This window comes from Faucicola sp. SE7633 (assembly GCF_059264685.1).
The window spans coordinates 57672-173014 of sequence record NZ_JCADBW010000001.1; the positions used below are offsets into that span (position 1 = coordinate 57672).

Consider the following 115343-nt stretch of genomic DNA (forward strand, 5'->3'; position numbering starts at 1 on the left):
GTCCTATACCCACTACCATCAAAAAACTGACGGGCAAACTGAGCAACACCCCAAACATGATTAAACCGCCTAACAAGCCGCTACGATAACGCTGCCTAAAAATCGCCAACCCCAATGCCACCACAAAGCCCACCATACCCATCGCCGCTGCACCATACACAAACGCCGCGCCAACGTTCAACAAACCATCGCTGATGTTTTTCTTTTGCCAAGCATCTGACAGTATTAAGGGTAGATGGCTCAAAAGCATGAATAACCCACCCATCAGACTTGCCCAACAGGTAAACCGAACCATAATTGCGAGACGTGGGTAAATTGATATTGGCATGGCTGGCTCCAAAATCGGCAAACGGTTTGATTAGCATAGAATAAACACGAACCGTATGGCAAACAAGCGACTAAAAAACCGCACGGCAAACGGTTGTCACCTGCGCTGCGTCATGGCACAATGGCGGTTTATCAATCGCAAGTATTGATCTTGCGCCTATCCATCGTCACGACAAAGGATTGCCATGACTACTTTTGACATCACACAGACTGCCAACCCAGCCCAAAGCAAAAAAGTTCTATTTGACGTGCAACATGCCGTCGCCATCATTACACTCAATGATCCCAAATCGCTCAACGCTTTGCACAGTGATATGATTGCCGAATTATCTGCCGCGCTAGACAAAGCCCTGTATGACGCGCAGGTCAAGGTGATTGTGCTGACAGGGGCAGGACGCGCGTTTTGTAGCGGTGGTGATATCCGCGAAATGGTGGCGGCATTGGGCACCCCACAAGACAGCGCACACATGGCATACAGCCTTGCCGACGGTTTGGGTGAGGTGGTGCGAAAAATCCGTAAAATTAACAAACCCATCATCGCGCGAATCAACGGTACGGCAGCAGGTGCAGGCATGAATATCGCGCTGGCGTGTGATTTTCGTGTGGCAAGCGATGATGCCAAGTTTTTACAAGCGTTTGTCAATATCGGTTTGGTGCCCGATGCAGGTGGGATTTATTTATTAACCCAACTGATTGGCGCGGCAAAGACCACCCAATTGGTGATGCTAGGCGAATTGCTCGATGCCAAAACCGCACAGGATTTGGGGTTGCTGCACCGCTTGGTGCCTGCTGATGCACTGGATGCAACCGTCACACAACTAACTGAGCGTTTGTGCGCGCTGCCGACGCTTGCGCTGGCTGCCATCAAACAGTCGATCAACCAAGTAGCCTACACAGGACTTGCCGCCGCGCTTGAGCAAGAAACAATTTATCAAGCCCAAATGGCACAAACGCAAGATTTTCAAGAAGGCGTGCGCGCATTTTTACAAAAACGTCCTACGCAGTTTGTCGGGCGTTAAAGCAGTTTATAGAAAAATTGCGTTTATTTTTAAACCAAGTGTTGTTAAAACAAGCTATTTATGAATACTCAGCCAAACGTCACCGATCAGCACCCACACCACCGCACCGTCCCCAAAGCCTTGCTACCCGATGCGGTTGCGGCTGCCAATCGCGCTGAAGCCGCACAGCCGCAAGCATTTTTTGATGACTTTGCCCAAGCGGTAACGGTGTATCGTGATGACGCGGTTTGGGTGGTGGATAAACCTGCAGGCTTGTTATCGGTTGATGGCAAGGATTTAAAGGTCAGTATGCAGGCGCGTTTGCTCAAAGCTGATCCTAGCGTTAAGCTTGTGCATCGGCTTGATATGGATACCTCAGGCTTGCTGATTTTTGCCCGCAGTAGCGCGGCGCAAACTCACCTTGCTAAGCAGTTTATCGCCCGAGTACCACAAAAGTGCTACCAAGCGCTGGTTTTTGGTACGCTGATGGGGCAGGGCAGTGTAGACGCGCCAGTGCGCTATGAGCCAACGCTTAAGCCCAAGCACATTGTAGACAATGACTGGCACAAACCTGCGCTCACGCATTACACCGCCTTGCACCATGAATTGCGCCAAGGCCAGCCTATCACGCGTGTTGCGCTTGAGCCTATCACGGGGCGCAGTCATCAATTGCGTGTGCATATGTTGCACCTTGAGCATGTCATGCTGGGTGATCCAATTTATGCCGAAGGGGCGGCGCTTAGCCTTGCACCGCGTCTGTGCCTACATGCGCATACGCTGGCGCTTAATCATCCCGATACAGGCGCGTGGATGGCGTGGGCTAGTCCTGTACCGTTTTAGCCCTGTTATTTTAAACGCGTTGTTTGAAAATAGTGCTTTAACAACACAAAAAACGCCGTTATCAAATGATACAAACGGCGTTGGTTATGGGTTTAAAAATCGTTTTATGGCTGATTGACTACCACGTTTTGGTTGGTATTAATCAAAATCTCAGACGGACCATCAACCACCACACGCACGTTGTGTTGGTCATCTTGTTGTGATTTATAGTAGCTGTCCTCGGCAACTGTGCAGCCATGACAACGATTGAGCGCGTAGAACGGCTCGTCAATCAAGGTTTGACGCGCGCGCACGGCATCGCCATTGAACAAAGTAAACGGCAAGCTTGCTACCCAAGCCGCCGCGCCGCCAACCACTGCCATCAAACCAAGTGGTTTGCCAACCACGGTATCGACCACCATGCGGTCATAGGTTGGGCCAAAGTGTTCGTCATCGACTTCAATCGCGGCAATACTTGGCGACACCATCGCCGCGCTAAGCGTTGCTACCAGTAGGCTACGGGTGAGGGTTTTCATACAAAGTCCTTGGCAGAAAATTCGATTTGTGGGATAGTTGTTAGATATTGCTTGGCATCCATCATGCCACAGAAAAATTTCATCGCAATAGCGTTACATTAGCGCAAACAGGCTGTCTTGGCAAGCGATAACCGCGGTAACGGCGCGTTTGGCAGATAGGGTGCAGCATAAGCGCGTTTTATCATTCGTTGCCGTAAACCTGCGACTTCAGGCGGTGGATATAAGCAATTGTTAAATGCGATAAGTTTTGCTATACTCATCTCACTATATTCAATGTCTTACATTCCACAGTTAAGTTAAGACTAAATTGCGAGTACGCAGTAACTTAACTGGTAAGACGTTTCCAAACACACACTTAAGCTAATTCGTGTCTAAGACAATCCTAACGGTAGGATTAGCTTAAAATAAGAATCTAAGATGTACGGTGTGTCGTACGGGCGGTTGCCATTGCCTTAGGTTTGCGGCAGGTCTAACCGTCTTGCAGAAGGAATCCCCGAACGATAGGGAGGGGAGGAAGTCAAGCCTCAAGCGGTTGGCAATGCGGACAAAATGCGCTGGTACGCTGCTCGATTTTGACCTGCTCAATCGTTGTTTGGCACACAGGGCAGGGTGCACCTACCTTGCCGTACACATGGAGCGTCTGCTGAAAATACCCCGTCTTGCCATCGGCAACGGTAAAATCACGCAGCGTCGAGCCGCCTTTGGCAATCGCAGCGCGTAAAATCGCTTGAATTTGTGCCGCCAATGCCTCAAGCTGCGTGAGCGTCAGCCGATTGGCAGGGGTCAGCGGATGTATGCGCGTGACAAACAACGCCTCAGTGGCATAAATATTGCCCACGCCAACGACGACGCGCTGGTTCATCATCACCGATTTGATTGGGCGCGCGCTGGGGCGTTTGCCGCCATGAATCACGTGCCACAGATACGCACCATCGAACGCCGCGTCCAACGGCTCAATGCCAAGCGGTGTCAAAAGCTTGTCGCGGTAATCATTGAGCCACAGCACCATGCCAAAGCGGCGTGGGTCATGGTAATGTAGCTGACTGCACGCACCATTGGTCTGGATAAAATGCCAAATCACATGGTCATGCTTGCGCTTAGCAAAGCCTGCTGGGTGCTGCTGCAAGCTGCCCGACATGCCCAAATGCACCAACAATTGTTTGGCTGGTGTGGGTGGGCTGGTTTGACTTGGTGTAAAGGTTAAAATCAAATACTTAGCACGGCGTTGAACATCGCTTAGGGTGTGCTCGTGTAAGCGGGTCAAATCTTTGGCAATCGCCCAACGCAATTTGGGCGTAAAGACTTCCACACGCTGCAGGCGTTGCCCCAACAGTGGCGCAAGGCTGGTTGCCGTGGTCTGTACTTCGGGTAATTCTGGCATGGTTGAATCGCTTAATTGAAAAAATCACTCACACCTTAGCGCCATTGACCACACGCCGCGTCAAAATCATCCCCGGTTGCTGCTCAAGTCGCGCCAACACCTTGGACAACTGCCCCAAGCCTGTCACCTCAATGGCAAAATTAAGCCGTGCAATGTCATCATCACCGCTTAGCGTCTCAACTTGGCGAATATTGACGTTGGCTTGGTCAATGACTTGGGTTAAGTCCTTGAGCAGGCCGCGGCGGTCATAGGCTTCTAAATAAATCTGCACGCGCTGGCTGCGTCCTTTGTTGCCGTACCATGCCGCGCTGATGGCGCGTTCAGGCTCACGGTTAGTCAAGCGTTCATATTCGGGGCAATCGGCATGGTGGATGCTGACCCCGTTGGACAGCGTGATGTAGCCTGCTATCGGCTCGCCTTGCAGCGGATGGCAACAGCCTGCCAGATGCGTCTCGATATTGTCCAAGCCATCAACTTGGATTTTGTACGCATCAAGCTTGCCTGTGGCGCGTGGGTGGACGCTAGGCACCAGCTCGCTTTCATCGACATCGGGCTCAAGGTCAAGGTGGTGGCTAATTTGCGCGGTCAAATCATGCAATTCAACGTTGCCATTGACCAAGCCGACCAAAATATCATCGCCGTTTTTAACATTAAAAAAACCGACATAATCGTTTAAGTCAATGCTGTTGGGATGCACTGCCAGCCGCGCCAACTCTTTATTGAGGATATGCCGCCCCGTTTCAATATTTTTGTCGCGGTCTTGTTTGTTAAACCATTGGCGCAGCTTGTTGCGCGCGCGTGGGGTTTGGATGTAGCCCAGTGAGGCGACCAACCAATCGCGATTGGGCTCGCGCGATTGTTTGGTGATAATCTCGACCTGCTCGCCTGTTTTAAGCTGGTAGGTCAAAGGCACATAACGCTGATTGACGCGTGCGGCTTGGGCGCGGTTGCCAACCTCGGTGTGCAGATGGTAGGCAAAGTCCAGCACCGTCGCGCCTTTGGGCAGCTCGATAATATCGCCATCACGGCTAAAGATATAAATCCGCTCAAACTCACCAAAATCGGCAATGATTTCTTCTTCATGAATATCAAGTGTGTCGGCGGTTGGTGCTTTGTCGCTTTGTGGTGCGGCTTTGTCCGTCTCATCCGCGCTGTGCGGCTCGGGCTGTAGCAGCAACTGGCGCAAGGAGCTGATTTTGCGCGTTAAATAATCATCCTTTTTGTTTTTCGTGCCTTCTTTATAATTGACATGCGCACACATGCCAAGCTCGGCCTCGTAGTGCATATCAAAGGTGCGGATTTGCACCTCAAGCGATTTGTTCTCGGCAATCACCGCTGTGTGCAGCGACCGATAGCCATTGGGCTTAGGGTTGGTGATGTAGTCGTCAAACTGCTCGGGGATATGCCGCCACAGTCCATGCACCAACCCAAGCACGTGGTAGCAGTCGGCAGGCTCGCGCACCAACACGCGCAGCGCGCGGATATCATACAACTGGTCAAATGACAACGATTTGAGCTTCATTTTGCGATAAATTGAATAAATGTGCTTGACGCGTCCGCTAATCTCGCCTTCAATGCCTTGCTCGGCAAGTGCTTGGCGCAGCTCGTTCATCATGCGCTCAATGTATGCCTCGCGCTCGCTGCGTTTTTCTGCCAACAACTTGGCAATCTCTTTGTAACGCTCGGGCGCAAGATAACGAAACGATAGATCTTCTAGTTCCCATTTTAGCTGTGCGATGCCCAAGCGGTGCGCCAATGGGGCGTAGATTGTCATGACCTCACGCGCGACGCGCTGCTGACGCTCGGGCGTGGCAAACGACAATTCACGCATGGCAAAGGTACGGTCAGCCAATTTGATGAGTACCACGCGCACGTCGTTGGTCATCGAAATGAGCATGTTATAAATGCCAGTCAGCTGCTCGCGCTGATTGTTATTAAAATGATCCTCAAGGCGTTTGTTATTTTCGATTAAATCTGACAGTCGCCCCATGGCAAGCGTTTCTTGCACCAAATCGGCAACTTCTGCGCCAAACTGCTGGCGAATGGTTTTGTCATCAATGATTTTTTTGCGTGCCGCGCGGTACAGCATGGCGGCCACCAAGGTCGGCTCATCGGGATACAGATAACCCAAAATATCTGCCATGCCAATGCCTGTTAGGTAGGCGTTGGCGCGTGGTGAATTGTTGTTGATGGCTTGATTTTTTAGAAAATCGCACGCTTTGATCAGCTCGGGCAGTGACGTAAGATTGCCACGCTTTGCCATAGACTGTAGCCATGCGTCAGTGTCGATGGTGTGTGCGTCGATGATTTGGCGGGCAGGTTCGGACACAATCGGCGTATCCGTTGCCGACACAGATTGGTCTTGCTGTGCGGTCAAGCTTGCAATTGCGGTGGTGCTGTCGTCGTCGGTGTTTGTTCCGTCCAATAATGGTAAACTGTCACGAACCTTTACCATGCGTCACTCCATTTTACGCCAAGCATGGGCAAAATGGCTGTCGATCAACCGTTTAGATTCACCAAGCGTCCTTGCTAGTGTTGCCCATAAGGTTAGTATAAGACATCGGCGAAAAAATACCATTGGTTTTTGTTACTTACAATTTTTTCTTATAAAACAATGAAAAAAATAAAAAAATCACGCTAAGCAGCGGTTAAGCAAGGCGAGGCAAGGTTTAACTTAAAAAAACCTTGCTTTTAATATACATCAATCAATGGTGAACAATCACACCTTTTCAAACCGCGCGATGCTCTCCACATGCCCTGTGTGGCAAAACATATCCATCACGCCAGCGTGAGTGAGTCGGTAACCTTGTGCTGCCAACACCGCCGCGTCACGTGCCAAAGTGGCAGGGTTGCACGATACATACACCAAACGCGTCGCGCCAAATTTTGCCACATACTGCATGACTTCTAACGCGCCCGAACGCGGTGGATCGATCAACAGCGCGTCAAAACCTTGCTGCGCCCATGGCTCGGCAGAAAAATCTTGCGTCAAATCTTGTGCATAAAATTCGGTGTGGTGCAGCCCATTGGCGGCGGCATTCATGCGTGCGCGTGCCGTCATCTGCTCACTGCCTTCCACGCCAATCACGTGCCCTGTTTTGCCCACTGCACGTGCCAATGGCAAGCTAAAATTGCCCAGGCCGCAAAATAAATCCAACACGCGCTCACCTGCTTGCAAGCCCAAAAGCTCAACGGCAAGTGCCGTCATCTGACGATTGACCGACAAATTGACTTGGGTAAAATCAAGTGGCGAAAACTCAAACGTCACATCAAACGCAGGCAACCGATAAAACAGCCCACCTGTTGGCGGTACGTCTAGCGTACTTGCGCGCATCGGCTCATCGTCACGCACGGCAACACGCTGCACGCTGTCACTGCCCTTTGGCTGCAAATACAGCTGCCAATCGCGTTCGGCAAAAAACGTCTGCAAACGTGCCATATCCGCCGCGTCCAACGGTGCAAGGTTGCGCACAATCACCGCCACCGCCTGCTTGCTATCGGGCACATCGGACAAGGTTTCGCCCATTGCCACCTCAAGCTGAGCAATCGCCTCGCGCGCATCTAGACTGGCAATCAATGTTTGTAGTGCAATCAGTTGCTTACCGATACGCGCATCAAGCACATGACAGACTTGCAAATCCGCCAAAAAATTGCTGCTGCGCTCACGAAAACCGACCAACGCACGTTGTTTTTTCTCCACATAACGCACGCCAAGCCGCGCCTTGGTGCGATAGCCCAAACGCTCACCGACCAACGGCGGCAACCACACTTCGGGCGCAAGCCCCCCTTGATGGGCAAGCAGTTCTGCCAACACCGACTGCTTAAACGCAATCTGTCCATCGGGCTGCCAATGCTGCAGGCTACAGCCGCCACACACACCAAAATGCGGACACGGCGGCGTTTGACGCTCGGGGCTTGGATTTGCCAACACCGCCAGCGCATCGCCTTCTTCAAAGCTGCTACGGCTGTTGGTGATTTGCACACTGACCGTCTCTTGCGGCAAGGCAAAACTGACGAACACCTTTTTGCCGTGTTTATCAATCGGGTGTGCCTCGGCTAAATCTGACGCGCCTTGCACGTGACCATAGACCGCCACGCCGCGCCCATCATGCGCCAAATTGCCCACCGTCAAGGCAACAGGGGCTGCCGCTTGCAAGCGTTTGCGCACGCGCGCGCTGGGCTTGGATTTTTTGTTGGGTGTTTTGGTTAAAGGCGTGGCGGCTGGTGCGGTGGGTTGATTGGCCAATCCTTGATTGGGATTGGCAGGTACATCGGTGTTTGACATGGCGTTGGACTTTAATCGTAGGGCTTTAGCAAATTAAAATGACGATAAAAAACAGGCTAGTATAGCCTAATTGCGCGTGTTGTGCCACGACTAAAACACAGCTACAGCCACAGTTACAGTTACAGACACAGCCACGTCAAACGACGCTAACATTTTACCCAATGACACCGCGCCAAAATGCGCTATCATCATTTGGTTGGCAGTTATCAGCCAGTTTTGCGCCTAATAAGGATTTTAACGCTTGGCGTCATCTTTTTTTCATAGAGGTGTGCTAGAATATTTAAGCCAATGCTTTTGTTGATTAAACAGTGTTTAACCAACAAAAGTTCTTTAACCAGCAGACGTCAAGCGATTGACAAGGATTGATCACGCCGCCGACAGGATTAGCGCAATGTATGAAATCGAGTTAAAATTTTGCGTACCCGAATTCACCCAAGTCAATTTGGATAAGCAGGTACGCACCAAAACCGCCACCCAACAACGGCTTGCCGCGTACTATTTTGATACTGCCGATCGTGCGTTAGCCAAAGCAGGCATGGCACTGCGAGTACGTTTTGAAAACGGCAACTGGGTACAAACCCTCAAAACTGCAGGCGATGGTGTGGCAAAACGTGGCGAATTTAACCAAATACGCGACCTTGCGCCCGATGCCGATGCAACTACCATTCGCCCTGATTTGACAGTATTTGACGATCCGAACGCCAAAGCAGCATTGGAGCGCGTCATGGCATTGGCAGATTTAGATGGCGCGTTGAAATTGCAATATCTGACCGATGTCACGCGTACCCAGCGGTGCATCAAGAAAAATGCTAGCCAAATCGAACTGGCGTACGATGTCGGTACTGTTGCCAAAGACACCTCAAATGCCGATGACACCGAGGCTCAACGCGCGTTGCACGAGTTAGAGTTTGAGCTGCTAAGTGGCGATGCCAGTGATTTGATTGAGGTGGCCAAAGTATGGTGCAAACGCCACAAGCTATATCTTTCAACCGTGACCAAAGCTGAGCGCGGCGGTCTGTTGTTAGCAGGCAAGCGTTATCCTGCCGCGACCAAAGCCGATTTAAGCCAACTCAACTTTGCCAGCGATATCAGTCAGTTTACGTTTTTGCAGCACGTGGTCAATAATTGCTTGGCGCAAATTCTCCCCAATGCTTCTGCCATCGCCGACGGTAGCCCCGATGGCAACCACGTTCATCAGCTGCGCGTTGGTATCCGCCGTTTACGCACCGCGCTCAAAACCTTCAAAAATTTCACCGATGCGATTGATCCTAACTGGATATTGGTACTCAAGCACACCTTTAGCCTGTTGGGTGAATACCGCGACCGCGAGATTTTGCAAATCAAAACCCAGCCCATGCTAGCGGCACAGGGCGCGCCGCATGTTGAGTGGACGTTTGACGGCATCGATGTGCTACCGATTGATGCGGTACGCGCGAATGATTTTCAAATCGTGCTGCTTGAGCTGATTAAGTTCACCCATTTGCCTGCACCTGCCGATAGCCCTGCTGCGCTGTCTGCGGTGCGTAAAAAACTCAAAAAGCTGTTTAAAAAAATTGCCATCGCCAGCGAACACTATGCCACGCTTGACACCGACCAACAACACGACGTGCGTAAAGACCTAAAAACCCTGCGCTATGTCAGTGAGTTTGCCGCGCCATTGTTTGTGGAAAACGACAAGGCAGAAAAAACCAAGACAGACAAGTCCAAAGGCAAGGCAAACGCGTCTGCCAAAGGCAAAAAACCTGCCAAATTGGCGGCGTTTTTGCAATATCTTGAACCTGCACAAGATATGCTGGGTGAATACAACGACAATGTTGTTGGGCAAGCGCACTATGCGGCACGCGCTGCCACTGATCCAAACGCGCTATTTGCCGTTGGCTGGTTCAGCGGTCGCCAAGCTGAGAGCGCGGCACGCTGTGCGCTTAGCCTACAAGGAATCAAAAACGCCCCCGTATTTTGGTGACTTGCGCCTTGGCCGTTCATCGTCCAAAACCAAAAAACCGCTAAATTATTTAGCGGTTTTTTGGTTGATTGGCTGTTAATTACGTGTTGAGATGTAGCTTTACTTATCAAATATCTGTAAACGCGGCGCAATCGGGTCAAAGTCCTTATCGCCTGCAGGCTGCTCAATGCCACCAAATACCAACTGGGCGACCAACTGCCAGTTTGGGCTGATATCCCACGTTTGTCTGACTTGCTCTGCCACCACAGGCGCGTAGTGCTGCAAGTTAGCGCCCACACCTGCCGCCGCCAATGCTGTCCAAACCACATATTGGTGCATGGCGTCGCTGTGCTCTGCCCACACAGAAAAGCTGTCAGCATACGTGGGGAATCGTTCCTGTAAATCACGCACTACCGCTTGGTCTTCATAAAATAAAATCGTACCTGCAGCAGCTTTAAAGCCTGCCATTTTTTGCGCTGTGGATTGAAATTGCTCATCGTCATTGACGATGTTACGCAAAGCGTCTTCGGTCAATTGCCAAAATTTTTGGTGCGCCTCTGCCCATAACACGACCAGTCGTGTACTTTGTGAGTTAAACGATGACGGCGTGTGCAGCAATGCCTCACGCACGATACTCTCAACATCAGCCTTTGAAATCGGCAATTGATCGTTCAGCGCGTACACGCTACGGCGCAGTTTAGCGGCTTGTTGAAAGTGTTGTAGGGTAGGGGTGGTCATGCTTGCTCCTAAATTGGTTGGTCAAATTTGTTGTAGTAGGTGATAAGATTTTGACTTCCTCCCCTCCCTAAAGCGAGGGGATTCCTTCTACAAGACGGTCAAGCCCGACCGCAAGAATGTTCTTACTGGCATTGATATCTCTATCATGCCATGTGCCACACGAAGCACATATCCATTCTCTTATTCCAAGCGATTTTCTACCTTTCGGACTATTGGCGGTGATTTCACCGCAACACGAACACGTCACGGCGGGCATAGCCCTTGTCTTGCGGACGGGCGAAGCAGTGCTTCGCTAGTGCCGTCCTCAGGTCGTGTATCTCTCATTCACGATTTCAAAACGGCAACCTGCGTTCTCGCATTTATAGGTCAGTTGTCGTTTCAGTTCAAACCAGCCTGCATCGTAAACCGATTTGGCGAGTTTGCCTTTTTTACTATTAAATTGATTACTCTGAATATCACCGACCACGATTAGCGCATTATCTTTAACTAATTGGGTGGTGAATTTATGGATGAGGTCTTGGCGTGTATGCTTGATTTTGGCATGGATTGCCTTAACACGCTGTTTGTTTTTTGCTCGTTGGGCGATAGCTAATTTTTTAGCCCATGCTTGGGTCTGTTTGATTTGCAGTTTATCACCTTTTGAGGTGGTGGCACTGTCTTTAAGCCCTAAGTCAATACCGACACTGCCTGCTCCGCATTGTGTTTTAGGGTATTCTTTGACGGTGATACACGCATACCATCGGTTACGGCTGTCTTGGACGAGCTCAAGGGTGTTGATTTGATATAGGCTAAGGTTATAGCTGTCCCATACGTCTATCAGTAGCTTTTGCCCTTTGGCTAGGCTTAGTTGTAGTGTTGATTTTAAGCCCTTTTTGCCTGTTTGGTGGGTGGCAATGTGTTTGATGGCGGATTGTTTAAATGGTAGCCAACCGAGTGATTGACGTTTTGAGTTTGGGTTGTTGGTTCGCCATGATAGTTTAGCTTTTTTGCATTGGCGACGCGATTTGGCATGGGTTTCGTTGATGGCTTGGATGGTTTGCGAGTGCAAGCCTAGCAGTTCACCGCTACCTTTGGTATATTCGTTTAGGTCATAGGCTGAAAAGAATTTGCCTGTTTTTTGTAGGTACTTGTAACTCAAGTCATTGATGTAGTTCCATACGAAATTAACCGAACCGCTTAGGCGGTTAAGTTGGTCTGTGTGTTTATCTCGTATGCGTAGCTTGAGTGTTTTCATGGGTTTATTTTAACATATTTAGTATCTTATCGTGTGTAAGCATAGCTACTTAAGTTGCCTTATATCCACCGCCTGAAGTCGCAGGTTTACGGCAACGGAGGATAAAACTGTTCTATAGGTTTTTATGTTGTTCAATAGGGTGCTAAATACCATGGAAAGCGCATAAAAAAAGGGTTCGCGTGGTTAAGCGAACCCTTTTAAATTCTTGTTTGGTCGGGGAGACAGGATTTGAACCTGCGACCCCTTGCACCCCATGCAAGTGCGCTACCAGGCTGCGCTACACCCCGAACAAGGCTTGCTATTATAGTCAAGCCATCGTCGATCTGCAAGTGTTTTTTGACAGCTAGATGTTGCCAAACCCCACCATTGCGCAAATAGATCGCTAAACCGCGGCCATTTAACCAGCTAACAATTAGCCATCTAACAACTGCTTGAGTAAGGCATTGACCTGTGCAGGGTTGGCCTTGCCTTTAGACGCTTTCATGACTTGTCCAACCAAGCCGTTAAACGCTTTTTGTTTGCCCGATTTGTATTCATCCACCATGGCTTGGTTGTTTTTTAAGACTTCCTCGACCATGGCTTGAATCGCGCCTGTGTCGGTTTCTTGCTTCAGGCCTTTGTCGGCGATGATGGTATCGACCGCATCATCACCGTCGCCACCTTCACCAGCCAACAGAGCAGCAAACGCTTGCTTGGCAAGTTTGCCCGATAGCGTGTTGTCGTTGATACGTTCAATCAATTTTGCCAACTGCACCGCACGAATTGGGCTGTGCTCGATGGTCTGCTCTTGCTTGTTGAGCGCGCCCAGCAAGTCGCCCATGACCCAGTTTGCCGCGGTTTTGGCGTGTGCGTTGCCCACGTGGGCAACGACTTGTTCAAAGTAGTCCGCCAACGCACGGCTTGCGGTTAAAATACGGCTGTCATAGTCTGGCAAGCCCAGTTGGTTTTGCAAACGTTCACGACGTGCGGTGGGCAGCTCGGGTAAGCTTGCGCGTATGTTGGCGAGCGTCGCCTCGTCGATATGCACGGGCAGTAAATCGGGGTCGGGGAAGTAGCGATAATCGTTGGCTTCTTCTTTGGTGCGCATGGCACGGGTGGTGTTGGTGGCAGGGTCATACAGGCGCGTGGCTTGCTCAACCTTGCCGCCGTCCTCAATGACATCAATCTGCCGCTCAATTTCAGCGTTAATGGCTTGTTCAATAAAACGAAACGAGTTTAGGTTTTTGAGCTCGTTGCGTGTGCCAAGCGGTGCATTGGGTTTGCGTACCGACACGTTGCAATCCGCACGAAATGAGCCTTCTGCCATAATCGCATCGGAAATCCCAAGCCACGTCACCAGCTGGTGCACCGCACGCACATACGCGACGGCTTCGGCCGCTGAGCGCATATCGGGTTCAGAGACAATCTCAATCAGCGGCGTGCCTGCGCGGTTTAGGTCAATGCCCGTCATCTGTGGCACAGCATCGTGCACCGATTTGCCTGCGTCTTCTTCAAGGTGCGCGCGTGTGATGCCGATACGTTTGGCGTATTCGTTGGTTTCGCCTTCATTGACCACGATGTCAATATGCCCACGCCCAACGATGGGCTGCTGCATTTGGCTGATTTGATAGCCTTTGGGCAAATCAGGATAAAAGTAGTTTTTGCGGTCAAAGGCATTGATTGTGCCAAGCTGTGCGTCAATGCCCATGCCAAATTTGAGCGCTTTTTCAACAGCGGCATGATTGAGTACAGGCAGCGTACCGGGCATGGCTAAATCCACCAAATTCGCCTGTGTGTTGGGTGCTTGCCCAAATGCAGTCGGCGCGTCAGAAAAAATCTTACTGTCGGTGTTGAGTTGGCAATGAATTTCAATGCCAATCACCACTTCATAGCCATCGACCAACGGGGCTTGCCGCGCTGTGTCGTTGGTAGCAGGTGTTGTGGTTTGACTTGTCATTCCAAGTTCCTTGCGGTAATTCTATGTTAAAATATTCTTATCAAAGTATCGGCTTAAGGTTTGGCTATGGGCGACAACTGACGGTGAAAATCCGTCGCCTGTTGGAAGCTATCGGCAATTTGGAGCAACTGGCTTTCTTGCCAATGTGCGCCAATCAGTTGTAAGCCCACAGGCAAGCCTTGTCCATCAAAGCCGACAGGTAAGCTCAGCGCAGGCAAACCTGCCAAGTTCACCCCAATGGTATAAACATCGCCGACGTAAATTTGTTCAGGGCTCAACGCCTCACCGATACGATACGCGGTTGTCGGTGTGGTTGGCGTGGCAATCACATCACATTGGCGTAATGCTTGCAAAAAGTCATCGCGAATCAAGCGGCGTACTTTTTGCGCCTTGACATAATACGCGTCAAAATAACCTGCCGACAGCGCGTAAGTGCCCATTAAAATCCGTCGCTGCACCTCATTGCCAAAGCCTTCTGAGCGTGAGCGTGTGTACAGGTCTTGCAAATTGGCAGGGTTATCGCAGCGGTAGCCATAACGCACGCCATCATAACGCGATAGATTGGATGACGCTTCGGCACTTGCCAACAAGTAATACGTCGCAAGCGTGATATCGGTGTCCGTCAAATTGATATCCACCAACGTCGCGCCCAAATCCTCGTATTGCTTGAGCGCGGTGCGAACGACTTGCTCAACATCAGCATTTAAGCCGTTGGTAAAATAGCTACTTGGCACACCGATTTTGACCCCAGCCAAAGGCGTATCCCCTGCCGATTGCCGCGCCGCTTGTAGCTTAGCGACGTAATCGGGTACGGCAACGTGTACACTGGTTGAGTCTTTGTCATCAAAGCCTGCCAACGCTTGCAGCAAATACGCGCAATCCTGTGCTGACCGACCAAAGCTGCCTGCTTGGTCAAAACTTGACGCATAAGCAACCATGCCATAACGCGACACGCGCCCGTAGGTGGGCTTTAGCCCCGTCAAGCCACAAAACGACGCAGGCTGACGGATTGAACCGCCCGTATCTGAGCCCGTTGCAAGCGGCGCGAAGCCTGCCGCCACTGCCGCTGCTGACCCACCCGATGACCCACCGGGCACGCGCGCGGTATCCCATGGGTTGTGCACCGCGCCAAAATATGAAGACTCGTTGTCCGAGCCCATGGCAAACTCATCCATACTGGTTTTGCCAAGCATGACCAAGCCCTGCTCACGGCACTGGGTGACAATGGTGGCATCATACGGCGCGACAAAGTTCTCTAGCATCTTTGAGCCGCATGTCGTGGGCACACCTTGGGTACAAAAGATATCTTTATGCGCCAACGGAATACCCGTCAAAAGCGGCGCATCGCCTGCTGCAAGGCGTGCATCAGCGGCTTGGGCTTGTGCGCGTGCCACCTCAGGCGTGACCGTAATAAAGCTATTAACCGTGCCATCATATTGCCCAATGCGCTGCAAAAAATGCTCAGTAAGTTCAACCGCGCTAAATTGCTTGTTTTGTAAGCCTTGCACCAGCTCACTGACGGACAGCGCGTGCAACTGGGTGGGTAAATCAGACGTTAAGCTATTCATCATATATCATTTAACCAAATATAAATTTTTAAAAATTTTAATAACAATCACTCAATCACCTGTGGCACGACGTATAGGCCATCCACCACCGCAGGCGCGATTGACTGATTGCGCGCGCGGTCAATATCCGCGTTGGCAACATCGGCACGCAGTCGCTGGGTCATGTCATGCACATTGGTCAAAGGTGCGACGTCTTCGGTATCCACGCTGGCTAAAATATCCATCATGCCCAAAATTTTGCTAATACCTTGGGCAAACTTGGCGGCGCGCGCGTCATCAACGGCAAGGCGTGACAATTTTGCCATGTCTTGGATTTGTTGGGCAGAAATGCAAGCAGTCATAGAATACCTTTTAAAAACTAAAATTAAAAATTAAAAATTTTGCACCCAAAATGGCTGCGTGGCGGCAGGCAACCACAGCAACAAAAAAATGTGACAGAATTGTTACGCTTAATAATTTGTCACAAAATAGGCGCAAGTCGCGCGTACGACGCACAGCATTATATCGGTAAATGACTATATTTTGCGCTATTTTAACGCTATAATCTAGCACTATTCTATGTTAGCACCCGTTTCGTGTTGCGTATCGTGGGGTGTCAGCAATGGTTGTCCGTGTATGCGCCAAGTTTTGGTTGGCTGAGCGTTAAATCCTGCTAAACATGACTGGGTTGTCTGCCGTTGTTTGCGGCGCTGGTTTGTTGCGGTGGCATTGTTGTCAATGCTGGATAAAGCTTGTGCCAACCTCGTCTTATACCCACACGAAATCTGCTACAAATTGCCCGATTTTCGCCTTATTTTTCATCCGCTGTAACTTACAGTGAAGCCTCACTGGGAAACGATACATGAGCCTGTTTGGATTTTTATCAACCAATATTGCCATTGACCTCGGCACCGCCAATACCTTGATTTATGCGCCCAATAAAGGCGTGGTGCTCAATGAGCCGACGGTCGTCGCGCTGCGCAGCAACCGCACCCAAAACCCAACGGTCGCCGCGGTTGGTATTGATGCCAAACAAATGTTGGGTCGTACGCCCGATAACATCACAGCCATCCGCCCACTCAAAGATGGCGTGATTGCTGACTTTGAAGTCACCCAAAAAATGCTCAAGCATTTTATCCAAAAGGTCAAGGCAAAACGGTTTTTATCCAATCCCAATGTGATTGTTTGCGTGCCCTGTAAATCAACCTTGGTTGAGCGTAAGGCGATTCGCGAAGCGGTCGAGTCAGCAGGCGCGAACAAAGCACTGCTGCTTGAAGAGCCAATGGCAGCGGCACTGGGGGCAGGTTTGCCTGTGCATGATGCCAGTGGTTCGATGGTGGTTGATATTGGTGGTGGTACGACAGAGATTGCCGTGATTGCGTTATCAGGCTGTGTGTATGCCGACTCGATTCGCATTGGCGGTGATGTGTTTGATGAGGCCATCATCACCCACGTGCGCCGTACGCATGGTTGCGTGATTGGTGAAACCACAGCCGAGCGCATCAAAACCGAGGTTGGCACGGCATTGGATGATGGCGGTGCGCCCCTTGAGGTTGAGGTACGTGGACGCAGTATGGCAGAGGGCGTGCCAAAAACCTTTACCGTCACCTCAACCGAAATTCAAAAAGCACTGAGCGACCCATTGGCAGGCATCGTTGCAGGGGTCAAGGCAGCTTTGGAACAAACCCCGCCTGAGCTGTCATCGGATATTGCCGAACGCGGTATTGTCTTGACAGGTGGCGGTGCGTTGTTGCGTAACCTTGATGTGTTGTTGTCACGTGAAACAGGCTTGCCCGTGACCGTTGCCGAAGACCCCTTGACCTGTGTCAGCCGTGGCGGCGGGCGCGCGTTGGATTTTATCAATAATAAAGCGCTGAATATGATTTTTGTCTAAGCTAAGCCTGTTACGTTTAAGTGAGGCAAGCTAGCTGGGCAAACGGTTGATGACGATGGCAGCACCATACAGGCAGGCAGGGTAGGCGATGGCAATTACATTGTTTAGTCGCCAGCCGCTCGCGCTGCGCGGTACGTTGATGACAATATTTGTTGCCATTGTGCTGATGCTGCTTGATAGCAAAAACCCCGAATGGTTTGCGCCGCTGCGCAGCTTCACCCATGCGGCCATGCAGCCGATTTATCAGCTATCAAGCTATCCAAGTTTTGTGAGCAACCGTATGCTCGATGACACGCCAACCCATGCTGACGTTTTGCGCCGTGAAAACCTGCAACTGCGCACAGAGCTGATTCACGCCAAGGCACAGCTGCAGCAGCTGGACTATTTGACCGCCGAAAACGCGCGTTTACAAGGTATTTTGTCTGCCACGCCCGTAGAAAATTATCGGCTGGTATTGGCGCAAGTCATCGGCACAGATAGCAACCCATTGCGCCAAATGCTGGTCATCAACAAAGGCAGTGAAGAGGGGGCTCAAATTGGACAAACGGTGATTGATGAAGACGGCATCTTGGGGCAAGTCACCAATGTGTACGCGCACACCAGCCGCGTGCTACTGATTAGCGATGAGCAGCAATCAGTTGCTGTGATCGTCAAGCGCACAGGACAACGCGCGATTGTATCAGGTCGCGGCAATCCACAGTATTTGGCACTTGATTATGTGTTCAAGGCGGCCGATGTGCGCGTTGGTGATGAGCTGATCTCTTCGGGGCTTGGTGAGCGTATGCCTGCTGGGTTTGCGGTTGGGCGCATAGCACGGGTGCAAAGCCAACAAGCAGGTGGCTATGCCGATGTGCAGGTCAAACCTGCGGCAAATTTTGTCAATACCTCGTATGTACTTTTGCTACAGCCCAAAGCCAGCTGGTCAGTCAAGACCCCACCGCCGCTAACCCCCGTCACCCCACCCACAACGGGCGCAAGTCAGTGAGCGCGCAACGCTATGCCCAAATCTGGTAAAGCCAAACCGTGGCAACAATACGCCGCCATCGTCGGCAGTTTGGCGGTCGCCTCGGTGCTCAATATTTATCCGCTATCGGCGGCGTTGGCGTGGTATCGCCCGATGTGGCTGGTGCTGGTGCTGGTGTTTTGGCTGCTAAGTCAGCCTGCGCGGGTAGGGATTGGTGCGGCATTCGCCGTGGGATTGGCAGCGGATTTGCTGCTTGATAGCGACTTGGGGCAGCAAGCCTTGTGCGCGGTGCTGATGGCGTTTTTTGTTAAATTTGTCAATTTGTATTTGCGCCAGCCATCAGCAGGGCTATTGTGGGTGGTGGCCGCAGTCGGGCTGTTGCTCTACCAACTGGTGTTTGTGGTGCTGCAAGTGCTGACCCAAGGGGTGTTTTATCCGCAGTTATTGCTCGCGCCATTGGTCAGCGCGTTGGTTTATCCGTTGGTTGTTTGGGCATTGACGCGTTTGTCGTATTAAATGAATTTTGTTGGGCAACATTTGTTGGATAAAAATTTTATGATACAGCCGATACATAACCACATCGTTCTTGCCTCACGTTCACCACGTCGGCGCGCGCTGCTGGAGCAAGTTGGCGTGGTTCACGGCAGTGTGGCGGCAGACATCGACGAAACGCGGGCCCGCGATGAGTCGGCAGTCGCCTACATCGAGCGCATGGTCGACCAAAAGGCGCAAGCGGCATTGGCCGTGTTACAAAGTGTGCCCACAGGCGCGGCAGCCGATGGCGCAGACAAGCTGGTCATCACCGCTGACACCATTGGCGTGCTGGCAAACGGGCAAGTGCTACAAAAACCTGCCGACTTTGCCGAGGCGTGTACCATGTGGCATGCCATGTCTGGCACGACTCACCAAGTCTGGACAGCCGTACAGGTCACCCGTGTCGGCGTAGCTGACCCAAACACCACCGCGCAAGTGCGATATCAACAGCGCACCCTTGTCAAAACTGAGGTTGAATTTATCACGCTCAGCGATGAGGCCATGGCAGCCTATTGGGCAACAGGTGAGCCACAGGATAAGGCAGGCGGCTATGCCATTCAAGGCATCGGCGCGGCATGGGTCAAGGCGATTTGTGGCAGCTACACCAATGTGGTCGGCTTGCCATTGGTTGAAACGCTGGCCCTATTACGCGCCGCCGATGACTTTGTGCCCCATTAGCCCAAGCGTGCTTTGACCAGCTTAGACAACGCCGCAGGGTCAGCGCGTCCCGTGGTTTGCGCTTTTAGCGCGTTCATCACGCTGCCCATGTGCTGCATACTTGTTGCGCCTTGCTGAGCAATTTCGGCATCAACCAGTGCGGTCAATTCGTCTTCACTCAACGCTTGTGGCAAAAACTCACCAATCACGTCGATTTCAAATTTTTCTTTTTGCGCCAAGTCCTCGCGTCCGTTGTCTTGAAAAATCGCCAATGATTCTTGTCGCTGTTTGGTTTGTTTTTGTAGCACCTCAAGCACGCCATGATCATCAAGCGTGATTTGGCGGTCAATTTCAATCTGCTTAATCACCGCTTGCACATTGCGTAATACTTTAACTTTCTCAAGTTCACGCGCTTTCATCGCGGTTTTGATGGCATCGCTGATTTGGTCTTTTAGCATGATTATCTCGTTTGGTTGCAATGATTTAAAAATTTAGCCACAAAAAAAGCCACTTTGATAAGCGGCTTTTTACAAGTTTGTACAGGTTTAGGAATTTAGACAGCCTAAATTGCCAAACTTCATCACCATCAGCTTAGTAAAGACGCGTGGTGCGTACCGCTTCACGAGAGAGTTTTTTCTTGTAACGCTTAACCGCAGCCGCTTTTTTGCGCTTGCGCTCTTGCGTTGGTTTTTCGTAAAATTCGTGTTTACGCACGTCGGCTAGGATACCTGCTTTTTCGCACGCACGCTTAAAACGGCGGATGGCGATATCCACAGGTTCGTTTTCTTTGACCTTTACTGCTGGCATGAAGACTCCTTTAAGTCTGGTTAAATGAGCAAGGGACATTGGGCTGGCTGTATCGGAGGTTATTAGCAAAATGCGCTCAAATTTTGCATCAGCTCAGACCAGAATCGGGTTAAAAAACCGCCTAAAAAATAGGCATGAATTTTATAAAATCCAACGGTTTAAGTCAAGCCAAATTTGCACTTAATTGGGCAAAAATTTGGCCACGCGATGAGCGATGCCGACAGATTTTCTCCCATCGACTGCGCAAGCATGCTAAAATACCTTATAGCCAGTAATGTTTTGCCACCCGTTTTAACGCCAGCGTGATAAAACGGTAAATGTGCAAACCAGCCGACAAAACGTGTGATGATGGAAGTTTGAGGAAGCCAAATGACGAACAACAAATTTTTGCCCTTGGTGGCGTTGGGCTTGGCAGGTGCGCTCAGCCTAAGCGCGTGCAGCAAGCACGAAGCGGCTGAATACCGCCCCACCGAAGAAATCGCCGCCGAGCAAGGCGAACTGGCACGCGCCAACAATCCACCGCCTGCTGCCTCTGAGCCTGCCACCCCAGCCTCACAATTTGGCGCGTCGGCAACGGCAAATACCGCCAGTGCCTCTGCCAGCAGCACGGCGAGTAGCACCAGCAACACGGTGAGCGCAAGTGCAGGCAGCGCGACCGCGACAGGCAATGTCACCGCCAGTGCCGATACCCAAGCAGGCGAAAAATTGTTCAACAGCGTGTGCAAAACCTGCCATGAGGCAGGCTTGATGGGCGCACCCAAGGTGAGCGACAAAGCCGAATGGCAAGCCCGCCTACAACAAGGCAAAGACACCTTGTATGACCACGCACTTCATGGCTATCAGGGTAAAAACGGTGCGATGCCACCACGCGGCGGTAGCAATGCGTCGGATGATGATGTCAAATCGGCCGTGGATTATATGCTCACCAAATCAGGCGCGGCGAATTCTTAAGCGCGTCCATTCTGTTTTATTGACAATACGCGCGGCTATCGGTGAGCGGTAAAATCTTGACCGCCAACCGATAGCCTGCCTCCCCACCGTGGGTTGCCATCAAGTTGCGCGCCACGCGTAGCGTATAGCGACCTGTGACGGGCAGACAGCCTTGATAAATGCGTGTACCTTTGCCGCCATCATGGCGGCCATCGGGCGCGATGACTTCACCAACATTGGCAAATTCGGGTGTGTCTGAACGCGCAGCCAGCGTCATCGTCATGTATTGGCCGCGGCGGGCGTCTAAGTGATAACGCTGCTCGGTTTGCCGTGGGGCTAATTTGCCCGTATAAGTCGCCGCGATTTGTCCTTGGTCAAATTCAATCGGCTTGCTGGCGGCATGGGCGATAGGTGTGGTGCTTAGCCCGTATGCCAGCCAACTCAATGCGGTTATTTGCTGTAATCGTTTCAATGCTCACTCCTGTTTGTGGTTATTTTACCGTATTCACTACCCTAATAAAATGCGCAGGCGGATCATGTGCCAAGCGCGGCACGGTTTGACAAGGTTTTAAGCACCTTTGTGCCATGGGGATTGGCCATACCCAGCAAGTAAGCGATAGGCAATACCTTGGGCGCGGATTAAGATGACTTTACAGTCATGCGCAGATGCCATCAACTTGCCTAATCTTGGGCAAAACATAGTAAACTAAACGTGTATAAACTGGCTCAACGGTTTATTTTTGTGCGTGTTTTTGCGGCGTACGCCAAGCAGGCATAGACGCTTGCGCACCGCTGATAACCAAAACGTTATACCATCTGGATTGCATAACCCTGATTGATAACTTGAACAACCAAGGAGTTTACGATGATTTATCAAGGGAATAGTATCACCGTGGCGTTGCTTGATGACGGCATTGCCAAATTAGAATTCAATAACCAAAACGAAAGTGTCAATAAATTTGACCAAGCCACACTCAAGGAGTTTGCCGACGCAGTCAGCGCGCTTGAGGGCAATCAAGATATCAAAGGCCTTATTGTCACATCTGGCAAAAAGGTGTTTATCGCAGGGGCCGATATCACCGAGTTTGTCGCCAACTTCAAACAACCCGAACAAGACATTGCCAAGTGGGTGCTTGAAATCAACAAAGTCTTTAACCGTTTTGAGGATTTGCCATATCCCAAAGTTGCTGCCATCAATGGCGCGGCGATGGGCGGCGGCACAGAGATGACATTGGTATGTGATTACCGCGTGATGGCAGACACTGCCAGCATCGGTTTGCCAGAGGTCAAATTGGGTATTTTCCCAGGCTTTGGCGGTTCGGTGCGCTTGCCGCGTTTGATTGGTATTGACAATGCGCTAGAAATCATTGCCACAGGTGACGCGCAAAAACCTGAAGCTGCGCTCAAAGTTGGCATGGTCGATGCGGTAGTACCTGCGGACAAACTTGAAGCGTCTGCGCTTGATTTGGTCAAAAAATGTATCGCAGGCGATCTAAACTGGCAAGCGCGTCATCAAGAAAAACTTGAGCCCGTCAAATTGCCACCGCTTGAGCAAATGATGGCGTTTAACTCCGCCAAAGGTGTGTTGTTTAGCAAAGCCAATCCCAAGCAGTACCCTGCGCCAAAAATCGCGTTAGAAGCCATCGAAAAACACGTCAATTTGCCACGCGACAAGGCATTGGAAATTGAAGCCACCAACTTTGCCAAAGCCGCCAAGACCCCACAAGCCGAAAGTTTGGTGGGCTTGTTCTTAAATGACCAAGCCGTCAAAAAAATGGCGAAAAAATACAGCAAAGATGCGCATGACATCAACAAAGCGGCCGTGTTGGGCGCAGGCATCATGGGTGGCGGTATCGCATATCAAGCGGCTTCCAAGGGCTTGCCAATTTTGATGAAAGACATCAAGTCTGAGCAGCTTGATCTTGGCATGGGCGAGGCAGGCAAACTGCTCAACAAAAGCCTTGAGCGCGGCAAAATCGATGGCACCAAACTGGCGCAAACCTTGTCACGCATTCATCCAACACTCAACTACAGCGACTTTGGCGATGTCGATATCGTGATTGAAGCGGTGGTTGAAAATCCAAAAATCAAACACGCGGTGCTCAAAGAAGTTGAGGGCTTGGTCAAACAAGATGCTATTTTAGCGTCAAATACCTCAACCATTTCAATCACTTATCTAGCCAGCGTGCTTGAGCGTCCCGAAAACTTCGTCGGTATGCACTTTTTTAACCCCGTCCACCGTATGCCATTGGTTGAGGTGATTCGCGGCGAAAAATCATCCGAGCAAGCCATTGCCACCACCGTGGCGTTGGCAGAAAAAATGGGCAAAGTGCCTGTTGTTGTTAATGATTGCCCTGGCTTTTTGGTCAATCGCGTGTTGTTCCCGTACTTTGGCGCGTTTGACTTGCTAATCAAAGAAGGTGCGTCATTTACCCACATTGATAAGGTCATGGAGCAGTTTGGCTGGCCGATGGGTCCTGCCTACTTGATTGACGTGGTTGGCTTAGATACAGGCGTACACGGCGCAGAAGTGATGGCACAAGGTTTCCCAGACCGTATGAAGCCAGACTACCAAGGCAGCATCCAAACCTTGTTTGAGGCCAACCGCTTGGGGCAAAAAAATGGCGTGGGCTTCTACAAATATGAAGCCGACAAAAAAGGCAAACCCACCAAAGTGGCTGACCCTGCTACCTTAGACGTGCTACAACCTGTCGTTGCCGAAAGCCGTGAATTTAGCGACCAAGAAATCATCGACCGCATGATGTTGGCATTGTGCAACGAAACGGTGCGCTGCCTAGAGGACAACATCGTTGCCACCCCTGCCGAGGCAGACATGGCGATGATTATGGGTATTGGTTTCCCACCATTCCGCGGTGGCCCTTGCCGCTACATTGACCAAGTGGGCTTGGACAATTACCTTGCCCTATGTGACAAATACGCGCACCTTGGCAAAGCCTATGAAGCCCCGCAGCTCATTCGCGACATGGCCGCACAAGGCAAGACCTTCTACCCACACGCTTAATGGATAACAACAAGACACAAAGGAGATTACAATGAGCAATTTGAGTGCAAAAGATGTCGTGATTGTCGATGGTGTGCGCACCGCAATGGGCAAATCAAAAAACGGGATGTTCCGTAACGTCCGTGCTGATACCATGTCGGCCGAATTGGTGCGCGCGCTCATCAAGCGCAATGAATTTGACACCAAACTGGTTGAAGACGTGATTTGGGGCTGTGTGAATCAGACCCTAGAGCAAGGCTTGAACATCGGGCGCAATATCGGCTTGTTGGCAGGCTTGCCACGCACCACGGGTGGACAAACCGTGAACCGCTTGTGTGGTTCATCCATGCAAGCCATTCATACCGCCGCCGCCCAAATCATGACCAACCAAGGCGATGTGTTTGTCATCGGTGGGGTTGAGCATATGGGACACGTTGGTATGATGCACGGCGTGGATTTAAACCCGAAGGCCTCAAAACACTATGCCAAAGCGTCTAACATGATGGGCTTGACCGCCGAGATGCTAGGACGCATGAACGGCATTAGCCGCGAAGAGCAAGACGCATTTGGCGTAGAGTCGCACAAACGCGCATGGGCGGCAACGCAAGCAGGGCGTTTTGCCAATGAAATCATCGGTATTGAAGGGCATGACCAAGACGGTAACTTGCAGCTGTGCACCGTTGATGAAGTCATCCGCCCCGATGCCAACTTGGCAGCGTTTGAGGCCTTGCGTCCCGTGTTTGACCCCAAAAACGGTACTGTGACCGCGGCGACCTCATCGGCATTGTCAGACGGTGCGTCTGCCATGTTGCTGATGTCTGCGCAACGTGCCAAAGACTTGGGACTAAAACCACGCGCACGCATTCGCGGTATGGCGATTGCAGGCTGTGATGCGGCAATTATGGGCTATGGGCCTGTGCCTGCCACGCAAAAAGCCTTGAAACGCGCTGGTATGACGCTTGATGATATCCAAACTATCGAGCTCAACGAAGCCTTTGCCGCACAAGGCTTGTCGGTCATCAAGGCGTTGGGTCTGGGTGAGCGTATGGATGACATCAACGTCAATGGCGGTGCTATCGCGCTTGGGCATCCGCTGGGCTGTTCAGGTGCGCGTATCACCGTGACCTTGCTCAACGCGATGGAGCAACAAGACACCCAACTTGGTCTGGCTACCATGTGCATTGGCTTGGGTCAAGGGATTGCCACCATCATTGAGCGCATTTAAACCACTGTAAACGCCGATTAAAAAGCGTTTCAACCCTAAAAAATCCCCACCGTGTTGGGGATTTTTTAGGCGTGCTTAATCCTGCCTGTGGCGATAACCATTTTAAACTTGAGTTTTTGGGGCATAAAACGCTATAGTAAACCATCTTTATCAACCACACGGTGGGCTGTGTCGTTATTTCAACAAATCGTCGTCATGCTGGTGCTGATTGTTTCGGCAGGCTTTTTGGCGATGTCCGAGATTGCGCTGGCAGGGGCGCGCAAGATTAAACTCAAACTGATTGCCGAAGGTGGCGATAAGCGCGCGCTTGATGTCTTGGCGCTGCAAGAGAATTCGGCCGACTTTTTGGCAACCTCACAAATCGGGCTCAATGCCATTGCGATTTTGGGCGGTATTTTGGGCGAGGGCACGTTCCGTCCGTATTTTGCCGCGCTGCTTGCGCCGTGGCTGGATGCGCAGCTGCTTGATACAGTGGCGTTTATCTTGTCGTTTTCTTTGGTCACGTTGGCGTTTATTTTGTTTGCCGATTTGATCCCTAAGCGGTTGGCGATGGTCGCGCCCGAGCGTATTGCGTTGGCGGTCATCGAGCCTGTGCGCTGGGTGGTACTCGTGTGTAAGCCGTTGGCGTGGCTGCTCAATCGTCTATCGGAGCTGATTTTTCGGATTTTTAAAATTGACACCACGCGTGATGATAATATCACATTTGATGACATCTCTGCCGTGGTTGATGCAGGGGCGCAGGCAGGCGTACTGCTCAAACAAGAGCATCATTTTATTGAAAATGTATTTGAGCTTGAAGAGCGCAACGTGCCATCAAGTATGACCACGCGCGAAAATGTGGTGTACTTCACCTTGCACGAAACCGCCGAAAGCATTCGGCAAAAAATCGCAGAATTTCCGTACTCCAAGTTTTTGGTGTGCAATCAGGAGATTGACCAAGTCATCGGCTATGTGGATACCAAGGATATTTTGGTTAAACTGCTCAATCACAACTCACACATTTTGCTCAATGAAACCACAATCCGCACGGTACTGATTGTGCCTGATACCTTGACGCTATCGGAGCTGTTAGACCGTTTTCGCGCGACCAAAGAGAAATTTGCCGTTGTGATGAACGAGTACGCACTGGTGGTTGGCGTGATTACGCTGTCGGATATCATGATGACGGTGATGGGCGACTGGGTTGCCCCGATAGAAAGTGAGCAGCAAATCATTCAACGCGATGAGCATTCATGGCTAATTGACGGCATCACACCGATTGAAAATGTCATGCACACGTTGGGGATTGATGAATTCCCCGATTGGGACAATTATGAAACGTTGGCAGGCTTTATGATGTATAAACTGCGCAAAATTCCGCGCCCTGCCGATGCGGTAGAATATGAGGGCTTTAAGTTTGAAGTGGTTGATATCGACCATCACAAAATCGACCAACTGTTGGTCACGCGCCTTGTGCCGCTTGAAGAGCTAGACTAGGCGTATGGGGGTTGGGATGTTAGAGCTACGCCATTTGTACTTGATGTCAGCGTTACGCGCGTATCAGTCATTGGCAAATGCCGCAGAAGAGCTGCACGTGACCGCATCGGCGGTATCACACCAGCTTAAGGAATTGGAGAGCTATTACGGCATTACGTTGGTCAATCGGCGTTCGCGTCCGTTGTCGTTTACCCCTGCAGGCAAAGAGATGCTGCGCCTAGCCGATATGGTGCTGCCACTGGTTGAGCGCGCCAACGCCAATCTCAAGCGTTTGGCGCACGGGCAAATCGGGCGGCTGCGTCTTGCCTCCGAGTGCCACAGCTGTTTTGATTGGCTGATGCCAATTTTAAACCGCTATCGGCGCGATTGGTCGGATGTGGAGCTGGATTTTGCCAGCGGTTTTGAGCCCCAGCCGCACCAAATGCTGCTGGATGATGACATTGATGTGTTGATTACCGCCAGCCCATTACCACTAGATGGTATTGACTATCTGCCGCTGTTTGAGTACGAAAGCCGCTTGATACTTGCACCCAACCATCCGCTTGCCGCCAAAACCACACCCATCACCCCACAGGATGTCGCACCGTATACCTTAATTGCGTATCCCGTTGATAGCACGCGGCTGGATATCATGACGCGGTTTTTGTTGCCGGCCAATGTTGAACCGAGCAAAATTCGCACCACCGACCTAACCGCCATGCTTGTGCAGTTGGTTGCCAGTGAACGCGGTGTGGCAGCTTTGCCAGATTGGGTGGCGGCAGAATATGAGAAAAAAGGCTGGGTGGTGTCACGCGCATTGGGTGAGGGGGTGTTTTGTGAACTGTATGCCGCCACACGCAGCGATAGCCAGCAGTTGGTATATATGCAAGGCTTTTTGCAGCTACTCAAAGACATGGTCAAGCCTGCACGCCAAGCGTTGTTAAACGGCTAAAACGCTTAAGGCTAAAACGCTCAAATAGTTGTCCAAACCCACCAAAAAAGGGCTATAACAGCCCTTTTTGGATAAACTTTTTGTAGGCGTCAAATCAATTAATTAGCGTTCTTGTTGGCTTGAATAAAAGCTGTGGCTGCGCTCGGTGGTGCGTGCTGCGTCTTCGCTAACGATGGTTGAAGACAAGACGGTGGGATTATCGTGTGTAAGCTCTTCAACGACCAATTCTTCATGGCGCAAGGTCACATCGACTTGTTCGGTGTGGCTTTGCTCGGTGGTGCGTAGGCTGACCTCTTCAACCACCTGCGTCTCAACCTGCACATGGGCGACCTGTTGGCTAAGGACGATTTCGACGGGTTCATCACCCAGTTCAACCGCTTGCCCGTTGATGGTGATTTGCGGCGCGGCGTGTTGGATGCTGGCGATATTCACCAAGCCCTCGTCGCTCAAGGGCGCAACTTGCCCCTGATGTTCAATAACCAAGATTTCTTGCGTTAGGGTGACAGGCACTTGCACGGTTTGGGTTTTGACGTGTTTGCTCAAGCGTACCTGCCCAACATTGACGCGTTCGATTTCAACCTGTGGTTTTTCTGCCAACAGCTCAAGCGTGTTGGTGTTTAAAGCGGTTTGGTGCTGGTTGGTGTTGGTGGCTTGTGGGTCAAACAGGGGCGTTTGGTTGGTTAAAACATCATCTTGCGCCGCTGCCTTATCGCGTTGGTCTTGTACAAAGTTAGCGTCAAGTTGGTTGTCGCGTTTGTCCATGGCTAGCTCCAAAAAAATAGCAGTTGTTGGTTTAAATCTGTGTCTGTTTAGCATAAGCCGTTTGATAGGGCTATAGACCAAACAAACGTTGGTTTTTAGTAAAAGATAAGGAAAAAGGCAGATGAATTTCATCTGCCTTTTGCTTACTTAATCATCCGTTACTTGACCAAAAACCAGTCAAATCAGATGCTTAATGCAGCGATTAACGACGGTTTAGGTCGTCAGTGTGGGTAGTCGTGCCTTGATTTACACGCTCAACACCGTCTTGTTGTACGTCTAGCTCTTCACGGCGTACGGTTTCGTTGAAAGTTTGGGTGCGAGTTTGTGCCACTTTGTCTACGTTTACTTCTTCAGTCACGTAAGTTTGTTTTTGTACGTTGGCACGCTCAGCTTCTAGCTCAACTTCAACGGTTTGGTTGTCGTCACCGATTTGACGGTCAGTTGGGCGGTTTACAGGTGTGCGGTCAATGTGCGCTTGTTCTTCTGTCAAATCAACGTTTACTTGACGGTCTTCAGACACCACATGCTTACCAACGCGTAGTAGACCAGCAACGATTTTGTCTTTATTGACTGTCAAACGCTCTTCTAGTAGTTCAAGTGTGTTAGGCGCTTTGTATTGTTCTTCAGTCAATTGTACAGGCTCAGGCGCTTTTTCAAATACTTGACGGTCACGTACGACTTGTTGCTCAATGCTGTAGTTGTAATCTGGGTCATATTGATCCATACCTTCAACCACGTCTTTGGTCAAGTTGTCAAAATAAACTTCATCACCTGCAATACGCGCTAGACCTGCTGGCACAAGCACTTCTTTTGAGCTAAACCAGCCGCCCACATCAACGATGAAGTAACGGATACGACCTGTGGTATCATCAACCAATGCGCCGTCAATTTTACCGATTTTGTCGTTGTTTACGCCATAAGCAGTGCGGCCAGTTGGGTCAAAGTAGTCGTTACCCAAAACGTCTGGATGTGAATCTTGAATGTCGCGTAGACGCATTAAATTTGCCATGATAATTCTCCATTTATAGTAAAATCTTGGTATTAATTTGACTAGAGTTATAAATTACAAAAAAATTTTTCTAGTAAAACTAATCTAAGATTGTGATTGTTGGTTTGCGTGGGTTTAACATTAAACGGTTAAACCATAATACGCTAAGTGCTCCGCTTAGTGGTTATGATGCGTGCGCTTAACTAAGACAAAGTGTAGGGGAATTAGACAATAGAATGTAGTAGGGTTTCATGAAGTTTTGTTGATACGGTGTAATTGGCGGTTACGACAGGTAAATTGGCGAATGATTGCGTTAAAAGCTCGGCGGTATGCAAGCCAAGTGTAAAAATGCTTGGCATAAAAAAGACCTCTAAGCGTTGGCCTAAAGGTCTGTTGAACGCTAAACCTTGTGGTTTATTCAACCAGCTCAATCGCCAGTGCGACCGCCTCACCGCCGCCGATACATAAACAGGCCACGCCTTTTTTGCCGCCTGTGCGCTTAAGTGAGTGCATCAAGGTGACGACAATCCGCGCACCCGATGCGCCAACAGGATGACCCAATGCACACGCGCCGCCTTCAATATTGACCTTTTGGCTGTCTAGGCCATGCGCGTCAATGGCAGACATGGTGACCATGGCAAAGGCTTCGTTGATTTCCCACAAGTCCACATCGGCAGCTTGCCAACCTGCTTTTTTGAGCAGTTTTTCGATACAGGCAACAGGCGCTTGGGTGAATTCGCTGGGGTGCTGGGCGTGGGTGGCTTGGGCGACAATCCGTGCGATGGGCTGTACGCCTTGTGCTTGTGCGGTTGCCGCGCTCATGACCACCACGGCCGCCGCACCATCAGAAATTGAGCTTGAGTTGGCGGCTGTCACTGTGCCGTCTTTGGCAAAGGCAGGTCGTAGCGTTGGGATTTTGTCCAAGTTGGCTTTGGCAGGCTGCTCATCCGTGTCGATGATAGTCTCACCGTGGCGCGTTTTGACGGTGATGGGTACGATCTCAGCTTTAAAATGCCCGTCACGAATGGCGGTGTTGGCACGGTTGAGCGATTGAATGGCAAATTCGTCCATTTGCTCACGGGTGATGGCTTTTTTATCCGCCATTTCTTGGGCAAATGCGCCCATCAGTTTGCCTGTTTCGGCATCTTCTAGCCCATCGTGCAGCATGGTGTCTTTGATTTCGCCATGCCCCATGCGCATGCCGCCACGTGCTTTGGGCAGCACATAGGGTGCGTTGGTCATCGATTCCATACCGCCTGCCACGATGATGTCAAACTCGCCTGCTTTGATGGCGTTGGTCGCATCCATGATGGCGCGTAAGCCTGAGCCGCATAGCTTGTTGAGGTTAATCGCGCCTGTGCTATCAGGCACACCTGCTAGGCGCATGGCTTGACGGGCAGGGCTTTGTCCCACACCTGCGGTCAAAATGCTGCCCATGATGACCTCATCCACCTGTTCGGCGGCAATGCCTGCGCGTTCAATCGCTGCCTTGATGACCGCTGCGCCCAGTTCTGGGCTAGTCACCGCTGCCAAATCACCTTGAAAACCACCCATCGGCGTACGCGCGCCGCTGACAATCACAACAGCATTTTGTTCCAAGTTTGTCATAGTATATCCTTTGATCAATGAAAAGCCCACAACGCTTGCGGCTAAAATGTTTAAATTTTAACCAGCGCTGCGTCGTGTGGTTATCATGCTTGAGGCATTAACATTTGTCAAATCAAGGCTTTGACTGGGCAATTCAGATTTAATCGGTGTTTATTGGTTGGCGGCCAAAGCTTCGATACGAATCCGCATAACCCTATCGGTGACGCTGTCTAGCGCCTCGATTTGGGCAATGGCGGTGTTCATATGACGCTCTAATACAGGTTCGACCAAAATAATTACGGGCACCTCGCCTGCGGTGTGGGCAGGGCGTTGTAAGATTGCGGCAATGCTGATGTGGTTGTTGCTTAAAATTTGGGTGATGCTGGCCAATACGCCCAAATCGTCTTTGACTTTAAGCCGCAAATAGTAGCCGCTGACAAATTCATCACTGCTAAGCACATAGGTTGGCTGCAATGCCTCAGGCAAAAAGCCCAAGTGGGCCACGCCATGCGCATTGGCCGCTGTCTGCTGGCTTGAGCACGCCAACGCGCGCGCGACATCGACGACATCGGCAACCACCGCCGACGCGGTCGCGCCTGCGCCTGCGCCTGCGCCATAGTACAGAGTCTGCCCGACAGGCTCAGCGTCCACCAACACGGCATTTTTGACACCATTGACATGCGCAAGTAAGCTGTCTTTGGGAATTAGCGTCGGGTGAACGCGCATTTCGATGCCCTCCTGCCCATCTGGCAACGTGCGGCGCACCGCAAAGCCTAGATGCTTGATGCGGTAACCAAGCTCTTTGGCGTACTGCACATCTTGCGCGGTGATACGCGTGATACCCTCACAATACACTTGGCTAAACTGCAAACGAATGCCGAATGCAATCGACGCAAGCAGCGTCAATTTGTGCGCCGCGTCGATGCCCTCGATGTCAAACGTTGGGTCGGCTTCGGCATAGCCCAAGGCTTGCGCCTCTGCCAACACGTCATCAAAGCTACGCCCTTTGTCACGCATTTCAGACATGATAAAGTTGCCTGTGCCGTTGATGATACCTGCCAGCCAGTTGATGCGGTTGCCTGCCAGTGCCTCGCGCAAGGTTTTGATAATCGGGATACCGCCCGCCACTGACGCTTCAAACGCCACTTGCACGCCGTGTTGCTCTGCCAGCGCAAAAATCTCGTTGCCATGCTCGGCAAGCAATGCTTTGTTGGCGGTGACAACGTGCTTGCCGTGTTTAATGGCGGCCACCATCACGTCTTTGGCAACGGTCGTGCCGCCCATCAGCTCAAGCACGATATCGACATCCTGTTGTGCCACGATATCCAACAAATCTGCCGATTGTGCGATGGTCGCAGGCAAATCAGGGCGTGGGCGACGCGTGCCCACATGGGTGATGACAATATCGCGCCCGATGCGCCGCTTGATTTCATCGCGATTGTTTGCCAACAGATTGACCACGCCTGTGCCAACCGTACCCACACCCAAAATTGCCAGGCGTACCGCTGATGGTGCTGCTTGCTGCATAACTTCCTCAAAAACTGATTACAAAACGGATTGAATTTAAAATAACACGCGATTAAGAGATGCCCAACGCACGCGCCAGCTGCTCTGGCGGCAAATAACCACCCAACTGATGGCCATTGACATCAAAAATCGCAGGCGTACCCGATACGCCCAAATCTAGCCCAAGCTGCTGCATACGGCGCACGGGGTTTTCGCAGGGTGGCGCACTAACGGGCAAGCCTTGTTTGGCGGCGGTCATTGCGTGATTGCGGTCAGCGCTGCACCAGATTGCCTCCATAATCGGCATGGTTTGCTCACTGCGCGGCCACGGCAAATAGCGCACTTCAATACCCAGCGCGTTGATACGGTCGATTTCGCTGTGTAGTTTGCGACAGTAGCCGCAATCGGCATCGGTGAACACATAAATCACCGCGCGCGTCTGTCCTTTTGGTCGAAAGATAACCATGTCTTTGGGGTCGAGTGCGGCAAGGGCGACTTTGGTATCAGCGGCGGCAAGATTGGCAGAAATTGGCTCGGGTGCGTCGCCGCCAACCTTGACAATATCACCTTGCACGATATATTGCCCCGTGCTGTCGGTGAAAAAAGCAGGCAGTCCCTCGGCTTTGACCCAGTATAAATCGGGCATTGCGGTTGGCGTGACCGAATTGACCTTGGCATCAATCCCCGATTTTGCCAAATTCGCGGCAAGTTTTTGCTGAATATCGGCGTTATTTTCGTGGCTGACGGTCGCCGCGCTGGCAGGGGCAGCGGTGCTGCTCGCCAATACGGCACTGGCAGCAGGCTCGGGACTGACCACCGCTTGGGTGGTCGATTTTGGCTGGCAGGCACATAGCCACAGCGCGGTTAGGCTCACACTCAAGCCAGTCACGGCGGCGCGCAGGGTGGGGCGATGGGCAAACGGGGTCATCGAAGATTCTCGCAGTGGGTGGCAGAAGGTTTGTCAATCAAACAAAGCCAACGGATAAAAATCTTAATTCACCAAATTTTAGCACAAAAGCGGGGCAATACCTACCTATCGGCTCGCTTGTTGGGCTAAATGCCGTGGCGCGGTTTACAACCGTTACGCGGTGCTACTTTTGCTTACAAGACTTTTGGCAATAAACTGGGTAAACTGACGCGCAAAGCGCTATCGTGCGCTAACAACAGGATAAAACAACATGGCAGTTGGTATTTTGGCACTGCTTGACGATATCAGTACGATTTTGGACGATGTGGCGGCAATGACCAAAGTTGCGGCCAAGCAAACCGCAGGCGTGCTTGGCGATGACTTGGCACTCAATGCCAATCAAGTCTCGGGCGTGCGCGCCAGTCGTGAGTTGCCCGTGGTGTGGCAGGTCGCCAAAGGCTCATTGGTCAATAAGGCGATTTTAGTGCCGTTGGCATTGGTGATTAGCGCGATATCGCCAAAACTGGTCACAGGGTTATTGATGTTGGGCGGTCTGTATCTGTGTTTTGAGGGGGCAGAAAAAGTTGTCGAAAAATTCTTTGGTGACCCTACCGCCAAAGCTGAGACGCAAGCCGATGTGCGATTGGCCAATGCCAATGCTGAGATGGATTTGGCGACATTAGAAAAACAAAAAATCAAAGGCGCGGTACGCACCGATTTTATTTTATCCGCTGAAATTATCGTCATCTCATTGGGCACAATTGACCCAAATGTGCCGCTGCTGGATAAAGCCTTGACGTTGGTTTTGATTGCATTGATTATGACGGCAGGTGTGTATGGCGCGGTCGGCATGATTGTTAAGTTTGACGATGTTGGCGCGTATTTGCAACGCCAATCAGCAAGTGCGGCACAGACGCTTGGGCGAGCAATCATTGCGCTTGCCCCCATGCTCATGAAGCTGCTATCAGTGGTTGGCACGCTGGCGATGTTTTTGGTTGGCGGAGGTATTTTGGCGCATGGTATCGGGGCGCTGCATCATGGCATTGAGCATTTGGGCAATCTGACAGGTGCGTTTAGTGGCGTAACAACCAATCTGCTTAACGGTCTCACAGGCTTGGTGGCAGGCTTGATCGTGCTGGCTGTGGTGCATGTTGTGGAAAAAATGCGTCACCGCGCCTAAGTGTCATATTAGCTTTAAATTAAAACAGGGCAAACGTTGGTTTGCCCTGTTTTGATATTGCTTAATACTTATTGGGTGTCATTTTGCTGGTCAGTACCTTGATCAGCACTTGGTGATGCAGGGCTGGGCAAATCTGCTGCCTTGTTGTCTGTACTGTCGTGATCGTCATGAGCAACAGTGGGCTTGCGTGTCACCACGACAGCGTTTTCTGCCTTCTTGCTGGTGCGTGTTTTGGTTTTGGCAGGTGCTTTATCGCTTGCTTTTGCCTTGCGTGTACGCACTTTGGGTGCTTTTGGTGTGGCAAGGGTCAAAATCCCGACAGTTTGCGGTTTCATTTGCTCAGCCACGCTTTCAATCATGTTTTTGTAGCTGGCAACCGTGGTTTTGGGTCGGTCGGCATCGTCATCATTTTCTGCCGCACGGTTTGCTTCGTTGGCAGGGTCTGAAGGTTCCGCTTGGGCAGGCTGCGCGGCTTGTACCATCTCGGCAGCGTCCTCTGCTTTTTGTGCCAGCGCGTTTTGCGTTTCTGTGTGTTCAGTAGGCTCAACGTTTTCAGTAGGCTTGGTGTTATCAGCCTGTATGGACTGGCTGGCTGCTGGTTCGGTTATTTGCGCTGCCGCACGTTCCTCGATGATTGCACCGCGTGGGTCATTGCTAGCGCGTTGGGTCACAGGGGCAGGGGCGGCGTGGGTTTTGCCTGCATCGGTTTGATATTGCCTCTCGGGTGCGATCATGGCGTGATACTGTGCTAAGCTTTCGTCGCTAAGCTCGCTGTAACCATAATGCTGGCTAAAGAAAGTGCCAAATGCCGCATCTTCAGTCGCGCGAGGTGTGTCGGCGGTTTGCGGTTCGCTAGCGTCAGTCGCTGCGGCATGGTACGCATTCATAGCTTGAATAAAACCACCCACAATGCCTACTTGGGCAATGACTTGCTCAGCATTGGCAAGTTGCGCGGCGATGAACTGCCCGACTGTACCGCTGATGGGTTGTCGCGCGCGGCTTGGCTGTGTAGCAGGTGGCCGCGCTGTCGGTGCGGCGATGGCAAGCTGGGCTTGATACGCACGGTAGGCTTCGCGTGGATCGTTCTTGGCACGGGCATTGGGCGCAAGGCTGATGTTTGTGTCTGCGGTTGGTTTGGCGTCTGCCTCGGTGCTCGTTGGTGTGACGGCAGTAGTTACACTGGTAGTTTGTGCGTTTGTGTTTGCTGGCTTTGCTGTGGCTGTTGGCGCGTCACTGGTTGTTGCGTCGCTTGGTTTAGCCGCAGGTGTGGCAGTTGGCTGCGCGGAGTGATCACTAGCTTGTTGCTGATGTTTTAAGTCATCCAACTGTAAGTGCACGGTGTGGTCTGTGCTATTGCGCTCACGCTCTTTGTGATACACATGCAAGGTTACGTCGTCTGGCGTGTGCGCTTTGTTGTTGCTGCGCTCATGGGTTGCAGCTTTGCTGACAGGCTGTTTGTCCGCTTCGGTGATTGCCACAGAGGCAGTAGTTTGGCTGTCTGCGTTGGCAGCAGGTGGTGTCAGTGGTTCGCCACGCTGTTTTTCACCGCGCGGTTCACGGTGGCTGTTGGGCTCACGCTTGGGCAAATCGGCGGCTTTGGCAGATTTGTCTTTTTCTTTGTTGTCTTTGCCTTTGTCGGCTTTGTCTGCCTTGTCAGTTTTGGCATTTGTCTGTAGGTCGTTGGTTTTTTCTACGCTGCTTTGGCTGTCGTTATCGTTGTTTTGGTCGTTGCGTTTGTTTTTGCGGTTGCGATGTTTGCGATTGCGTCCGCGTTCGGGTTTATCGTCTTGGTTTTTGTCAGTGTGGCTGGTGTCATCGTCGGTTTGGGTTGGCTCAGACGCTTGTGTGCTGATCGGTTCAGCGGTTGGCATTGCCACAGGGTTGAGCTGTCCTTGCACACCTAGGCTGCGTGCACCGCTATTGATGATGCTTTCGATTGCGGCGGCGGCATCTTGGCTGGTGATACTGGGTGTCAGGCTGGCTTGCACGGGTGGCGCAAATAGGTTAGATAGCCATGCCACGGCTTGATTGGCAGCAGGCTGCGCTGCGATAGGCTGGCTAGCAGGTGCAGCAGGCGCGGCGGTTTTGCCAGTCGATTGTTGTGCCGCTTGTGGTTTGGCTTTTTTGCTATCGGTTTTATCGGCTTTATGCTCAGGTTTTTGTTTAGCCGCCTCGTCTTTGTGCGTCTCTGGTGCAGGTTTGGCAGGTGTATCGCTGTCATCAGCAGTGGTTTGGCTGCCAGCAGGGTGACGGCGCGGTGTGTCCTGTTCTTCGGTGTGCCAGTCGCTGGTGTCATAGCCGCGGTTTTGGTAGGCTTGTTGCTCGGTTTCATTGACGCGTTCATAGCTTGATGGGGCTAGTCCGTCGCGGTTGTAGCTTAGGCGAAACTCGGGCGAATCCATGTGCGCGTGTGGCAAAATCGTGATGCGTGTGCCGCTTTCTTGCTCAAGATACACTAAGCTTTCGCGTTTTTCATTGAGCAAAAACGCTGCAATCTCGGTGGGTACGTCGACTTGAATTTCGCCTTGACGCTCTTGTAAGGCTTTTTGCTCAACTTGGCGCATGATGGACAACGCCAATGAACGCAAATCACGAATCATGCCTGTGCCGTGACAGCGTGGGCACCGATAACCTGTGGCTTCTTCTAATGACGGGCGCAGGCGTTGGCGGCTCATCTCAAGCAAGCCAAAGCGTGAAATCTCGGCAAATTGCAGGCGTGCGCGGTCATTTTTGGTTGCGTCTTTGAGGCGGTTTTCGACTTGTTTTTGGTGCTCGTCGCTGCTCATGTCGATGAAGTCAATGACAATCAAGCCGCCCATATCGCGCAAGCGCAGCTGACGGGCGATTTCGTCCGCCGCCTCAAGGTTGGTATTAAACGCGGTTTCGCTGACATCTGCGCCTTTGGTGGCTTTTGATGAGTTGATGTCGATGGACACCAACGCTTCGGTTTGGTCGATGACGATAGAGCCGCCCGACGGTAAACGCACCTCGCGTTGGTAGGCGGTCTCGATTTGTTTTTCGATGCCAAAGCGCGCAAACATCGGCTCATAGTCAGTGTATTTGCGCAGTTTGGATAGCTGCTGTGGCATAACGGCTTCGATAAAATTCGCCGCTTCGTTATAAGCGTATTCGTTATCGATCCAGATTTCGCTGATATCATCACGCAGATAATCACGCACCGCACGCGTCACTACGCCTGCCTCTTGGTGCAACAGCCGCGGTGATGGGTAATTTTGGTATTGCTGCTGAATGCTTTGCCAAATGGTCAAAAGGTGGTCAAGATCGTGTTGCAGCTCCTCAACGCTGCGTCCCACGCCTGCCGTGCGGATAATCACGCTCATGCCTTTGGGCATTTTAAGCTCGTTTAAAATTTGCTTGAGCTCTTCGCGGTACTTGCCCGAAATCTGACGAGAAATACCGCCCCCGCGTGTGTTATTAGGCATTAATACCAAATAACGCCCTGCCAGTGAAATAAACGTCGATAACGCCGCGCCTTTGTTGCCGCGCTCCTCTTTTTCAACTTGCACAATCAGCTCATCACCTTCTTTGATTAGCTGCTTGATGTTTTGTCCGCTGCGGGGGTCGCCCGACAAGTACTCGCCAGCGATTTCACGAATCGGCAAAAAGCCCTGACGCTCTGCGCCATACTCGACAAAAACCGCCTCAAGCGATGGCTCAACACGAGTGACGTGTCCTTTATAGATATTGGCTTTTTTTTGCTCGCGAGTGCGGTTTTCTAGGTCAAAATCGTACAGATGGTTGCCGTTACATAAGGCGACGCGAATTTCTTCGGCGTGGGTGGCGTTGATTAAAATGCGTTTCATGCGTGCTCCTTGGGATCGGGCAGCATAGACCACTTGGCGGTTTGCCAAACAATCAAAGATAAAACCGTGATACAAAGCTACAACGGGGTTGTTACGCGCAACAAATTGCCTACCAAACGCTTGGTTTCACCCACTATTTTAGCCGCCTACTGCTATCAAGCAATACCTATTGCCCATCAATACCTATTGCCCATCATTGGCATCGATGTGATATACACCGATATCAGCAGCCAATTTTGGCAAACAATTAAAACAACGCATCGACTAGCAACGCGTTTAAAAACTTACATAAACCCTTAGCACACCCGCTAAATTTGTTCAATAACGCTAAGGCTTGCTAAGCTGATTGGCTTGGCACGATCGGGCAATTTTAAGTCGTCTGACGTGGCACATTGGCGTGCTGGTCAAACTGATGCATAAAATATCGCGCATTTTAGTGGCACTTGATATAACTGGATAATTGCTATCAAGCCATGCGGCTGTGTCATGCTAAAGGCTGTATATTCGGTAAATGTTGCTGAGCGGCTTCCTTGGTTGAATCAAACTTAAATTTAGTCATCGGCTACAACGGACGTTGTAGGCAATCAGCGTAAAACGGTGTATTATCTTCTCGTGGTCTGTGTGCTGACCCTAGTAAATTTTGTCAAACATAGGGTTTAAAAAATCGGTTGATTTAGTGGGCGCGGCACGGTTGGACAAAAATCACCGTTACAACGGTTGAGCCAACCAAGCGGTTTGTTAGGCCGCTTAAATGATTTAGCTACTTGAGCAAATTCACGCAGCATTGGACGCAGTGCAGCGTACAACAAGCGCATAGCCGCCATCTCACTAAACTGCTAAACTATAGCAAATTTTTCAACCAACGGCTATCAAAATATGACCACAGGTACGCAAAACCGTCCTGAACGTGGCACAGCGCAAACACTGCCCAATGCCCAAACCAACCCCCAGACAGCACACAAAACGCCACAATCGGCGGATGATGCAATCAGCAATTTTGCCCAAGTCAATTATCTGACCATCACGCGTCAGCAGCATGACCAGCGCATTGACAATTTTCTGTTGGCACGGCTCAAAGGCTTGCCGCGCGCGCATATTTACCAAATGATTCGCGCCGATGAAGTGCGTATCAACGGCAAACGTTGTAAGCCGCACGACCGCCTACAACGCGGTGATGTGGTGCGTATCGCCCCTGTGCGTTTGGCAACGCGTGCCGCGCCTGTGATTGGACAGGTGTTTGCCGACAGTCTGCTCACGCGTGTAGTTTATGAAGATGATGGCCTACTGGTGCTCAACAAACCTGCAGGCATGGCGGTGCATGGCGGTAGTGGCGAATCGTTTGGTGTGATTGAGGCGATGCGTGTGGCGACAGGTAAAAAGTATTTGGAATTGGTGCATCGTATCGACAAGGACACATCTGGACTTTTGATGATTGCCAAAAAACGCAGCACACTCAAACATTTACAACAAGCTTTGCGCGAAAAAACCATCCAAAAAACCTACCTGTGCCTGACACAAGGCTGGCTTGACACAGACTGCACGTTGATTGATCAGCCGTTGCTCAAATTTACCCTGCCAAATGGCGAACGCCGCGTCAGAGTGGATACCAAATCCGATGACAGCAAGCCTGCCCAAACGCGTGTGCGTTGCCGACAACGCATGACGCTGCACGGGCACAAAATCAGCCTGATTGAAGCCCAGCCTTTGACGGGGCGCACGCACCAAATTCGCGTGCATTTAGCCAGTTTAGGCTTGCCGCTATTGGGCGATGACAAATACAATTGCCATGCAGCGGACAATGCCGCGCTTGGCGTGCGTCGCCTGTGTCTACACGCGTATCAACTTGATATTGACAGCTATCCCACCATTGAGGCAGATTTGCCCGAAGATATGCAAACGCTGCTGGCACACGCCCAAAACAGCTAACCAAAACGCCAATCAAAAATGCAAAAAAACCGACAAGGCCTCACACCATGCCAGCCAACCATACACCAAATTTTAAACAAAAATCGCTGATTATCTTTGACTGGGACGGCACACTGATGGATTCAATTGGTTTGATCGTCGAAAGTATGCGCCATGCTGCCACCCAGCACGGTTTGGCAGTAAGCGACGAGGCAACGCGCGGTATTATCGGCTTATCCATGCAAACTGCCGTCGCAACGCTGTTTGCCGATGTGCCTGAACGCCACGCCGACTTGGTGCAAGATTATGGCGCGTATTATGTCCAACACTGCCACGATGACACTCTGTTTGTAGGGGTCGCCGAGCTGCTACACAGCTTGCACGCACAAGGCAAAACGTTGGCGGTCGCTACGGGCAAAAAACGCCAAGGCTTAGCGCGTGTACTGCCGCAAACAGGCGTTGAGGCGTTGTTTAGTGTGACGCGCTGTGCTGATGAGGCAGCAGGCAAACCTGATCCACTGATGCTGCGCCAAATTTTGCAAGTCACTGGCAAAGCGGTTAGCGATGCGGTCATGGTTGGCGATAGCGTGCACGATTTGCGCATGGCGCACGCCATCGGCATGGACAGTATTGCAGTGACCTACGGCTGCGCGACTGCTGATGTATTGGCAGATGAACAACCCAGCGCGATGGTCGATAGCGTGGCAGCTTTGGCAGCGCTGTTGGTCTAACAGTGCTCAAAAGGGCGCACGGTTGGTAGGCAACACGCGTTTGGTTTAAAATACCCTTTGCCAACTTGTGCGCCTTGACTCAAACACTGCTTTGATTTGCCTGATATGTCTAAATAATTTGCCATGACTGAAGAACTGCTGATTAATGTCAATACCGCCGAAAGCCGCGTTGCCGTGCTCGAAGACGGCGTTTTGACCGAAATTTTTATCGAGCGCCAGCACAAACTTGGCATTGTTGGCAATATTTATCTGGGCACTGTGGTGCGCGTGCTTCCAGGTATGCAGGCGGCGTTTGTCGATATCGGGCAGGCGCGTACGGCATTTTTGCATATCAATGACATGCAGCCGCACAAAGCTGCCAAACCACCATCTGATAGCCATGCCCAAACCGATACCACCCAATTGGTCACGACAGCGCAACCACTATCGATTGAGCAACGCCTGTACGAAGGTCAACGCCTAATGGTGCAAGTCATCAAAGACCCACTGGGTACCAAAGGCGCGCGCTTGACGACGGATATTTCATTGCCGTCGCGTTACTTGGTGTATTTGCCGTTTGGTGCCAGCGTCGGTATCTCACAACGCATTGATGGCGACGAACGTGCGCGTCTAAAAACCATTTTGGGCGAATTGCTGCACCAAGTCGGCCTAGGCGGCGGTTTGATTGCGCGCACAGCGGCAGAAAACATACCGCCTGCTAAACTTGAACAAGATATTTACTACCTGTTACAACTGTGGCGCACCGTACAAGCACGCTATCAGCACACCGCCGCGCAAGTTAATAAACGCAATGCATTGATCTATCAAGATTTATCGTTGCCACTGCGCGCCTTGCGTGACTTAATCAGCGATGACACCAAACGCTTGACGGTAGATCACGCGCAAGTTTTTGCCGAGATGCGCCAGTTTGCCAAGGAATTTGTGCCCGCCATTTACCCCGCCATTCAACACTATGACGGCAAACAGCCATTGTTTGATATGTACCGCGTTGAGGATGACCTCAAAGATGCACTTGACCGCCGCGTCAATCTGCCATCAGGTGGTTATCTGATTATCGACCAAACCGAGGCGATGACAACGATTGACGTCAATACAGGCTCATTTGTTGGCGGGCATAGCCTTGAGGACACGGTTTATAAAACCAACTTAGAAGCCGCCCATGCCATTGCCCGTCAGCTACGCCTGCGTAACTTGGGTGGTATCATCATCTTGGATTTTATCGACATGGCAGAGCAGGCGCACCGTGACGAGGTGCTGGCAAGCCTGCAGACCCAACTGGCGCGTGACCATGCCAAAACTAACATCAGCAACGTCTCAGCACTCGGGCTTATCGAGATGACGCGCAAACGCACCCGTGAGAGCCTGCAGCAACAACTGTGTGAACCCTGCCCAACCTGCCACGGTAAGGGCGTGATTAAAAGCCGTGAAACCGTCTGTCTTGAAATTTTCCGCGAAATCATGCGCTGCGCCCGTGCCTACCACGCGCCCAAAAAATTTAGTGTATTAGCGCACCCAAGTGTCATCGAGCTGCTGCAAAGCGCGGAAGCCGATACCTTAGCAGAGCTTGAATATCTGCTTGGACGCGCCATCAACCTACAGCCTGACAACCGCTATAGCCCTGCCCAATACGCGATTTTGCTTGACTGACTGAGCCGCCAACGCATCGCGCAAGATAAATAAAAATCACGTTTTAACTTGCATTTAGCGCACAACCTGCGTATAATACTGCCCACTTACGAATATAGGGCGCGGCTAATCGCAAAGTGCTATAACGCACTTATACATGCATTAGTCTACATGTATTAGACGCATAATGCCCCAAGCGACAGCTGCTCCATCGTTTGCAGCACCCATAAATGTCGAACAGTTTCACCCAATTTGCTTAAGCAATTTTGCAAAGGAATGTGAGACTGGAATTTTTTTTGTTTTTAAAAATTGCGTGAAATACAGGCGTATATAACAAACAAAATTTTGGCATACGGTGACAGGCAGTTTTTAGCAGTAACCGCTTGATTCTTTATGGCTTTTTACCCCAACGTATAGGGAGCATACTGGCATGGCTAACCAGAAAATCCGTATCAGACTTAAATCATTTGACCATCGTCTGATTGACCAATCGGCACAAGAGATTGTCGATACCGCCAAACGTACTGGTGCGCAGGTTCGTGGTCCTGTGCCACTACCTACCCGTATTGAGCGTTTTAACATCTTGACATCGCCTCACGTAAACAAAGACGCGCGTGACCAATATGAAATCCGCACGTTCAAACGCATGGTTGATATCGTCCAGCCAACTGACAAAACAGTTGATGCATTGATGAAACTTGACCTAGCTGCAGGCGTGGATGTCCAAATCGCCCTAGGCTAAGCCTAAGCGTGGACATCGTTGAATAGATTGTTGAGCAGATTGAACAACAGATAAACAGAGGTAACAACATGGCGATTGGTTTAGTCGGAAAAAAATGCGGCATGACTCGCGTCTTCACCGAAGCAGGTGTGTCAGTGCCTGTGACCGTGGTTGAAGTCACCGCCAACCGCATTGCACAAATCAAAACCACAGACACAGACGGCTATGAAGCGCTACAAGTCACCACAGGTACTCGCCGTGACAGCCGCGTGAACGCCGCCCAAAAAGGCCACTTTGCCAAAGCAGGCATCGCTGCTGGTCGTGGCGTATGGGAATTTCGTGCCGAAGCTGGCGAACTTGACAACCACCAAGTTGGTGGCGAATTGCTAGCAGACTTGTTTAGCGTCGGTCAAATCGTTGACGTAACAGGTCAAAGCAAAGGTAAAGGCTTCCAAGGCGGCGTGAAGCGTCACAACTTCCGCACCCAAGATGCCACCCACGGTAACTCAGTTTCGCATCGCGTATTGGGTTCAACGGGTCAAAACCAAACCCCAGGTCGCGTATTTAAAGGCAAAAAAATGCCTGGTCAAATGGGTAACAAACGCGTCACTGTGCAAGGTTTGGAAGTCATTTCGGTGGATGCCGAAAAAGGTATCTTGGTCATCAAAGGCGCAATTCCTGGTGCCAACGGTGGCGATGTGATTGTACGTCCGTCGGTTAAAGCTTAATCAAGGGGATAAACGTGAATCTAAACACAGTAACAGGTTCGGCGGTTGAGCTATCAGACGTAGCATTTGGTCGTGAATTCAACGAAGCATTGGTTCACCAAGTGGTTACCGCCTACTTAGCAGGCGCACGTCAAGGCAGCCGCGCGCAGAAAACTCGCGCTGAAGTCTCTGGCGGTGGCAAAAAGCCATGGCGTCAAAAAGGTACAGGCCGTGCGCGTGCAGGCTCTATCCGTAGTCCAATTTGGGTCGGTGGTGGTCGTGCATTTGCAGCCAAACCACAAGACTGGTCGCAAAAAGTCAATCGTAAAATGTATCGCGGCGCAATGCAGTGCATTTTAGCAGAGTTGATTCGTCAAGACCGTTTGGTATTGGTCGATGAAATCCGCGTATCTGAGCCAAAAACCAAAGAATTGATTGGCAAGCTAAAAGACCTCAACGCACCAAAAGCCCTAATCGTCACTGACGAAGTGGACGAAAACCTATACTTGGCAGCGCGCAATATTCCGCACGTCAATGTATTGGGCAGTAAAGAGATTGACCCGGTTAGCCTCATCGCCTTTGACAAAGTGGTGATGTCGGTTGCCGCCGCCAAAGAACTTGAGGGAGTATTAGCATGAACAACGCCAGACTGTATCAGGTGCTAAAAGCGCCCGTATTTTCTGAAAAATCACAACGTTTGGGCGATACTTTAGGCGTACAAGTGTTCCGCGTCGATGTGAATGCTACCAAACGTGAAATCAAAAAAGCCGTTGAAATGATGTTTGACGGGGTTGAAGTGGTTAAAGTCAATACCCTAAACGTTAAAGGCAAGACAAAGCGATTTGGTCGCACGGTCGGTCGTCGTCAAGACTACAAAAAAGCCTATGTGACCTTAAAAGCTGGTCAAGATGTTGCTGTTTCAGCTGACAACACAGCCAATGAAGCAGTCAGTGCAGACGTAGCGGATAACGCTGCTGTCACCAACGAATAAGGATACCTTTCATGCCTATCGTAAAAGCCAAACCAACATCACCAGGTCGCCGATTTGTCGAAAAAGTTGTGCATCCACACCTTTATAAAGGTCGTCCTTATGCCGCTTTGGTCGAATCAAAACGCAAATCTGGTGGTCGTAACAATAACGGACGCATTACCACGCGTCACGTCGGTGGTGGTCACAAACAACACTACCGTTTGATTGACTTCAAACGCACCAAGGACAACATTCCAGCGGTGGTTGAACGCATCGAATACGATCCAAACCGTACCGCACACATCGCGCTACTAAAATACGCCGATGGTGAGCGTCGCTATATCATCGCACCACGTCGCTTGCAACAAGGTGACACGGTGATCTCTGGTGAAAGCGCGCCAATCCGTCCAGGTAACTGCTTGCCACTACGCAGCATTCCTGTGGGTACCGTGATTCACAACATTGAGCTAAAAATTGGCAAAGGCGCACAAATTGCGCGTTCTGCAGGTGCTAGCGTACAGTTGTTGGGTCGTGATGGACAATACGCCATCGTGCGTTTGCGTTCAGGCGAAACACGCCGTATCCACATCAATTGCCGCGCGGTTATTGGTGAAGTGTCAAACACCGAAAACAACTTGCGCTCATTGGGTAAAGCAGGTGCTAGCCGTTGGCGTGGTATCCGCCCAACCGTTCGCGGTACGGCCATGAACCCAGTAGACCACCCACACGGTGGTGGTGAAGGTCGTAACTTCGGTAAACACCCAACCAGCCCATGGGGTCAAAAAGCTAAAGGTCTGAAAACTCGTACCAACAAGCGCACTGACAACATGATCATCCGTCGCCGTCGCGTCAATAAGAAATAAGGAATCGTTGCATGCCTCGTTCATTGAAAAAAGGTCCATTCATCGACGCGCACTTGTTTGCCAAAGTGGAAAAAGCGTTGGAGACCAACTCACGCAAACCCATCAAAACTTGGTCACGTCGCTCGATGATTTTGCCACAAATGGTTGGCTTGACTATCTCTGTGCATAACGGTCGCACCCACGTGCCTGTTATCGTCAATGAGCAAATGGTCGGTCACAAACTTGGTGAATTTGCCCCAACGCGTACTTATCGCGGACACGGCGTAGACAAGAAAGCTAAAAAATAAGGTGCTTATTATGGAAGTAACTGCAAAATTACGCGGTGCCGCCATCTCGGCACAAAAAGTACGCCTAGTCGCTGATGAAGTGCGTGGTAAGCCTATCGAGCGCGCTTTAGACATCTTGACTTTTAGCAACAAAAAAGCGGCTAAATTGGTCAAAAAATGCCTAGAGTCAGCGATCGCTAACGCTGAGCACAACAACGGTCTAGACATTGATACCTTGCGCGTATCAACCATCTACGTTGATGAAGGCATCACGCTAAAACGCATCATGCCACGTGCCAAAGGTCGCGCTGACCGTATCAGCAAGCGTACTTGTCACATCACAGTTAAGGTAGGGGTATAACATGGGTCAAAAAGTCAATCCAATCGGTATCCGTCTTGGTGTGATTCGCAAATCCAACGCCAACTGGTACGCCGACCCAAAAAAATACTCAGAATACTTAATCAACGACCTACAAGTTCGTAAGTATCTTGAGAAAAAATTTAACGACAGTGGCAAAAATTCAAATGCCTCTGCCATGGTTAGTAACATCGTGATCGAGCGTCCAGCAGGCGCAGCAAAAATCACCATTTCTACCGCACGCCCTGGCGTGATCATCGGTAAAAAAGGTGAAGATATTGAAAAGTTGCAAAAAGAGCTAACCCAATTGATGGGCGTGCCTGCGCAAGTCAATATCGAAGAAGTGACCCAGCCTGACCTAGATGCACAATTGGTAGCCCAAAGCATTGCCTCTCAGCTTGAGCGTCGTGTGATGTTCCGTCGTGCCATGAAACGTGCGGTACAAAACACCATGAAAGCAGGCGCACAAGGCATCAAGGTTGAGCTATCAGGTCGCCTAGGTGGTGCTGAAATCGCCCGTACTGAGTGGTATCGTGAAGGTCGTGTACCATTGCACACCTTGCGCGCCGACATCGACTACGCCACCGTACGCGCCGAAACCACTTACGGCACCATCGGTGTTAAAGTGTGGATTTTCCGCGGCGAAATCTTAGACGGCATGAACCGTATTTACAACCCCGTCAAAGAAGACAAGCAAGCGCGCGCACCACAAAAACGCCGTAGCCGTGGCAGCAACCGCCAAGCCAAAGACAGAGGTTAATCAACTATGTTACAACCAAAACGTACCAAGTTCCGTAAAGTACAAAAAGGACGTAATACGGGTTTAGCCCATCGCGGTAGCAGCGTATCCTTTGGTACAATCGGACTTAAATCAGTTGAGCGTGGACGTATGACTGCTCGCCAAATCGAAGCGGCACGTCGTACTATTTCACGTCGTATCAAACGCGGTGGTAAAATCTGGATTCGCGTATTCCCAGACAAACCAATTACCGAAAAACCCCTAGAAGTACGTATGGGTAAAGGTAAGGGTCCTGTAGAATACTGGGTCTGCGAAATCAAACCAGGCAAAATGCTGTATGAAATCGAAGGCGTAAGCGACGAGCTTGCTATTGAAGCCTTCACCCTAGCAGCAGCAAAACTGCCATTTAAAACCACCATTGTTAAACGGACGATAATGTAATGAAGATCAGCGAACTACGCGACAAATCAGTTGAAGAGCTGACCCAGTTACTGGATGAAAAACAGCTTGAAGCGTTTCGTCTACGCATGGCAAAAGCGACCAATCAATTGGGTAACACCCATGAGATCCGCAACAACCGTCGCACCATCGCCCAAATCAAAACGCTTTTGACTGAAAAACAAGCGGCTAACCAATCAGCTAACGACACAGCGCAAGGAGTCTAACTGTGAGTGAAGCAATCGCAAACCCATTAGAAGCCGAAGCAACCCCAGAGGTGCATAGCGCCGATCACGGTACTTTGATTGGTAAAGTTGTCAGCGACAAGATGGATAAAACCATCACTGTACTTATTGAGCGTCGTATCCGCCACCCAAAATATGGCAAAATGATTCGTCGCTCAAGCAAGCTACATGCGCATGATGAAAACAACACCTGCGGCATGGGTGACATCGTACGTATTCGCCAAACCCGCCCACGTTCAAAAACCAAAACTTGGGAATTGGTCAATATTGTAGAAAAAGCCCAAGAAATTTAATCATACATTCGTGATTAAACCCTTGGCAAAGGCTAGACCGATCTATGCTTTTAATACATCTAAATGCATAGATTGGTTCAACACCTTTCAAACAAAGCTATTGTAAAAAAATTGCAAAACAAACTGGCATCTGCTAGAATATGTCACCTTAAAAATTGGCTATGCGAAGGCTAGCCAATTTGTGTATTTATTATTGGCGTACGTGGTTAAATGCGCCATAGCAGACAGGCAGACTTGTTTTGCCAATCAGGAGTAACGCGATGATTCAGACTGAAACAATGCTGGAAGTTGCTGATAACAGTGGTGCAAAACGAGTCCAGTGTATCAAAGTACTGGGCGGTTCTCATCGTCGTTATGCATCAGTCGGCGACATCATTAAAGTGACCGTAAAAGAAGCAATTCCACGCGGTCGTGTCAAAAAAGGTGATGTAATGAACGCGGTAGTCGTACGTACCAAATTTGGTGTACGTCGTCCAGATGGTTCAGTACTACGCTTTGATGACAACGCAGCTGTGCTGCTCAACAACAACAAAGCGCCTATTGCTACCCGTATCTTCGGGCCAGTAACGCGTGAGCTACGTAGCGAACAATTTATGAAAATTGTTTCTCTAGCCCCAGAAGTATTGTGAGGTGAAGCATGGCAAAACTACGTAAAGGTGACAACGTTATCGTACTAGCTGGTAAAGATAAAGGCAAGCAAGGCGTTATCTTGGCAGTTAAAGATGACCGTGTCAAAGTTGAAGGCATCAACATTGTCAAAAAACACCAAAAGCCCAACGCGATGACGGGCAAAGAAGGTGGCATCATTGCACAAGAAGCCTTCATGCATATTTCTAATGTGGCAATCTTTAACGCCACAACCCAAAAAGCAGATCGTATTGCTTACCAAATCGGTGAAGATGGCAAAAAACAGCGTGTCTATCGCTCATCTGGTGAAGTCGTGGCGACTGCGTAACGAGTAAAGGGTAATCGTAATGGCAAGACTCAAAACGCAATACAATGACCAACTCAAAGCCCAGCTACAACAAGAGCTTGGCTTGAAAAACGTCATGGAAATCCCCAAAATTACCAAGATCACATTGAACATGGGTGTGGGTGGTGCAGCACAAGATAAAAAAATCTTGGAAGGTGCACTGTCTGATATGACTGCAATTGCAGGTCAAAAACCTGTCGTGACCAAAGCGCGTAAATCAGTCGCGGGTTTCAAGATCCGTGAAGAATGGCCAATCGGCTGTAAAGTTACTTTGCGCGGCGAACAAATGTATGAATTCTTGGATCGCTTGATATCTATCGCGATTCCTCGTATTCGTGACTTCCGCGGCTTTAGCGATAAAGCCTTTGATGGTCGTGGTAACTACTCATTGGGTATCAAAGAACAAATCGTATTCCCTGAAGTGGATTTCGACAAGATTGACCGTATTCGCGGTATGGATATCACCATTACGACAACAGCAAAAACCGACGAACAAGGTCGTGCGCTGCTGAAAGCCTTCGGCTTCCCATTTCGTTAATGGCATGCCCAATCGCTTAAGGATATAGGAAACTATGGCAAAGAAAAGTATGATTAACCGTGAGCTGAAACGCGAAGCGATGGTGGCAAAATATGCCCCAAAACGTGCTGCGTTAAAAGCCATTATCAACGATAGCAATGCCAGCGATGAAGAGCGTTTGGATGCAATGCTTGCCCTACAAGCACTACCACGTGATGCTTCGCCTGTGCGTTTGCGTAACCGCTGTGCGATCACAGGTCGCCCACACGGTTATTTCCGTAAATTTGGTCTGTCACGTAACATGATTCGTGAAAAAGTCATGCAAGGCGACGTGCCAGGCGTACGTAAAGCAAGCTGGTAAGGGGATATAAGATGAGTATGCAAGATAGCGTCGCTGATATGCTAACCCGTATCCGCAATGCCCAAATGGCACAGAAAGCATCTGTCACCATGCCAGGCTCAAAATTACGTAAATCAATCGCTGATCTGTTGGTTAGCGAAGGCTATATCGCCTCAGCAGAGCTCGAAGATGTGGGTAATGGCAAAACCGAACTTACGCTTGAGCTAAAATACTACGAAGGTAAGCCAGTTATCGAGTTGTTGCAACGCTACAGCCGTCCAGGTTTGCGCCAATACCGCTCAGCGGCTGACCTACCCAGCGTCCGTCAAGGCTTGGGTGTGGCAATTATTTCAACCAGCCAAGGCATCATGAGTGACCGTGAAGCGCGTAAAGCGGGTATCGGTGGTGAAGTGATTGCATTGGTTGCCTAAGGGCAATTGGTTTGGCAGGCATTCGCGGCGCGTCCACGTTTGCCTGTTTATTTTTGGTTAGAGCTGATTCATTGAATCGGGTCATTTTTAGAGCAGGAATTACCGTTATGTCTCGTGTGGCTAAAGCCCCTGTAACCTTGCCAAATGGCACCAGCGTTACATTGAACGGTCAGCAGGTCGAAGTGAAAGGCAGCAAAGGCACGTTGTCTTTACACCTGCATGATTTGGTCGAGCTAAAACAGGAAGAAAACAGCCTTATCGTCTCACCTGTTGTCGATACCAAAGAAGCGTGGATGCACACAGGTACTGTGCGTGCGCTAATCAACAACATGGTTAAAGGTGTGAGTGAAGGTTTTGAGCGTCGTTTGCAGCTTATCGGTGTTGGTTACAAAGCCGCTGTTGCTGGCAATAAAGTCAATTTAAACCTTGGCTATTCACATCCCATCGAATACGTCTTGCCAGAAGGCGTGACCGCAGAAACCCCAAGTGCAACAGAAATCGTTTTGCGCTCAAGCGATAAGCAAAAATTGGGTCAAGCGGCAGCCAATATTCGCGGATATCGTCCACCAGAGCCTTACAAAGGTAAAGGTGTACGCTATAGCGATGAATATGTGGCACGTAAAGAAGCTAAGAAAAAGTAAGGTGAATGGGATATGTTGGATAAAAAATCTGCTCGTTTGCGCCGTGCCAAAAAAACCCGTGCTCACATCCGTGTGTTGGGTGCAAACCGTTTATCGGTAAACCGCACTGGTCGTCACATCTATGCACAAGTGATCTCGCCAACAGGCGGGGAAGTTCTAGCACAAGCCTCAACCTTGGACGCTAGCCTTCGCTCAGGTCAAACCAGCAACATTGAAGCGGCTACAGCCGTGGGTAAATTGATTGCTGAACGTGCCAAAGCAGCGGGTATCACTAAGGTTGCATTTGACCGCAGCGGCTTTAAATATCATGGTCGCGTAAAAGCGCTGGCTGAAGCGGCGCGTGAAAATGGATTGGAGTTCTAATCATGGCAAAAGTCGAACAAACAGACGGATTGGTTGAACGCTTGGTAGCGGTCGATCGCGTAGCAAAAGTGGTTAAAGGCGGTCGTATTTTTTCATTCACGGCTTTGACGGTGGTAGGTGACGGCAATGGTCGCGTAGGCTTTGGTCGTGGTAAGGCACGTGAAGTACCTGCCGCTATCTCAAAAGCACTAGAAGCTGCCAAACGCAACATGATTACCGTAGATCTAGATGGTAACACCTTGCAGCACCCAATCCATGCACGTCACGGTGCAAGCCGCATCTACATGCAACCTGCCTCAGAAGGTACTGGAGTTATTGCTGGTGGTGCGATGCGTGCTGTACTTGAAGTGGCTGGCGTACAAAACGTTTTGGCGAAAACTTATGGATCTACCAATGCCGCAAACGTAGTACGTGCGACATTTAATGGTCTAAAACAAATGTCATCGCCAGAGCAAGTTGCAGCCAAACGCGGTAAAACCGTTGAAGAAATTTTGGGCTAAGAGGTGAATGAACATGGCAACTGATAATAAAAAGCGCATGAAAGTGACGCAAATCAAGTCTGGTTCACACCGCTTGAAAAGCCACAAAGCATGCTTAACTGGTTTAGGATTACGTCGCATCGGTCATACTGTTGAAGTTGAAGATACGCCTTCAACACGTGGCATGGTAAACCGCATTAACTACATGGTTAAAGTGGAGGAAGTGTAATGGGACTGCGTTTAAATGAACTTGCACCTGCACCAGGTGCCAAAAAAGCCAAACATCGCCGCGGCCGTGGTATCGGTTCAGGCTTGGGCAAAACAGGCGGACGTGGTGTCAAAGGACAAACCTCACGCTCAGGTTCTGGTATCCGCTCAGGTTTTGAAGGCGGTCAAATGCCTTTGTACCGCCGTTTGCCAAAATTTGGCTTTACCAGTAAATTGGCGATGGTAACTGCAGAAGTGCGCTTGTCAGATTTGAATAAAATCGAAGGCGATATAGTAAGCTTGGATACATTAAAACAAGCCAACATTATTCGTCATGACATGCAACGCGCGCGTGTAATTTTATCTGGTGAAGTACCACGCGCTTTGACATTCCAAGGTGTGAAAGTAACCAAAGGCGCGAAAGCTGCAATCGAAGCAGCTGGTGGACGCGTTGAGGAGTAATCCACATGGCAAGACAGTCGGCGACGCTTAGCCCGTTGGGCTTTATCCGAAAGTACGATGAGCTGTTTAATCGCTTGCTGTTCTTGTTTGGTGCGCTATTGGTGTACCGCTTTAGCTCGCATGTGCCGATTCCAGGCATGAACCCTGAGCGTTTGGCAGAGTTTTTTCATACCAATGAAAATACCATCTTAGGCATGTTTAATATGTTCTCGGGTGGTGCACTTGAGCGTATGTCTGTCATGGCATTGGGTATTATGCCCTACATATCGGCATCTATTATTGTGCAAATGGCGACGGCCGTAATTCCATCGCTTGACGCGCTAAAAAAAGAGGGGCAAGCGGGTCAACGCCAAATCAATAAATACACTCGGCAATTAACGTTAGCATTGGCACTGATACAGTCGATTGGGCTGTGTACAGGATTGATTAGTCAAGGTTTAACGCTATCATCGGGATTAACTTTTTATATCCCTGCAGTGACTTCACTGGTTGCAGGATCGATGTTTTTGATGTGGCTTGGTGAACAAATCACTGAACGCGGTATCGGTAATGGTATTTCGATGCTGATTTTGGCGGGCATCGTGGCAACGTTTCCAAGCGTAGCGACACAAACCATGACAGCGGTGCAGCAAGGCACTATGAGCCTAATTGCGCTGTTTATCTTTGCCGCGTTAGGTTTGGCGGTGGTGGCAGGTATTGTGTTTATTGAGCGCGCTCAGCGACGCATTCCCGTCAATTACGCGCAAAAACAAACCTCGGATCGCAAGATATATGCCACCCAACAATCACACTTGCCACTTAAAATTAACATGGCAGGGGTAATTCCAGCGATTTTTGCCAGCTCGTTGCTGTTATTTCCAGCAAGTTTGGGTCAGTGGGTAGGGCATTCGGAGAATCCGAACCTGTTTCAGCGCATGATGCAAAACTTTGCGTTATTGCTATCACCGGGTACGCCACTGTATTTGCTGATATTCGCTTTGCTGATTATCTTCTTTTGTTATTTTTATACCGCGTTGGTATTTAGCCCAAAAGAAGTGGCAGAAAACCTCAAGCGTAGCGGTGCATACATTCCAGGCATCCGCCCTGGTCAGCAAACCCAGCGTTATCTTGATCATGTGTTAAATCGCTTAACGTTTATTGGTGCGGTGTATATGACGGTGATTTGCTTGATGCCAATGGTGTTACAGTCGTCATTTGGGATTCCGTTCCATTTGGGTGGTACGTCGCTGTTGATTACGGTCGTGGTCATTATGGACTTTATTGCACAAATTAAAGCCCACCTAATGAGCCACCAATATCAAGACTATTCGTTACTTGCGCCGACAACCGCTCCAACGCGATAGGATAGGTTTTTCGTCAATTTATTTTGGTTAGTTTAGTTACTTCTAGGGAGCTTTAAATGAAAGTTCAAGCCTCAGTTAAAAAGATTTGCGGCAACTGCAAAATTGTCCGCCGCAAAGGTGTGGTTCACGTGATTTGTAGTGCAGAGCCACGTCACAAGCAACGTCAAGGCTAATAAGTCTTGCTTTTTGGTCGCGGATAGTGTATTATCCGCGACTTGCTGTTATTTTGGGCAGTTTTGGCTAAAATTTAGCCACAATCAACCAAAATAATGCAATCGAACCGATAGCAGGGCACACCTGCTGTCTATGAATAAACTGGAGAAATTGAATGGCTCGTATTGCTGGTGTAAACGTTCCAGACAATAAGCACGCTGTCATTTCATTGACCTACATCTTTGGGATTGGACGTACCACTGCCGCTAAAATTCTTGACGCGGTAAATATTGCGCCTACCACCAAAATGGGTGATTTGGATGACGCACAGCTAGACGCTGTCCGTGCTCAAGTAGCAGAGTACACGACTGAAGGTGACTTGCGTCGTGAGATCTCAATGAACATCAAACGCTTAACGGACTTGGGTTGCTACCGTGGTATGCGTCATCGTCGCGGCTTGCCCGTGCATGGTCAGCGCACCAAAACCAACGCCCGTACCCGTAAAGGTCCACGTAAAGCGATTCGTAAATAAGCGTAAAGCTGGCTTTATGGCTTTAGGCACACATAGTTTAGTATTTTAGGAAGCTAAAAGATGGCAAAAGACACTCGCAGTCGTAAAAAAGTGACGCGCCGCTCGGTATCTGAGGGTGTGGCTCACATTCATGCGTCTTTTAATAACACCATTGTGACGATTACCGACCGTCAAGGTAATGCATTGGCTTGGGCCACCGCAGGTGGACAAGGCTTCCGTGGTTCACGTAAATCAACACCATTTGCCGCACAGGTTGCTGCTGAGGTAGCAGGTAAAGCTGCCCAAGAGTATGGGTTGAAAAATGTCGATGTTTTGGTGAAAGGACCAGGACCTGGCCGTGAGTCTGCGGTAAGAGCGTTAGGCGCATTGGGTTATAAAATCAACAGCATTAGCGATGTGACCCCAATCCCTCACAATGGCACCCGTCCGCCGAAAAAACGCCGCGTTTAATGGCATACGGCTTGGTGGCTGATGAAGACAGCATATGCTTTAGCCACCAATAAAAGACTATGTCAGAACGTTAAATGCAGTGATTGGGTTGAATTTACTCAAAATGCCTGCATGAATATCGTCTAGGAGACTTACATGGCTCGTTATTTAGGCCCAAAACTTAAATTATCACGTCGCGAAGGCACCGATTTACATTTAAAATCGGGCGTAAAAGCGTACGATGAAAAAACCAAAAAAGCCGACCGTGCCCCTGGTCAGCATGGTAACCCACGTAGCAAAACGTCTGAATACTCAGCTCAGCTGCGTGAAAAACAAAAAGTAAAACGTATGTACGGTGTGCTTGAGCGTCAGTTCTCAAACTACTACAAAGAAGCCGCTCGCATGCGTGGGGCAACCGGTGAAAACCTTTTGCAAATGCTTGAGCGTCGTTTGGACAACGTGGTCTATCGCATGGGTTTTGGTGCGACACGTGCCGAGGCGCGTCAGTTGGTGAGCCACCGTGCCATCATGGTCAAAAAAGCTGGCCGTGATGAATTTGTGCGCGTGAACATTCCATCTATTCAATTACAAGATGGTGATGAAATCGCGGTGCACGAAAATGCCAAAGAACAATTGCGTATCAAAAACGCGATTGAGCTGGCAGCCCAACGCGGTCTGCCTGCTTGGTTAGACGTTGATCACAGCAAGCTACAAGGCACATTTAAACAAGCGCCTGACCGTTCAGATTTGCCTGCAGAAATCAACGAAAACTTGATTGTTGAGCTGTACTCTAAATAATCTTTTTCCTATTAGGTTTTATATCTATCTATCGAGGTGACACATGATGTTAAATGCGACAGAGTTTCTCACACCCAGCGCCATCCATGTGGATACGGTCAGCGAAACCCACGCCAAAGTCACGCTCGAACCGTTAGAGCGCGGCTTTGGTCATACACTGGGTAACGCACTGCGCCGTATTTTGCTATCATCGCTGCCTGGTGCGGCGGTGATTGAAGCAGAAATTGACGGCGTCGATCACGAGTACTCAACGCTTGAAGGCTTGCAAGAGGATGTGTTGGACTTATTGCTTAACCTAAAAGGCTTGGCAATTGTACTACATGACCAGACAGAAGCAGTTTTGACCCTAGAAAAGCAAGGCCCAGGGGCGGTATTGGCTTCTGATATTAGCTTGCCACACAACGTTGATATTGTGAACCCTGATTTGGTTTTGGGCACACTCAGCGAACGCGGCAACTTAAAAATGCGTTTGCGCGTGGCGGTAGGTCGCGGTTATGAACCTGCCAATGCGCGTAAAGAATCGGGTGAAAATAAAGCTATTGGTCGGCTAAAACTTGATGCCAGCTACAGCCCAATCGTGCGCGTTGCCTATCAAGTAGAAAATGCGCGTGTTGAGCAGCGTACTGACCTTGATCGCTTGATTATTGAGCTTGAAACCAATGGCACGATTGACCCAGAAGAAGCTATTCGCAAAGCAGCGACGATTTTGCAGCAGCAAATCGCGGTATTCGTTGATTTAGAAGCCGAAGAAGCGCCAGAGCCTATTAAGGAAAAAGAAGAAGTCGATCCTGTGCTATTGCGCCCCGTCGATGACTTAGAGCTTACGGTTCGCTCAGCCAACTGCTTAAAAGCAGAGAATATTTACTATATCGGTGATTTGGTGCAACGCACAGAGACTGAGCTGTTGAAAACACCAAACTTGGGTAAGAAATCATTGACCGAAATCAAAGACGTCTTGGCGTCAAAAGATTTGGAATTGGGGATGCGCCTAGACAACTGGCCGCCTGCTGATTTGCGTGTTGATGACCGTTTTTCTTATCGTAGCCGTTAATCGTTAAAGGAATTTTGCCATGCGCCATCGCAACAGTGGAGTGAAGCTGGGACGCACCAGCAGCCATCGTAAGGCTATGTTTCAAAATATGACCAACTCATTGATTGAACATGAGTTGATTAAGACCACGCTACCCAAGGCGAAAGAATTGCGCCGTGTAGCTGAGCCCTTGATCACCCTTGCTAAAGAAGATTCAGTGGCGAATCGTCGTTTAGCATTTAACCGTTTGCGCAATAAAGCCGCGGTGGGTAAGCTATTTAGCACGTTAGGCCCACGCTACAAAACCCGTCCAGGTGGCTACCTACGCATTATCAAATGCGGCTACCGTGACGGTGACGCAGCGCCGATGGCTTATGTAGAATTGGTTGATCGTGACTAATTCGCTAAGCGGTCTCTATCAGCCCCTGTCGGTCGTACCGACGGGGGTTTTGTTTTACGGGGTGATGGTTTAAAATTGAGACAAGGCTCAACAAGGTAAGGCGACACGGGTCGTTTGGCTATTTTATCTTCGCCACGCTGCAGCGCTATGGCTATCAGCCCATGGACTCGTCAAGTGTACAGCCATACTAAAAATGCTACATGCTAAAAATGCTAAAAGACAGACGCGATTTTGACGCAATCAACCGTGCGTATCGTGACATGTTTGCCTTATACCTTGCACGTTCAACATTTGGCGTAAATAATTTGGCATGGCGCGAATGTTGAAATCGCGTGCACCGCCGCACGCTGGATATATTTTGCCTGTAGGCAGGCTTGCAAGCCTGTCACCGCTTAAAACTTGCCCAGCTCGCGCAGTGAAATAGTCATATCCTGCCCAACGATGATGTGGTCGATAAGCTGCATATCAACCAGCTGACAGGCATCTGCCAGCGTGTGGGTTAGGTCGATATCAGCTTGAGATGGTTGGGCACTGGTGGCAGGGTGATTGTGTGCAATAATCAGTTGGCTAGCGCCGTATTTCAACGCTTGACGTAACACCTCACGTACGCACACTGAGCACGATGACAGACCGCCTGTGAACAGCGTTTCAAACTGAATCAGCGTAAGTTCATTGCTTAAAAACAATACGGCAAACTCTTCGCGGCGGCGTGGGCGCAGCTGGGTGGTGAGGTAATCTTTGACCAGTTGGCTGCTGTTAAGATTCGGTGCTTGTTTGACTTGCGCGGCAAGATAGCGTTTGCCCATTTCAAGACTGGCAAGAATTTGCGCGTATTTTGCCATGCCGATGCCGTTGCAATTCATCACAGCTTCGGCAGGCGCGGCGAGCAAGTCGGCAAGGCTGCCAAATTGTGTGATTAAATCACGGGCAAGCTCAATCGCGGATTTGTCTTTAGTACCTGTGCGCAAAAAAATCGCCAAAATTTCACTGTCTGAGAGGCTGTCAGCGCCTTTTTGTAACAGTTTTTCGCGTGGGCGTTCATCGATGTGCCAGTCTTTGATAGCCATAGCTTGCCTGTGGTTTTAGCCAAAATTTTAGCAAAATATTACGCAAATCTGGTAAAACTTGCTACCATAAACCAATTTTTTTGGGCAATATTTATCATGAAACACATTATTCTTGCCATAACAGGCGGTATTGCGGCATATAAATCGGCAGCGTTGGCACGGCTATTGGTCAAAGCAGGCTTTGAGGTGCGTGTCATCATGACCCAAGGGGCGCAGGCGTTTATCACGCCTTTGACCTTGCAAGCCTTGACGGGCAATGCGGTGCATACACAATTGCTTGACGCGGCAGCCGAGCGCGGCATGGGGCATATTGAGTTGGCAAAATGGGCGGATCTGGTGCTGATTGCGCCTGCCTCTGCCAATACCCTGGCGCGGCTGGCAATGGGCATGGCAGATGATTTATTGACAACGGTGTGCTTAGCCACAGCTGCGCCTGTGTTGGTCGCGCCTGCGATGAATCAGCAAATGTGGCAGCACCCTGCGGTGCAGCTAAATGTGCAAACTTTGGCGGATTTGGGCTATCAACTGGTCATGCCTGATAGTGGTGAGCAAGCGTGCGGCGATGTTGGGTTGGGGCGGCTACCTGAGCCTGAAACCCTGCTGGCGTATGTGGAGCATACACTGGCGCGGCAGACGGTGCGGCAGGTGTTGGCAGGCAAGCAGGTTGTTATCACAGCAGGCCCAACCATCGAGGCGATTGACCCCGTACGCTATTTGTCCAACCACTCTACGGGCAAGATGGGATTTGCCTTAGCCAAGGCCTGTCACGAAGCAGGCGCGCGTGTGACGCTGATTGCAGGTGGCAAGGTGCAGTTACCCACACCGCTTGGTGTGACGCGCGTGAATGTGCTATCGGCTGAGCAGATGTTGGCCGCGGCGCGGTATTATGTCAAAGGTGATAGCGGCTGGCAGATAACCACGAATGATGAGGCGCACCACCACGAAGAAAAAACACTTGGGCAACCACCAGCCGATATTTTTATTGCCACTGCCGCGGTAGCGGATTATCGCACGCGCCAAGCCGCACCGCAAAAAATCAAGAAGACCCAAGATGAGCTGACTTTGGATTTGGTCAAAAACCCCGATATTTTGGCAACGATTTCTGCCGAATTTCCCAAGGTGTTTAGCGTGGGTTTTGCAGCAGAAACACAGGACGTTGAGCGTTATGCGCGTGGCAAATTGGCTGCCAAAAACCTCGATATGATTGCTTGCAACGATGTGTCGCGCCGCGATATCGGTTTTGGTAGCGATGATAATGCGATGACGGTGTTTTTTCGTGATCAAGACGATGCGGTGACGCTGCCTAAAGCCAGTAAAGCTGCCATCGCGGGGCAGCTGGTGGGGTTGATTGGTCAGTATCTGAAGTAAACCTTTGCACAAAGCTTAGAAACTACGCTTAAGCTTTAAGCCCTATAGCGTTAGTACATGTAACAACCGATGGATTTGGTTTTGGCATCAAACTCTAACGCCGCGTCACCTACGCCGTAGCCTTTGGCATTATCGTATTCTTTATGCCTTGCCTGCGCCTATATTCTTGGTCTGGCAGGCAAGCAGGTTAATCCTGTGTGCCCCGTTATCCTGACAAATGCGCTTGACCGACAAAACCGCAATCAGTCCGCTTTAATAAAAAAACTGGCAAACCCCCTTGCCAGTTTTATTTTTTGACGCAGATTTAAGCAAAAATCATTTCAATATCGGCTTTGTTAAAGCGATACACCTGCCCACAAAATCCGCAATCCAGCGCCATCTCACCGCCCTGTTCATCGGCAATCGCCATGGCTTCAGCTTTACCCAGTTGGAAAATCGCCGACGCGCTCTTTTCGCGCGAACACGTACAAGCAAATGCCAAAGGCACAGCATCGACCGTGGCGACAGGCTCTTCATGATACAAGCGCAGCAAAATAGCTTTTGCAGGCAACTCGGTCAATTCTTCTGGCTTTAGGGTATCGGTCAAGATGCTTAAACGCGGAAACAAATCTGCATCGGTCATGCCTTCTAGCATCTCGGCGGCGGTTAGGGTGTCGATGCTGTCGTCATCAGCGTTTTGGGTGTTGATGTCGGCATTACCGCGTGGCAATAACTGCAGCAAAATACCGCCTGCCTGTTGCCCGTCGGCAGCCAGCTTTATCACCGTTGGGATTTGGACAGATTGTTGTTGATAATGCGTTAAACATTCGGCAAGGTTGTTGGACACACGCTCAACAATGCCTTGATAGCCTTCAGACTGCACACCAAACATGCTATCGGGCTGCACGTTGATAAACAGCACGCCTTCACCTGCTTTGCCCAACGTTGCCAGTGCGTCATCGGCGGTCGTGAGGGCCGACCAATCGCCCGACCAGTCTGCCAAGGCGCGCACATGCCCTTGGTGGTCACATTCTGCCATCGCCCAAGCCAAGCGTGCTTGCTCGTCGGTGGCCTCACTGGGGTGCTGAAGCTGAATGGATAGCCGTCCGTTGATTTTGAGCGTACCAATGAGCAGGCTTGCCGCAACCAGCATTTCGCCCAATAGTTTTTGTAGGGCAAGTGGGTAGGGGCGTTGGGCGCTGATTTGGCGATAGCTGTCAGCAAGGTGAACAATGTCACCGCGTACGGGGCTGTCTTGGATAAAAAAGCGTTGGCGGTAATCGGTTGTGGTGGTGTGATTGTGGTGATTTGACATAGTTTTTTCCATCAAGTGTCGGTTAAGCCATACCAACCTCATGGCATGGCAGCATGACATCATGATGGGGACGAATGCAGATATTTCAAAAGCTCGCGGTAAACGTTAAGATTTTTTTAACCAACCAGCGCATCAAGGGCGGCTAGCTCTTGTGCCAAATAATCCAACAAACGCTCGCTATGCGGCACGGCTTTGCTACACGCGGCAATGCAAAAATCCATATGATTGACATACGTGCACAGCGTGATGTTAAGCGCTTGGTCATTAAACACCACCGAAGCAGGGTATAAGGCTTCAAGCTGTGCGCCATGCCAGTACAGTGGCGTTTTTGAGCCTGGCACATTGGAGATGATTAAATTAAAGCCGCGATATTCGGGAAATAACCCCGTCAAAATCTGCAGCCCTGCGCGGCTATACGCCAATGCACTGTAAATGATGGAGGACGATTGCGACAGACGGGCAAAGCGGCGTTTGCTGTTGCGTGTGCTGGCATGAATCGCTTGCAAACGCTCGGCAGGGTCGGCAAGGTGAGTGGCCAAATTGGCTAAAATAAATGTCAGCTGATTGCCCGACGCACTGTTGTCGGTACGCAGCGAATACGGCACAAACGCAATCAGCGGCTTACGCGGCAGGGCGTGTTGCGCCAATAAATACCGCCGCAACGCACCGCTACACACCGCCAACACCACATCGTTGAGACTGACCCCAAACGCCTCGGCCACCTGCCGAAACCGCGCCAACTCAAACGACACCGCCGACAGCCGCCGCGCACTTGATACCTTTTGGTTGAAAATACTATCGGGCGCTTGCGTGACGCGCACATAGTCATCGTCAAAGCGTTCAACCACATTGCGCAACAAAGCTTGCCCAACGGCAGGCAAGGCGCGCGTTTGTTGCTTGGCAACCTGCCACAGCGATTGGTCAATGGGCAATACCGAATCAATCAAGTGACGTTTGCGCGTCATCAATGACCACGCAGGCAGGCTGACGCGCTCATCGGCCGTTGGTGACAGCGATTTTTGCACCAGTCGCAGCCCTGCAATGCCATCAATCAGCGCGTGATGGATCTTAAAATACAGCGCAAACCGTTTGCCTGTCTCGCCATCGGCCGCAATGCCTTCAATCAAATGGCATTCCCACATCGGGCTATGGCGATTGAGCAACTTGCTGTGCTCTTGTGACACATAGGTCAGCAAATCTGCCATTTGGGCAGGCTTGGGCAGCGCAATATGGCGAAAATGCTGCTCAACATCAAAGCAGTCATCGGTTTGCCAAAACAGCTCACGGTGCAACACTTGATTAAATGGAAAGCTTGGCGCAATCGTGCTGGTGCGCATCTGCTCGGCAAGCCGCCCGACAAAATCCGCGTCGGCATCATCGGGCAAGCGAAACAAAAACAACCCGCCGATATGCATGGGTTGGTTGCGCGTCTCTAGGCGCAAAAAAAGCTGATCGACCGCCGACAATACGCGCATGTTTCTCACTTGTGATACAGTAAAATGGTTAAAAAATCCGCGCCGTTTGGTGCATAATCACAACGACGCGCAAATTTGGATATTATTTTGGCTAAATTTTTGCCCACGCGCTCTAGCATAAGCATCTGAGGTTATTTGGGTTTATTTGTCTATTTGGGCTTAACGAAAAAAATACCCGGTCTGTGGTGAACTGGCTTGTGCCATCACCCGCGCAGGCATCCGCCCTGCCAAAAATGCCTCACGCCCAGCAAGCACCGCATGGCGCATCGCCTTGGCCATCCGCACAGGCTCACGCGCATGGGCAATTGCGGTGTTCATCAGCACACCATCGCAGCCAAGCTCCATCGCAATCGCCGCATCCGATGCCGTGCCCACACCTGCATCCACCAAAACAGGCACTTGGGTTTGCTCAATAATCAAGCTTAGCGTGTGGCGGTTGAGCAGCCCAAGCCCCGAGCCAATCAAACTACCCAATGGCATAATCGCCACGCAGCCCATGCTCTCAAGCTCTTTTGCCACAATTGGGTCATCTGAAGTATAAACCATAACCTCAAAACCGTCATCAATCAACGTGCGCGCAGCCTTTACCGTCTCAATCACGTTGGGGTATAAGTTTTTGTCATCGCCCAGCACTTCAAGTTTGACCAAATTATGGCCATCAAGCAATTCACGCGCCAGCTGGCAGGTGCGCACCGCGCTGTCGGCATCAAAACAGCCTGCGGTATTGGGCAAAATCGTGTAACGCTCGGGTGAAATCACCTCCAATAAGTTGGGCGTGTTTTTGTCTTGCCCGATGTTGGTGCGGCGAATAGCAACCGTGACAATCTCTGCCCCCGAAGCGGCGATCGCGTCGGCGGTTTCGTTCAAGTCTTTGTATTTGCCCGTACCAACGAGCAGCCGCGAATCAAAGGTGCGCGAACCTATCGTTAGGCGGTCATTTGTGGTATTAAAATCTGTGGTATCACGATTTGTGTTGTTATCGGTGTTTGACATCGGTTTATCCTAATTTTACATAAAAATTTCGTACCAAGTGGGTCAGTGCTTGTTATGATGCGTTTGGCAATTTTTACAAGGGGTGATTTGTACAAGCGTCGCTTGCGAAAAAGTGGGTTTGCCAACCCCGTGGCGATGGCTGGCCAACTGGCAGCTTTGCGCACACAATTTGCCCTGTATGTGCCCAAAAACCACTTGCCAACCTCCAGCTGCCTATCACTTAGCAAAAAAATTGACGCACGCGCCAATAACACTTAGTATAGCAAAAATATCACCTCACTGCCGCGTTTAATCGTTTTTCCCACCTCATCACCCAACCATGCTTAACTGTTATGCTAAACCCCGTTGCCTTGCCGTATAGCTTTGCCAAACGCCACCAAATTTTGCTGCAATACCCCATCAGCGCGCAGGGTTTGGACGCAAGTCAACCGCCGACCTTGCTGCTTACCGCCGACACACCCATGCAGGCAGTCAATGAAGCCAACCGTTTTGCCAGTCAAGCAGGGTTGGCATTGCCGTTAGCCCTACATATCGCGTCAACTGATGATTTTGACAAGGCATTAGCAGCCAACTATGCCAACACTACAGGCGAAAGCCAGCACATCGCGGCAGGGCTTGAAGACCACCCTGATTTGTCCAGTCTTGCCGACAGCGTGCCTGAAACCGAAGATTTGATGGATCAAGCGGGTGATGCGCCGATTATTCGTTTGATCAACGCGCTGTTGTCTGAGGCAATTCGGCTCAATGCTTCGGATATCCATATCGAAACCTTTGAAAAACGCCTGTCGGTGCGTTTTCGGGTTGATGGGCAAATGAAAGAAATCGTCAGCCCCAAGCGTCAGCTTGCCCCGCTACTGGTATCGCGTATCAAGGTCATGGCAAAGCTGGATATCGCCGAAAAACGCGTGCCACAAGATGGGCGTATCTCATTACGGCTGGCAGGGCGTGAGGTTGATGTGCGCGTCTCAACACTGCCATCAAATTTTGGTGAGCGTGTGGTCATGCGCTTGCTGGATAAGCAGGCAGGCAGGCTGAATATGACGTATTTGGGATTGGCTGATAGTGACTACCAAACGCTCATGCGGCTGATTCACCGTCCACATGGTATTATTTTGGTGACAGGTCCAACAGGTTCGGGCAAAACCACCACGCTATACGCCGCACTGTCTGAGCTCAATGACAACACACGCAATATCTTGACGGCAGAAGACCCGATTGAATTTCAGCTTGATGGCATTGGACAAACACAAGTCAATAACAAAGTTGATATGACGTTTGCGCGCAGCTTGCGTGCCATGCTGCGCCAAGACCCCGATGTGGTCATGGTCGGTGAGATACGCGACTTGGAGACCGCCGAAATCGCCGTGCAAGCCTCATTGACAGGACATTTGGTGTTATCAACCTTGCACACCAACACCGCGATTGGCGCGGTCACACGCTTGCAAGACATGGGTGTTGAGCCGTTTTTGCTGTCGTCGTCGTTGATTGGTGTGGTAGCCCAGCGGCTGGTGCGTACGCTGTGCCGCCATTGCCACGACTGGCAAGACGCTGACCCCATGCAGCGACAGCTATTTAAAGAAATTAATCTAGATGACAGCGCGGTCATTCGGCTGCCTAAGCCTGTCGGTTGTGAGCAATGCAACCACACAGGCTTCAAGGGGCGCACGGCGATTTATGAGGTGGTAGCGATAGATGACACCTTGCGCCAGATGATTCATGCAGGCAAGGCGGAGTTTGAGCTTGAGCGTTACGCGCGCACGCTGTCACCATCTATTCGCGCTGATGGTTTGCGCAAAGTGCTGGCAGGCAGAACGACGCTAGAAGAAGTGCTGCGCGTCGCCCATGCCAGTGAGTTGGTGGTGGACTAAAGCGTTTTAAAATTAAAAAAAAGGCAAACAGGCTAAGCCAGTTTGCGCTTCTGTGTCGTTGCGCCGTTTAGTTGGCTGCTCAAAACTTAAGGACGAAAATAACACACATCATTTGCCAACGCCGCCTTGGCAGTCGGTGAGCCTTTGTATTTCCAGTGCCATTCCTCAACCGCCACATGGGTGTTACGTACTGCCTCGGGCGTAAAGCTCTGCTCCCAGCCATAACGAGCAGCGTTTTGTTTCAGCCACGCATAGGCTTTGGTATTGCCAAAACTGTGGCTAATCGGCTCAAAATCTACCGCATAGCCTGTGTGGTGTTCAGAATAACCAGGGGCAGATGATACTTTAAAAATCTGCGCGTCACTTTGCCCTGCGGCGCGTTTGCGATTGACGATGCCTTGCTGATAAGCCACTGAACGAAATGCCGACCCAACGGGCAGATTCACGCCATCTTTACGGGCGGCGGCTTGCAATTGGCGCAATGCTGCGGCAGCCTCGTGGGTAAGCTGATGGCGGCCGCCAATGCTTTCTAAATCCGATGCGCGCGCCTCATCAAAGCGATAATGCTTGACCCCTGCCTTGATGGCATCGTTGCTGTACGCACAATCAGCAATGCCGAGACCGCTCTGGGTGCGATTGGGGCTGGTCTGACCCTGCTGGCTGATAAATTGCCCCATGCTGTCACGGGCTTGCCAGTCGTTGCGCGGCATGTCTTGTTGGCGTAAGTTATGGTTATAAGTTTGGCTGGTGTCCGCCTTTGGCAGATAGGTGGTTTTGCCATCTGGGCTTGCAATGTAACCTGCGCTCGTTGTGCCATTTTCCCAAATCTGTGCGCCAACCATGGGCAGCGTCACCAAACCTGCGACAACTGCACCAACCGCAAGCCATTGTTTTTTGCCTAAACTCATCAAAATTTGCCTTTTTAACCGTAAAATGGGATATCAAAAATTTTGCGCGTTGGGTAAGCCGCCGATTGGCATAAGCATGAAAGATAAGACGAATCTGAGCGTTCTTAAATCTGTGTTTGAAATGGCTTACCTGTTAGGTTACGGCGTACTGACAAGGTCGTTTTGCCGTAACTGTTTTTTAGTAAGACTTTGAATTTTGTAACACCTTAAATAGTGTAAAATGAGTATAGCAAAACTTATTTCATTGAGCAAATTTTCCTACGTCTGTAGGATGACGAATTTGGCGCAATCTTGCGTCTGCGCAATCTTGCATCTAAAGAAAGTCGCAGGTTTACGCCAACGGTATATAAATGTAATGCGTATAGATTTTTAAGCAAATCTATTAAAAAGCGCTGAATTCGTTGCTGAATTATTTCACCAGGTAGGTTGTAATCGTGTTGTTTAGGTCTGTTTAATTGGCGACTCGTCAATTACATGCGTTAGCAAGTTTTTTAAATTTTATCTATATTGAAGAGAATTGAATTGAAGAAAATTGAGGCAGCAACCATACAAACCATCACCAAAGCCATCCGCGCAATGACCCTGCCAGCCGCCGCGGTACTGATACAAACCCCTGCCCATGCGCTAGGCCCTGCAGGCAGGGTCAATTCAGGCTATGCCTGCACCAACTCGGGCAGCCATTGAATTCTACGCGCAGGCCTTGGGCAACAATTTGCCAAGCTTAGCGGTACCAAATACGGCACGACTTTGCCTGTGCTGGGCTATGCAACAGGGCGCGATGGCATGACGTGGTATAAAGTCCGCTTTGGTAAGCGCGTTGGTTGGGTGCGCTATGACTATGTGTGTGGTCTGTGAGCGATTGATGTTACACAAAAAATCCGCCAACGTTTGAGGGCGGATTTTTTTAGGTCTAAACACAGCTTAGCCCAACACCGCAACGACCTCACCTTGTACCAAATGGGGGCTTAGCGCGTCGGTGACTTTGACCATGACAAATTGCCCAAGCAGGCTATCTGCGCCTTTGAGCATGACCGAGCGCGTGTTATCAGCCGTGCCAAGCAAAAATTCGGGGTTACGATCGGCTGGTTCTTCCACCAACACGCGCACGGTTTGCCCAACCATGGCTTGGGTTTTTTGCCACGTTGAGGCTTTAATCACGTCTTGAAACTCCGCCAAGCGCGCTTTTTTGGTTGCCAAATCCACGTTGTCGGGCAAATCTGAGGCAGGCGTGCCGGGGCGTTTGGAATAAATAAAGCTATACGAATGGTCAAAATCCAAATCCTTGGCTAAATTGAGCGTCGCCAAGAAGTCCTCGTGCGTTTCATTGGGAAAGCCGATGATAAAGTCGCTTGAGAGGTGCATATCGGGGCGTACGGCGCGCAATTTGCGAATTTGCTCGATATAAATATCAATCGTGTGGTTGCGTTTCATCGCTGCCAAAATCGCATTTGAGCCGCTTTGTACGGGCAGGTGCAAATGCGACACCAGTTTGGGCAATTTGGCATACGCTTCGATGATGTCGTCGCTAAATTCCAGCGGATGGCTGGTGGTGTAGCGAATGCGCTCAATACCGTCAATGTGCGCCACATAATGCAGCAGCTCAGCAAAACGGCAAATCGTGCCATCGTGCTTTATGCCGCGATAGCCATTGACATTTTGCCCCAACAGGGTGACCTCGCGGATGCCTTGCGCCGCCAGGCTGTCGATTTCGGCCAATACGTCATCAAGTGGGCGTGAGATTTCCTCGCCGCGCGTATAGGGCACGATGCAAAACGAGCAGTACTTTGAGCAGCCTTCCATGATGGAGACAAATGCCTTAAACCCCTCAACCTTAGGCTCAGGCAAAAAGTCAAATTTTTCAATGCTTGGAAACGATACATCCACCACACCGATGCGGTTTTTGGGCTTGATATTGGCCTGTTTGGCGGATTGGTCGTATAGTTCAGGCAAACGGTGCAAGGTCTGTGGCCCAAACACCAAATCCACAAACGGTGCGCGCGCTTGGATATTGTCGCCCTCTTGACTGGCAACACAGCCGCCCACCCCAATGACCAAATCGGGGTTTTGTTCTTTGAGCTTACGCCAACGCCCGAGTTCAGAAAACACCTTTTCTTGCGCCTTTTCGCGCACCGAGCAGGTGTTCATGATCAGCACATCGGCCTCTTCGGGGTTGTCCGTCAGCACCATGCCGTGCGAGTCGCCCAACACATCCGCCATTTTTTGCGAATCATAGACGTTCATTTGGCAGCCTTGCGTCTCAATAAACACCTTTTTGGCCGTGCCTTGTGGCAACGCGGTGCTACCAAGCGGCAAATCGGGGGCAGCAGCAGGGGCCATGTGGGTTTTGGGGTCAAACAAGCTAACCGTCATACGCTCACCAAACGTCACTGATAAAGAAACGGGGGATTATAGCAAATTTTTGCCACAAATGCTTGTTGGAGTTGGAAAAATCGGCCAGCGCAGGCTTTTTTGCCATACCGCTCAATCGTAACGCCGCCCCAAATTGTCCAGCGAAAAATTGCCTGCGCCTGCCGCGCTCAAAAACAAGAAAATAAAGCAATACAGTACCGCCGCCTCACCGTGATTGACCAACGGCAGCCAAAAATCGCCCCAACCAGCATGGGCCATAAAATACGCCACCGCCATCATACCGCTCAGCACAAACGCCACAGGGCGGGTGAACAAACCCAACAACATCAGCAAGCCGCCAAAAAACTCCAACACACCTGCCAAGCCCATCAGCGAAAATAACGACAAATCAGCAAAACGTTCATCAAACGGCACGCCAAACAACTTTGACATACCATGCAGCATAAAACAATAACCTGTCACCATGCGTAAAATCGCCAGCATGGTGCGTAAAAAATCGGCTTCTTGTAACGCGTCTTTGGGCATTGCCATGGTTCACCTCGTGTGCCAAAATGTATCAAAATAAGTTATTAAGCCGCGGCAAGCATAAAGACAGGCGCAAGGGCAAGTCAATGGGCTTTTGTTTAACCGTTGTTTGTCTTAGCGCGTGTTGGGCGGTGATGAAGCAATTAACCAAAATAATTTTGGCTAAGTCTGTTAAGTTTTTTTAAATAGCAAGGCAATATCAGGCCGCAACGTAAAACTATGTTAAAGCGATGGCCAAATTGGACGCAAGGCATGGCATTTTTGTCGGCATTGGGTATAATACAGGCTGGCAATCTAGCGCATCTTTTGAATTTAACCGCGGTATTTTAATCTAACCGCTATATTTAACCTATCTGCTGTATTTATCATTTAAAAACCCATAACATGCTAAAACCAATCATCCACCGCGCCATTCCCACCGTTCTTGCTACCAGTCTTGTCAGTGCGCTGCTGTCGTCGGCGTGTGCCGATAATCGTGGCGGATGGAGTGATGACGGCTTTGGCTACACAGGCGGCGACACAGCCACGCAATTTTCACAACCATCGCTGCCCCAGTCCTCTTGGGCGGACGCGTCATCGGGGGCAGGGGGGGATAATTATTTTAATGAAGCCGAGCGCGCCAGTCGCAGTGGTGCGGATGTTAGCCGTTATCAAGGCTTGATGGCAGGCGGTAGCCTTGCTATGTACCCTGAGTATTGGCAGCTGAATCAATACCTTGCCAGCCAAAGCCCCAGCACGATTATCAGCTTTGTGCAGCGTTATCAAGGCAGTGTGATGGCAGAAAAATTGGTTGCCGACTATGCTGAGACCAAAGCTGCGCAAGGCGACTATGCTGCCGTGCGCGCCGTTGCAGGCTACATCACCAATCCCGATGAGTCTGAGGCCTGTGCCATCGCGCTTGGCTACAATAACACGGGCGACCCGATGCGCGCCTACGTCGAAAAAGCCAACGTTTGGCTAGAAACACCGCGCAAGCAAGCCGATTTATGCCGCCAGCTAGCCAGCGAGCTTGCCGCCAATCCGATGATTAGCGACATTGACCGTGAGCGGCGTTTGTATCGTATGCTGCGTTTAAATAACAACGGCGATATCGTCAATTTAGCCAATCGGCTGGGCGTGGCCATTAGCTTTAATCAGTTAATGGCTGTGAGCAACAACCCCAACAGCGTCTTGGGTCAAGTCGGCAGCCTTGCGCCCACCGCCGCCAACCGTTATTTGTACCTGTATGCCTTAGGCGCGCAAGCCAAACAATCGGTCAATGATGCCGCGTGGCAGCTTAAAGCCGATTTGGGCAAAGACCTTGCTAGCCCAAACCGTTTTTTTGATGACAAAACGCGGCGTTATGCCTACCGCACGCTGGGTGTGGCGCGTATGGGGGTGAACACCGACATCGGTTTTAGTTCTGATGCGGTGGATTGGTTTGCCCAAAGCGTTGGCGAGCCGTTTAACGCCGATGAGGCGCAAGCCTACGCGCAAGCTGCGATTCGATTTAGCCGTTGGCAGGACGTTGCCGCCGCGATTGGCGAGATGGATTTTAAAGTTCAGCAAGAACCGATTTGGCAGTACTGGCTGGCGCGCGCGTACCGCATGACAGGCAATGCCGCGCAAAAACAACAAGCCCAGCAGTTGTTTGCCAAACTGGCGCAAAACAACGACTACTACGGCTTACTTGCCAAAGACCAAATTGGCGCGCGCTTCACCCGTCTGCCTGATTTACCGCGCCCGAGCCAAGCCGACGACACGCGATTGGCACAAGATGAAAGCTTTAACCGCGCGTTCACTTTATACAACCTTGGCGCAAGCCCAAGCTATACCAACCGTGAATGGAACTGGGCGGTGCGCCAAGCCGACAAACGCGGTGACACAGGGCTTATCATCGCTGCCGCGCAACGTGCCAATGACATCGGCTGGTATGACCGCGCGATTTTTGCCATCGATAACGCCACCAACCTACCCGATGGTGCGCTGGCATACCCCATGCCGCGTCAAGACAGCGTTATCCAATACAGCCGCCAAGTGGGCATTGACCCTGCATGGGCATACGGTATCATGCGCCAAGAAAGCCGTTTTAATGTTGGCGCAAAATCCAATGTTGGCGCAGGCGGTTTGATGCAAATCATGCCCGACACCGCCAAATACATCGCGCGCAAACTGGGCGAACCTTACAACGCCGCGCAAGTTGCCACAGGCGACACCAACATCCGCTATGGCACATTTTATATGGCAGATATCTTAAGCCGACTTGGTGGGCAGCCTGTCTTGGCGACCGCAGGCTACAACGCAGGGCCTAGCAAGGCACGCACTTGGCAGCCTGAAAGTGGCTCACTTGCCGCTGACCAATATGTTGAGACCATCCCGTATTACGAAACGCGCGGCTATGTCAAAGCCGTGATGGCAAACACCGCCAATTATGCCGCTTTATTGGGCAACCCCGTGCCACTTAGCCAGCGCATGGGTGTGGTTTCGGCCAAATACTGATGGCATGTTAAAGGATGGTATCAAACCCGTGTCAAGCAGTAGTCAGCCGCCCCAACTAGTGCTAAACTGTACGCCATGCCGCAAGCGGTGCAGCCTAGGCTTGGCTTATTTTGACAAAAACCACCAGCGTATTTAAGATAAGTTGTTAAACACCAAAGATTGAACGCCAATACCATCAAATCAGCCGTCAAACACGGCAAAAAATTTCATCTGCACACCCTGCGGACTGAAAAAACGTGTGGACATGACATCCAACAACACTTTTTTAACCAACGCTTCATAAAAGCACAAACAAGGAGCTTCCCATGAAACAACCCGTTCGCGTTGCCGTGACTGGCGCGGCTGGTCAAATCAGCTACTCACTACTATTTCGCATTGCTGCAGGCGACATGCTAGGCAAAGACCAACCTGTGATTTTACAATTGCTTGAAATTACCCCAGCACTTGAGGCCTTAAAAGGCGTGGTCATGGAATTAGAAGACTGCGCATTCCCCCTGTTGGCAGGCGTGGTGCAAACCGATGATGCCTCAGTGGCATTCAAAGACGCAGACTACGCGCTATTGGTCGGCGCACGCCCTCGCGGCCCTGGTATGGAGCGCAAAGACTTACTAGAAGCCAACGCGGCGATTTTCTCAGCGCAAGGCAAAGCCTTAAATGACCACGCCAGCCGTGACGTTAAAGTCTTGGTGGTAGGCAACCCTGCCAACACCAACGCGTTGATCGCTCAGCGCAACGCGCCAGACCTCAACCCACGCAACTTCACCGCCATGACGCGCCTTGACCACAACCGCGGCATGGCGCAACTTGCTGAAGAAACCGAAACCACCGTCAATGACATCAAAAAAATGACGATTTGGGGCAACCACTCATCCACCCAATACCCAGACTTGACCTTTACCACCGTCAAAGGCCAACCTGCGCTGGACTTGGTCGATCGTGACTGGTATGAAAACACCTATATCCCAAGCGTCCAACAACGCGGTGCGGCAATCATCAAGGCACGCGGTGCATCATCCGCGGCATCGGCTGCCAATGCAGCCATCGCGCACATCCGTTCATGGGCGCTTGGCACGGATGAAAACGATTGGGTATCTATGGGCGTGTACTCAAATGGCGAATATGGCATCGAAAAAGGCTTGATTTACTCATTCCCTTGTACTTGCCAAAACGGCGATTGGAAAATCGTTGAAGGCTTGGACGTATCAAGCGATTTTTCAAAAGACAAAATGCAAGCCACGGCCAAAGAATTGACTGAAGAGCGTGACGCGGTCAATCACTTGCTACCTAACTAATGTTTAGCCATTAAGCCGCCATCATTTGAGCGGTCAACAACCAGTCTGCCAGCCAGACTGGTTTTTTTTGGCTACAATTCGTCCGCCCATATCGTTACCAAAAGCCACACAAAACAACGCAGCGTTACTGGTGTATGGCGCGGTGCTATGCTATTTTGAACGCTGGATTGTAAACCCCATCAATAAGAGGAAGACACCATGCTTAACGGCGAAGAAAACAGTATCAACACCTTGTTTGACCAACTGGGCTTGGACAGCGATGACGCGGCCATCCAGCAATTTGTTGAGCAAAACCAGCTGCCCCAGTCAATAAAACTGGTGGATGCACCATTTTGGTCAGACAACCAACGCAAATTTTTGCAAGAAGAATACCGTGCGGATGCAGGCTGGATTGAAGTGATTGATGACCTCAACGTGCGCCTACACAAAGACGCCCAAGACCAAGCCAACGGCAATGCCTAAGCGGCTGCGACCAAAGACAAAAAAAGCTCCAATCGGGGCTTTTTTTTGCTGTATGGCTTAAAAATTGCCGTAAGTTTTGGTGGTTGAGGTGTAGCTGACGGTCTGACCACCGCCTGCCCGTAGGGTGGGGTCATTGCGGTACAAATTGTTGTAACGGCTAAGCACGCGCTTGACATAATCGCGTGTTTCACGAAATGGCGGCACACCGCCGTATTTGGTCACATTGCCTTCGCCAGCGTTGTAACCTGCCAGCACATGCTCAATATTGCTAAAACGCCCGTTGAGATATTTCAGATATTTTGCCGCGCCTTCGATATTATCGGCAGGGTTCCACGCGTTGGCCACACCAAATCGCCGTGCGGTAGCAGGCATCAGCTGCATCAGGCCTTGCGCCCCAACGGGTGAGCGCGCCGCAGGATTAAAGCCAGACTCCGTGTGCATGACAGCTTTCATGAGCGCAGGATCAACCCCATGCCGCGCAGCCGCCGCAACAATCATTGCATCATACGCATGACGGTTTTTGCTACCACTGGCAGGCACGGCGGCTTCTGTCGCGCCCCAGTTGCGGTAGGTATGCACGTTGGTATCGGCGTAATAGGTGACCTTGACCTTTTGGGTAAACTGGCTAAAATTCGAGCCGACAGGGCGGTCATTTTCGACCACATTGGTCAAAAGCACCTGCCCGTTGCTGTCTTTAAACACGTACATGTTGCCTGCATGGCTGGGCACACACCCCACCAAACCGATCACAACCAACCAGTTGCCGCGCGCAGCTGGGCCAACAAAGCGGCTTGAGCAAAAAAAAGAGCGAACCCACGTCATAACAATCGGTTAAAAAAAAATTTGCCGCTACTATAGCACAAATTCATGCGGGATTTTGCCAAAATAACGTTTGGTAAATCATTAATAGTTTGGCAAGCTGCCGCTTAGCAAAAAACCCAGCAAAAAAATTTAATTTTTTTTGCTAGAGTTTACTTGATAGCTGCAAGTCTTTGATTTGGCTAAATAAAAAAATTGGTTATTTTTTAACCAATTTTGCGCAAGGCTAGAGCCCATCTAGCCTTGCGCGTGTCAAGTGCCCAGTTATCCACAGGGTTATCCACAGGATTTGTGGAAATTGGCGCAAATGTTTGATTTTAAAGGCTTAAATCACACTATCTTGCACAGGCTCGCTGGCAGGGTCTAAGACCAGCGCGGCAGCAGGCTGTTCAAATGGCTCAAGCACAGGCATCAGACTTTGCGCTTGTGCGCTGGGCAAAACATCAAATGGGTCAATGGCAAATTCGCCCAATAACTGCTGTAGGCGTGCCGCTGCCATGGTGACGCTCACTTGTGCGTCGCCATTGTCCGCGTAAGCAATGCCATCAATCACGTCCAATTCGTGCAGCGCGTGTTGCAACTGACCAAATGTTGGCGGTAAGCGCAAATCAAAACGCGTCAATTGCCCAACCAACAGTTGCTGCACCGCCTCGGTGAGCTTGTCTAGCCCGATGTCGGCTTGCGCAGACACATACACGCGATTGGGCTTGCCTGCCTCGCCATAGCCGATATGCGCAGGCTCGCCCGTCAAATCAATTTTGTTATACACATTGAGTACAGGCACGTCGTTACCGATTGCTGCCAACACGTTTTGCACTGCGTCGATTTGCTCGTGCATGTCCTCACGTGAGCTGTCGATGACGTGAAGCAGCAAATCTGCCGCCAGCGTTTCTTCAAGGGTTGCGTGAAATGCCTCGACCAATTCGTGCGGTAAGTGGCGAACAAAGCCGACGGTATCTACCAGTACCACATTACCAACACCTGCCCAGTTTACGCTGCGTAGCGTCGGGTCTAGGGTGGCAAATAGCTGATTGGCGGCATAAATATTGGCATCGGTCAAACGGTTAAACAGCGTGGATTTGCCAGCGTTGGTGTAGCCGACCAATGACACCGTTGGCACGGCAGATTTTTGACGTTTGGCACGTCCTTGCGCGCGTGTTTGTTTGACTTTATCGAGCTTGGCTTTGAGCTGCCCGACGCGAATTTGTAGCAAGCGGCGGTCGGTTTCAAGTTGGGTTTCGCCAGGGCCCCGCAAGCCAATACCGCCTTTTTGCCGCTCCAAGTGCGTCCAGCCGCGCACCAAGCGCGTTGCCAAGTGATTAAGCTGAGCCAATTCTACCTGTAATTTACCCTCATAGGTACGCGCGCGCTGGGCAAAGATATCCAAAATCAGTCCCGTGCGGTCAAGCACACGGCATTGCACCAACCGCTCAAGGTTACGCTCTTGCGACGGTGTTAAAGCATGGTTAAAAATCACGATTTGCGCGTCGTGCGCCTTGACCTGCTCGGCGATTTCCTCTGCCTTGCCCGTGCCGACAAAGTACTTGGCATCGGGCTTGCTGCGCGTACCTGTGACCCGTGCAGCAGGCTTCGCGCCTGCCGATTCGACCAACAGCTCAAACTCATCGAAATCATCGGGGTCATCGAGTTGATTGATGTTGAGGTGCACTAATATCGCGGTTTCGCCACCTTGGTGGCGGTCAAAATAATCCAAAAACGTGTCCTTTTATCTAGGGTAAATACTAATCAATAACAATATACCTAACAATCAAGCTAAAAATGGGGTTTTAGTTGGGCTAAAACAAGGCACGCGCGCAAACTTAAGCCAACGTGCCAAAAAACTAGCTGTGCTATAATGTCGCTATCTTTTTGATTATTTTTGGGATAGACCATGCCGAGCAAACAACCGCACTACCAGCCGCCAGCTGAGCCGTCAAAAGTTGATTTTGTCAAAAAACTATTGCGCCAAACCGCACATGACCTGACCCAGCCTGAGACCTACACGCTAGATAATGCCAAAATCTTGCTACAACGCGGCAAACGCGCGGCAGGGCTTGCCAAAAGCGTCGTCATGGGGGTCAATTATACCCACCGTATCAAAGACCGCCCAGCCACCAACGCACAGGTTAGTCACTATCTGCAACGCGTCTGTCAGCAAGCGTGCCGCGCATTACAAGTTGAAGTCATCGCACTCAAGCCAATTCCGCAGGATTTGGCCTTGTGGACCTCTAACCACATCTCTTGGCTGGATATTGCCGTGGTGGGCAGCATCATCCCGACGTTTTTTATTTCTAAAGCCGAAATTGCCGACTGGCCGATTATGGGCAAGGTCACCCAAGCAGCAAACACCTTGTACATCAAGCGCGGCTCGGGCGATAGCGGGCAGGTGAGTAAACTGATGGCGCAAGATTTGGCGGCAGGCAAGCCGTTGATTTTCTTCCCTGAAGCAACAACCAGTGACGGCACGGGTATTTTGCCGCTACATGGCAAGCTGCTGCAATCGGCCATCGACACCCAAACACCGATTCAGCCCATTTTGATCACCTATGTCAATGCCGATGGCAAGCTAGATGACATGATTCCTTACACCGACATGACGATGGCAGAGAGCATTCAGCGCATTGTCGATAACCGCCCCAGTAAGGCGTATATCCTACCGCTGGATAAAATCGAGCCTGCCGACCACACACGCGACGAGCTGACCGCCATGCTGCAAACCGCGATGGAGGAGGGGCTAAAACGTATGCACGCGCAAGTTTTATCCTCCGTTGCCGTAAACCTGCGCCTTTAGGCGGTGGATATCAGGCAACACGGGAAATAAGATTACACACGAATTTTGTCTAGTGTGGTGTATTTTACTACAAAACTTGTTAAAATAAGATCATGAAAACCCTCAAGCTACGCATACGAGATAAACACACAGACCAACTAAACCGCCTAAGCGGTTCGGTCAATTTCGTGTGGAACTACATCAATGACTTGAGCCTGCAATACCTTAAACGCACAGGCAAATTCCTATCTGCCTATGATTTAAACGAATACACCAAAGGCAGCGGTGAACTGCTAGGCTTACATTCTCAAACCATCCAAGCTATCAACGAAACCCACGCCAAATCGCGTCGCCAATTTAAAAAAGCCAAACTAAATTGGCGCACCAACAACCCCAAGGCTAAGCGTAAATCACTGGGTTGGTTACCGTTTAAACAATCCGCCATTAAACACATCGCTACCCACCAAACAGGCAAAAAAGGCTTAAAAACCACCTTACAGCTTAGCCTAGCCAAAGGGCAAAAACTTATCCTTGACCTATGGGACAGCTACAACTTAAGCCTATACCAAATTAACACCTGTGAACTGGTACAAGACAGCCGTAACCGTTGGTATGCGTGTATCACCGTCAAAGACCACCCTAAAGCCGCTTGTGGAACGGGTAGCGTCGGTATTGATTTAGGCTTAAAAGACAGTGCCACCACCTCAAATGGCGACAAGCTACAAATCAAGCAAACGCTTAAATATGCCAAAGCGTTAGCCACCGCCCAACGTGCCAACAACAAACAGCGTGTCAAGGCAATCCACGCCAAAATCAAAAACACACGCCAAGACCTGATACATAAATTCACCACCCGATTAGTCAAAGACAATGCCCTAATCGTGGTCGGTGATGTTAAAACCAGCCAATTTAACAGTAAAAAAGGCAAACTAGCCAAGTCGGTTTACGATGCAGGTTGGTTTGAACTGAAACGACAACTGACCTATAAATGCGAGCACACAGGTTGCCGTTTTGAAATCGTGAATGAACGATACATTACCTGAGGACGGCACTAGCGAAGCACCGCTTCGCCCGTCCGCAAGACAAGGGCTATGCCCGCCGTGACTTGCTCGTGCTGTGGCGATATGTCCAGTAGTCCGAAAGGTAGAGCAGGTTTGCGAATAAGAGATGAGAACGGATAAGCAAAGCACTGCTTTGCCCGTTCGCAAGACAAGAGCTATGCTCGCAGTAGACTTGTGCAAAGTGTGGCACATGGCATGATAGAGATATCAATGCCAGTCGGAACATTCTTGCGGCAGGTCTAACCGTCTGGGAGCAGGAATCCCCGACCGATAGGGAGGGGAGGAAGTCAACTTAACCTTGCCACAGTTTATCGATTTGCTGGCTTATGCCTAAAATTTTTCTGTTGTGAAACTAAATTTATCAGTATAATGGGCAAGCTTCGCCAAGCCACACAGGCATGATAAACACAGGCACGATAGATAGTGGGCGAGGCGAGCTCAGCCATTCGTACAAGTACCCACGCACAATACGCATAACGCCTAGCATAAAAGGTACATCGGCTAAATTTTATTATCGATAAGGAAAATACCATGCGCACCGAAATGTTCCAACAAATTTTAAATGACCTCAACGGCTCATCGGCGGATGTCGAAGCCTCGGCATTGATTTCAACCGACGGTTTGATGATTGCTTCGGCATTGCCCGTCGGCATTGATGAAGACCGCGTGGGCGCAATGTCGGCGGCATTGCTGTCATTAGGTGACCGTGCAGGGCGTGAATTGGCGCGTGGTGACATCGATCGCGTATTGGTACAAGGTGAAAAAGGCTATGTCATCATGTCATCGTCAGGTTCAGAAGCGGTTTTGACCGTCTTGGCAAAACCCAATGCCAAACTGGGCTTGGTGTTCTTGGACATCAAACGCGCGGCAGAAGCCTTGGCAAAACTCATCTAACAGCGGTAAAGGCGGTAACCAATGGCAAAACAACTTCCCGACATGGCGCGGCCCTCAGCCGACGCACAAGCGCATCACTTAAAATTTTATGACGGTACCACGCGCACCGTTTATACCACCGACAACGAATTGCCGTATCCAGATGGCAAGCTTATCGTGTCTCGGGTGGATTTAGAAGGCAACATCACCCACGCCAATGATGCCTTTGTAGATATCAGCGGCTACACACGTGAAGAACTCATCGGCGCACCACAACACATCTTGCGCCACCCTGACATGCCCAAAGCCGCTTACGCTGATCTATGGGCAACCGTCAAAGCAGGCAACAAATGGCACGGCTATGTCAAAAATTTGTGCAAAGACGGCAGTTATTATTGGGTGTATGCCACCGCCGTGCCCAACGTGCGCCGTGGTGAGACCGTCGGCTACACCTCGGTGCGCCGCAAACCCTCACGCAGCAAAATCCAAGAGACCGAAGCCCAATACGCCGCGCTTAGACAGGAGGAGCAAGCATGACCACTAACCTACTGATTGCCCCTGACTTTGCCCCCGAGCGTTTTGCAGGTTGGCATATGCTCAATACCTTGCTACAAAAACGTGCCGATTTACATATCCATTTGCTAACCCCTGCCTCAGCACAGGAGCAAAACGAGCAAATCACCGCGCAAAACGTTGCCATTGTGTACGCCAACCCGTTTGATGCCGCAACGATGATTCGTGAGCATGGTTACGTGGCGGTGGCGCGCCCCAAAGGCAAATCTGATGAAATGGTCATCAGCGCCAAAGCAGACGGTGCGATCAAAACCCTAGAGGATTTAAAAGCAGGCTGCACCATCGCCATGGCAGACAACCGTGATGTCAAGCTGATTGGCTTGCGTCTACTAGAAGCCGTGGATTTGACTGAAGATGACATCCAATGGCATATCACCGAGACCTACCAAGCCGCGGCGCGTGAGCTCATTCAAAACAAAGCAGATGCCGCGTTTTTCTTATCAGAAGTCTATCACACCCTGTCACGCTTGACGCTGTCGCAAATGCAAGTGTTGATAGAAAGTGACCTCAGTGATATCACCCACGTGGTATTGATAAAGTCGGACTTTGCTGAGCGGCAAAAATTTGTCGATGCCTTGCTGACTCTAGGTGGTAGCAGTGAAGGGCAGGCCGTGCTTGAAGAATTGGGTATGCCTGAAGGCTTTGAAGCCATGAGCGAAGAAGACGGCGAATTTATGATTGATTTGATGGATACGCTGATGGACTGACCCAAGTCTGTGCTTGATATCTAAATCTGCATGAAGGCTTATAAGCGTCGGCAGTGGCTGGCGCTTTTTGCCCTTACCACATCAAGGGCCACACCAAGCCCGACATGCCAGCAAGCCATCAGCTATGGCAGCGACTGCCGCACAAGATAGGCTGCCTTAGGGCGCTGATTTGGCGGTTTTAGGATTGGTGCGCCGATTTAGCAGATAAGCTTGCTTGCAGTCATGGGCTTGACGTGGTTAAATATCGGTTAAATTTTTTGTTGGTGTTTTTAATCGCCGCGAGGACGTTGCATGTATTCAATCACTGCCCCAAGCCGCAAAACCCACCTAAAACATTGGCTGCATTATCGGCTTAACAGCCGCCGCTTGCTGACTCAACCAAGCAATTTGGACTTACACACCAGCCGCATCGTGACGGCACTTGAGCTGGATGAGGTTGAACCCTTGCAAGGTGCGCTGGCAGATATGTTTTATGGCTGCTGGTATGATGTGCCGTTTTTTGGGCAGCGCATTTTGCAGCAGGTTGAGCATAAGCTCAATGTCAAGACGCTGGCGTGTTTTCAGCGTTGTGTGGATAGTGCAGATTATATTTTTAGCATAAGCGAGCTTGCCACCCGTTGGAGCGTGCTTGTGATGCCATCCATGCACGCCTATCAGCACCAGCTGCGCATCTCTATTGATGATTCGCGCGCTGTTGCCCATCAGACCATCGCGCTGTTGCTAGAGCTGCTAGAAGAGCTGGATGAAGACGCGGATGAAGAAGAAATCAAAGCAGAGATTGCCGCGATTGAGCAAGAGTTTTTTACCCACTGTGTGACCTGTGATGACCGCATGGCGTTTTTTATCGTGTGGTGGGAGCTTGCCAAGAAAAAATGGGCGTTTCATGAAGGTTGGCGCGTATGCCGTCAGCGCTTTGAAAAACAGCCGTTGATGAATCAACAATTACCCTTGCCATCCTCAGCTATCACGGATATCAATTCCACCGACGCTGCGTTATAGCGCAGCAAGCGCGCACAGCTGGTGCAAAGATAGGCGCGAATGACACGGCAGCTTGGCTAAAATCGACAAAAAATGTTTAGCCAAGTTATCCATTGGCCAGCCGTGTGACATTTTTGGTAACCAAACAACTGTATGACCATGACCACCATTGTAGTAATCGGCTTTACCCCACCACAAAGTTATGCCATAGAAATGTTGGCACAGATGACCGCCAAAGATTTGGCAGTTGCCATCAGTGCGCGTGATAGCCAGCGCACTGAAGCGGTGAATATTGCTGAGCTGATGACGCAACATGGGGCGCAGGGTGCGGTGATTGACATTGAAGGCGCGGCGTTGCCAGCCCATGTGGGGCAGGATATGGCGCAATTTACGCAGCAGGTGTTGGGGTGTCCTGTGGTATTGGTCACACGCCAAGCGGTGTCGTCGCCAGCGGCAGGCACAAATCCGTATTGGCTTAGCGCACCATACAACCGCGACCAGATGACCCAAGCCCTACAATGGCTCAAAGACACCATCGACAAAAACCCACGACCAGCACAGCCGATACCAACCGCGCCCAGCCTGTCGCCAACACCGGATGCGCCTGCGCGCACATCGGTTGATGAAGCGCCAAATCAACCCGTAGCCGATGCTGAGCAACGCCAACAGGTGTTCGATATCTTGGCGCAAACCTTTGCAAGTTTGCCCCAAACAGGATTGTTCGCGCTGGCAAAACAGCTACAGCAAAGCCATGGCTTTGCCTGCTTGACCATCAACGGGCAGTCGATGTATATCAACGCCAATGAACGCAGCGCATTGGCCAACCGTATTGATCGCATGATGGATCATTTTATCGTGGGGCAATCCTTGGGTGATGAAAGCTTTCGCCTTGAGCCCATCAGCGCCGCCGACTACCAAGCTGCAACCGCGCCACTACTGGCACAAGGCCAGCAAAAAATCGCCATCAGCCAGATGCTATGGCGGATGGGGCTAGAGATTTTGCGCCGTGGCGATTATCCCCAAACGCACACGCTGCGCTTTATGGCTAAACAAATGCCAAACTTTGGCGGCACAGGCTTTGTGCCAAGCTATGTCACACCACTGGTGGCAAGTTGTTTGGGTCGTGCGCGCACATTGGCAGATTTACAAGGTTTGTTTGATAATTTGACCGTCAATCAGATCAATCAGGTGTTGATTTTGTTGGTATTGACGGGCAATGTACAACCTAAGGCGCTGATTGGCAGCAGCCAGCAACATCCCCAGACGATCCCAGCGGCAGCCCAAACCATGGCGCAGACAGCCGTGAACAGCAACCAAGGTATTCAGCAAGCAGGGCAAAACGGATTTTTAAAACGCTTCTTGGGGCGTTTGGGCGTTAAGTTTTAATCTGTCCGATGTGACAGGTAGGGATTTTTAGCCGTCATGGGGTTGGAGTTGGCGAGCCATTGGTAGCCACGACTGTAAGTGGCGGTGCGCTTTTGCCAACCAACACGCAGTTTGGCATAACATGATGATACAACACCATAAAAGTTAGGATAAACGTATGTCAGCCGAGCAAGCAGGGGTTTATAAAATCATTTTTGCCGGGCCCGTCGGTGCAGGCAAAACCGAAGCGATTCGCTCTTTGTCAGATAAACCTGTCGTATCGACCGAAGAGTCTGCCAGCGACGATACCAAATTGCTCAAAAAAAATACCACCGTGGCCATGGATTACGGTATCATGAAGCTTGCCACAGGTGAGCAAGTGCGGTTATATGGCACACCTGGGCAAAAACGCTTTGATTTTATGTGGGAAATCTTGAGTGAAAATGCGCTGGGGCTGGTGCTATTGCTCAATGCCACGTATGCCGATCCCGTGCAGGACTTGCATGACTACATGCAAAGCTTTTTGCCGCTGATCAAAAGCAGCAGCATGGTGGTTGGTGTGACCCACAGCGAACAGATGCCATGGGATTTACACCAACGTTTATCAGATGCGTTGGCGGCGCAGGATTTGCCCGCGATTGTCATGCCTGTTGATGCCCGTGACAAAGAACAAATGACCCAGCTAGTTACCACGTTGGTGTATGCCATCATTTAACAAATAGCTAGCCTACATTGAGTCACGCACCGAGCACAGCACGGTAACATTTCACGCTAACCATTCATCGTTACTAAGTTAGAGATTCACTAAGCCATAGATTACTTAGCGCCGCCCAATTCAAAGTTAGACAAAGGATGACATGCGATGGCAGACTTAGACAATAACTACGTGATTCTCACGCCTGCAGGCGTGTTGCACAGTTTTTCAAGCGTCGAGCCCAACGAACAGCAACAGGCATTGCAAGACATGCTTGCGCCCGAGCAGACCATGACCGCCCAAGGCTGGAGTGATCGCCACAGTGAGTTGTGGCTTGATATGTTTATTGAAGAAGGCTGGGTTGAGCTTTTAGAAAAGCCACTGCTTGCCCCACAAGTGCAGCTAGATAACTTCTTGCGCTATGTAACGGCAAGCTTGTCGGGCAGCCGTCGAGTCGCGATTGCCTCAGATGAAGGCTTTTGTTTGGCAAAAATGGGCTTCACCGAGCAAGAAGCCGAAACACTGTGTGTGGCAGCGGTGGATTTTTATGAGTTTTTGCAGCGTCAGCAAAAACGCGGCTGGGCGTTACATGGGCACGCCGTGTCGTTTTTTTCAAGCATCGATATGCTGATGCCCAACACCAGTTTTATTTTCTTATGGATTGATGGTCGCGGCTATTGGCTGATCATCGAGGATGAGCCATTGCTCAATAACCGCGCGTTTGTTGAGTTGGTCTGGGGTATCAAATCAACGGGTGAGCGCTTCAAGTTACGCGCCGAACAAGCCGCTGCGCTTGAAAATGACAGCGAATCGATATCCAGCTGACGCCAGCAAAATAGCGTATAAGCCGATATTAAGCCAACGTTACCGCCTGTCGATCAGGCGGTATGACCTTAAAGATCTGCACCTTAAACAGTACATTTTGCCCCGCCAGTGGGTGGTTAAAATCCACCTCAATGTCATCATCGGACACATGGCTGACCACACCTGCTAGGGTGGTTCTGCTTTTATCTTCAAATTCAACCAGCATGCCGACCTGTGGCACACCGCCTGCACGGGCAAACTGCGCAGGGCTAAAGTGCTGCACGTTATCGGCATTCCACTGCCCAAACGCTTCATCGGGTGATAGATGCGCGGTGCGTGTATCACCTGCGGTTAGGTTCATCAACACCTTTTCAAAACCTTCTAGCAAATTGCCATCGCCAATGACCAAAGTAACAGGCTTAGGGCGGCTATAGGTTGAGTCTATCAGCGTGCCATTTTCTAGGCTGACTTCAAAATGTAGCTCAACTTGGCTACCGTGGGTGATGCGTGTGTGTTCATTGGGTAAAATGATATTGTCCATCGTGTACCTTGTTTAGGTAGGTTTACTTTCGATCATCGGGCAAATAGCTGATGCCTAAACCACCGCTGCTTTGCGCCGATTTTCCAAAAACAACGTATCCAACAAAATCAACGCCACACCGCCACAGATTGCCATATCTGCCACGTTAAAAATCGGATAATTCCACACGTCGGCGTAATGCACATGGATAAAGTCAATCACATGCCCGTAGCGAATGCGGTCAATGACATTGCCAAGCGCACCACCCATCACCCATGCCAGACCAAGTGACAGCCAACGCGCCTGCTGTGGCACGCGGCGCAAATACACCGCGATTGCCGTTGCTACCGCCAATGCCAACACGCTAAAAAATACGATTTGCCAACCGCCTTTATCCGCCAAAAAACTAAACGCCGCACCTTTGTTGTACGCCAGTGTCCAGTTTAGTACAGGTGGAATAACAGGATGGCTTTCATACAGGGTGTAATGCTGAACAAAATACTGCTTGGTGAGCTGGTCGATGATGATGGTCAAAACCGCCAGCCCGTACCAACGCCATGCCGCACTACCATTGACAGGTAACGCAGTTGGGGTCGTTGGCACGGTTGCCGAGGTATCCGCAGAGCGCGGCAAATTAGGCATAATGGCGTACCTCACCTGTGCCATTGGGTAGATTGCTGACACAGCGCCCGCAAAGCAGCGGATGGTGTGGATCACAGCCGATATCTTGGCGGATATGCCAGCAGCGCACGCATTTTTCGCCTTGTGCAGGTACAACAACCGCCGCTAAACGCGTATTATCATCAAGTGTGGTGACATCGGGCGCAGGTTCGAGGGTATCTTGCACAAACTCATCAAACGGCAATACCTGTGCTTGGCTGGTGATAAGCACAAAGCGCAATTCATCACCCAGTTTTGCCAGTGCGTCAGCGGTCGCACCTTCGGTATATACGATCACATCTGCCGATAGGTTGGCGTTGATGGTTTTTTGCTCACGCGCTTGCTCGATGGCTTTGTTAATCACATCTTTGGCCGTCACAATTCGCGCCCAATCCGCTGTTGTCAAGCTATCTTTGGTTTCAGCCACCTCAGGCAATACGTACCATGCTTGGGTAAAGATATAGCCCGAGGTAGCTTTGAGCACTTGCCACGCTTCTTGCGCGGTGAATGACAAAATCGGCGCAATCCAGCGCAAGAGCGCGTGGGCGATATGGTAAATTGCCGTTTGTGCCGAGCGTCGTGGTTTGCCATCGCGCTGGGTGGTGTATTGACGGTCTTTGATGATATCTAGATAAAAACCGCCCAAATCCTGTGCACAAAACGCCACAATCAGCTGACACACTTGGTGAAAGTCCATCGCCGTATAAGCTTCGCGAATACTGGCTTGCACATTTGCGGCACGGGTCAAAATATACTTGTCAAGGCTGACCAAATCATCGGTTGCCACGATGTCATTGGCAGGGTCAAAGTCATCGGTATTTGCCAACAAGAAGCGTACGGTGTTGCGAATACGGCGATACATGTCGGTGGTGCGCTCAAAGCCTTGTTTGGACACCGCCATTTCATAACGATAATCGCTTGATGCCACCCACAGCCGCAAAATATCCACGCCAAATTTGCTGGCAATATCTTTTGGCTCAAAGCCTTTGGTATTGCCGCGCGATTTAGACAGCTTATAGCCGTTGGCATCGACGGTAAAACCGTGGGTCAAAACTTGCTTAAACGGTGGGCGATTATAAATTGCCTCGCTAACAAGCAACGATGATTGGAACCAACCGCGGTGCTGGTCTGAGCCTTCAAGGTACAAATCAGCAGGGTTAGCCAGTTCGGGGCGCTGCGCCAACACAGTGAAGTTGGTCGAACCTGAATCAAACCAAACGTCTAGTGTATCGGTAGACTTGTGATAAATCGCCGCATCCTCACCGATAAATTCCTCAGCAGGTGTGTCAAACCATGCTTCCACGCCGCCTTGCTCGATTTTTTGCGCCACTTGTTCCATTAGCGCAAGCGTGTTGGGGTGCAACTCGCCCGTATCTTGATGGACAAAAAACGCAATCGGCACACCCCATGTACGTTGGCGCGAAATACACCAATCGGGGCGGTCATGCATCATTGCCTCGATACGATTTTGTCCCCAATGCGGTGTCCACACCACGTTAGGAATATCGCGCAGGGCTTGTTCACGCAAGCCATTGACCTCAAGATTAATAAACCATTGCGGCGTTGAGCGAAAAATAATCGGCGTTTTGTGTCGCCAGCAATGCGGATAACTGTGCGTGATGACATCGTGTTTTAACAAATGTTCACTTGCTTGCAACGCGGCGATGATTTTTGGCTGTGCTTTATAAATGTGCTCGCCAACAAATACACGTGCATCGGGCAAGTACACGCCATTGCCTGCCACGGGGTTATCCATCGGCAAGCCAAATTTGAGCCCAACCAAATAGTCATCTGCACCGTGTGCAGGCGCGGTATGCACAAGTCCCGTACCGCTATCAGCGGTGACGTGTTCGCCTGTAATCATCGGTACTTGACGCTCGGCAATCAGTGGATGTTGGGCGCGTAAGACAGTCAAATCCTCACCCTTGACGCTGGCAAGCACGCTGTATGCTTCTGCGCCAAATACCTTCATCAAATGCGGTATCAAATCATACGCCACAATCACATGCTGTACTTGCGGCTCGGCGCGATCATCGGCATCGCTTGGGCGGGTCATTTGCACGACCGAATATTCCAAATTCGCGCTAACTGTGATGGCTTGGTTGGCAGGCAGTGTCCACGGGGTGGTTGTCCAAATCACCGCTTGCAGTGCGCCTGTGATGTCAGCCGTTTGCGCCAAAGCCTCGCGATTGACGATATCAAACCCGACATAAATCGCGTCAGATTTTTTGTCCTCGTACTCAACCTCAGCCTCTGCCAACGCCGAACCACAGTCCAAGCACCAATTGACAGGTTTCATGCCACGGGTGATATGCCCGTTTTCATAAATCCGTGCCAACGCGCGCACCGTGTCTGCCTCTTGGCGAAAATTCATTGTCAAATATGGATGTTCCCAATCGCCTAGCACACCCAAACGCTTAAAATCCGCCATCTGTAGCGCCACTTGGCTACGCGCATACTCACGGCAGGCACCGCGAAATTCGGTTGGCGTGACCAAGGCTCCGTTTTTGGCTTTGTCCTTGTGCGGCTGTCCGACCTTACCAATCAGCGATTCCACCTTTTGCTCAATCGGTAGGCCGTGGCAGTCCCAACCAGGCACATACGGCGCATCATAGCCATCAAGTGTTTTGTACTTGACGATTAAGTCTTTGAGCACCTTATTGACGACATGCCCCAAATGAATTTGCCCGTTGGCGTACGGTGGGCCATCGTGTAGGACGTATTTTTCACAGCCTTGACGGGCGGCGCGAATTTGTTGGTACACGTCATCGGCGTGCCATTGCTCAAGCCATTTGGGTTCACGCTTTGCCAAATCACCCCGCATGGGAAACGCGGTATCGGCAAGGTTGAGCGTGTCTTTGTAATCGACGGGTTGCTGGTCAGTATTGTCGGTCATGTAACTCTCGGTGCTTTAAAAATGTCAAAAAAATATAAAACCGTGCAAAGCATAAAAAATTGATAACAGGGTATTATAGGCGAAAATAAAGGGATTGACAAAGTGTAAAAATCTTTGACGACTTGCATACCGTGATGGTGCTGGCGTTGCGTCGTCATCATCACTCAGTGTTTATTTTAGAGTGCGTGCCAATCTAAACATGGTGATTGACGGTTGTATTGACAGCAGATTCGCTTGACACAAAACGCATTTGATGATGGTGTGTAGGGGCAAAAGCAAGATAAACAACACGCCAACGCATTCATACACTAGACTTAGCAATTTGTCGTAAGTCATTTAAAAGCATTGGTAAACCCAACTCTTTAAAGCAAGACTTGGCAGGCTATGGGTCACAGCAAACTGATGAAACGCGCCGCTTGGTACAGCGGATACGGATACTAAAATCATCGCCTGTGGTTTTGTAGGCCTAACCCACATCGATAAACGCCATGCGAAAAAATACCTTAACGTCTGCTACCCAAATCACACCAAACGTTGCGCGTCACGCCACGCCAACAAATCCACCACATCTTGCCCAATACCTGCTTTGAGCGCGTCCAAACCTGCGTAATTGCGCTCACCGTGTAAAAAGTGCAAAAACCGCACGCACAGCTCGCGCCCGTACAAATCACCAGCAAATTGCGGAAAAAACACCTCAAGCCGCCACGCCTCGCCATGCACCGTTGGGCGTGTGCCAATGCTTGCCGCACCAAATAGGCTATTGGGCGCAAAGCCTGCCACGCCTGTTTGGCCATCTTGCGCCAAATCAGCCAGCGCTGTGCCATCGGTCGTCCACACATCCACCGCATAAATACCATACACAGGTGGACGAATACGCGCCAGCGCGACATTGGCCGTCGGAAAATCCAACGTGCGCCCGATTTTATCACCGTGTAGTACTGTGCCTGTGATGGTGTAATCACGCCCCAAAAGCCGCGCTGCCGCTGTCAAATCGCCTTGTTGTAAATACGCTCGAATACGTGTTGAGCTGATACGCTCAAGGGTAACAGCGTCATCGCAAACGGTATCCAAATGCGTCACCGCAAAACCTTGCTCACGCAAAAATTCGCCATCGCCCACGCGGTCTTGCCCAAAACGAAAATCATCGCCCAACAGTAGCCCCTTGACACCAAGCGTGACGAGTTGGTCGGCAAACGCTTGCGCTGATAGACAACGAAACGCCTCATCAAACCGCGCCACGATGATGCGCTCCACACCACAGGCGGCGATTAACGCGGCTTTTTCGGCAAGGTTGGTCAGGCGGGTAGGGGCATTGGCAGGGTCAAACCATTCACGCGGCTGCGGCTCAAACACCAACACCGCGCTGGTGAGGTCTTGCGCGCGCGCCTGCTTTATCAAGGCGTGCAAAATCGCTTGGTGACCCACATGCACGCCATCAAAATTGCCAATCGCCAGCAGCAGCCCGTTGCCGTCTGCCGTCGGTGTAGCGTTTGCCAACGCGCTGTCTAGTTGTTCAATCTGCGCCATCGTCATCGCCCTTGTTGCCCTATCCATCTTGTGTTGCCAAGTCAAAATGTTGGTATTATAAGCCAAAACCACCTGCCGCTACATGACTGTTTTGCCCGATCACTGTTTTGGCGCATGGCTTTTGAATGTGAAAGACGGGATAAACAACAGGCGTATTACAACCGAAAGCGTGTCGGGGCAGTCTTTTCTTCTTCATCGGCTTGCAAAGAAAAATCACTGTCCGCCTCATCGATAGGTTGCGGAATTTTACTGTGTAGTTTGATCGTCAAGCGCAAATCGTTGGGTGAGTCGGCAGAGCGCAGCGCGTCTTGGTAGCTGATTTCGCCCTTTTCATACAAATCAAACAGCGCTTGGTCAAAGGTTTGCATACCTGTTTCGCGTGAGCGTTTCATGACAGGCTTAATTTCATGGATTTCACCTTTGCGGATATAGTCTCCCACCAGCTGGGTATTTAGCAAAATCTCAATGGCAGCACGGCGACCTTTGCCATCGGGCGTGGGAATCAGCTGCTGGGCGATAATCGCGCGCAGGTTGAGCGACAAGTCCATCAAAATTTGCTCATGCTGGTCAGCTTCAAAAAAGTGAATGATACGGTCAATGGCTTGGTTGGCATTGTTGGCGTGCAGCGTGGCAAACACCAAGTGACCTGTTTCGGCATATTGCACCGCGTAATCCATAACCTCGCGTGAGCGAATCTCACCAATCAAAATCACATCGGGCGCTTGACGCAGGGTGTTTTTGAGCCCTGCCTCAAATGATTTGGTATCAATGCCCACCTCGCGTTGGGTGACGATACAGCCTTTGTGCGCGTGTACAAACTCAATCGGGTCTTCAATGGTGATGATATGCCCGCGTGAGTTTTCGTTGCGATAGCCCATCATCGCCGCCAATGTGGTCGATTTACCCGTACCCGTTGCACCAACCAATAGCACAATACCGCGTTTTTTCATGGCGATTTCATTTAAGATCGGTGGCAGTTTAAGCTGCTCAACGGTGGGAATTTTGGTTTCGATTTTACGCAGTACCATGCCTGCCATATCGCGCTGTACAAATGCCGACACCCGAAAACGCGCTGTTTGGGCGCGGTCACTGATGGCAAACTGGCATTCATTGGTTTGTTTAAATTCTTCAACTTGCGCAGGGGTCATAATGCTGGTGACCAAATGCATGGTTTGTTCAGCGGTCAGTGGTGTTTTGGTGACGGGTACAATAGTGCCATTCATTTTCATTGAAGGTGGCACATCGGCAGTGATAAACAAATCCGACCCGTTTTTTTGTACCATCAGTTGTAATAGCTTATCAAAATCCATCGTAGCATTGTCCCATTGACGTTTATTGGGTTAAAAAATAAGTGTCTAAACAATAATTACATAAAGCTCTCAGGCTGTTTGGCGTACGTACGCGCCGATTCACGGCTGATGATGCCTTTATTGACCAATTCACGCAGACTTTGGTCAAGCGTCTGCATACCTTCGCCTGCGCTGGTCTGAATCGCCGAATACATCTGCGCGACCTTGTTTTCACGAATCAAGTTACGAATCGCAGGCGTGCCAATCATAATTTCATGCGCTGCCACCCGGCCGCCCGTTTGACGCTTGAGCAAGGTCTGTGAGATAACCGCCTGCAGCGACTCCGACAACATCGCGCGAATCATGTCTTTTTCTGCTGCAGGGAACACATCGACCACACGGTCAATCGTTTTGGCGGCAGAGGTGGTGTGCAGCGTGCCAAACACCAAGTGCCCTGTTTCTGCCGCTGTCAATGCCAAGCGAATGGTTTCTAAATCGCGCATCTCACCGACCAAAATCACGTCAGGGTCTTCACGCAACGCAGAGCGCAGCGCGGCATCAAAGCTTAGTGTATCGCGGTGCACCTCACGCTGGTTAATCAGACTTTTTTTGGATTGGTGCACAAACTCAATCGGATCTTCGATGGTTAAAATATGTTCTTTGCGCGTGCTATTGATAAAATCAATCATCGCTGCCAGTGTGGTTGATTTGCCCGAACCTGTAGGCCCTGTCACCAGCACAATGCCGCGCTTATAGCTGGCAACCTTTTCAAACACCGGCCCCATGCCCAAGTCTTCCATGGTCAAAACCTTGGACGGAATGGTCCGAAACACCGCACCTGCGCCACGGTTTTGGTTAAAGGCATTCACCCGAAAACGCGCGACTTCAGGGATTTCAAACGAAAAATCGGTCTCAAAAAACTCTTCATAATCCGCACGCTGCTTATCATTCATGATGTCATAAATCAGCGCGTGTACCTTTTGGTGATCAAGCGGTGGCATATTGATTTTATTAATTTCGCCATCCACGCGAATCATTGGCGGCAAGCCTGCCGAAATATGCAAATCTGACGCTTTGTTTTTGTGGGCAAAGCGCAACAAATCATCAATGCTCAGTTCTTTTGCCATAGTGATAATCCCGATTGCTCCGCAGACAGCGGCATAAAAAGTAAAATTTGGCTTATTATACTATAGCTTAGCAACGCCACAAGCCAAAACCGCCAAACGGTCAAATGGGTGGTTTTGGCACGCCCACCCCCTTAAATATGACAAAATCATGTTAAAATCTTATCGTTTTAAGCCAGCCTTGAATTGACCACCTACCCTAACATTGAACAAAGGTATTACCCGATGAGCGCTATCGCCTCGCTTCAACTACCTGCCGAGCAAGCCGCCGAACTGGTCACGCGTTGGCAAACGGTGCGTGAACACGTGCAAAACGCCGCGCAAGTCCACCACACTGCGCCCGTGCGCTTGCTTGCCGTGTCCAAAACGCAGCCTGCTGCCGCCATTCATACGTTGGCGCAAGCAGGACAGCACGAATTTGGCGAAAACTACGTGCAAGAAGCCGTCGAAAAAATCACCGCGTTGTCTGACAAGCGTTATGATGGCAAGGTGCTGGTTTGGCATTTTATCGGGCATATTCAGCGCAACAAAACCAAAGCCATCGCCGCGCATTTTGACTGGGTGCACAGCGTTGATAACCTGCTAATTGCTCAGCGCCTAAGCCGTCAGCGCGGTGAGCAGGGCGTGGCTGCACCACTCAACCTGTGTATTCAGCTTAACATCGACGATGAAGCCAGTAAATCAGGCTGCCAGCCTGAGGCATTGCCCGAACTGGTGCGCGCGGTGAGCGTGTTGCCAAACGTGCGCTTGCGCGGTGTGATGATTATCCCTGCCAAAGACAGTACGAGCGCGTTTGCGCGTACCCGTGAGTTATTTGACAGGGCAAAAGCCGACCACGCCAACCCGTCGGATTGGGACACCTTGAGCATGGGCATGTCGGCAGATAGTGAAGCCGCAATTGCAGCAGGCGCGACTATCGTACGCGTGGGTACAGCGATTTTTGGCCAACGCCCCACCAAATAGCCAGCCAAACCCTGCCAAAATGCTGCCAAAATGCTGGCAAAATTTGCGCCAAAAACTTAGGATGCGTTGGTTAAGCAGCAGATTGGGGCAAAACGTTGCGACAATCTTGCTCAAAGCCTAACGTATTCTTTCCGTAACGTTATGCCGTTACAACGTAATATTTATTAACATTTTGCGCAAAAAAGATATCCAAAAATGGCAAGTTTTATTGTTATGATAGCCTCGCTTTACAAAATGTAACCTCGTTAAGTAAATTGTAATTTTTATCCGTATGCCAAGCGGCGCATATCATGCCCAACGCGCCTGCGATATACGGATAGGAATTGAGCACGGGAAACCACGCCATGCCAACGCTATCAAAACTTGTTTGTGCCGCTTTAACTTGCCTTGCTATTCAGTTACCTGCCCATGCCGACAACACCGACGACAGTTTTCAAAACAGTTCTGGCTTTAGCTGGTGGGGCAGCAGCGCCAACACGAACAGTGACAGCAGCAGCGTATTTGGTGGACGATCGCTGAGTGTTGATGGCTTGCTAAACAGTGCCAAAAATTTGATTGGCTTGCCATACCGTGCAGGCGGCACAAGCCCAGCCAGCGGTTTTGATTGCAGCGGCTTTGTGCAGTATGTGTTCAAACACGCAGCAAACGTTGATTTGCCGCGCACCTCACGCGACATGGCACAAGTTGGCCAGTCGGTCAGCCGTGACAACTTACGCCCCGGTGACATGGTGTTTTTTGCCCATACCCGTGGCGGCGGCAACCGTATTTCACACGTGGGGGTGTATGTGGGTGAGGGTCGCTTTATTCATTCTCCTTCAACGGGTAAAACCATCCAAATCAACAGCATGGACAGCGGCTACTGGTCAAGCAAGTTTGTTACCGCGCGCCGTGTGACGGACTGAGCCAAAATTTTAGTATTTTGATAAAAACGTTGGTGTTGCACAATATCAACGTTTTTTTGTGCATCAAATTTAAATTGCTATTTAAAATTGCTATAAAGGATAGAGGGGTTAAAAAAGGATTGTCACGGGACAATCCTTTTTTTGTATCACCAACCTTTTTGGTGTCAAAGTAGGCGGGCGAATATCTAAACAGGCGAATATCTAAGCGTTAGGCCTTGCCTTGCGCGTCGGCATCACTGCGCACAAATTCCAATGACCAATGATTAACCAATGGATAACGCCGCGCACGTCCAAACGCGCGTTGGCTGATTTTTGTGCCGATTGCGGCTTGGCGGCGTTTGTATTCGTTGTGGTCTACCATGGATAGCACGCGCTGCACCAAGGCTTTGTCATAGCCTGCTTGTACAATGGCATCAAAGCCAAAGTCACGGTCAATATACAACGCAAGGATTTTATCCAAGGTATCATAATCGGGTAAGCTGTCTTGGTCGGTTTGGTCAGGGCGCAGCTCGGCACTTGGTGGGCGCGTGATGACACGCTCGGGGATGACAGGCGTTTCTTCTAGGCGGTTGCGATAGTTTGCCAAAGCATAAACTTGGGTTTTGTACACATCTTTGAGCACATCAAAACCGCCTGCCATGTCGCCATATAAGGTAGCATAGCCAACCGCCATTTCAGACTTGTTGCCCGTGGTGATGACCAAATGCCCAAATTTATTTGACAACGCCATCAAAATCATGCCGCGTGCGCGCGCTTGGATGTTCTCTTCAGTGGTATCGGCTTTGGTATTGCTAAACATCGGCTCAAGCGTGCGGCGCATACCTTCAACCGCGTCATGAATGGGGCACACAGTGTAGGATACATTCAGGCGGCGCGCCTGTGCTTGCGCGTCTTGCAGGCTGATTTGTGAGGTGTATTCATACGGCATCATGACCGCATACACCTTGTCCGCGCCAAGCGCATCAACGGCAATGCACAGTGTCAAAGCCGAGTCAATACCGCCCGACAAGCCCACCAATACGCCATTAAAGCCAGACAAATTGACATAGTCACGCAGGCCAACCACCAAGGCTTGGTAGGTTTCGGCAATCGGGCTTAATGCCAATGGGGCTTTGCGCTGGCTAGACAGTAGCAGTTTGCCCGTGTCGGCATCGCGGCGGATACTGGCGTACAACATCTGCTGCAAAAAGCGTGGCGCTTCGTGCATACACTGCCCGTTGGCATCGACCACCATCGAGCCACCGTCAAACACCAAATCATCTTGTCCGCCCACGGTATTGACATACACAATCGGTAATTGGTGTTCACTGGCACGGCGTTGCAGCAGGTCTTTGCGGGTTTGCTGCTTGTTTTGCTCAAACGGCGACGCATTGACACACACCACCACATCCGCGCCTTTGCGTTTTAGGGCGGCAATCGGAGCGTCTTGCCACAAATCTTCACAAATCAACAAACCGATGGTTAAGCCTTGGTAATCAAACAACACGTTATTTTGCCCTGTGCTAAAATAACGCTGTTCATCAAAAACGCCATAATTTGGCAAGCATTGCTTGTGATAAAAGCCTTTTTGTTGCCCATTGTGGATGATTGCCAACGAATTAAACGTGCCATGCGTGTCAATGTGCGGATAGCCGACCAACATGACGATATCTTGCACTTGGCTAAATAGCTCAAATGCGTACTTGACGCGCGCAGCAAGGCTTGGACGCAATAGCAAATCCTCAGGCGGATAGCCAAGCAGCGCAAGCTCAGGAAACACAATCAAATTCGCGCCTTTTTGTCGTGCTTCTTGGGCAAGTGCGACCATCTTGTGGGCGTTGTGGATGATATCTCCGACGATAAACTGCTGCTGAGCCAAGGCAATGCGCAGCTCTGGCGTATCTTTTGGCAGTGCGGTATCGGACTTGGCTGAAAGCGCGTCGTTATCAAGCGGTGCAGTGGGTGAATTATTAGACATCTTATAGATTCCTGTGTATTTTTCTAAAAATAATGCCGTTAAGGTGTTGGATAGGTGGGCAAAATAATTGTGCTAACTAACCTTTAGCAAGTTTTTGCCGCATTGTAGCACGTTATTTTTTAAAAATCAGTTGCAAAAACTGGTTGCCAAGTGCGGGTTGGCTAGACAGGCTATAAAATGGCTAAATTGGTCACGGATACGGGGGCGCAGCTGATGCCGAATTTTCGGTGATTTTGATGCTGATTTTGATGCTGGGCGGCTTTAAATTTTGACAAAAACTTGCTAGGCTAAGGGCGGCAAAATCACATCCAACAACACAGCAAGGTGAGGGGAGACGGTGTTTTCAGTACTTTTGATGGGATTGGTGTTGGCAGCGTGTGTGTGGGGGATTTTTAAGATTATGTACCCACGTCCACCAGGTGGCTATTATCAGCCCAAGCCTGGCGAATCGACCGAGCCACGGCAGTGCAACCACTGTGGGCACACGCTTGCCGAATGGCGCGGCATTGTCGATGGCGATAAGTTTTTTTGTAACGATGAGCATCAGGCGGACTTCTATGCTGGCAAACCCTATCGCTACGCTGATGGTCATTTAGGCTAGCTGTCTAATGCGCTAGCCTGCTAGGCAAGGCTGTTGGCCAGATTTATGCGTCAGCGGTAGGCCGTGGCTGAATGTTTTGCAAGACTTCAAGCATGTGTTGCACGGTATGACTGGCAGCTTGCTCACGCTCAAGCGCTTGTTTGAGTTGTTCAGCTTGCGAGGTGAGATTTAGGGCGCATAGCATGTACAATTCTTCATTGTCAATCTGTGGCGTTTGTCTGCGGATATCTTGAATCATCGCATTCAGGGCTTTTTCAGCGCGTTCTAAGGTTTCTACCTCATCACTGGCACAGTTCACCACGCGGTTACGGCCATTGATGACGATGGTGACGGGTTTGATGTTGTCGGCGTTGTTTGAGGTTGTCATGATATTAGCATTTTAATTTGGCGTGTTGCCGCGCATGGGCGGATTTTAAACAAGTAAAAATAAGCGTTAAGTTGGCGTATCGGTGTCAATTTTGGTCAAACGCTCAAGCACGCGCTGGGCATGTTCTGCCGCCACGTGGTTTTTGTGCTGCAGGCGTTGGTTGTCTTCTTGCACGCGCTGGTAGTCTTGTTGCAGGGTTTGTAGGGCCTGCTGGGTTTGCTCTAGCTCATTGGACAGTACGCTGTGTGATTCGGCAAGCGTTTGATAGCGTTCGTTGATGTGGGTTAGTTGTTGGCTGCTGTCATTGAGCTGGGCTTGAAGCTGTTGATTTTGCTCACGAAAAATTGCTGATTGATTTTTGACTTGCTCAAAGGCGGCCATCTCAACGCTAGGACGCGCTTGTAACTCGGCAAGCTCGGTTTTGGTTCGTTGGTAGTCGTCCAAAATGCCCGATAGCACGCGCTGAAGCTCGTCAAGTTGGGCGTTGAGGTCAAAAGTCGCACTCATGGGGCTGGGGTGTCCTTGTTATGGCTTGTTATAGCTTGGGTATTCGACAAATGGCTGCTAAGTTGTATGGTTGGCCGTGCAATCAGGTGATAAATATCAAGACGGCAAAAAGTATAGCAAAACTTGCCATATTGAACAATCGACATTGAGCACCATTTAAGCGCAGATTGACAAATTTTTTTAGGCTAAAAAAGGTGCAACAATGGATGATTTTGTTTCAGGCTGGCAAGACTGGCAAGCGGCGTTTGGTGATTGGACGGATGTGTCAATCAGTGAGCTACATGGGCTGATGACGGGCGTGCTGACGGTGTGCGACGCGCCAACAGATGCGGTATGGCAAGCGTTGTTGGCGGAGCTGGGTTTTAGCGAGCTTGACGCGGCCGCATTGGAGCTTTTGACCGAAGAAGCCGAAGATGTGGCAGCGCAATTGGTCGATGCTGAAGAGCGTTATCAGTTTAGCCCACTTGTGCCCGATGACGAGCACGCGCTCAACGAGCGGCTTATGGCACTAAAAGACTGGGCAAACGGTTTTATGACGGGCTTTGGTGTGACCGATAGCGCACTGCGTCCCGATGAACGCGGATTGTTTAATGATTTGGCAAAAGTCGGTGCGTTGGCAGTGGCAGACGTGGACGAAACGACGTTTGACGACTGGACGGATGACAATGCCGACGATGAGGACGGCTGGCGTACCACGGCGGCATTGGCCAAAATGGACGACGCTGAGGCGACACAAGACCCAGCCGCGGATGACGAATTGGCAGGCTTGGATGATGAGGCGCGCATGGAGCTTGAGTATATGGAGCTGCTGGAGTTTGTCCGCCTTGTGCCTGTCAGCGTCACGCAAGGGCGGGTGCGTAAAGCGGTGGACAAATTGCCGCTGTTGGCAGGTTTTGCGGTCAATCGCCCCATTGGGCGACAAGCAGGGCAGGACAGCGCGGCAGGGGCGCAAGATGCGGCCGACTGGTTGGCTGATGATGCCCAAGCAATCGGTGTGTTTGATGATGAGCAAGACTGGCAAGCGCAAAAAGATGCCAATGACGCACGCATTGCCAAACTTGCCTATGATGCAACCGTGGGCAAGCGTCCGTCTTAAACCTTTTGAAAAATCAAATGCCCCATTTTTGCTTGTTTGGTTTTTAGGTAATTTTCGTTGAGTGGGTTTACGCCAACCACCAGTGGCACACGCTCAACGACTTGTACGCCAAGCGCGTTCAAATACGCGATTTTATCGGGATTGTTGGTAAGCAAGCGCACCTTATCCACGCCAACATGCGCAAGCATCGGGCGGCACATGTCATAGGTGCGTGCATCGGCAGGCAAGCCTAGCATGAGGTTAGCTTCTAGCGTGTCATGCCCTTGGTCTTGTAAGGCATACGCACGAATTTTATTGGTCAAGCCAATGCCGCGCCCCTCTTGGCGTAAATACAAAATCGCCCCACAACCGTCCGCTTGAATCATGCGCATGGTGGCTTGTAGCTGTGGGCCACAATCGCATTTGAGTGAGGCAAACGCATCGCCCGTCAAGCATTCACTGTGAATGCGCACCAACGGCACGCGCGTGCTGTCCGCTGTTGGCAAACCCACCGTGAGCAAGACGTGTTCTTGCCCGTGTTCATTTTCAAACACATGAATGTCAAACAGGCCATAAGCCGTCGGTAGTTGGGCTTGGGTCATAAACTGATAAGACACGTATGCTCCTTGTGTGGGTTGTGCGCAGGCAAAACCATCGGCGTTTAAACCCTGTGTATTCAAATAAGGCTGGTTAAATGGTGGCAATTGTGCGGTTTTTCACGCATTTTAGCCAAAAATAACGCGCGTTTGTGGGTCAATCTGGCGACGGTGCAGACGTTTTACACCGTTTTTGCACACTTTTGCCATGGACAATAGGTGTTTTAGGCGGCAAAAAAGTGCTATTATGCCACAGTCTTTTGCCAATCCCAGCCAATACCAAGCAATATAAAAGACGAATGGCGCTGGGTGGCGTACGTGTACCGTCTGTTTGCTCTGCTAATTTAAATTTGTATGCTAAAAGCCAAGCCCTCTGCTAAGCCCGTCTCCGTGCCAACCAGCCGCCAAAAAAACTTTCGCGAGATGTTAAGCACGCGCCCCGATACGCCGCTGCTTGATACTATCGACAGGCCTGCGGATTTAAAACACCTCACGCCTGCCGAGCTGGTCACGCTTGCCGATGAGTTGCGCGCGTTTTTGTTGTATTCAACAGGGGTGAGCGGTGGGCACTTTGGCGCAAACTTGGGTGTGGTGGAGCTCACCATCGCGCTGCACTACGTGTTCAACGCGCCCCATGATCAGCTGGTTTGGGACGTGGGACACCAAGCCTATCCGCACAAGATTTTGACAGGGCGGCGCGAGCGGCTGACCTCTATCCGCAGCCAGCACGGTTTGACGGCGTTTCCTGAGCGTGGCGAATCCGAGTACGACAGCTTTGGCGTGGGGCATTCCTCAACGGCGATTTCGGCAGGACTTGGCATGTCGCTGGCTATGCGCTACTTGGGTGAGTCGGCGCGCGTGGTCTGTGTGGTCGGCGATGGCGCGATGACAGGCGGCATGGCGTTTGAGGCGATGAACGATGCGGTCAATCAAAACGCCGATTTGTTGGTTGTGCTCAATGACAATGATATGTCGATTTCCAACGCCACAGGCGGATTTTCTAAGCATCTGGCGATGCTGTGGCAACGCGGACTGGCGGTGGATATCGACAAAAACGGCAACGCGATTATTACCAAGCGCAGCATTGCCAGCGATGACCGCCGCATTCGGCATTATCTGCACATGGCAAACGACGCATTTGGCGATATTTCCAGCAAAATCCCCAGCATGCTGGGCGAAAAATTGAGCGAAAAAGTCGCCGCAGGTGAATTTCCGCCAACGCCCTCACAGCTTGAAGCCTTGCCCGAAAAACTGGCGAACAAAATCGCCGACAATTTGTTTCCCGAAAACGTGTTTAAAGCGATAGGCTTTCAGTATTTTGGGCCGTTTGATGGGCATGATATCGAAAAACTCACACAGGTGTTTGAACGCACCAAACGCCTATCGGGCGCGGTCTTGGTGCATGTGCACACTGTTAAAGGCAAAGGGTTTTTACCTGCTGAAGGCGATCCTATCACCTATCACGCCATCGGCAAGCTAGCCACCCCTAAGCCTGCGGCTAACACACCTGCCCAACCCGTCAAAGTGGTCAAAAAATACGCACAGGTGTTTGGCGAGTTCATCTGCGACACCGCTCAGCACGACAAGCGGCTGATGGCAATCACCCCTGCGATGGCAGAAGGCTCAGGCATGGTTGAATTTGCCAAGCGTTTTCCCAAACAGTTTTTTGATGTCGCGATTGCCGAGCAGCACGCCGTGACGCTGGCAGCAGGTATGGCAACGCAAGGCGTCAAACCAATCGTGGCGATTTATTCAACGTTTTTGCAACGCGGCTATGACCAGCTGATTCACGATGTCGCGCTCCAACATTTGAATGTTATGTTTGCCATTGACCGCGCAGGGCTGGTTGGTGAGGATGGCGCGACCCATGCAGGCGTGTTTGACATCGCGTTTTTGCGCTGCGTGCCCAACATCACCATCGCCGTGCCGAAAGATGAAAACGAGTGTTATAATCTGCTCAAAACCTGCTACGCGCAAGACGGTGTGACAGCGGTGCGTTATCCACGCGGTACAGGCACGGGCGCACCGATTGACAAAACCGCCGCGCCATATCCGATTGGCAAGGCGGTGCTTGAGGCCGTGTTTAACGCTGACGATACCAACGCACATGCTGATAACGCGGTGACGCTATTGGCATTTGGCACGCTGACGGCAAATGCGTGTGCCGCCGCCCAGCGGCTTGGCGCACAATACCCGACGCGGCAAATTCGCGTGTATAACATGCGCTTTGTCAAGCCATTGGATACGGATTTGTTAGCCACGCTACTACAATCGGGCGATATCATCGTGACGCTTGAGGAGCATCAACGCATGGGCGGGGCAGGCAGTGCGGTCAATGAAGCCTTATTGGCTCAAGCCGCTGTTCGTGGTGTGACCAGCCCAACGATTTTAAACATCGGCATTGAGGATGGTTTTGTGGCGCATGGTAGTCATGAGCAGCAGCTTGTCGCGTGTGGGCTGGACGTTGATGGGATTGTGGGCAAGATTGATAATTTATTAAACAAATTTTCTTAATAAATTCAACAGTTAATGTTAAATTGTAAGGGTAAAAGGTAACCTATGGAACCAATGGTCGTCATGGCGGCACGCGCCGCACAACGCGTCGGGCAAGAGATTCTAAACGCGCACCAAAACCGCCACAAAATCGAGCTGAATATCGAAAGCAAAGGCTTAGAAGGTCTTGTCACCCAAATTGACCGCTACAGCGAAGAGCTTGTCATCGCGCTGCTACGCGAAAGCTATCCCAACCACTCGTTTTTGGGTGAAGAATTTGGGCTGCAAGAAGGTCAAGGCAACGACGCTGACTGGTGCTGGGTGATTGACCCACTTGATGGCACGCACAACTTTGTCCACGGTGTGCCACATTTTAGCGTGTCGATTGGGGTGCAAAAAAATGGCGTGACCGAACACGGCGTGGTGTATGACCCCGTGCGCGATGAGCTGTTTTCTGCCAGTCGCGGCAAGGGCGCGCGCCTCAACCAGCGCCGCATCCAAGTCAGTGAGCGCAGAACCATCAGCGGTGGACTGTTCACCACCGGCCATCCTGTGGAGCGCAAACGCGGTGGCGAAACGGTCAGCTACGCGGCACAGCATTTTGCCAGTTTGCAAAAAATCTGTGAGGCAGGTGGGCAGGTGCGCCGTTTGGGATCGGCTGCGCTGGATTTGGCGTATGTTGCGGCAGGGCGGTTTGATGGCTATTTTGAAATGGCACTAAAACCGTGGGATATCTGTGCAGGTGAGCTGATTGTCAATGAGGCGCGCGGTACGGTGGTAGACCACACGGGTGCTCACAACGCCATGACAACGGGCTCGATTTTTGCTTGTAATGTCAAAATGCTCAAGCCTTTGATGCAAATGGTTGTGCCAGTTTGGGGTGATGCGGTACGCGGCTGATGTGATGGCGTGTTGAAGGCATCAGACAACGCCCAAGCCTGTTGGTTTGGGCGTTTTTTTAGCAAGATCGATGGCTTATTGGTGATGTATTATTTTGTCATGCCAAGTTACAATTTTTCTCAACACGATGACGGTTAAACATTCTCTAACCAAAAACCGACAAAATTTCAGCCATCTTTCTGACATCAGCGTATAATAAAAGCGTTTTTAGTGACTTTTTTTTGAGCGGTTCTAGGTGAGCGGTTCTAGGGGTGTTTTTGGGGCAAGTTTTGGTGGGCTGGGGCATTGTTTTTGTCCAAAATGGCCGCACAAAGACTGGCACAAATGGGCAATGATTACCCTATAGGTTCACAGATATTTTTTAAATGAACTACACGCAACAAGACACACAGCGGTGGTGGATTAGCGTGCCAAGGCGCGATGCCATCGCTTGGGCAAGCGATGGTGGCGTGATGAACGATGGCTTGGCAGTGACCTGCCAGACGGCTGGCGGAGTTGGTTATGATTACAGAACATTTGGTTGATATCTCGCGGCTGCAATTTGCGGTTACCGCGTTGTATCATTTTTTGTTTGTTCCGCTCACACTGGGTATGGTGTGGCTACTTGTTATCATGGAATCCATGTACGTGATGACGGGTAAGGTGATTTGGAAGGACATGACCCAGTATTGGGGCAAGCTGTTTGGGATTAATTTTGCCTTGGGGGTGACGACGGGGATTACGATGGAATTCCAGTTTGGCACGAACTGGGCGTATTATTCGCAGTATGTCGGTGATTTGTTTGGCGCACCGCTTGCCATTGAAGGTTTGATGGCGTTTTTTTTAGAATCGACGATGGTCGGGCTGTTCTTTTTTGGTTGGGATAAGCTGACGCGGCGGCAACACTTGATTACCACGATTTTGATGGCTTTGGGCACAAATTTATCGGCGTTGTGGATTTTGATTGCCAACGGTTGGATGCAAAACCCCGTCGGTGCGGAGTTTAACTATCAGACCATGCGCATGGAGATGACCAGCTTCACCGAGGTGCTGTTTAATACGATTTCACAAGCCAAGTTTGTCCACACGGTGGCGGCAGGCTATTGTGTGGCGGCGGTGTTTGTGCTGTCGATTTCTGCCATGAATTTGCTGAAAAAACGCAATGTGGACTTTTTTAAACGCAGCTTTCAGGTGGCAGCGGCGTTTGGCTTTGCGGCGGCAAGCAGTGTGATTGTGCTGGGCGATGAGTCGGGTTATTCGATTGGTGAAGCGCAGCACACCAAGCTTGCCACGATTGAGGCGATTTGGGAGACTGAGCCTGCGCCTGCAGACTTTACCTTGGTTGCTTGGCCTGACCAAAAAGCCGGCAAAGACGATTGGAGCGTAAAAATCCCGTACTTGATGGGCATTATCGGTACGCGTTCGTTGGATACGCCCATTCCTGGTATCAAGCAAATTAAAGAAAAAAACCATCAGCGCATTTTGCAAGGTCAGCAAGCGGTGGTGCTGCTCAATGAATTACGCGAAAAGCCTGAAGACCCCGTCTTAAAGGCGCAGTTTGATAAGGTCAAAGATGATTTGGGCTTTGGCTTGCTGTTGCTAAAATACACGCAAGATGTGGGCAGTGCTACCCCTGAGATGATTAACAAAGCGGTGGATGACACCATCCCACGCGTGTTACCGATGTTCTTTGCGTTTCGTATCATGGTTGGTATGGGCGTGTTGATGTTGGCGTTATTTGTGGTGAGCTTGTGGTCGAGCGTCAAAGGCAACTTTATGCAAAAACCATGGCTACTGCGCTGGGCGGTGTATATGCTACCTGCGCCATGGATTGCGGTAGAGACTGGCTGGTTTGTTGCCGAATATGGCCGCCAACCATGGACAGTGTATGGTATGTTGCCCACAGGTTTGTCGGTGTCTAATATCAGCGTGACCAATGTGTATTTGTCGTTTGCAGGGTTTGTGCTGTTTTATACCGTGTTGTTTGTCATTGAAGTGTATTTGATGGTCAAATATGTGCGTAAAGGGCCAGCCAGCCTTGGCACAGGGCGGTATGATGGTGAGGATGATTCAACCCATATCACCCACAAGCCTGCAGGCGGCGGTTCGGGGGGCTCAGGCGGTGCACGCGGCACACGGGATACAGAAGGCCCAACTGTGACCGACACCCACGGCGATTTTGGTGATACAGTGCCTGCCTATGGCCGTCAGGAGGTCAAGCATGTTATTTGATTATGCGACGCTTAAGCTGATTTGGTGGCTATTTGTTGGTGTGTTGTTGATTGGTTTTGCCATTATGGATGGGCATGACATGGGTGTGGGGACGCTGCTGCCATTTGTTGGGCGTACCGATACCGAACGCCGCGTGGCGATTAACAGCGTAGCGGCACACTGGGAAGGCAACCAAGCGTGGTTTATTTCGGCAGGTGGCTCGTTGTTTGCCGCATGGCCGATGGTGTACGCCACCGCCTTTAGTGGGTTTTATTGGGCATTGATGGCGGTGCTGTGGGCGTTGTTCTTGCGCCCTGTGGGATTTAAATACCGCAGCATGTTGGCAAACCCCAAATGGCGCAATGCGTGGGACTGGGCGCTGTTTGTTGGCTCGGTAGTGCCTGCGCTGGTGTTTGGCGTGGCGTTTGGCAATTTGTTTTCGGGCGCGCCGTTTGCGTTTGACTCGTATTTGGTTTCGACGTATTCAGGCTCATTTTGGGCGTTGCTCAATCCGTTTGCCTTGTTGTGTGGTCTGGTCAGCGTGGCGATGCTGACCGTGCAAGGCGGTTGTTATTTAGCCTTGCGTACGGTGGGCGCGGTACAAATGCGCGCGATACGCTACACCACATGGGCGGCGCTTGCTATGGTGCTGCTGTTTGTGTTGGGTGGTTTTTGGGTTAGCCAATTGACAGGCTACCGCGTGACCTCAACCATTGACCCCAATGCCGTGCCCAATCCACTTGCCAAAACCGTTGTGCAAGAAACAGGCGCGTGGCTGACCAACTACCGCAACTATCCAATTGCGTGGGTATTGCCTGCGCTTGGTACGTTGATGCCACTGGTGGCCGTGGGCTTGCTGCGTAAGGGGCATCACCTTGCTGCCATGGTGGCATCGAGTGTGGCGATTATTGGTGTGATTACCACGGCGGCAGTGGCGTTGTTTCCGTTTGTGTTGCCATCGTCCCAAGACCCACGCTCAAGCCTGACGCTGTGGGATTGTGTATCTAGCCAATTTACCTTGATGGTGATGGTGTATGTGGTGGTGATTTTGTTGCCGATTATCATTGGCTACACCACGTGGGCGTATCGGGTGCTTAGTGGCAAAATCACGCCTGCGCACATTCAGCAAAACGACCATGGCTTGTACTAAGCTGCAACCAACGCAAGGTAACAGGAGAAAACGATGTGGTATTTTGCATGGATATTGGGTTTGGGCTTTGCGGTGTTGTTGGCGATTTTAAACGCGCTGTGGCTTGAGAATGCCGACGCACGCGAAAAAGCTTTCGCGCCTGATGCAGGCAAAGATGACATGGATGACAACGCAAACAACCATCAAGCGCGTTCCATCAATAACCCCAAACCAGACAAGCACAAAGAAGGCACGCAAACCGAAGGCAACCCAACCGAAGACGCCAAAAAAACGGGCGATATTGAAGATAACGAACCTGCTTAACGCGCGTTGGGCTAGGTTTAGAGTCGCAAGCTTATGACAAAATCGCGCGTTTTATCACCGCAACAACGACTGCTGCGCCAGCTGGTGCAGCCTGTCAAGCGTCCGCTGCTGTTGGCGTGGGCGTTGTCGGTGTTGGCAACGCTCGCGCTGATTGGGCAATGCTATGCCTTGGCAAGCGTGTTTGCCCATGTGTTGGCAGCGGTGCACAGCGGCTTGTCACCAACAGGCGGTCACGCTTTATTGGCGGATAATGTGGGGTGGCTTGGCGTATTGGCGGTGTGCCTACTTGCACGTGCGCTGCTACACGCAGGTAGGCAGTGGCTTGCACAAAATGCAGGTTGGCAAGTGGCGGCAAATTTACGCCAACATACCATGCAACGCTTGGCACAACTGGGCAATGAGCGCGCGCGGTTTGGCAGTGATGGCAGCCTTGCCAGTCAAGTGATTAACCAAACCGATGCGCTGGCAGACTATGTCAGCCGATTTTATATTCAGCGGTATGTGGTGGCAAGTACGCCGCTGCTATTGCTGCTGGCTGCCGCAAGCCAAAGTTTGGTGGCAACGGGTGTCATGCTTTTGACCGCGCCGCTCGTGCCGATTTTTATGATTTTAATTGGTAGTGCCACAGCCAAAAAAAGTGCCGAACAATTTGCCGCCTTGGCGCAGCTGGGTGGGCGGTTTTTGGATTGGCTGCGCGGTATGCCGACGCTGCAACGCCTAAACGCGACGGGACGGGCGCAAACTGACATCGCGGCGGCGGCAGAAGCCTACCGTAACCGCACGATGGCGGTATTAAAAATCGCGTTTTTAAACAGTGCGGCTTTGGAATTATTATCCGCGCTTGCCATTGCGCTGTTGGCGGTGTATCTCGGGCTTGGGCTATTGGGGCTGTTGCCGTGGCAAAAAGGTGTCGTGCCTGTGGACTATCGCGCGGCGTTGTTTTTGTTGCTGCTTGCGCCTGAATTTTATGCACCATTGCGCCAGTTGGGTGCGGATTATCATATCAAGGCGCAAGCTGAAGGCGCATTGGACAGCTTGCTACCGCTACTAGACGACAAGACCATATCCGCACGTGCCACTGCCAAAGCGTTACACAATCCACCCAATGCTACACCACCCACGTTGATACTAGATAACGTTACTTGCCAAATGGCGGATGGGCGTACGCGCTTAGCGCCGCTATCGCTGACGATAGCGGCAGAGCAACGCGTAGCTGTCATCGGAGCAAGCGGTAGCGGAAAATCAACCTTGCTACAAATTTTGCTCGGCTTTTGTCAGTATACTGGGCAAATTACAGTCAAATGGCAATCCGAAAGTGCTACAGATGCAGCCGATGACAGTCAGCTAGATTTGGATAGCCTAAACTTTACTACCCTTAACAAAGACGCGTGGCGGACACAAGTGGCGTATTTGTCGCAAAATACGAGCTTATTGCCTATTAGCATTGCCGATAACTTGCGTTTGGTCAAACCGCATGCCAGTGATGATGAATTACAAACCGTGTTGCAAGCTGTTGAGCTTTGGGAGTTGATCGCGCGTTTGCCGCAAGGCTTGGCGACACCGCTTGCCGAGCATGGGCGTGGGCTATCGGGTGGGCAGTTGCGCCGTCTGGCCATTGCGCAGCTACTGCTACAAGATGCGCCGCTGTGGCTACTTGATGAACCAACCGAGCACCTTGACCCTAAAACAGCAGCGCATATCAATGCCTTGCTTGCGCGCATCACCCGTGGCAAAACCGTGCTGTGGGTCAGCCATCAGCCTGAGCGGTTGCCGCCGCTTGATGGGGTGATAACGCTGGCTGCCCCGTCTGTGCAAGCGGTTGATGGGGAGGGTTGAGATGAAACAGACAGTCACCAAAACCTCTGACGTGTTTCGCCTGCGTGATTTGTTGGCAGGTCAGCGACTGGTATGGCTGACAAGCATGGTGCTGGGCTGGGTGACGGCACTGTCCGCAATTGGGCTGCTCATGCTATCGGGCTGGTTTTTGACCGCAGCGGCGTGGGCAGGGGTGTTTGTATTGGGCGCGCAGGCGTTTAATTACGTTGTGCCTGCGGCAATCATTCGTATGTTGGCAATCGCGCGCACGGCAGGGCGTTATGGCGAGCTGCTGGTGTCGCATGATGCGGTATTTGCGCGCTTGGCGGATTTGCGTGTGCGCTTGTTTACAAAACTTGCGCGGCAACCTGCATGGGTACAAGGCTCAAGCCAACGCTGGCAAGCCAGTCATGCTATGCACCGCCTAACGCATGATATCGACACGATGAATGAATTTGTCTTGCAAGTCGTGTTGCCGTGGCTGGTCGCGCTGGCGGCATGGCTGCTGGTGGTGGGTTTGGCGGTGTTTTGGCTTGGCATCAATCTATTTAGCCTAGCGGCAGTCGTTGTCTTAACGCTGTTTGGTTTGGGCTTACCGTTCTTGGCGGCGCGACGCGGTATTGCGACTGCCGCTACTGAACAACGCCTTGCCGAGCAGCGCCGCGTTACGCTGCTGACCCCACTTGCCGCCATGACCCACCTACTACTGTGGCGACAATGGGGCAACCAAATCGCTGCATTTTGGCATACCGATGCTGCGTATTTAAATAATGTCCAACACGCGCAGCGTCGCCGTTTGCTGTATGCGGTGGTTTTGCAAGTTGGTATCTTACTGGTGCTGTTGTTGGTATTGGTACAGGGTATACGCATGTTAGGCGTTGTACCCACCACGGCTAATCAAGCTAACCAAGTCGCGCTGCTGTTGGCGTTGGTGCTTGGCGTATTGGGTGTGGGTGAGGTATTTAGCGGACTAATTGGTAATGATTTAGCCATTGGCAAAAGTTTGGCGGCAAAACAGCGGCTCAATGCACTGTTTGAACCATCAACCGTAACCACGGTGACACCGTCACCTTCGCTGAACCCATTGGCAAATACCGCCATCCTGACGCTATACGCGCATGACTTGGCAGGTAAACAACCTGACGCGATTGTGGGCTTTCATGATGTGAATTTTAGTGTGCAAACAGGGCAAGCACTTGTCATCACAGGTGTATCAGGCGCGGGTAAATCGACTTTGCTGCAGGTATTGGCAGGTGAGCTTGCACCTGTGACAGGGACATTTGGTTATAACGGCGTTGCTGAACAACGCCTAGACTGGCAAGCATTGCGTACCGATATTGGTATGTTGGCACAGCAAGTGGATATCTTTGACCAAACTTTAGCGAATAACTTGCGTCTGGGTAACCCTGCCGCCGACGATGCGGCCTTGTGGCAAGTTCTAGAGGCAGTCAGTTTGGCAGATTGGGCGCAAGCACAGCCATTGGGGCTAGATACGCCACTGGGCGAATACGGGCAGGCGATATCGGGTGGGCAGGCGCGGCGCGTTGCCTTGGCGCGGTTGCTGCTCAAGCCGTATCGCGTGCTGTTGCTGGATGAACCGTTTGCTGGACTAGATGCGGATAACCGCACACGGCTATGGCGGTTTTTGCGTCAGCACCAACAACATGGCGTGTTGGTCGTGGTGACCCATCATGCGTTAGACACAGATGGCTTAGATCACGAGGTGGTACGCTTGGCATTGGGTGAGCCGCAGGTGCTATAAATACGTACTATCAATAACCAGTGCCGTAAACGTTCGGCAATGTAAAAACCTGATTGGTCGCATACGGCCTACAGTGTGGGCAAGATCGTACCTTGACAGCTGGCGCGCTGCTGCTGCACGTGCCAAAATCGCTGCTTGGTAGCTGTGGCTTTCGCATCGCTTGATTGGCTTAATGGCAAAAGTTGAGCGAAATATGCCTCACGCGTGGCTTTGAGTGCGGCTTGTTGATCAGTATCAAGCGCGTTCCATGCCGTTAAATACGCAGCAGTCACCCACCGATCGGCAGCGGCAAAGTGCTCATTGGCATGTCGCCAGCCGCGTTCACAATTTTCTGCTTGGCTCCAAATCAGCTTGACCTCACTATCTGCAACTATTTTGGGTAATACGGTCACACGGGCGAATGCTGGGCTATGTTTGACAGCCAAAATATCCGCCCACAAATCAGGTCGCCCAACACCCGATGTCGCAGGTAACACGCTATCAACTGCCAACAGCTCGCTGTGGTTATTTTTCAGCGCGCTAAGCAGCGTGACCGCACGGTTCATGGCGTCTGCTCCTGCTGCTGTCGGGCTGTGCTCACTGGCTTCATGGTACGCATACGCCAGCCATGCGTTGGCTTTGTGGGCGTGGTAGCGTACGGTGGCAGGTTGATCATCGGCCTGATATGGTCGTAGCTGCTTACGGATGCACACACTGTCACGGTAAAGCGTTGCATTTGGTGTGCCTTGGGGAATTTCAACCACCGTGTTGGCAGGGCAGTATTGGTTTGGCTGATACTGCACCGATGTTTGGTTGCCACCAAAGCTAGGCGGTTGATTTTGTGCTATACCACCCATGCTTACGCAGCCTAGCAGCAGACCAAAACCGATTTGCCCACCATAGCGCAACACAGCGCGCTGATTTAACCCAAGATTACAGGTGATCATTTGGTAGGCACCTCATCATCGGTTGGCATTAGACTGGCATTGACTGCAGGTTTATTGCGTTTAAACAAGTTTTCATCAAACTTAAAGCGCAAACGCATATAAGCGCCTTGTTGGTTGGTGTTACTATCGGCGATATCATCATCATGATAGCCTTTAAAGTTGTAGCCTGCTGATAGCCATAGGTTCGTGATCGGGCTATAGCCAACTTCAGCACCTAGCAAGTAGCGTGTGTTGTCTTTGTGCCACATCGCACCTGCTTGTACGCCTGCGTCCCAACGTTCATTGATTTCATACATTGCGCGTCCTGCCAATAAATTGGTAAAGCCGTCGCTTTCGATGCCATCGAGCGTTAGTTTGTTGTATTTACCTGCATATTGCCCTGACAAAGTCCAGCGGCGCACAGGATGGTAATTGCTAACCAAAGAGGCGATATAGGTTTGTTTTTTGTACGGACTATCACCAAGCTGGTTGTTATCGTAGCGGTACTCAAGTTTTGCCAAGTGGTCTAAGATGTTGCTGTCATAATCACGATACGCCATGCCCAATTGAAAGCGGTTCATCGTGCGTTTTTTGTCGCTGTCGTTGTCCTCTTGTAGTGAGTACACGTCTTTGGCAAGCAGCGTGATGTCATCATTGATCTTGTTGGCATAGCCTAGGGTTTGCAAAAATGTGTCGGTTTGCACGCCCCAACGTTTTTCGGTGCGTGTGGTCAGTTTATATTTGTCGTTTGCTAAATAGTCCACACCGACAGTGGCAGCAGTGGCGTCGTTTTTACTATCGCCCTCAAGCGATTGCAAGCGCTCAAATGAGGTGTTGACATACAAGCCATCTTGCACCTTCCATTTGTTGCGTAAACCAATCGCCGCTTCAGATTCGCGCGCGCTGATCCCATCTTTGACACGGTATTCGCTAAATACTTGCCCGTCTTTCATGTAGTTGGCATCAACACCGATGATGGTTGAGCGGTGCTCATCGTTGCCATCTAGCCCATAGTCGCCAACCAGCGTTGAGGCAAGCTCATGGCGAGCGTACAAACGCCCCTTGTTCCACAGTGAGGTTTCTCCACCCACGCTCCAAGCGTTACGATCGGCATCATCCACATCTTGCTCATACTCAACGAACAGTTTTGAGCGGTTGTATTTGGGCAAATCGGCGGTCAAACGTCCGCGCACGGTGGTGCCTTGGTAGTGGCTGTCGGTGTTACTGACTGAGGGTGTCAAAGACTGGTTATAAATGTCTGTACTGACTACCGCTTGATAATTGCGTGACGCGCGATAGTCGTTGTCATAATAACGCAAGCCCAATTCGGCGGTGAAAATATCGCTTAATTTTCGCTCAAGGCTAAGTGTTGCGCCTTTACGCTCAGCGTTGCTGGTGTCATCCTCGCTCATCACCGCTTCGGCTTTTAGCTTGGTTTTGGCGTTGATTTGGTTGGTCAAATTCAAGCCTGCTTCGGTACGTCCTGCGGTCACTGATGATGAAGGCGAGGTAAAGCCTATGTCGGCTTGGGTATAATACAGCTTGCCGTCGCGGGTTTTGTCTTTGTAGCTCAGCTCAGCGCGGACAGCGTCACCAGCAGTTTTGCCTTGCAGTTCGCTGGCGTTGATTTGATTGGCGATTTGGTCATTGAGCTTGTCACTGTCATAATGTGCCACCTCGGCAATCAGCTTGGTGCGCTCATTGAATTTGACCACCGTATTGGCACCCGTCAATTTTTCATTATTGGTTGGGTCATCGCTTTGTGCATAGCTTGCGCCTACATTGATTTTTGGCGTAAGCTGACGATTGACTGCCACACCGCCAACGGTATATTCATCGCCTGCTTCTTCGGCTTCAACGCTTACGCGCAGATAGATCGGATTGCCGCCCAAATCGGTGCTGGCAATCGGCGCGCGCAGATACAGCGCACGGCTGACGCTGTCTAAATCGTAATCGCTATAACGATTCAACGGTGTGCGTGATACGATCGTGCCAGGGTTGTTGCGGTCACGCACAATGACCTCAACGGTTTCGCTATTGAGTAGAATATCATCGAAGTTACCACCAACGGGGTAAGGGCCAGAAATACCCAAACCGCGCGTTTCATTGACGCGTTGGCTTGAGCGCGTTTGGGCGACAAAGGCGGTTACTTTGGTAGTGTCATTTTCATAATGCGATTTGATACCCGTCAAGGTGCGGTCGTATTGCCCCAGCGATAGCCCATCGTTATTGTCAATATGGGTTTTTAAATCACCGTACATGACAAACGAGCGGTCTTTGTCCAAACGCACGTAGAATTTTTTGCTCGATTGGGCATCAAAGCCTTTTGCCGATGCGTCGCCATACACAGGGTAATAGTCATCGGGGCGAATATCACGGAACAGCCGCGCGTTTTTGTCTTTGTCCGAATCATACGCCATGGTCAAAAGTACATCGCCGCGCACTTTACCTTTCAAGAAAAATGCTGCACGCCCATGACCTGTTGTGTTATCACCTCGATCGCCTGCGATACGTTGCAACTCATCTTCAAAGCCATCATTGCTTACATCGCTGTGCTTGGATTTGCCCAAGTTGTTGAACGCAACGCTACCTTCGATGATACCGCTGGCAATCATCGGGCGCAGCTGTGGGGTAAATTGCAAGGGAATGATACGTTCGGCATCGCCTGCTTTGATGACCAAATTGCCTTTGCCTGGTGCCGATGGTGCGCGCACGCTAATCAACGCCTCACCACCATCGATGGTAGTCTGCACGCCAGCTTGGTTAGGGTCTTTGTCCTCACGCAAGACAGTGCCGATGTCGCTGTCAAGGGTGATGGTCGCCGAACCTGGGTACAAGCCGCCGTCCTTGTCTTTTAGGCTGATGGCGATTTGTAGTTCGCTAACACCGTCAGCTTCTAGCACGTGGGTTTGTTCACGGGTGATAATGTTGGCGATTTGGTCAGGGGCATAGATGCGGATGGTTTTACTAGATACCACCTTGCCGCTGCTGTCGGTTGCACGCACTGTCAAGGCATTGCTACCGCGTTGCAAAGGTACGGCATAATAATCAAACCCTGAAATGCCTTCTTTATCCCATGCAACTTCTTTACCCATCAAGGCCTGATCGACAGGCGTGTTATTGACCAGTAATTCGGTGGTTGCGCCTTTGGGGGCCTTGATTTGAACGCGGATTTTGTGACTATCAACGCGTTGGTTGTCTTTTAGGTTTAAAAAGTCTGCGTCTGCCGTTACGCCTTCAATGCGCTTGTCATCGGCGGTTGATAGGGCTTTTTCAATCTCTGGTGCTTGTACGGGTCTGATTGGATTAAGGTCAAAGGCTAAAGCGTTGTCGGTTTTACGGTCGCGTTTGCCCGCTTGGTTGTCAATGATCATCGCTTGACAGCTGATTTGTCCGTCAGCGTCAATAGGTTTTAGGCAGCCTTCGGCTTCATATTCATAATTGGTGTACGCGCTGCTGCTGGGCTCCACGTCTAGCGTGGTTTTGACCGCTTGTTCAAGTGCATCATTTTTGGCTATTACAAGTTTGGCACGGCGTTTGAGCTCCTCAACCAAAGCTTGCGAACCTTGTCCGTTGTTGTCATCGATACCGTCCGTGATACCAAAATCCGCACGGTGTAATTCACCGTGTTTAAGATCGACAAAACGGCTGCCTGCATCGCCTGCGTTGCGGTTGCTTTGCTCAACCAGCTCAACGCCGCGTGGTAGGGTGGTGCGGTCTAGCTTGATGACATGGGTTTTGGCACTGATGCCGTATAGGCTGTATTTACCCTCGCTGTCGGTCACAACAAACGTACCGTCTTCTAAATATAGACGCACGCCTGCAACACCTAGCTCATTGCGCTGTTTTTGCTGAATCCCATCACGGTTAAAATCGGCATAGACTTTACCAATGATCACGCCGTCTGTGGTCAATGGATTACCCGTAACTTTGACCTTAGCCGAGGCAGTACCTGAGGTAATCGCAGTCAAGGTTTGGCTGTCTTTGCCCGTAGCAAAGGCTTTGTTGGTACCGTCACCAGACAGCGCGGTGGGCTCAATGGCAACACGGTAGGTGATCTTATGGCTTGCATTGGCAGCCAACGTACCAAGCCCAAGCGTCATGTATTTGCCGCTGCGGCTAAAGTCTTGGTCATAACGCTGGCCATCAATACGTACCGAATTTTTGACGTAGCTAAAGCCTTTGGGCAAATCGTCATTGAGCGCGACATCCACGGCATCG

Annotated in this window: 113 protein-coding genes, 1 tRNA gene and 3 pseudogenes (2 of these 117 cut by a window edge); 74 read left to right on the top strand and 43 right to left on the bottom strand. The window is 50.7% G+C overall.

What is annotated here, in order from left to right; translation table 11 throughout:
* On the bottom strand, window positions 1-250 hold the 5' portion of the coding sequence (locus AC5L4R_RS00290; protein ID WP_494478018.1) for a hypothetical protein. 101 nt of this gene lie to the left of the window's left edge; the window shows 250 of its 351 coding nt (coding positions 1-250); the start codon lies at window positions 248-250; the stop codon falls past the left edge of the window.
* A 262-nt stretch (window positions 251-512) separates the two neighbouring features.
* Here AC5L4R_RS00290 and AC5L4R_RS00295 point away from each other — a divergent pair, with 262 nt between their 5' ends.
* Window positions 513-1346, top strand: a complete 834-nt coding sequence (locus AC5L4R_RS00295; protein ID WP_494472390.1) for an enoyl-CoA hydratase/isomerase family protein — start codon at window positions 513-515, stop codon at window positions 1344-1346.
* Between the two features lie 60 nt (window positions 1347-1406).
* Window positions 1407-2165 carry an RluA family pseudouridine synthase gene (locus AC5L4R_RS00300; RefSeq protein WP_494472391.1) on the top strand — a complete coding sequence of 253 codons (759 nt, stop codon included), beginning with the start codon at window positions 1407-1409 and terminating at the stop codon, window positions 2163-2165.
* Window positions 2166-2269: 104 nt separating this feature from the next.
* Here the strand turns inward: AC5L4R_RS00300 and AC5L4R_RS00305 are convergent, their stop codons facing one another.
* The 4 genes from AC5L4R_RS00305 to rlmD form a co-directional block, all read right to left on the bottom strand.
* Window positions 2270-2680, bottom strand: a complete 411-nt coding sequence (locus tag AC5L4R_RS00305) for a hypothetical protein (RefSeq protein ID WP_494472392.1) — start codon at window positions 2678-2680, stop codon at window positions 2270-2272.
* A 517-nt stretch (window positions 2681-3197) separates the two neighbouring features.
* A complete protein-coding gene (mutM, locus tag AC5L4R_RS00310) occupies window positions 3198-4061 on the bottom strand; it encodes a bifunctional DNA-formamidopyrimidine glycosylase/DNA-(apurinic or apyrimidinic site) lyase (protein ID WP_494472393.1) in 864 nt (287 codons plus the stop codon).
* 28 nt (window positions 4062-4089) lie between these two features.
* Entirely contained in the window at window positions 4090-6516 is a 2427-nt protein-coding gene (locus tag AC5L4R_RS00315) for a RelA/SpoT family protein (RefSeq protein WP_494472394.1), read from the bottom strand.
* A gap of 264 nt (window positions 6517-6780) precedes the next feature.
* Complete coding sequence (gene rlmD, locus AC5L4R_RS00320; RefSeq protein WP_494472395.1) at window positions 6781-8346, bottom strand: 23S rRNA (uracil(1939)-C(5))-methyltransferase RlmD; 1566 nt, start codon at window positions 8344-8346, stop codon at window positions 6781-6783.
* Between the two features lie 391 nt (window positions 8347-8737).
* Between rlmD and AC5L4R_RS00325 the strand changes: the two genes are divergently transcribed.
* On the top strand, window positions 8738-10309 hold the full coding sequence (locus AC5L4R_RS00325; RefSeq protein WP_494472396.1) for a CYTH and CHAD domain-containing protein: 1572 nt from the start codon (window positions 8738-8740) through the stop codon (window positions 10307-10309).
* A gap of 99 nt (window positions 10310-10408) precedes the next feature.
* Here the strand turns inward: AC5L4R_RS00325 and AC5L4R_RS00330 are convergent, their stop codons facing one another.
* The 6 genes and pseudogenes from AC5L4R_RS00330 to gatC all read right to left on the bottom strand — a co-directional run bounded on the left by AC5L4R_RS00330 (window position 10409) and on the right by gatC (window position 16105).
* Window positions 10409-11026: a nitroreductase family protein gene (locus AC5L4R_RS00330; protein WP_494472397.1), complete on the bottom strand. Its 618-nt coding sequence runs from the start codon at window positions 11024-11026 to the stop codon at window positions 10409-10411.
* Window positions 11027-11093: 67 nt separating this feature from the next.
* A pseudogene (locus AC5L4R_RS00335) lies at window positions 11094-12260 on the bottom strand (RNA-guided endonuclease InsQ/TnpB family protein).
* A gap of 210 nt (window positions 12261-12470) precedes the next feature.
* Window positions 12471-12547, bottom strand: a tRNA-Pro gene (locus tag AC5L4R_RS00340).
* Between the two features lie 125 nt (window positions 12548-12672).
* A complete protein-coding gene (gene gatB, locus AC5L4R_RS00345; RefSeq protein WP_494472398.1) occupies window positions 12673-14196 on the bottom strand; it encodes an Asp-tRNA(Asn)/Glu-tRNA(Gln) amidotransferase subunit GatB in 1524 nt (507 codons plus the stop codon).
* Window positions 14197-14249: 53 nt separating this feature from the next.
* Window positions 14250-15764, bottom strand: a complete 1515-nt coding sequence (gatA, locus tag AC5L4R_RS00350) for an Asp-tRNA(Asn)/Glu-tRNA(Gln) amidotransferase subunit GatA (protein WP_494472399.1) — start codon at window positions 15762-15764, stop codon at window positions 14250-14252.
* 47 nt (window positions 15765-15811) lie between these two features.
* Window positions 15812-16105, bottom strand: a complete 294-nt coding sequence (gene gatC / locus AC5L4R_RS00355; protein WP_494472400.1) for an Asp-tRNA(Asn)/Glu-tRNA(Gln) amidotransferase subunit GatC — start codon at window positions 16103-16105, stop codon at window positions 15812-15814.
* A 500-nt stretch (window positions 16106-16605) separates the two neighbouring features.
* On the opposite strand from gatC, the gene AC5L4R_RS00360 reads away from it, so the two are divergent.
* Window positions 16606-17637: a rod shape-determining protein gene (locus AC5L4R_RS00360; RefSeq protein WP_067058199.1), complete on the top strand. Its 1032-nt coding sequence runs from the start codon at window positions 16606-16608 to the stop codon at window positions 17635-17637.
* A 30-nt stretch (window positions 17638-17667) separates the two neighbouring features.
* On the opposite strand, the gene AC5L4R_RS00365 is transcribed toward AC5L4R_RS00360, so the two are convergent.
* Complete coding sequence (locus AC5L4R_RS00365; RefSeq protein WP_494472401.1) at window positions 17668-17796, bottom strand: hypothetical protein; 129 nt, start codon at window positions 17794-17796, stop codon at window positions 17668-17670.
* On the opposite strand from AC5L4R_RS00365, the gene mreC reads away from it, so the two are divergent.
* From mreC to AC5L4R_RS00380, 3 genes are read left to right on the top strand one after another with little or no spacing between them, the layout of a single operon-like run.
* Window positions 17777-18622 carry a rod shape-determining protein MreC gene (gene mreC, locus AC5L4R_RS00370; RefSeq protein ID WP_494472402.1) on the top strand — a complete coding sequence of 282 codons (846 nt, stop codon included), beginning with the start codon at window positions 17777-17779 and terminating at the stop codon, window positions 18620-18622. The genes AC5L4R_RS00365 and mreC overlap by 20 nt on opposite strands.
* A gap of 12 nt (window positions 18623-18634) precedes the next feature.
* Window positions 18635-19117: a rod shape-determining protein MreD gene (mreD, locus tag AC5L4R_RS00375; RefSeq protein WP_494472403.1), complete on the top strand. Its 483-nt coding sequence runs from the start codon at window positions 18635-18637 to the stop codon at window positions 19115-19117.
* A 39-nt stretch (window positions 19118-19156) separates the two neighbouring features.
* Entirely contained in the window at window positions 19157-19813 is a 657-nt protein-coding gene (locus tag AC5L4R_RS00380) for a Maf family protein (protein ID WP_494472404.1), read from the top strand.
* Here AC5L4R_RS00380 and AC5L4R_RS00385 read toward each other — a convergent pair.
* Both AC5L4R_RS00385 and rpsU read right to left on the bottom strand, forming a co-directional pair.
* Window positions 19810-20250 (bottom strand): GatB/YqeY domain-containing protein, encoded by a 441-nt coding sequence (locus tag AC5L4R_RS00385; protein WP_494472405.1) that lies wholly within the window; start codon window positions 20248-20250, stop codon window positions 19810-19812. The two genes, AC5L4R_RS00380 and AC5L4R_RS00385, sit on opposite strands and share 4 nt — an antisense overlap.
* A gap of 133 nt (window positions 20251-20383) precedes the next feature.
* Window positions 20384-20599: a 30S ribosomal protein S21 gene (gene rpsU / locus AC5L4R_RS00390; RefSeq protein WP_067058204.1), complete on the bottom strand. Its 216-nt coding sequence runs from the start codon at window positions 20597-20599 to the stop codon at window positions 20384-20386.
* 369 nt (window positions 20600-20968) lie between these two features.
* Between rpsU and AC5L4R_RS00395 the strand changes: the two genes are divergently transcribed.
* A complete protein-coding gene (locus AC5L4R_RS00395) occupies window positions 20969-21550 on the top strand; it encodes a c-type cytochrome (RefSeq protein ID WP_494472406.1) in 582 nt (193 codons plus the stop codon).
* 16 nt (window positions 21551-21566) lie between these two features.
* On the opposite strand, the gene AC5L4R_RS00400 is transcribed toward AC5L4R_RS00395, so the two are convergent.
* Window positions 21567-22001, bottom strand: coding sequence for a hypothetical protein (locus tag AC5L4R_RS00400; protein WP_494472407.1), 435 nt, complete (start codon window positions 21999-22001; stop codon window positions 21567-21569).
* Between the two features lie 393 nt (window positions 22002-22394).
* Between AC5L4R_RS00400 and fadB the strand changes: the two genes are divergently transcribed.
* From fadB to AC5L4R_RS00420, 4 genes are all read left to right on the top strand, one after another.
* Entirely contained in the window at window positions 22395-24551 is a 2157-nt protein-coding gene (fadB, locus tag AC5L4R_RS00405; protein ID WP_494472408.1) for a fatty acid oxidation complex subunit alpha FadB, read from the top strand.
* 31 nt (window positions 24552-24582) lie between these two features.
* On the top strand, window positions 24583-25755 hold the full coding sequence (gene fadA, locus AC5L4R_RS00410) for an acetyl-CoA C-acyltransferase FadA (RefSeq protein WP_494472409.1): 1173 nt from the start codon (window positions 24583-24585) through the stop codon (window positions 25753-25755).
* A gap of 168 nt (window positions 25756-25923) precedes the next feature.
* Window positions 25924-27231, top strand: a complete 1308-nt coding sequence (gene paeA, locus AC5L4R_RS00415; RefSeq protein WP_494472410.1) for a polyamine export protein PaeA — start codon at window positions 25924-25926, stop codon at window positions 27229-27231.
* Between the two features lie 16 nt (window positions 27232-27247).
* Entirely contained in the window at window positions 27248-28162 is a 915-nt protein-coding gene (locus AC5L4R_RS00420; RefSeq protein ID WP_494472411.1) for a LysR family transcriptional regulator, read from the top strand.
* Window positions 28163-28264: 102 nt separating this feature from the next.
* Here the strand turns inward: AC5L4R_RS00420 and AC5L4R_RS00425 are convergent, their stop codons facing one another.
* From AC5L4R_RS00425 to AC5L4R_RS00450, 6 genes are all read right to left on the bottom strand, one after another.
* The gene (locus tag AC5L4R_RS00425) at window positions 28265-28924 is read right to left on the bottom strand and encodes a YsnF/AvaK domain-containing protein (RefSeq protein WP_494472412.1); all 660 of its coding nucleotides are present in this window, start codon (window positions 28922-28924) and stop codon (window positions 28265-28267) included.
* Between the two features lie 202 nt (window positions 28925-29126).
* A complete protein-coding gene (locus AC5L4R_RS00430) occupies window positions 29127-29933 on the bottom strand; it encodes a DUF2382 domain-containing protein (RefSeq protein ID WP_494472413.1) in 807 nt (268 codons plus the stop codon).
* Between the two features lie 203 nt (window positions 29934-30136).
* The gene (locus tag AC5L4R_RS00435; protein ID WP_494472414.1) at window positions 30137-30271 is read right to left on the bottom strand and encodes a hypothetical protein; all 135 of its coding nucleotides are present in this window, start codon (window positions 30269-30271) and stop codon (window positions 30137-30139) included.
* Between the two features lie 55 nt (window positions 30272-30326).
* Window positions 30327-31520, bottom strand: a complete 1194-nt coding sequence (locus AC5L4R_RS00440; RefSeq protein ID WP_494472415.1) for an acetyl-CoA C-acyltransferase — start codon at window positions 31518-31520, stop codon at window positions 30327-30329.
* 150 nt (window positions 31521-31670) lie between these two features.
* On the bottom strand, window positions 31671-33026 hold the full coding sequence (locus AC5L4R_RS00445) for a homoserine dehydrogenase (RefSeq protein WP_494472416.1): 1356 nt from the start codon (window positions 33024-33026) through the stop codon (window positions 31671-31673).
* A gap of 52 nt (window positions 33027-33078) precedes the next feature.
* Window positions 33079-33933, bottom strand: coding sequence for a DsbC family protein (locus tag AC5L4R_RS00450; protein ID WP_494472417.1), 855 nt, complete (start codon window positions 33931-33933; stop codon window positions 33079-33081).
* 250 nt (window positions 33934-34183) lie between these two features.
* Between AC5L4R_RS00450 and AC5L4R_RS00455 the strand changes: the two genes are divergently transcribed.
* Window positions 34184-35092 (top strand): DUF808 domain-containing protein, encoded by a 909-nt coding sequence (locus AC5L4R_RS00455; protein ID WP_494472418.1) that lies wholly within the window; start codon window positions 34184-34186, stop codon window positions 35090-35092.
* A gap of 68 nt (window positions 35093-35160) precedes the next feature.
* Here AC5L4R_RS00455 and AC5L4R_RS00460 read toward each other — a convergent pair whose 3' ends face one another.
* Window positions 35161-38916 (bottom strand): Rne/Rng family ribonuclease, encoded by a 3756-nt coding sequence (locus tag AC5L4R_RS00460; protein WP_494472419.1) that lies wholly within the window; start codon window positions 38914-38916, stop codon window positions 35161-35163.
* An 876-nt stretch (window positions 38917-39792) separates the two neighbouring features.
* Between AC5L4R_RS00460 and AC5L4R_RS00465 the strand changes: the two genes are divergently transcribed.
* The 31 genes from AC5L4R_RS00465 to rplQ all read left to right on the top strand — a co-directional run bounded on the left by AC5L4R_RS00465 (window position 39793) and on the right by rplQ (window position 57876).
* Window positions 39793-40842 (top strand): RluA family pseudouridine synthase, encoded by a 1050-nt coding sequence (locus tag AC5L4R_RS00465; RefSeq protein ID WP_494472420.1) that lies wholly within the window; start codon window positions 39793-39795, stop codon window positions 40840-40842.
* Between the two features lie 47 nt (window positions 40843-40889).
* Window positions 40890-41552 carry an HAD family hydrolase gene (locus AC5L4R_RS00470; RefSeq protein WP_067058225.1) on the top strand — a complete coding sequence of 221 codons (663 nt, stop codon included), beginning with the start codon at window positions 40890-40892 and terminating at the stop codon, window positions 41550-41552.
* 123 nt (window positions 41553-41675) lie between these two features.
* On the top strand, window positions 41676-43199 hold the full coding sequence (rng, locus tag AC5L4R_RS00475; RefSeq protein WP_494472421.1) for a ribonuclease G: 1524 nt from the start codon (window positions 41676-41678) through the stop codon (window positions 43197-43199).
* Window positions 43200-43608: 409 nt separating this feature from the next.
* Window positions 43609-43920, top strand: coding sequence for a 30S ribosomal protein S10 (rpsJ, locus tag AC5L4R_RS00480; RefSeq protein WP_007115544.1), 312 nt, complete (start codon window positions 43609-43611; stop codon window positions 43918-43920).
* Window positions 43921-43988: 68 nt separating this feature from the next.
* Window positions 43989-44627: a 50S ribosomal protein L3 gene (gene rplC / locus AC5L4R_RS00485; protein WP_067335877.1), complete on the top strand. Its 639-nt coding sequence runs from the start codon at window positions 43989-43991 to the stop codon at window positions 44625-44627.
* Window positions 44628-44641: 14 nt separating this feature from the next.
* The gene (gene rplD, locus AC5L4R_RS00490) at window positions 44642-45244 is read left to right on the top strand and encodes a 50S ribosomal protein L4 (RefSeq protein ID WP_067058231.1); all 603 of its coding nucleotides are present in this window, start codon (window positions 44642-44644) and stop codon (window positions 45242-45244) included.
* Window positions 45241-45597, top strand: coding sequence for a 50S ribosomal protein L23 (gene rplW, locus AC5L4R_RS00495; RefSeq protein ID WP_067058233.1), 357 nt, complete (start codon window positions 45241-45243; stop codon window positions 45595-45597). Before rplD ends, rplW begins: the two co-directional genes overlap by 4 nt.
* Before the next feature lie 11 nt (window positions 45598-45608).
* Window positions 45609-46439: a 50S ribosomal protein L2 gene (gene rplB, locus AC5L4R_RS00500; RefSeq protein WP_067058235.1), complete on the top strand. Its 831-nt coding sequence runs from the start codon at window positions 45609-45611 to the stop codon at window positions 46437-46439.
* An 11-nt stretch (window positions 46440-46450) separates the two neighbouring features.
* Window positions 46451-46726, top strand: a complete 276-nt coding sequence (gene rpsS, locus AC5L4R_RS00505) for a 30S ribosomal protein S19 (RefSeq protein WP_067058236.1) — start codon at window positions 46451-46453, stop codon at window positions 46724-46726.
* A gap of 10 nt (window positions 46727-46736) precedes the next feature.
* The gene (rplV, locus tag AC5L4R_RS00510) at window positions 46737-47066 is read left to right on the top strand and encodes a 50S ribosomal protein L22 (protein ID WP_067058238.1); all 330 of its coding nucleotides are present in this window, start codon (window positions 46737-46739) and stop codon (window positions 47064-47066) included.
* A gap of 1 nt (window position 47067) precedes the next feature.
* Window positions 47068-47823 carry a 30S ribosomal protein S3 gene (gene rpsC, locus AC5L4R_RS00515; RefSeq protein ID WP_067058240.1) on the top strand — a complete coding sequence of 252 codons (756 nt, stop codon included), beginning with the start codon at window positions 47068-47070 and terminating at the stop codon, window positions 47821-47823.
* Between the two features lie 6 nt (window positions 47824-47829).
* Entirely contained in the window at window positions 47830-48243 is a 414-nt protein-coding gene (gene rplP / locus AC5L4R_RS00520; protein WP_067058242.1) for a 50S ribosomal protein L16, read from the top strand.
* Window positions 48243-48467 carry a 50S ribosomal protein L29 gene (gene rpmC / locus AC5L4R_RS00525; protein ID WP_067058244.1) on the top strand — a complete coding sequence of 75 codons (225 nt, stop codon included), beginning with the start codon at window positions 48243-48245 and terminating at the stop codon, window positions 48465-48467. The genes rplP and rpmC overlap by 1 nt, the downstream gene beginning before the upstream one ends.
* Before the next feature lie 50 nt (window positions 48468-48517).
* On the top strand, window positions 48518-48778 hold the full coding sequence (rpsQ, locus tag AC5L4R_RS00530) for a 30S ribosomal protein S17 (protein WP_255246911.1): 261 nt from the start codon (window positions 48518-48520) through the stop codon (window positions 48776-48778).
* A 260-nt stretch (window positions 48779-49038) separates the two neighbouring features.
* On the top strand, window positions 49039-49407 hold the full coding sequence (rplN, locus tag AC5L4R_RS00535) for a 50S ribosomal protein L14 (RefSeq protein ID WP_067058246.1): 369 nt from the start codon (window positions 49039-49041) through the stop codon (window positions 49405-49407).
* An 8-nt stretch (window positions 49408-49415) separates the two neighbouring features.
* Window positions 49416-49733, top strand: a complete 318-nt coding sequence (rplX, locus tag AC5L4R_RS00540; protein ID WP_067058248.1) for a 50S ribosomal protein L24 — start codon at window positions 49416-49418, stop codon at window positions 49731-49733.
* A gap of 19 nt (window positions 49734-49752) precedes the next feature.
* Complete coding sequence (gene rplE / locus AC5L4R_RS00545) at window positions 49753-50289, top strand: 50S ribosomal protein L5 (protein WP_067237504.1); 537 nt, start codon at window positions 49753-49755, stop codon at window positions 50287-50289.
* A gap of 34 nt (window positions 50290-50323) precedes the next feature.
* The gene (gene rpsN, locus AC5L4R_RS00550; protein ID WP_067058251.1) at window positions 50324-50629 is read left to right on the top strand and encodes a 30S ribosomal protein S14; all 306 of its coding nucleotides are present in this window, start codon (window positions 50324-50326) and stop codon (window positions 50627-50629) included.
* Window positions 50630-50640: 11 nt separating this feature from the next.
* Window positions 50641-51039 carry a 30S ribosomal protein S8 gene (gene rpsH, locus AC5L4R_RS00555; RefSeq protein ID WP_067058253.1) on the top strand — a complete coding sequence of 133 codons (399 nt, stop codon included), beginning with the start codon at window positions 50641-50643 and terminating at the stop codon, window positions 51037-51039.
* A gap of 107 nt (window positions 51040-51146) precedes the next feature.
* Window positions 51147-51680: a 50S ribosomal protein L6 gene (rplF, locus tag AC5L4R_RS00560; protein ID WP_290003476.1), complete on the top strand. Its 534-nt coding sequence runs from the start codon at window positions 51147-51149 to the stop codon at window positions 51678-51680.
* 12 nt (window positions 51681-51692) lie between these two features.
* On the top strand, window positions 51693-52043 hold the full coding sequence (gene rplR, locus AC5L4R_RS00565) for a 50S ribosomal protein L18 (protein WP_067058257.1): 351 nt from the start codon (window positions 51693-51695) through the stop codon (window positions 52041-52043).
* 2 nt (window positions 52044-52045) lie between these two features.
* The gene (rpsE, locus tag AC5L4R_RS00570; protein ID WP_067058259.1) at window positions 52046-52543 is read left to right on the top strand and encodes a 30S ribosomal protein S5; all 498 of its coding nucleotides are present in this window, start codon (window positions 52046-52048) and stop codon (window positions 52541-52543) included.
* A gap of 13 nt (window positions 52544-52556) precedes the next feature.
* Window positions 52557-52751, top strand: coding sequence for a 50S ribosomal protein L30 (rpmD, locus tag AC5L4R_RS00575; protein ID WP_067058313.1), 195 nt, complete (start codon window positions 52557-52559; stop codon window positions 52749-52751).
* Window positions 52751-53191 (top strand): 50S ribosomal protein L15, encoded by a 441-nt coding sequence (rplO, locus tag AC5L4R_RS00580; protein WP_395147296.1) that lies wholly within the window; start codon window positions 52751-52753, stop codon window positions 53189-53191. Before rpmD ends, rplO begins: the two co-directional genes overlap by 1 nt.
* A 5-nt stretch (window positions 53192-53196) precedes the next feature.
* Window positions 53197-54534 (top strand): preprotein translocase subunit SecY, encoded by a 1338-nt coding sequence (gene secY / locus AC5L4R_RS00585; protein WP_494472422.1) that lies wholly within the window; start codon window positions 53197-53199, stop codon window positions 54532-54534.
* A 56-nt stretch (window positions 54535-54590) separates the two neighbouring features.
* Window positions 54591-54707, top strand: coding sequence for a 50S ribosomal protein L36 (gene rpmJ, locus AC5L4R_RS00590; RefSeq protein WP_067237514.1), 117 nt, complete (start codon window positions 54591-54593; stop codon window positions 54705-54707).
* A 155-nt stretch (window positions 54708-54862) separates the two neighbouring features.
* Complete coding sequence (gene rpsM / locus AC5L4R_RS00595) at window positions 54863-55219, top strand: 30S ribosomal protein S13 (protein ID WP_494472423.1); 357 nt, start codon at window positions 54863-54865, stop codon at window positions 55217-55219.
* 60 nt (window positions 55220-55279) lie between these two features.
* Window positions 55280-55669 (top strand): 30S ribosomal protein S11, encoded by a 390-nt coding sequence (gene rpsK / locus AC5L4R_RS00600; protein ID WP_067058268.1) that lies wholly within the window; start codon window positions 55280-55282, stop codon window positions 55667-55669.
* A 135-nt stretch (window positions 55670-55804) separates the two neighbouring features.
* Complete coding sequence (gene rpsD, locus AC5L4R_RS00605; RefSeq protein WP_494472424.1) at window positions 55805-56446, top strand: 30S ribosomal protein S4; 642 nt, start codon at window positions 55805-55807, stop codon at window positions 56444-56446.
* Between the two features lie 43 nt (window positions 56447-56489).
* The gene (locus AC5L4R_RS00610; protein ID WP_494472425.1) at window positions 56490-57497 is read left to right on the top strand and encodes a DNA-directed RNA polymerase subunit alpha; all 1008 of its coding nucleotides are present in this window, start codon (window positions 56490-56492) and stop codon (window positions 57495-57497) included.
* A gap of 19 nt (window positions 57498-57516) precedes the next feature.
* Window positions 57517-57876, top strand: coding sequence for a 50S ribosomal protein L17 (rplQ, locus tag AC5L4R_RS00615; protein ID WP_067058274.1), 360 nt, complete (start codon window positions 57517-57519; stop codon window positions 57874-57876).
* A 392-nt stretch (window positions 57877-58268) separates the two neighbouring features.
* On the opposite strand, the gene radC is transcribed toward rplQ, so the two are convergent.
* Window positions 58269-58943: a RadC family protein gene (radC, locus tag AC5L4R_RS00620; RefSeq protein WP_494472426.1), complete on the bottom strand. Its 675-nt coding sequence runs from the start codon at window positions 58941-58943 to the stop codon at window positions 58269-58271.
* A 96-nt stretch (window positions 58944-59039) separates the two neighbouring features.
* Between radC and coaBC the strand changes: the two genes are divergently transcribed.
* On the top strand, window positions 59040-60311 hold the full coding sequence (coaBC, locus tag AC5L4R_RS00625) for a bifunctional phosphopantothenoylcysteine decarboxylase/phosphopantothenate--cysteine ligase CoaBC (protein ID WP_494472427.1): 1272 nt from the start codon (window positions 59040-59042) through the stop codon (window positions 60309-60311).
* A 304-nt stretch (window positions 60312-60615) separates the two neighbouring features.
* Here coaBC and hslO read toward each other — a convergent pair whose 3' ends face one another.
* From hslO to AC5L4R_RS00640, 3 genes are all read right to left on the bottom strand, one after another.
* A complete protein-coding gene (gene hslO, locus AC5L4R_RS00630) occupies window positions 60616-61605 on the bottom strand; it encodes an Hsp33 family molecular chaperone HslO (protein ID WP_494472428.1) in 990 nt (329 codons plus the stop codon).
* A 116-nt stretch (window positions 61606-61721) separates the two neighbouring features.
* Window positions 61722-63080, bottom strand: a complete 1359-nt coding sequence (locus AC5L4R_RS00635; protein WP_494472429.1) for a WS/DGAT/MGAT family O-acyltransferase — start codon at window positions 63078-63080, stop codon at window positions 61722-61724.
* A 159-nt stretch (window positions 63081-63239) separates the two neighbouring features.
* A complete protein-coding gene (locus tag AC5L4R_RS00640; RefSeq protein ID WP_494472430.1) occupies window positions 63240-64073 on the bottom strand; it encodes a thiazole synthase in 834 nt (277 codons plus the stop codon).
* 332 nt (window positions 64074-64405) lie between these two features.
* On the opposite strand from AC5L4R_RS00640, the gene gspE reads away from it, so the two are divergent.
* Complete coding sequence (gene gspE, locus AC5L4R_RS00645) at window positions 64406-65941, top strand: type II secretion system ATPase GspE (protein ID WP_494472431.1); 1536 nt, start codon at window positions 64406-64408, stop codon at window positions 65939-65941.
* An 86-nt stretch (window positions 65942-66027) separates the two neighbouring features.
* Here the strand turns inward: gspE and AC5L4R_RS00650 are convergent, their stop codons facing one another.
* The gene (locus AC5L4R_RS00650) at window positions 66028-66849 is read right to left on the bottom strand and encodes a M15 family metallopeptidase (RefSeq protein ID WP_494472432.1); all 822 of its coding nucleotides are present in this window, start codon (window positions 66847-66849) and stop codon (window positions 66028-66030) included.
* A gap of 522 nt (window positions 66850-67371) precedes the next feature.
* Here AC5L4R_RS00650 and AC5L4R_RS00655 point away from each other — a divergent pair.
* Window positions 67372-67533: a hypothetical protein gene (locus AC5L4R_RS00655; protein WP_494472433.1), complete on the top strand. Its 162-nt coding sequence runs from the start codon at window positions 67372-67374 to the stop codon at window positions 67531-67533.
* On the top strand, window positions 67534-67704 hold the full coding sequence (locus AC5L4R_RS00660; protein ID WP_494472473.1) for an SH3 domain-containing protein: 171 nt from the start codon (window positions 67534-67536) through the stop codon (window positions 67702-67704).
* A 66-nt stretch (window positions 67705-67770) separates the two neighbouring features.
* On the opposite strand, the gene miaB is transcribed toward AC5L4R_RS00660, so the two are convergent.
* Window positions 67771-69219, bottom strand: a complete 1449-nt coding sequence (gene miaB, locus AC5L4R_RS00665) for a tRNA (N6-isopentenyl adenosine(37)-C2)-methylthiotransferase MiaB (RefSeq protein ID WP_494472434.1) — start codon at window positions 69217-69219, stop codon at window positions 67771-67773.
* Between the two features lie 111 nt (window positions 69220-69330).
* Window positions 69331-69750, bottom strand: coding sequence for a DoxX family protein (locus AC5L4R_RS00670; protein ID WP_494472435.1), 420 nt, complete (start codon window positions 69748-69750; stop codon window positions 69331-69333).
* 378 nt (window positions 69751-70128) lie between these two features.
* On the opposite strand from AC5L4R_RS00670, the gene AC5L4R_RS00675 reads away from it, so the two are divergent.
* From AC5L4R_RS00675 to AC5L4R_RS00685, 3 genes are all read left to right on the top strand, one after another.
* Window positions 70129-72222 (top strand): lytic transglycosylase domain-containing protein, encoded by a 2094-nt coding sequence (locus tag AC5L4R_RS00675; protein WP_494472436.1) that lies wholly within the window; start codon window positions 70129-70131, stop codon window positions 72220-72222.
* A gap of 305 nt (window positions 72223-72527) precedes the next feature.
* A complete protein-coding gene (locus tag AC5L4R_RS00680) occupies window positions 72528-73514 on the top strand; it encodes a malate dehydrogenase (protein ID WP_494472437.1) in 987 nt (328 codons plus the stop codon).
* Between the two features lie 198 nt (window positions 73515-73712).
* Window positions 73713-73976, top strand: a complete 264-nt coding sequence (locus AC5L4R_RS00685) for a DUF2789 family protein (protein ID WP_494472438.1) — start codon at window positions 73713-73715, stop codon at window positions 73974-73976.
* 57 nt (window positions 73977-74033) lie between these two features.
* On the opposite strand, the gene AC5L4R_RS00690 is transcribed toward AC5L4R_RS00685, so the two are convergent.
* Together AC5L4R_RS00690 and hflX are read right to left on the bottom strand one after the other, a co-directional pair.
* Window positions 74034-74798, bottom strand: a complete 765-nt coding sequence (locus AC5L4R_RS00690) for a lytic transglycosylase domain-containing protein (protein WP_494472439.1) — start codon at window positions 74796-74798, stop codon at window positions 74034-74036.
* Window positions 74799-75120: 322 nt separating this feature from the next.
* Window positions 75121-76509 carry a ribosome rescue GTPase HflX gene (hflX, locus tag AC5L4R_RS00695; protein ID WP_494472440.1) on the bottom strand — a complete coding sequence of 463 codons (1389 nt, stop codon included), beginning with the start codon at window positions 76507-76509 and terminating at the stop codon, window positions 75121-75123.
* A gap of 177 nt (window positions 76510-76686) precedes the next feature.
* Here hflX and AC5L4R_RS00700 point away from each other — a divergent pair, with 177 nt between their 5' ends.
* From AC5L4R_RS00700 to AC5L4R_RS00745, 10 genes and pseudogenes are all read left to right on the top strand, one after another.
* Window positions 76687-77586 (top strand): lysophospholipid acyltransferase family protein, encoded by a 900-nt coding sequence (locus tag AC5L4R_RS00700; protein ID WP_494472441.1) that lies wholly within the window; start codon window positions 76687-76689, stop codon window positions 77584-77586.
* Window positions 77587-77678: 92 nt separating this feature from the next.
* Complete coding sequence (locus tag AC5L4R_RS00705; RefSeq protein ID WP_494472442.1) at window positions 77679-78608, top strand: RNA-guided endonuclease InsQ/TnpB family protein; 930 nt, start codon at window positions 77679-77681, stop codon at window positions 78606-78608.
* 212 nt (window positions 78609-78820) lie between these two features.
* A pseudogene (locus AC5L4R_RS00710) lies at window positions 78821-78922 on the top strand (hypothetical protein); the annotation flags it as partial.
* 235 nt (window positions 78923-79157) lie between these two features.
* The gene (locus AC5L4R_RS00715; RefSeq protein WP_494472443.1) at window positions 79158-79520 is read left to right on the top strand and encodes a roadblock/LC7 domain-containing protein; all 363 of its coding nucleotides are present in this window, start codon (window positions 79158-79160) and stop codon (window positions 79518-79520) included.
* A 21-nt stretch (window positions 79521-79541) separates the two neighbouring features.
* Window positions 79542-80036 (top strand): PAS domain-containing protein, encoded by a 495-nt coding sequence (locus AC5L4R_RS00720; protein WP_494472444.1) that lies wholly within the window; start codon window positions 79542-79544, stop codon window positions 80034-80036.
* Window positions 80033-80779, top strand: coding sequence for a PhnD/SsuA/transferrin family substrate-binding protein (locus AC5L4R_RS00725; RefSeq protein ID WP_494472445.1), 747 nt, complete (start codon window positions 80033-80035; stop codon window positions 80777-80779). Before AC5L4R_RS00720 ends, AC5L4R_RS00725 begins: the two co-directional genes overlap by 4 nt.
* Window positions 80780-81070: 291 nt before the next feature.
* Window positions 81071-81778, top strand: coding sequence for a hypothetical protein (locus tag AC5L4R_RS00730; RefSeq protein ID WP_494472446.1), 708 nt, complete (start codon window positions 81071-81073; stop codon window positions 81776-81778).
* A 132-nt stretch (window positions 81779-81910) separates the two neighbouring features.
* Window positions 81911-83143, top strand: coding sequence for a hypothetical protein (locus AC5L4R_RS00735; protein WP_494472447.1), 1233 nt, complete (start codon window positions 81911-81913; stop codon window positions 83141-83143).
* A gap of 157 nt (window positions 83144-83300) precedes the next feature.
* Window positions 83301-83837: a GTP-binding protein gene (locus AC5L4R_RS00740; protein WP_494472448.1), complete on the top strand. Its 537-nt coding sequence runs from the start codon at window positions 83301-83303 to the stop codon at window positions 83835-83837.
* 147 nt (window positions 83838-83984) lie between these two features.
* The gene (locus AC5L4R_RS00745) at window positions 83985-84641 is read left to right on the top strand and encodes a hypothetical protein (RefSeq protein WP_494472449.1); all 657 of its coding nucleotides are present in this window, start codon (window positions 83985-83987) and stop codon (window positions 84639-84641) included.
* Window positions 84642-84669: 28 nt separating this feature from the next.
* Here AC5L4R_RS00745 and fkpB read toward each other — a convergent pair whose 3' ends face one another.
* The 3 genes from fkpB to ileS are packed head-to-tail and all read right to left on the bottom strand — an operon-like array spanning window position 84670 to window position 88696.
* Window positions 84670-85161, bottom strand: coding sequence for an FKBP-type peptidyl-prolyl cis-trans isomerase (fkpB, locus tag AC5L4R_RS00750; RefSeq protein ID WP_290003415.1), 492 nt, complete (start codon window positions 85159-85161; stop codon window positions 84670-84672).
* Between the two features lie 54 nt (window positions 85162-85215).
* Window positions 85216-85782 (bottom strand): signal peptidase II, encoded by a 567-nt coding sequence (lspA, locus tag AC5L4R_RS00755; RefSeq protein ID WP_067336705.1) that lies wholly within the window; start codon window positions 85780-85782, stop codon window positions 85216-85218.
* On the bottom strand, window positions 85775-88696 hold the full coding sequence (gene ileS, locus AC5L4R_RS00760) for an isoleucine--tRNA ligase (protein ID WP_494472450.1): 2922 nt from the start codon (window positions 88694-88696) through the stop codon (window positions 85775-85777). The genes lspA and ileS overlap by 8 nt, the downstream gene beginning before the upstream one ends.
* A 299-nt stretch (window positions 88697-88995) precedes the next feature.
* On the opposite strand from ileS, the gene AC5L4R_RS00765 reads away from it, so the two are divergent.
* Window positions 88996-89160 (top strand): type II toxin-antitoxin system YoeB family toxin, encoded by a 165-nt coding sequence (locus AC5L4R_RS00765; protein ID WP_494472474.1) that lies wholly within the window; start codon window positions 88996-88998, stop codon window positions 89158-89160.
* 58 nt (window positions 89161-89218) lie between these two features.
* Here the strand turns inward: AC5L4R_RS00765 and ribF are convergent, their stop codons facing one another.
* From ribF to AC5L4R_RS00780, 3 genes are all read right to left on the bottom strand, one after another.
* Window positions 89219-90229: a riboflavin biosynthesis protein RibF gene (gene ribF / locus AC5L4R_RS00770; protein ID WP_494472475.1), complete on the bottom strand. Its 1011-nt coding sequence runs from the start codon at window positions 90227-90229 to the stop codon at window positions 89219-89221.
* A 149-nt stretch (window positions 90230-90378) separates the two neighbouring features.
* Window positions 90379-91533, bottom strand: coding sequence for a PilT/PilU family type 4a pilus ATPase (locus AC5L4R_RS00775; protein ID WP_494472451.1), 1155 nt, complete (start codon window positions 91531-91533; stop codon window positions 90379-90381).
* Between the two features lie 56 nt (window positions 91534-91589).
* Window positions 91590-92627 carry a type IV pilus twitching motility protein PilT gene (locus AC5L4R_RS00780; protein WP_494472476.1) on the bottom strand — a complete coding sequence of 346 codons (1038 nt, stop codon included), beginning with the start codon at window positions 92625-92627 and terminating at the stop codon, window positions 91590-91592.
* A gap of 234 nt (window positions 92628-92861) precedes the next feature.
* Here AC5L4R_RS00780 and AC5L4R_RS00785 point away from each other — a divergent pair, with 234 nt between their 5' ends.
* On the top strand, window positions 92862-93599 hold the full coding sequence (locus tag AC5L4R_RS00785) for a YggS family pyridoxal phosphate-dependent enzyme (protein WP_494472452.1): 738 nt from the start codon (window positions 92862-92864) through the stop codon (window positions 93597-93599).
* 344 nt (window positions 93600-93943) lie between these two features.
* Complete coding sequence (locus AC5L4R_RS00790; protein ID WP_494472453.1) at window positions 93944-94501, top strand: C40 family peptidase; 558 nt, start codon at window positions 93944-93946, stop codon at window positions 94499-94501.
* A 208-nt stretch (window positions 94502-94709) separates the two neighbouring features.
* Here AC5L4R_RS00790 and AC5L4R_RS00795 read toward each other — a convergent pair whose 3' ends face one another.
* On the bottom strand, window positions 94710-96458 hold the full coding sequence (locus tag AC5L4R_RS00795; protein WP_494472454.1) for an NAD+ synthase: 1749 nt from the start codon (window positions 96456-96458) through the stop codon (window positions 94710-94712).
* Window positions 96459-96795: 337 nt separating this feature from the next.
* Between AC5L4R_RS00795 and AC5L4R_RS00800 the strand changes: the two genes are divergently transcribed.
* A complete protein-coding gene (locus AC5L4R_RS00800) occupies window positions 96796-97059 on the top strand; it encodes a hypothetical protein (RefSeq protein ID WP_494472455.1) in 264 nt (87 codons plus the stop codon).
* Between the two features lie 43 nt (window positions 97060-97102).
* On the opposite strand, the gene AC5L4R_RS00805 is transcribed toward AC5L4R_RS00800, so the two are convergent.
* Together AC5L4R_RS00805 and AC5L4R_RS00810 are read right to left on the bottom strand one after the other, a co-directional pair.
* The gene (locus tag AC5L4R_RS00805; RefSeq protein ID WP_494472456.1) at window positions 97103-97426 is read right to left on the bottom strand and encodes a cell division protein ZapA; all 324 of its coding nucleotides are present in this window, start codon (window positions 97424-97426) and stop codon (window positions 97103-97105) included.
* A 66-nt stretch (window positions 97427-97492) separates the two neighbouring features.
* A complete protein-coding gene (locus AC5L4R_RS00810; protein ID WP_494472457.1) occupies window positions 97493-97933 on the bottom strand; it encodes a hypothetical protein in 441 nt (146 codons plus the stop codon).
* Between the two features lie 202 nt (window positions 97934-98135).
* On the opposite strand from AC5L4R_RS00810, the gene AC5L4R_RS00815 reads away from it, so the two are divergent.
* Window positions 98136-99029: a UPF0149 family protein gene (locus AC5L4R_RS00815; RefSeq protein ID WP_494472458.1), complete on the top strand. Its 894-nt coding sequence runs from the start codon at window positions 98136-98138 to the stop codon at window positions 99027-99029.
* Here the strand turns inward: AC5L4R_RS00815 and ribA are convergent.
* A complete protein-coding gene (gene ribA / locus AC5L4R_RS00820; RefSeq protein ID WP_494472459.1) occupies window positions 99026-99625 on the bottom strand; it encodes a GTP cyclohydrolase II in 600 nt (199 codons plus the stop codon). The genes AC5L4R_RS00815 and ribA overlap by 4 nt on opposite strands.
* A gap of 333 nt (window positions 99626-99958) precedes the next feature.
* On the opposite strand from ribA, the gene AC5L4R_RS00825 reads away from it, so the two are divergent.
* The 8 genes and pseudogenes from AC5L4R_RS00825 to AC5L4R_RS00860 all read left to right on the top strand — a co-directional run bounded on the left by AC5L4R_RS00825 (window position 99959) and on the right by AC5L4R_RS00860 (window position 110217).
* On the top strand, window positions 99959-102118 hold the full coding sequence (locus AC5L4R_RS00825; protein ID WP_494472460.1) for a 1-deoxy-D-xylulose-5-phosphate synthase: 2160 nt from the start codon (window positions 99959-99961) through the stop codon (window positions 102116-102118).
* Window positions 102119-102163: 45 nt separating this feature from the next.
* On the top strand, window positions 102164-102997 hold the full coding sequence (locus tag AC5L4R_RS00830; protein WP_494472461.1) for an inositol monophosphatase family protein: 834 nt from the start codon (window positions 102164-102166) through the stop codon (window positions 102995-102997).
* Between the two features lie 365 nt (window positions 102998-103362).
* Window positions 103363-103521 (top strand): hypothetical protein, encoded by a 159-nt coding sequence (locus AC5L4R_RS00835; protein ID WP_494472462.1) that lies wholly within the window; start codon window positions 103363-103365, stop codon window positions 103519-103521.
* Window positions 103499-105040 (top strand): annotated as a pseudogene (locus AC5L4R_RS00840) (cytochrome ubiquinol oxidase subunit I); the annotation flags it as partial. The gene AC5L4R_RS00835 and the pseudogene AC5L4R_RS00840, both read left to right, overlap by 23 nt.
* Window positions 105041-105197: 157 nt before the next feature.
* The gene (gene cydB, locus AC5L4R_RS00845) at window positions 105198-106337 is read left to right on the top strand and encodes a cytochrome d ubiquinol oxidase subunit II (RefSeq protein WP_494472463.1); all 1140 of its coding nucleotides are present in this window, start codon (window positions 105198-105200) and stop codon (window positions 106335-106337) included.
* A 33-nt stretch (window positions 106338-106370) separates the two neighbouring features.
* On the top strand, window positions 106371-106640 hold the full coding sequence (gene cydX, locus AC5L4R_RS00850) for a cytochrome bd-I oxidase subunit CydX (RefSeq protein WP_494472464.1): 270 nt from the start codon (window positions 106371-106373) through the stop codon (window positions 106638-106640).
* A gap of 33 nt (window positions 106641-106673) precedes the next feature.
* A complete protein-coding gene (gene cydD / locus AC5L4R_RS00855) occupies window positions 106674-108476 on the top strand; it encodes a thiol reductant ABC exporter subunit CydD (RefSeq protein WP_494472465.1) in 1803 nt (600 codons plus the stop codon).
* Window position 108477: 1 nt separating this feature from the next.
* Complete coding sequence (locus AC5L4R_RS00860; protein WP_494472466.1) at window positions 108478-110217, top strand: amino acid ABC transporter ATP-binding/permease protein; 1740 nt, start codon at window positions 108478-108480, stop codon at window positions 110215-110217.
* 68 nt (window positions 110218-110285) lie between these two features.
* On the opposite strand, the gene AC5L4R_RS00865 is transcribed toward AC5L4R_RS00860, so the two are convergent.
* Window positions 110286-111143: a hypothetical protein gene (locus AC5L4R_RS00865; protein WP_494472467.1), complete on the bottom strand. Its 858-nt coding sequence runs from the start codon at window positions 111141-111143 to the stop codon at window positions 110286-110288.
* On the bottom strand, window positions 111140-115343 hold the 3' portion of the coding sequence (locus AC5L4R_RS00870) for a hypothetical protein (protein WP_494472468.1). Its footprint extends 1100 nt past the window's final position; 4204 of the gene's 5304 nt are visible here — the last part of the coding sequence; its start codon lies beyond the right edge, outside the window; the stop codon is at window positions 111140-111142. Before AC5L4R_RS00870 ends, AC5L4R_RS00865 begins: the two co-directional genes overlap by 4 nt.

Bases quoted from the DNA above. Each gene is read 5' to 3' on its own strand.
- fadA (WP_494472409.1), top strand. From the start codon at position 24,583: ATGAGCAATTTGAGTGCAAAAGATGTCGTGATTGTCGATGGTGTGCGC.
- rlmD (WP_494472395.1), bottom strand. From the start codon at position 8,346: ATGTCAAACACCGATGTACCTGCCAATCCCAATCAAGGATTGGCCAAT.
- AC5L4R_RS00360 (WP_067058199.1), top strand. From the start codon at position 16,606: ATGAGCCTGTTTGGATTTTTATCAACCAATATTGCCATTGACCTCGGC.
- AC5L4R_RS00325 (WP_494472396.1), top strand. From the start codon at position 8,738: ATGTATGAAATCGAGTTAAAATTTTGCGTACCCGAATTCACCCAAGTC.
- AC5L4R_RS00315 (WP_494472394.1), bottom strand. From the start codon at position 6,516: ATGGTAAAGGTTCGTGACAGTTTACCATTATTGGACGGAACAAACACC.
- AC5L4R_RS00835 (WP_494472462.1), top strand. From the start codon at position 103,363: ATGAACTACACGCAACAAGACACACAGCGGTGGTGGATTAGCGTGCCA.
- AC5L4R_RS00815 (WP_494472458.1), top strand. From the start codon at position 98,136: ATGGATGATTTTGTTTCAGGCTGGCAAGACTGGCAAGCGGCGTTTGGT.
- rplQ (WP_067058274.1), top strand. From the start codon at position 57,517: ATGCGCCATCGCAACAGTGGAGTGAAGCTGGGACGCACCAGCAGCCAT.
- fkpB (WP_290003415.1), bottom strand. From the start codon at position 85,161: ATGGACAATATCATTTTACCCAATGAACACACACGCATCACCCACGGT.
- AC5L4R_RS00685 (WP_494472438.1), top strand. From the start codon at position 73,713: ATGCTTAACGGCGAAGAAAACAGTATCAACACCTTGTTTGACCAACTG.
- AC5L4R_RS00420 (WP_494472411.1), top strand. From the start codon at position 27,248: ATGTTAGAGCTACGCCATTTGTACTTGATGTCAGCGTTACGCGCGTAT.
- AC5L4R_RS00300 (WP_494472391.1), top strand. From the start codon at position 1,407: ATGAATACTCAGCCAAACGTCACCGATCAGCACCCACACCACCGCACC.
- cydB (WP_494472463.1), top strand. From the start codon at position 105,198: ATGTTATTTGATTATGCGACGCTTAAGCTGATTTGGTGGCTATTTGTT.
- AC5L4R_RS00775 (WP_494472451.1), bottom strand. From the start codon at position 91,533: ATGGATTTTGATAAGCTATTACAACTGATGGTACAAAAAAACGGGTCG.
- AC5L4R_RS00610 (WP_494472425.1), top strand. From the start codon at position 56,490: ATGATGTTAAATGCGACAGAGTTTCTCACACCCAGCGCCATCCATGTG.
- AC5L4R_RS00650 (WP_494472432.1), bottom strand. From the start codon at position 66,849: ATGAGTTTAGGCAAAAAACAATGGCTTGCGGTTGGTGCAGTTGTCGCA.
- AC5L4R_RS00720 (WP_494472444.1), top strand. From the start codon at position 79,542: ATGGCAAAACAACTTCCCGACATGGCGCGGCCCTCAGCCGACGCACAA.
- rpsK (WP_067058268.1), top strand. From the start codon at position 55,280: ATGGCAAAAGACACTCGCAGTCGTAAAAAAGTGACGCGCCGCTCGGTA.
- rplV (WP_067058238.1), top strand. From the start codon at position 46,737: ATGGAAGTAACTGCAAAATTACGCGGTGCCGCCATCTCGGCACAAAAA.
- radC (WP_494472426.1), bottom strand. From the start codon at position 58,943: ATGGCTATCAAAGACTGGCACATCGATGAACGCCCACGCGAAAAACTG.
- AC5L4R_RS00810 (WP_494472457.1), bottom strand. From the start codon at position 97,933: ATGAGTGCGACTTTTGACCTCAACGCCCAACTTGACGAGCTTCAGCGC.
- AC5L4R_RS00705 (WP_494472442.1), top strand. From the start codon at position 77,679: ATGAAAACCCTCAAGCTACGCATACGAGATAAACACACAGACCAACTA.
- rplE (WP_067237504.1), top strand. From the start codon at position 49,753: ATGGCAAGACTCAAAACGCAATACAATGACCAACTCAAAGCCCAGCTA.
- AC5L4R_RS00365 (WP_494472401.1), bottom strand. From the start codon at position 17,796: ATGGCAACAAATATTGTCATCAACGTACCGCGCAGCGCGAGCGGCTGG.
- AC5L4R_RS00455 (WP_494472418.1), top strand. From the start codon at position 34,184: ATGGCAGTTGGTATTTTGGCACTGCTTGACGATATCAGTACGATTTTG.
- AC5L4R_RS00635 (WP_494472429.1), bottom strand. From the start codon at position 63,080: ATGCGCGTATTGTCGGCGGTCGATCAGCTTTTTTTGCGCCTAGAGACG.
- rpmD (WP_067058313.1), top strand. From the start codon at position 52,557: ATGGCAACTGATAATAAAAAGCGCATGAAAGTGACGCAAATCAAGTCT.
- AC5L4R_RS00465 (WP_494472420.1), top strand. From the start codon at position 39,793: ATGACCACAGGTACGCAAAACCGTCCTGAACGTGGCACAGCGCAAACA.
- AC5L4R_RS00385 (WP_494472405.1), bottom strand. From the start codon at position 20,250: ATGCTAAAAGACCAAATCAGCGATGCCATCAAAACCGCGATGAAAGCG.
- gatA (WP_494472399.1), bottom strand. From the start codon at position 15,764: ATGAATAGCTTAACGTCTGATTTACCCACCCAGTTGCACGCGCTGTCC.
- AC5L4R_RS00740 (WP_494472448.1), top strand. From the start codon at position 83,301: ATGTCAGCCGAGCAAGCAGGGGTTTATAAAATCATTTTTGCCGGGCCC.
- AC5L4R_RS00305 (WP_494472392.1), bottom strand. From the start codon at position 2,680: ATGAAAACCCTCACCCGTAGCCTACTGGTAGCAACGCTTAGCGCGGCG.
- AC5L4R_RS00745 (WP_494472449.1), top strand. From the start codon at position 83,985: ATGGCAGACTTAGACAATAACTACGTGATTCTCACGCCTGCAGGCGTG.
- rplX (WP_067058248.1), top strand. From the start codon at position 49,416: ATGGCAAAACTACGTAAAGGTGACAACGTTATCGTACTAGCTGGTAAA.
- rpsD (WP_494472424.1), top strand. From the start codon at position 55,805: ATGGCTCGTTATTTAGGCCCAAAACTTAAATTATCACGTCGCGAAGGC.
- rplF (WP_290003476.1), top strand. From the start codon at position 51,147: ATGTCTCGTGTGGCTAAAGCCCCTGTAACCTTGCCAAATGGCACCAGC.
- AC5L4R_RS00470 (WP_067058225.1), top strand. From the start codon at position 40,890: ATGCCAGCCAACCATACACCAAATTTTAAACAAAAATCGCTGATTATC.
- mreD (WP_494472403.1), top strand. From the start codon at position 18,635: ATGCCCAAATCTGGTAAAGCCAAACCGTGGCAACAATACGCCGCCATC.
- rplB (WP_067058235.1), top strand. From the start codon at position 45,609: ATGCCTATCGTAAAAGCCAAACCAACATCACCAGGTCGCCGATTTGTC.
- rplR (WP_067058257.1), top strand. From the start codon at position 51,693: ATGTTGGATAAAAAATCTGCTCGTTTGCGCCGTGCCAAAAAAACCCGT.
- AC5L4R_RS00730 (WP_494472446.1), top strand. From the start codon at position 81,071: ATGTATTCAATCACTGCCCCAAGCCGCAAAACCCACCTAAAACATTGG.
- AC5L4R_RS00805 (WP_494472456.1), bottom strand. From the start codon at position 97,426: ATGACAACCTCAAACAACGCCGACAACATCAAACCCGTCACCATCGTC.
- AC5L4R_RS00700 (WP_494472441.1), top strand. From the start codon at position 76,687: ATGCCGAGCAAACAACCGCACTACCAGCCGCCAGCTGAGCCGTCAAAA.
- rplN (WP_067058246.1), top strand. From the start codon at position 49,039: ATGATTCAGACTGAAACAATGCTGGAAGTTGCTGATAACAGTGGTGCA.
- AC5L4R_RS00440 (WP_494472415.1), bottom strand. From the start codon at position 31,520: ATGACAAACTTGGAACAAAATGCTGTTGTGATTGTCAGCGGCGCGCGT.
- rpsN (WP_067058251.1), top strand. From the start codon at position 50,324: ATGGCAAAGAAAAGTATGATTAACCGTGAGCTGAAACGCGAAGCGATG.
- AC5L4R_RS00690 (WP_494472439.1), bottom strand. From the start codon at position 74,798: ATGACGTGGGTTCGCTCTTTTTTTTGCTCAAGCCGCTTTGTTGGCCCA.
- AC5L4R_RS00445 (WP_494472416.1), bottom strand. From the start codon at position 33,026: ATGCAGCAAGCAGCACCATCAGCGGTACGCCTGGCAATTTTGGGTGTG.
- ileS (WP_494472450.1), bottom strand. From the start codon at position 88,696: ATGACCGACAATACTGACCAGCAACCCGTCGATTACAAAGACACGCTC.
- AC5L4R_RS00435 (WP_494472414.1), bottom strand. From the start codon at position 30,271: ATGCCAAGCATTTTTACACTTGGCTTGCATACCGCCGAGCTTTTAACG.
- AC5L4R_RS00670 (WP_494472435.1), bottom strand. From the start codon at position 69,750: ATGGCAATGCCCAAAGACGCGTTACAAGAAGCCGATTTTTTACGCACC.
- rpsM (WP_494472423.1), top strand. From the start codon at position 54,863: ATGGCTCGTATTGCTGGTGTAAACGTTCCAGACAATAAGCACGCTGTC.
- AC5L4R_RS00460 (WP_494472419.1), bottom strand. From the start codon at position 38,916: ATGAAACGCATTTTAATCAACGCCACCCACGCCGAAGAAATTCGCGTC.
- AC5L4R_RS00430 (WP_494472413.1), bottom strand. From the start codon at position 29,933: ATGGCAAATTTAATGCGTCTACGCGACATTCAAGATTCACATCCAGAC.
- rpmJ (WP_067237514.1), top strand. From the start codon at position 54,591: ATGAAAGTTCAAGCCTCAGTTAAAAAGATTTGCGGCAACTGCAAAATT.
- miaB (WP_494472434.1), bottom strand. From the start codon at position 69,219: ATGACGGTTAGCTTGTTTGACCCCAAAACCCACATGGCCCCTGCTGCT.
- AC5L4R_RS00715 (WP_494472443.1), top strand. From the start codon at position 79,158: ATGCGCACCGAAATGTTCCAACAAATTTTAAATGACCTCAACGGCTCA.
- rng (WP_494472421.1), top strand. From the start codon at position 41,676: ATGACTGAAGAACTGCTGATTAATGTCAATACCGCCGAAAGCCGCGTT.
- AC5L4R_RS00825 (WP_494472460.1), top strand. From the start codon at position 99,959: ATGCTAAAAGCCAAGCCCTCTGCTAAGCCCGTCTCCGTGCCAACCAGC.
- fadB (WP_494472408.1), top strand. From the start codon at position 22,395: ATGATTTATCAAGGGAATAGTATCACCGTGGCGTTGCTTGATGACGGC.
- cydD (WP_494472465.1), top strand. From the start codon at position 106,674: ATGACAAAATCGCGCGTTTTATCACCGCAACAACGACTGCTGCGCCAG.
- AC5L4R_RS00425 (WP_494472412.1), bottom strand. From the start codon at position 28,924: ATGGACAAACGCGACAACCAACTTGACGCTAACTTTGTACAAGACCAA.
- rpsH (WP_067058253.1), top strand. From the start codon at position 50,641: ATGAGTATGCAAGATAGCGTCGCTGATATGCTAACCCGTATCCGCAAT.
- gspE (WP_494472431.1), top strand. From the start codon at position 64,406: ATGCTAAACCCCGTTGCCTTGCCGTATAGCTTTGCCAAACGCCACCAA.
- AC5L4R_RS00395 (WP_494472406.1), top strand. From the start codon at position 20,969: ATGACGAACAACAAATTTTTGCCCTTGGTGGCGTTGGGCTTGGCAGGT.
- AC5L4R_RS00675 (WP_494472436.1), top strand. From the start codon at position 70,129: ATGCTAAAACCAATCATCCACCGCGCCATTCCCACCGTTCTTGCTACC.
- AC5L4R_RS00680 (WP_494472437.1), top strand. From the start codon at position 72,528: ATGAAACAACCCGTTCGCGTTGCCGTGACTGGCGCGGCTGGTCAAATC.
- AC5L4R_RS00830 (WP_494472461.1), top strand. From the start codon at position 102,164: ATGGAACCAATGGTCGTCATGGCGGCACGCGCCGCACAACGCGTCGGG.
- rpsC (WP_067058240.1), top strand. From the start codon at position 47,068: ATGGGTCAAAAAGTCAATCCAATCGGTATCCGTCTTGGTGTGATTCGC.
- AC5L4R_RS00295 (WP_494472390.1), top strand. From the start codon at position 513: ATGACTACTTTTGACATCACACAGACTGCCAACCCAGCCCAAAGCAAA.
- coaBC (WP_494472427.1), top strand. From the start codon at position 59,040: ATGAAACACATTATTCTTGCCATAACAGGCGGTATTGCGGCATATAAA.
- cydX (WP_494472464.1), top strand. From the start codon at position 106,371: ATGTGGTATTTTGCATGGATATTGGGTTTGGGCTTTGCGGTGTTGTTG.
- AC5L4R_RS00640 (WP_494472430.1), bottom strand. From the start codon at position 64,073: ATGTCAAACACCGATAACAACACAAATCGTGATACCACAGATTTTAAT.
- rplO (WP_395147296.1), top strand. From the start codon at position 52,751: ATGGGACTGCGTTTAAATGAACTTGCACCTGCACCAGGTGCCAAAAAA.
- AC5L4R_RS00785 (WP_494472452.1), top strand. From the start codon at position 92,862: ATGAGCGCTATCGCCTCGCTTCAACTACCTGCCGAGCAAGCCGCCGAA.
- AC5L4R_RS00725 (WP_494472445.1), top strand. From the start codon at position 80,033: ATGACCACTAACCTACTGATTGCCCCTGACTTTGCCCCCGAGCGTTTT.
- rpsJ (WP_007115544.1), top strand. From the start codon at position 43,609: ATGGCTAACCAGAAAATCCGTATCAGACTTAAATCATTTGACCATCGT.
- mreC (WP_494472402.1), top strand. From the start codon at position 17,777: ATGACAATATTTGTTGCCATTGTGCTGATGCTGCTTGATAGCAAAAAC.
- AC5L4R_RS00450 (WP_494472417.1), bottom strand. From the start codon at position 33,933: ATGACCCCGTTTGCCCATCGCCCCACCCTGCGCGCCGCCGTGACTGGC.
- rpsU (WP_067058204.1), bottom strand. From the start codon at position 20,599: ATGCCAGCAGTAAAGGTCAAAGAAAACGAACCTGTGGATATCGCCATC.
- rplC (WP_067335877.1), top strand. From the start codon at position 43,989: ATGGCGATTGGTTTAGTCGGAAAAAAATGCGGCATGACTCGCGTCTTC.
- AC5L4R_RS00865 (WP_494472467.1), bottom strand. From the start codon at position 111,143: ATGATCACCTGTAATCTTGGGTTAAATCAGCGCGCTGTGTTGCGCTAT.
- ribF (WP_494472475.1), bottom strand. From the start codon at position 90,229: ATGACGATGGCGCAGATTGAACAACTAGACAGCGCGTTGGCAAACGCT.
- AC5L4R_RS00795 (WP_494472454.1), bottom strand. From the start codon at position 96,458: ATGTCTAATAATTCACCCACTGCACCGCTTGATAACGACGCGCTTTCA.
- AC5L4R_RS00380 (WP_494472404.1), top strand. From the start codon at position 19,157: ATGATACAGCCGATACATAACCACATCGTTCTTGCCTCACGTTCACCA.
- secY (WP_494472422.1), top strand. From the start codon at position 53,197: ATGGCAAGACAGTCGGCGACGCTTAGCCCGTTGGGCTTTATCCGAAAG.
- AC5L4R_RS00735 (WP_494472447.1), top strand. From the start codon at position 81,911: ATGACCATGACCACCATTGTAGTAATCGGCTTTACCCCACCACAAAGT.
- gatB (WP_494472398.1), bottom strand. From the start codon at position 14,196: ATGACAAGTCAAACCACAACACCTGCTACCAACGACACAGCGCGGCAA.
- hslO (WP_494472428.1), bottom strand. From the start codon at position 61,605: ATGTCAAATCACCACAATCACACCACCACAACCGATTACCGCCAACGC.
- rpsE (WP_067058259.1), top strand. From the start codon at position 52,046: ATGGCAAAAGTCGAACAAACAGACGGATTGGTTGAACGCTTGGTAGCG.
- AC5L4R_RS00330 (WP_494472397.1), bottom strand. From the start codon at position 11,026: ATGACCACCCCTACCCTACAACACTTTCAACAAGCCGCTAAACTGCGC.
- AC5L4R_RS00790 (WP_494472453.1), top strand. From the start codon at position 93,944: ATGCCAACGCTATCAAAACTTGTTTGTGCCGCTTTAACTTGCCTTGCT.
- AC5L4R_RS00860 (WP_494472466.1), top strand. From the start codon at position 108,478: ATGAAACAGACAGTCACCAAAACCTCTGACGTGTTTCGCCTGCGTGAT.
- rplP (WP_067058242.1), top strand. From the start codon at position 47,830: ATGTTACAACCAAAACGTACCAAGTTCCGTAAAGTACAAAAAGGACGT.
- gatC (WP_494472400.1), bottom strand. From the start codon at position 16,105: ATGACTGCTTGCATTTCTGCCCAACAAATCCAAGACATGGCAAAATTG.
- rpmC (WP_067058244.1), top strand. From the start codon at position 48,243: ATGAAGATCAGCGAACTACGCGACAAATCAGTTGAAGAGCTGACCCAG.
- lspA (WP_067336705.1), bottom strand. From the start codon at position 85,782: ATGCCTAATTTGCCGCGCTCTGCGGATACCTCGGCAACCGTGCCAACG.
- mutM (WP_494472393.1), bottom strand. From the start codon at position 4,061: ATGCCAGAATTACCCGAAGTACAGACCACGGCAACCAGCCTTGCGCCA.
- rplW (WP_067058233.1), top strand. From the start codon at position 45,241: ATGAACAACGCCAGACTGTATCAGGTGCTAAAAGCGCCCGTATTTTCT.
- rpsS (WP_067058236.1), top strand. From the start codon at position 46,451: ATGCCTCGTTCATTGAAAAAAGGTCCATTCATCGACGCGCACTTGTTT.